The organism is Streptomyces sp. BK208 (assembly GCF_004364245.1).
Taxonomy (GTDB): Bacteria; Actinomycetota; Actinomycetes; order Streptomycetales; family Streptomycetaceae; genus Streptomyces.
Genome location: NZ_SOAV01000002.1, coordinates 572,853 through 658,503, shown reverse-complemented (window position 1 = coordinate 658,503; position 85,651 = coordinate 572,853). Strand labels below are relative to the sequence as shown.

70 protein-coding genes, 3 tRNA genes and 4 pseudogenes (1 of these 77 running past the window's edge) are annotated in these 85,651 nt (G+C 73.2%); 37 read left to right on the top strand and 40 right to left on the bottom strand.

The genetic code is table 11. The features are described 5' to 3' along the window. A partial coding sequence (locus tag EV562_RS35325) for a hypothetical protein (RefSeq protein WP_208298306.1) occupies positions 1-216 on the bottom strand: 216 nt, incomplete at its 3' end. A gap of 275 nt (positions 217-491) precedes the next feature. Here EV562_RS35325 and EV562_RS07495 point away from each other — a divergent pair. Together EV562_RS07495 and EV562_RS07490 are read left to right on the top strand one after the other, a co-directional pair. Beyond that, positions 492-1,649, top strand: coding sequence for a rod shape-determining protein (locus EV562_RS07495; protein ID WP_133885853.1), 1,158 nt, complete (start codon positions 492-494; stop codon positions 1,647-1,649). A 40-nt stretch (positions 1,650-1,689) separates the two neighbouring features. Beyond that, positions 1,690-3,132, top strand: coding sequence for a GAF domain-containing protein (locus EV562_RS07490; RefSeq protein WP_133885852.1), 1,443 nt, complete (start codon positions 1,690-1,692; stop codon positions 3,130-3,132). Between the two features lie 270 nt (positions 3,133-3,402). Here the strand turns inward: EV562_RS07490 and EV562_RS07485 are convergent, their stop codons facing one another. Beyond that, complete coding sequence (locus EV562_RS07485; RefSeq protein ID WP_133885851.1) at positions 3,403-4,083, bottom strand: TetR/AcrR family transcriptional regulator; 681 nt, start codon at positions 4,081-4,083, stop codon at positions 3,403-3,405. A gap of 100 nt (positions 4,084-4,183) precedes the next feature. Between EV562_RS07485 and EV562_RS07480 the strand changes: the two genes are divergently transcribed. Continuing rightward, positions 4,184-5,149 (top strand): NAD(P)-dependent alcohol dehydrogenase, encoded by a 966-nt coding sequence (locus tag EV562_RS07480; RefSeq protein WP_133885850.1) that lies wholly within the window; start codon positions 4,184-4,186, stop codon positions 5,147-5,149. Positions 5,150-5,661: 512 nt separating this feature from the next. On the opposite strand, the gene EV562_RS07470 is transcribed toward EV562_RS07480, so the two are convergent. From EV562_RS07470 to EV562_RS07460, 3 genes are all read right to left on the bottom strand, one after another. After that, a tRNA-Ile gene (locus EV562_RS07470) sits at positions 5,662-5,735 on the bottom strand. A gap of 187 nt (positions 5,736-5,922) precedes the next feature. Next, positions 5,923-5,995, bottom strand: a tRNA-Asn gene (locus EV562_RS07465). Between the two features lie 5 nt (positions 5,996-6,000). Further along, positions 6,001-6,073: transfer RNA gene (locus EV562_RS07460), tRNA-Asn, on the bottom strand. A 148-nt stretch (positions 6,074-6,221) separates the two neighbouring features. Between EV562_RS07460 and EV562_RS07455 the strand changes: the two genes are divergently transcribed. From EV562_RS07455 to EV562_RS07440, 4 genes are all read left to right on the top strand, one after another. Beyond that, positions 6,222-6,527 carry a YtxH domain-containing protein gene (locus tag EV562_RS07455; RefSeq protein ID WP_166661637.1) on the top strand — a complete coding sequence of 102 codons (306 nt, stop codon included), beginning with the start codon at positions 6,222-6,224 and terminating at the stop codon, positions 6,525-6,527. A 44-nt stretch (positions 6,528-6,571) separates the two neighbouring features. After that, on the top strand, positions 6,572-8,020 hold the full coding sequence (locus EV562_RS07450; RefSeq protein ID WP_133885847.1) for an FGGY family carbohydrate kinase: 1,449 nt from the start codon (positions 6,572-6,574) through the stop codon (positions 8,018-8,020). Positions 8,021-8,163: 143 nt separating this feature from the next. Further along, the gene (locus tag EV562_RS07445) at positions 8,164-9,897 is read left to right on the top strand and encodes an ABC transporter ATP-binding protein (protein ID WP_133885846.1); all 1,734 of its coding nucleotides are present in this window, start codon (positions 8,164-8,166) and stop codon (positions 9,895-9,897) included. Next, positions 9,897-11,825, top strand: a complete 1,929-nt coding sequence (locus EV562_RS07440) for an ABC transporter ATP-binding protein (RefSeq protein WP_133885845.1) — start codon at positions 9,897-9,899, stop codon at positions 11,823-11,825. The genes EV562_RS07445 and EV562_RS07440 overlap by 1 nt, the downstream gene beginning before the upstream one ends. A 104-nt stretch (positions 11,826-11,929) precedes the next feature. Here the strand turns inward: EV562_RS07440 and EV562_RS07435 are convergent. The 5 genes and pseudogenes from EV562_RS07435 to EV562_RS07415 form a co-directional block, all read right to left on the bottom strand. Continuing rightward, positions 11,930-13,139 (bottom strand): annotated as a pseudogene (locus EV562_RS07435) (RNA polymerase sigma factor). Between the two features lie 136 nt (positions 13,140-13,275). Next, positions 13,276-15,201 (bottom strand): DNA primase, encoded by a 1,926-nt coding sequence (dnaG, locus tag EV562_RS07430; protein ID WP_133885843.1) that lies wholly within the window; start codon positions 15,199-15,201, stop codon positions 13,276-13,278. A 163-nt stretch (positions 15,202-15,364) separates the two neighbouring features. Continuing rightward, on the bottom strand, positions 15,365-16,630 hold the full coding sequence (locus EV562_RS07425; protein WP_133885842.1) for an FAD-dependent oxidoreductase: 1,266 nt from the start codon (positions 16,628-16,630) through the stop codon (positions 15,365-15,367). A 169-nt stretch (positions 16,631-16,799) separates the two neighbouring features. Next, positions 16,800-18,074: a deoxyguanosinetriphosphate triphosphohydrolase gene (locus tag EV562_RS07420; protein WP_133885841.1), complete on the bottom strand. Its 1,275-nt coding sequence runs from the start codon at positions 18,072-18,074 to the stop codon at positions 16,800-16,802. A gap of 39 nt (positions 18,075-18,113) precedes the next feature. After that, on the bottom strand, positions 18,114-18,977 hold the full coding sequence (locus tag EV562_RS07415; protein ID WP_133885840.1) for a sirohydrochlorin chelatase: 864 nt from the start codon (positions 18,975-18,977) through the stop codon (positions 18,114-18,116). Positions 18,978-19,142: 165 nt separating this feature from the next. Here EV562_RS07415 and EV562_RS07410 point away from each other — a divergent pair, with 165 nt between their 5' ends. The 4 genes from EV562_RS07410 to EV562_RS07395 all read left to right on the top strand — a co-directional run bounded on the left by EV562_RS07410 (position 19,143) and on the right by EV562_RS07395 (position 25,311). Continuing rightward, positions 19,143-19,829: an ElyC/SanA/YdcF family protein gene (locus EV562_RS07410; protein WP_133885839.1), complete on the top strand. Its 687-nt coding sequence runs from the start codon at positions 19,143-19,145 to the stop codon at positions 19,827-19,829. Between the two features lie 103 nt (positions 19,830-19,932). Beyond that, positions 19,933-22,143: a molybdopterin oxidoreductase family protein gene (locus EV562_RS07405; RefSeq protein ID WP_133885838.1), complete on the top strand. Its 2,211-nt coding sequence runs from the start codon at positions 19,933-19,935 to the stop codon at positions 22,141-22,143. Positions 22,144-22,622: 479 nt separating this feature from the next. Continuing rightward, positions 22,623-24,266, top strand: coding sequence for a M4 family metallopeptidase (locus EV562_RS07400; RefSeq protein ID WP_133885837.1), 1,644 nt, complete (start codon positions 22,623-22,625; stop codon positions 24,264-24,266). A 115-nt stretch (positions 24,267-24,381) separates the two neighbouring features. Beyond that, positions 24,382-25,311, top strand: a complete 930-nt coding sequence (locus EV562_RS07395) for a LysR family transcriptional regulator (RefSeq protein WP_133885836.1) — start codon at positions 24,382-24,384, stop codon at positions 25,309-25,311. Between the two features lie 29 nt (positions 25,312-25,340). Here the strand turns inward: EV562_RS07395 and EV562_RS07390 are convergent. The 3 genes and pseudogenes from EV562_RS07390 to EV562_RS07380 all read right to left on the bottom strand — a co-directional run. Next, positions 25,341-25,559, bottom strand: a pseudogene (locus EV562_RS07390) (SDR family NAD(P)-dependent oxidoreductase); the annotation flags it as partial. Between the two features lie 146 nt (positions 25,560-25,705). Continuing rightward, on the bottom strand, positions 25,706-26,473 hold the full coding sequence (locus EV562_RS07385; RefSeq protein ID WP_133885835.1) for an SDR family oxidoreductase: 768 nt from the start codon (positions 26,471-26,473) through the stop codon (positions 25,706-25,708). A gap of 107 nt (positions 26,474-26,580) precedes the next feature. Continuing rightward, a complete protein-coding gene (locus EV562_RS07380; protein WP_133885834.1) occupies positions 26,581-27,168 on the bottom strand; it encodes an NAD(P)H-dependent oxidoreductase in 588 nt (195 codons plus the stop codon). A gap of 166 nt (positions 27,169-27,334) precedes the next feature. On the opposite strand from EV562_RS07380, the gene EV562_RS07375 reads away from it, so the two are divergent. Then, positions 27,335-27,865: a hypothetical protein gene (locus EV562_RS07375; protein WP_133885833.1), complete on the top strand. Its 531-nt coding sequence runs from the start codon at positions 27,335-27,337 to the stop codon at positions 27,863-27,865. 118 nt (positions 27,866-27,983) lie between these two features. Further along, the gene (locus EV562_RS07370) at positions 27,984-28,604 is read left to right on the top strand and encodes a class F sortase (protein WP_133885832.1); all 621 of its coding nucleotides are present in this window, start codon (positions 27,984-27,986) and stop codon (positions 28,602-28,604) included. On the opposite strand, the pseudogene EV562_RS35850 reads toward EV562_RS07370, so the two are convergent. After that, positions 28,542-28,804 (bottom strand): annotated as a pseudogene (locus tag EV562_RS35850) (winged helix-turn-helix transcriptional regulator); the annotation flags it as partial. The gene EV562_RS07370 and the pseudogene EV562_RS35850 sit on opposite strands and share 63 nt — an antisense overlap. On the opposite strand from EV562_RS35850, the pseudogene EV562_RS35445 reads away from it, so the two are divergent. Together EV562_RS35445 and EV562_RS07360 are read left to right on the top strand one after the other, a co-directional pair. Next, positions 28,798-28,976: pseudogene (locus EV562_RS35445) on the top strand (NAD(P)-dependent oxidoreductase); the annotation flags it as partial. The pseudogenes EV562_RS35850 and EV562_RS35445 sit on opposite strands and share 7 nt — an antisense overlap. Positions 28,977-29,129: 153 nt before the next feature. After that, complete coding sequence (locus EV562_RS07360) at positions 29,130-29,621, top strand: hemerythrin domain-containing protein (RefSeq protein ID WP_133885831.1); 492 nt, start codon at positions 29,130-29,132, stop codon at positions 29,619-29,621. A 163-nt stretch (positions 29,622-29,784) separates the two neighbouring features. Here the strand turns inward: EV562_RS07360 and EV562_RS07355 are convergent, their stop codons facing one another. Next, positions 29,785-30,567 carry a TSUP family transporter gene (locus EV562_RS07355; protein ID WP_133885830.1) on the bottom strand — a complete coding sequence of 261 codons (783 nt, stop codon included), beginning with the start codon at positions 30,565-30,567 and terminating at the stop codon, positions 29,785-29,787. 310 nt (positions 30,568-30,877) lie between these two features. Here EV562_RS07355 and EV562_RS07350 point away from each other — a divergent pair, with 310 nt between their 5' ends. The 6 genes from EV562_RS07350 (at position 30,878) to EV562_RS07325 (ending at position 37,953) form a co-directional block, all read left to right on the top strand. Further along, the gene (locus tag EV562_RS07350; protein ID WP_133885829.1) at positions 30,878-32,152 is read left to right on the top strand and encodes an FAD-dependent oxidoreductase; all 1,275 of its coding nucleotides are present in this window, start codon (positions 30,878-30,880) and stop codon (positions 32,150-32,152) included. Beyond that, positions 32,152-34,764 (top strand): nitrite reductase large subunit NirB, encoded by a 2,613-nt coding sequence (nirB, locus tag EV562_RS07345; protein ID WP_133885828.1) that lies wholly within the window; start codon positions 32,152-32,154, stop codon positions 34,762-34,764. The genes EV562_RS07350 and nirB overlap by 1 nt, the downstream gene beginning before the upstream one ends. Next, a complete protein-coding gene (nirD, locus tag EV562_RS07340) occupies positions 34,761-35,135 on the top strand; it encodes a nitrite reductase small subunit NirD (protein WP_166661636.1) in 375 nt (124 codons plus the stop codon). The genes nirB and nirD overlap by 4 nt, the downstream gene beginning before the upstream one ends. A 62-nt stretch (positions 35,136-35,197) precedes the next feature. Beyond that, entirely contained in the window at positions 35,198-35,782 is a 585-nt protein-coding gene (locus EV562_RS07335) for a TetR/AcrR family transcriptional regulator (RefSeq protein WP_133885827.1), read from the top strand. Between the two features lie 114 nt (positions 35,783-35,896). Beyond that, on the top strand, positions 35,897-36,664 hold the full coding sequence (locus EV562_RS07330) for a glucose 1-dehydrogenase (protein WP_133885826.1): 768 nt from the start codon (positions 35,897-35,899) through the stop codon (positions 36,662-36,664). 134 nt (positions 36,665-36,798) lie between these two features. Then, entirely contained in the window at positions 36,799-37,953 is a 1,155-nt protein-coding gene (locus EV562_RS07325; RefSeq protein WP_133885825.1) for an alkaline phosphatase PhoX, read from the top strand. An 18-nt stretch (positions 37,954-37,971) separates the two neighbouring features. Here EV562_RS07325 and EV562_RS07320 read toward each other — a convergent pair whose 3' ends face one another. Further along, positions 37,972-38,904, bottom strand: coding sequence for an oxidoreductase (locus EV562_RS07320; protein ID WP_133885824.1), 933 nt, complete (start codon positions 38,902-38,904; stop codon positions 37,972-37,974). 191 nt (positions 38,905-39,095) lie between these two features. On the opposite strand from EV562_RS07320, the gene EV562_RS07315 reads away from it, so the two are divergent. Then, the gene (locus EV562_RS07315) at positions 39,096-39,554 is read left to right on the top strand and encodes an excalibur calcium-binding domain-containing protein (RefSeq protein WP_133885823.1); all 459 of its coding nucleotides are present in this window, start codon (positions 39,096-39,098) and stop codon (positions 39,552-39,554) included. A gap of 83 nt (positions 39,555-39,637) precedes the next feature. Here the strand turns inward: EV562_RS07315 and EV562_RS07310 are convergent, their stop codons facing one another. After that, positions 39,638-40,933, bottom strand: a complete 1,296-nt coding sequence (locus tag EV562_RS07310) for an acyltransferase (protein ID WP_243859984.1) — start codon at positions 40,931-40,933, stop codon at positions 39,638-39,640. Between the two features lie 274 nt (positions 40,934-41,207). Then, positions 41,208-43,937: a pyruvate, phosphate dikinase gene (ppdK, locus tag EV562_RS07305; protein WP_133885822.1), complete on the bottom strand. Its 2,730-nt coding sequence runs from the start codon at positions 43,935-43,937 to the stop codon at positions 41,208-41,210. Positions 43,938-44,419: 482 nt separating this feature from the next. On the opposite strand from ppdK, the gene EV562_RS07300 reads away from it, so the two are divergent. Next, positions 44,420-46,207, top strand: a complete 1,788-nt coding sequence (locus tag EV562_RS07300; protein ID WP_133885821.1) for a CDP-alcohol phosphatidyltransferase — start codon at positions 44,420-44,422, stop codon at positions 46,205-46,207. Here the strand turns inward: EV562_RS07300 and dusB are convergent, their stop codons facing one another. After that, positions 46,208-47,374, bottom strand: a complete 1,167-nt coding sequence (gene dusB / locus EV562_RS07295; protein ID WP_133885820.1) for a tRNA dihydrouridine synthase DusB — start codon at positions 47,372-47,374, stop codon at positions 46,208-46,210. 119 nt (positions 47,375-47,493) lie between these two features. Here dusB and EV562_RS07290 point away from each other — a divergent pair, with 119 nt between their 5' ends. Then, positions 47,494-48,939 carry an MFS transporter gene (locus tag EV562_RS07290; protein WP_133885819.1) on the top strand — a complete coding sequence of 482 codons (1,446 nt, stop codon included), beginning with the start codon at positions 47,494-47,496 and terminating at the stop codon, positions 48,937-48,939. A gap of 217 nt (positions 48,940-49,156) precedes the next feature. Here EV562_RS07290 and EV562_RS07280 read toward each other — a convergent pair whose 3' ends face one another. The 3 genes from EV562_RS07280 to EV562_RS07265 all read right to left on the bottom strand — a co-directional run bounded on the left by EV562_RS07280 (position 49,157) and on the right by EV562_RS07265 (position 55,562). Beyond that, the gene (locus EV562_RS07280; RefSeq protein WP_133885818.1) at positions 49,157-53,533 is read right to left on the bottom strand and encodes a cation-translocating P-type ATPase; all 4,377 of its coding nucleotides are present in this window, start codon (positions 53,531-53,533) and stop codon (positions 49,157-49,159) included. A 10-nt stretch (positions 53,534-53,543) separates the two neighbouring features. Beyond that, positions 53,544-54,545: a hypothetical protein gene (locus EV562_RS35980; protein ID WP_347877066.1), complete on the bottom strand. Its 1,002-nt coding sequence runs from the start codon at positions 54,543-54,545 to the stop codon at positions 53,544-53,546. A gap of 111 nt (positions 54,546-54,656) precedes the next feature. Next, a complete protein-coding gene (locus EV562_RS07265) occupies positions 54,657-55,562 on the bottom strand; it encodes a helix-turn-helix domain-containing protein (RefSeq protein WP_208298304.1) in 906 nt (301 codons plus the stop codon). A gap of 101 nt (positions 55,563-55,663) precedes the next feature. On the opposite strand from EV562_RS07265, the gene EV562_RS07260 reads away from it, so the two are divergent. After that, a complete protein-coding gene (locus EV562_RS07260; protein WP_133885817.1) occupies positions 55,664-57,094 on the top strand; it encodes an MFS transporter in 1,431 nt (476 codons plus the stop codon). A 70-nt stretch (positions 57,095-57,164) separates the two neighbouring features. Next, positions 57,165-58,319: a serine hydrolase domain-containing protein gene (locus EV562_RS07255; protein ID WP_133885816.1), complete on the top strand. Its 1,155-nt coding sequence runs from the start codon at positions 57,165-57,167 to the stop codon at positions 58,317-58,319. A 3-nt stretch (positions 58,320-58,322) separates the two neighbouring features. On the opposite strand, the gene EV562_RS07250 is transcribed toward EV562_RS07255, so the two are convergent. Together EV562_RS07250 and EV562_RS07245 are read right to left on the bottom strand one after the other, a co-directional pair. Further along, on the bottom strand, positions 58,323-58,910 hold the full coding sequence (locus EV562_RS07250; RefSeq protein WP_133885815.1) for a TetR family transcriptional regulator: 588 nt from the start codon (positions 58,908-58,910) through the stop codon (positions 58,323-58,325). Between the two features lie 26 nt (positions 58,911-58,936). Further along, the gene (locus EV562_RS07245) at positions 58,937-59,947 is read right to left on the bottom strand and encodes an aldo/keto reductase (RefSeq protein ID WP_133885814.1); all 1,011 of its coding nucleotides are present in this window, start codon (positions 59,945-59,947) and stop codon (positions 58,937-58,939) included. Between the two features lie 147 nt (positions 59,948-60,094). Between EV562_RS07245 and EV562_RS07240 the strand changes: the two genes are divergently transcribed. Beyond that, positions 60,095-61,168 (top strand): chitinase, encoded by a 1,074-nt coding sequence (locus tag EV562_RS07240; protein WP_133885813.1) that lies wholly within the window; start codon positions 60,095-60,097, stop codon positions 61,166-61,168. A 143-nt stretch (positions 61,169-61,311) separates the two neighbouring features. On the opposite strand, the gene EV562_RS07235 is transcribed toward EV562_RS07240, so the two are convergent. After that, positions 61,312-62,694, bottom strand: coding sequence for a glycine--tRNA ligase (locus EV562_RS07235; RefSeq protein ID WP_133885812.1), 1,383 nt, complete (start codon positions 62,692-62,694; stop codon positions 61,312-61,314). 176 nt (positions 62,695-62,870) lie between these two features. Here EV562_RS07235 and EV562_RS07230 point away from each other — a divergent pair, with 176 nt between their 5' ends. The 4 genes from EV562_RS07230 (at position 62,871) to EV562_RS07215 (ending at position 66,043) form a co-directional block, all read left to right on the top strand. Beyond that, positions 62,871-63,839, top strand: coding sequence for a zinc ABC transporter substrate-binding protein (locus tag EV562_RS07230; protein ID WP_133885811.1), 969 nt, complete (start codon positions 62,871-62,873; stop codon positions 63,837-63,839). 49 nt (positions 63,840-63,888) lie between these two features. After that, the gene (locus tag EV562_RS07225; protein ID WP_133885810.1) at positions 63,889-64,659 is read left to right on the top strand and encodes a metal ABC transporter ATP-binding protein; all 771 of its coding nucleotides are present in this window, start codon (positions 63,889-63,891) and stop codon (positions 64,657-64,659) included. Continuing rightward, positions 64,659-65,561 carry a metal ABC transporter permease gene (locus tag EV562_RS07220; protein WP_133885809.1) on the top strand — a complete coding sequence of 301 codons (903 nt, stop codon included), beginning with the start codon at positions 64,659-64,661 and terminating at the stop codon, positions 65,559-65,561. Before EV562_RS07225 ends, EV562_RS07220 begins: the two co-directional genes overlap by 1 nt. 62 nt (positions 65,562-65,623) lie before the next feature. Further along, a complete protein-coding gene (locus EV562_RS07215) occupies positions 65,624-66,043 on the top strand; it encodes a transcriptional repressor (protein ID WP_133885808.1) in 420 nt (139 codons plus the stop codon). Between the two features lie 92 nt (positions 66,044-66,135). Here the strand turns inward: EV562_RS07215 and EV562_RS07210 are convergent, their stop codons facing one another. The 4 genes from EV562_RS07210 to EV562_RS07195 are packed head-to-tail and all read right to left on the bottom strand — an operon-like array spanning position 66,136 to position 68,172. After that, positions 66,136-66,969 carry an isoprenyl transferase gene (locus tag EV562_RS07210; RefSeq protein ID WP_133885807.1) on the bottom strand — a complete coding sequence of 278 codons (834 nt, stop codon included), beginning with the start codon at positions 66,967-66,969 and terminating at the stop codon, positions 66,136-66,138. Between the two features lie 12 nt (positions 66,970-66,981). Next, a complete protein-coding gene (gene recO, locus EV562_RS07205) occupies positions 66,982-67,728 on the bottom strand; it encodes a DNA repair protein RecO (RefSeq protein ID WP_166661635.1) in 747 nt (248 codons plus the stop codon). Positions 67,729-67,750: 22 nt separating this feature from the next. After that, positions 67,751-67,969: a hypothetical protein gene (locus EV562_RS07200; protein WP_133885805.1), complete on the bottom strand. Its 219-nt coding sequence runs from the start codon at positions 67,967-67,969 to the stop codon at positions 67,751-67,753. Then, on the bottom strand, positions 67,966-68,172 hold the full coding sequence (locus EV562_RS07195) for a hypothetical protein (protein WP_133885804.1): 207 nt from the start codon (positions 68,170-68,172) through the stop codon (positions 67,966-67,968). Before EV562_RS07195 ends, EV562_RS07200 begins: the two co-directional genes overlap by 4 nt. 114 nt (positions 68,173-68,286) lie before the next feature. On the opposite strand from EV562_RS07195, the gene EV562_RS07190 reads away from it, so the two are divergent. The 5 genes from EV562_RS07190 (at position 68,287) to EV562_RS07170 (ending at position 72,486) form a co-directional block, all read left to right on the top strand. Then, positions 68,287-69,117 carry a helix-turn-helix transcriptional regulator gene (locus EV562_RS07190; RefSeq protein WP_133885803.1) on the top strand — a complete coding sequence of 277 codons (831 nt, stop codon included), beginning with the start codon at positions 68,287-68,289 and terminating at the stop codon, positions 69,115-69,117. Continuing rightward, positions 69,099-69,332 (top strand): DUF397 domain-containing protein, encoded by a 234-nt coding sequence (locus EV562_RS07185; RefSeq protein WP_133885802.1) that lies wholly within the window; start codon positions 69,099-69,101, stop codon positions 69,330-69,332. The genes EV562_RS07190 and EV562_RS07185 overlap by 19 nt, the downstream gene beginning before the upstream one ends. 237 nt (positions 69,333-69,569) lie before the next feature. Continuing rightward, the gene (locus EV562_RS07180) at positions 69,570-70,055 is read left to right on the top strand and encodes a cupin domain-containing protein (RefSeq protein ID WP_133885801.1); all 486 of its coding nucleotides are present in this window, start codon (positions 69,570-69,572) and stop codon (positions 70,053-70,055) included. Positions 70,056-70,357: 302 nt separating this feature from the next. Beyond that, the gene (locus tag EV562_RS07175) at positions 70,358-70,876 is read left to right on the top strand and encodes an RICIN domain-containing protein (protein WP_166661634.1); all 519 of its coding nucleotides are present in this window, start codon (positions 70,358-70,360) and stop codon (positions 70,874-70,876) included. A gap of 110 nt (positions 70,877-70,986) precedes the next feature. After that, positions 70,987-72,486: an alpha/beta hydrolase gene (locus tag EV562_RS07170; RefSeq protein ID WP_133885799.1), complete on the top strand. Its 1,500-nt coding sequence runs from the start codon at positions 70,987-70,989 to the stop codon at positions 72,484-72,486. Here EV562_RS07170 and EV562_RS07165 read toward each other — a convergent pair. The 9 genes from EV562_RS07165 to EV562_RS07125 all read right to left on the bottom strand — a co-directional run bounded on the left by EV562_RS07165 (position 72,474) and on the right by EV562_RS07125 (position 83,480). Next, on the bottom strand, positions 72,474-73,151 hold the full coding sequence (locus EV562_RS07165; RefSeq protein WP_166661633.1) for a response regulator transcription factor: 678 nt from the start codon (positions 73,149-73,151) through the stop codon (positions 72,474-72,476). The two genes, EV562_RS07170 and EV562_RS07165, sit on opposite strands and share 13 nt — an antisense overlap. Then, positions 73,148-74,407 (bottom strand): histidine kinase, encoded by a 1,260-nt coding sequence (locus EV562_RS07160; RefSeq protein ID WP_166661632.1) that lies wholly within the window; start codon positions 74,405-74,407, stop codon positions 73,148-73,150. The genes EV562_RS07165 and EV562_RS07160 overlap by 4 nt, the downstream gene beginning before the upstream one ends. A gap of 67 nt (positions 74,408-74,474) precedes the next feature. Beyond that, positions 74,475-76,553, bottom strand: a complete 2,079-nt coding sequence (locus EV562_RS07155; RefSeq protein WP_133885797.1) for an MMPL family transporter — start codon at positions 76,551-76,553, stop codon at positions 74,475-74,477. A 148-nt stretch (positions 76,554-76,701) separates the two neighbouring features. Then, a complete protein-coding gene (locus EV562_RS07150; RefSeq protein ID WP_133885796.1) occupies positions 76,702-77,817 on the bottom strand; it encodes a hypothetical protein in 1,116 nt (371 codons plus the stop codon). A 97-nt stretch (positions 77,818-77,914) separates the two neighbouring features. Next, entirely contained in the window at positions 77,915-78,895 is a 981-nt protein-coding gene (locus tag EV562_RS07145; RefSeq protein ID WP_133885795.1) for an SCO2521 family protein, read from the bottom strand. Between the two features lies 1 nt (position 78,896). Continuing rightward, positions 78,897-79,862 (bottom strand): SCO2522 family protein, encoded by a 966-nt coding sequence (locus EV562_RS07140; protein ID WP_166661631.1) that lies wholly within the window; start codon positions 79,860-79,862, stop codon positions 78,897-78,899. After that, complete coding sequence (locus EV562_RS07135) at positions 79,859-80,776, bottom strand: SCO2523 family variant P-loop protein (RefSeq protein ID WP_133885793.1); 918 nt, start codon at positions 80,774-80,776, stop codon at positions 79,859-79,861. Before EV562_RS07135 ends, EV562_RS07140 begins: the two co-directional genes overlap by 4 nt. Position 80,777: 1 nt before the next feature. Continuing rightward, on the bottom strand, positions 80,778-82,622 hold the full coding sequence (locus EV562_RS07130) for an SCO2524 family protein (protein WP_133885792.1): 1,845 nt from the start codon (positions 82,620-82,622) through the stop codon (positions 80,778-80,780). Between the two features lie 84 nt (positions 82,623-82,706). Further along, a complete protein-coding gene (locus tag EV562_RS07125; protein ID WP_133885791.1) occupies positions 82,707-83,480 on the bottom strand; it encodes an SCO2525 family SAM-dependent methyltransferase in 774 nt (257 codons plus the stop codon). Positions 83,481-83,731: 251 nt separating this feature from the next. Between EV562_RS07125 and EV562_RS07120 the strand changes: the two genes are divergently transcribed. After that, complete coding sequence (locus tag EV562_RS07120; RefSeq protein ID WP_133885790.1) at positions 83,732-84,280, top strand: GNAT family N-acetyltransferase; 549 nt, start codon at positions 83,732-83,734, stop codon at positions 84,278-84,280. Positions 84,281-84,302: 22 nt separating this feature from the next. Here the strand turns inward: EV562_RS07120 and EV562_RS07115 are convergent, their stop codons facing one another. Further along, positions 84,303-84,998 carry a TerB family tellurite resistance protein gene (locus EV562_RS07115; RefSeq protein ID WP_133885789.1) on the bottom strand — a complete coding sequence of 232 codons (696 nt, stop codon included), beginning with the start codon at positions 84,996-84,998 and terminating at the stop codon, positions 84,303-84,305. 184 nt (positions 84,999-85,182) lie between these two features. Beyond that, positions 85,183-85,651, bottom strand: partial view of a 2-isopropylmalate synthase gene (gene leuA / locus EV562_RS07110; RefSeq protein WP_133885788.1) — the end only. 1,253 nt of this gene lie beyond the right edge of the window; 469 of the gene's 1,722 nt are visible here — the last part of the coding sequence; its start codon lies beyond the right edge, outside the window; it ends in the stop codon at positions 85,183-85,185.

Genomic DNA, 85,651 nt, shown 5'->3' with positions numbered 1-85,651 from the left:
CTGCGGCTTCGACGGCGGGGTCGCGGGCGGCTGCAACGGCGGGCTCGGCTGCGGCTTCGACGGCGGGGTCGCGGGCGGCTGCAACGGCGGGCTCGGCTGCGGCTTCGACGGCGGGGTCGCGGGCGGCTGCAACGGCGGGCTCGGCAACGACAGCGGCAGCGGCAGCGGCAGCGGCAGCGGCAGATTCTGCGACCGCGACCGCGGTTGGGGGGCCACCGCGACCACGACCGCGCCTCGGCTGCGGCGGCGACAGGGGCGGTTCGGTCCTGCCGGACCGGGCTGGGGCTGCGGTGACGAGATACGCCCGCCCGCCGCCCGCCGCCTCGCCACTGGGTCGGCGTCTGCGGCCTCGCGCCCGCACACCCCCCGTTCAGCGGCCCCCCGCCCGGCCCCCTCCAGCAGGCGCCCGCCCGCCCCGCCGCGCACGATCGGTGCCAAGAGGCCGGCCACCGGGCGGCCCCGCACGGTCCGCGCTCTCGGGAGGATTCGCCATGACCGTCAGTACCGCCAGTCTGGAGGCACTGCGCCGCTGCCACTTCGCCGTCGACCTGGGCGCCGCGCGTACCCGGGTCTACGTGAAGGGTGCCGGGCTCGTCGTCGACCAGCCGTCCGCCGCGGCGGTCAACACGCGCACGGGTGCGCTCATCGCGGTCGGCGAGTTCGCGGAGAAGATGACCGGCCGCACCCCCGGATACATCCGTGTCGTGCGGCCCGTCTCCGGTGGCACCGTGGTCGACATCGAGATGGCCCAGCGCATGCTGCGGCACCTGCTCGGCGACCGGATCCGCCGCAATCTGCGGCGCAAGCCCCGGCTGCGGGCCGCCGTGTGCACCCCGCACGACGCGGATCCGCTGTCCCGGCGGGCGGCGATCGAGACCCTGGTCGGCCTGGGCGCGCGCCGGGTGGAACTCGTCGACACGCTGATCGCGGCGGCGGTCGGCTGCGGACTGCCCGTGGAACAGCCCGAGGCGACCATGATCATGGTGTGCGGTGCGCACGCCACGCAGGTCGCGGTGCTCTCCCTCGGCTCGATCGTCGCCGCCGTCCGCATCCCGGTCGGTGGTGAGGCCGTGGACCACGCGATCGTGCAGCTCCTGCGCCACCAGCACGAGCTGGTGCTGCCCAGCCAGTCCGTGCGCCCGCTGCAGCTCGCGCTGTCCGGCAACGGGCTGACCCCGCAGGGACCGGCATCCACCGAGATCCACGGGCGGGACGTGGCGACCGGGCTGGCCCGCAGTGTGCAGGTGGACACGGCCACGGTGCGCAACGCCATCCAGACGCCGCTCACGGCGGTGCTCGACGGCATCGGCAAGGTGCTGCGGGACTGCCCGCCGGACCTGGTCGCGGACCTCGCCGACCGCGGGATCATGATGGTCGGCGGGAGCGCGCTGCTGCCCGGTTTCGACCAGATGCTGCGTCAGGCCACCGGCATGCCGGTGCACATCGCGGAACGGCCCGACGTGTGCGCGGTCCAGGGACTCGGCAGCATGCTGGAGGGCCGGGTCGAGCCCCTGGTCCTGCACCCCACGACCTCGGACGCCGGTGTCGGCTCCCGCTCCGGCTCCGGCTCCGGCTCCGACTCCGACTCCGGCGCGGACACCGGCACCGGCGTCGGCCCCGGTACGGGTTCCGGTTCCGCCTCCGACTGAGACGCCGCCGGGGGACCACGGAACGGGGGAAGCCCGACGGATGACCGCGCAGCCCGCGCCCCGACTGACCCGTCTCCTCGAAGCCCTTTTGGACGTCGGCACCGACCTCGACCTGAGCGGCGTCCTGCAGCACATCGTGGACGGCGCCGCCGAACTGACCGGCGCCGGCCGGGCCGCCCTGGTCGTGGTGGACCCCGGCGGGGGCGGCCGGGCCGAGTTCCGCGCCCCGGGCCCCGATCCCGTACCGGAGACGGCCGTCCTGCTGCGGGCGCCGGTGCTCGTGGGCGACGAGGAGTTCGGCGAGCTGCGTATCGCCCGGCCGCCCGGGTCGGGGCCGTTCACCGCCGAGGACGAGCAGCTGCTGCGGGTCCTGGCCGCCCAGGCCGGTGTCTCGATCGGCAACGTCCGGCTGTACGAGACGGCCCGGCAGCGGGCCCGCTGGATCGAGGGCGCGGCGGCGGTCACCACCGCGCTGCTCACCGAGGAGGGCACGGAGGACGCGCTGGCCACGGTGGCCGAACGGGCCAGGCTGCTCGCCGACGCCTCCGCCGGCGTCATCCTGCACCCGACCGCCGAGGGCGGCATGGAGATCGTGACCGCCTCGACGCCCGACGACCCGGACGGCATGATCGGCGCGACGATCGCGCCGGGCAGCCCCGTGCTGGAACAGCTGCTGGGCGGTGAGCCGGTGTTCCTCGACGACTCGGCGACCGACCCCCGCATGACGACCCACGTACGGCACCGGTTCGGGCCGAGCATGATGCTGCCCCTGAAGGCGGGCGGCCGGCTGATCGGCACCCTCGCTCTGCCCCGCCGCCGCGGCGGACGCCCGTACACGGACGTGGAACGGCTGCTGGCGACGCAGTTCGCCTCGCAGGCGGCGCTCGCCCTCGACCTGGCCGACGCGCGGCGCGGCCGGGAGCGGCTCGCGGTCTACGAGGACCGCGACCGCATCGCCCGTGACCTGCACGACCTGGTGGTGCAGCGGCTGTTCGCCACCGGCCTGATGCTGGAGTCCACGCAGCGCCGCCCCGGTGCCGACGACGTCCGCGACATCCTCGGCCGGGCGGTGGACGAGCTGCGCTCCACGGTCCAGGAGGTGCGCTCCACCATCCTCGCGCTGCGGCAGCCGCCGGGCGAGGCGCCGACGGGGCTGCGCGGCCGGGTACTGCGGGAGACCGCGTCGGCCGCCGCCCGGCTCGGTGTCGCGCCGTCCACGCACTTCAGGGGCCCCCTCGACACCCGCGTGCCCGACCGGGTCGCCGACCGCCTGCTCACCGCCCTCCGCCAGGCCCTTGCCGAGGCGTCCGCCCGCCCGGGACTCTCCCGCGTCCAGGTCACCGTCGAGACACCCGCCGCGTTGCCGGAGGGCAACGACGGAGTACGCCTGAGGGTCTTCCTCGACGACGGGACCGGCGGGGCCGAGGAGACCGGCGGCGGAGGGCAGGGGACGGCGGTCACCTGGTGGGCACCGCTGAGATGACGCCTGACGGTCCCCCTCCGTGATGCCGAGGAGCCTCCTCGCGGACTCCCGTACAGCTCGGGCGCGGTAACACCCTTCCACGGTGCCCGCGTGCCCCGGCCGCACGGCGTTCTCGTCGAGGGATGCACGCCCTGCGGCCACGCTCCAGAAGGTGGCCGTAGGTGTATCCGGGAACGGCGGGCGGAAGGGGCGGGCGACAAGGGCCCGTTGCGAAAGTGGAGTTGTCGGACTGTCGGACTGGGTGTGCCCTGCGGCAGGTGCCGTTTCCTGTCAGCCTCTCGGGGGCCGCTGCCCCTGGGGACCCTCAGTTGCAATCGGGAGGCTGCGCATGGTCAGTGCCGTCGGCGGGGGCAGCGGTTCGTTGGCCGGGTCGGTGCGGAACGACTGGAGCAGATAGGCCACCAGGCGCCGTGACGCCGCACCGTCATCCGGTAGGGCGGTCGCCAGACCGCAGTGTGCCAACAGGACCACGGCGAGGTCGGAGGGGTGAAAATCGGCCCGCAGCGCACCCGACGCCTGGGCCCTGCGTACCAGGGTCGTGATGTCCCGCTCGGCTCGTTGCCGCGACTGCGCGTGTTCCGACGCGGTTTCCGGGAAGGCCGCGAGGAACGCGGCCGGGAACCCGCGTTCCTCCCGTTGCAGAGCGCAGACGGTCTCGACCAGTTGCTGGAAGCCTTGCCACGGGTCAGGGGCGGCCAGAGCCTCGGTGAGCGCCCGCGCGCAGGTCTCCATCTGCTGCGCGAACGCACCTCTCACCAAGGCGTCCCGGGTCGGGAAGTGCCGGTACAGCGTCGCCACGCCGACCCCGGCCCGTCGGGCCACGGTCGCCATCGGTGCGTCGATCCCGTGCTCCGCGAAGACGGCACGGGCGGCGACCAGGAGGCGCTCCCGGTTGCGCCGGGCGTCCGCCCGCACCTTGTCCCGGGCTGTGATCCGAGAAGATTCCGCCATCGCTGTCTCTCGCTTCCGGTCCAAACGGACGATTGCATCCACTTGGAGCTTACGGTCGATGCCAGATCCCCGTACGGCCCCCGGCGGCAAAGGCAGAACGATGAACGACCGCATGATGACGGCAGTGCTCTACGACCGCTACGGCGGCCCCGATGTGCTCTACCCGGGCCGCGTGCCGCGCCCTGAGCCGGCCCCCGGCGAGGTCCTGGTGAAGGTGCGCGCGTTCAGCGTCAACGGCGGCGAACTGGCAGCCCGCGCCGGCCGTCTCCGCCTGCTGACCGGCCGGAAGTTCCCCAAGCGCGTCGGCTTGGACTTCACCGGCGAGGTCGCCGCGCCGGGGGCCGGAGTCACACGGTTCGCGGCCGGCGACCCCGTATGGGGGGTCTTGGGCCGCACCTCCGGGTTCGGCAGCGCCGCCGAGTACGTGACCGTACCCGCGGAGCGGGTCGGCCGGCTCCCCGACGGCCTTGACCCGGTGGACGCCGCCGCGCTGCCGGTGGCCACCACGGCCATCACCGCGCTGCGGGACAAAGCCGGGCTGCGCCCCGGCGAACGGCTTCTCGTCCGGGGCGCGGCGGGCGGTGTCGGCAACGCCGCCGTCCAGCTCGGACGGGCGTACGGCGCCGAGGTCACGGCTCTGGCCCGCACAGCCAGCCTCGACTTCGTCCGCGGGCTCGGCGCACACAAGGCCGTCGACCACCGGACCGTGCGGCCGGCGGAACTGGGCCGCTTCGACGTGGTCCTGGACACCGCGGGGACCGACCTGCGGGACTTCCGGCGCCTGCTCGATCCCGGCGGGCGCATGGTCACCATCGCCTTCGACCTGAAACGGCCCGCCGCGTCGCTCGGCTACCTCGCAGCCAGCACGGTCCACGGACACGGCCGGGTGCGTTTCTTCAGCGGCAACCCCACGCGAGCGGACTTCGACGACCTCGCCCGCCATGTGGTCGAGGGCAAGCTGAGCCCTGCGGTGGACACGGTCTTCCCCCTGGAGGAGACAGCAGCGGCACACCGGGCGCTGGAGGCGGGCGGCGTCCAGGGCAAGTACGTGGTCAGGGTCGCCTAGGACGTCTACGGAGGTGTCGATCACAGCCACCCGTTGACGGCAGCGATGAGGACGGTCGCCTCGTAGCGGACCGCCAGCTTGTCGTATCGCGTGGCGAGCCGCACTTGGCAGGCGGACAGGTCCGCGGTGAGCCAACACCTGCCGGGCCCGGCGTCGGCGGTCCCCGGGCACGGGTGCCTGTCTGCCGCGCCCACTCCAGGGGGCCCGCTCACGAGTCCGCGGCGAGGAGAGCAGCCGGCGCCTCGGGGCCTGAAGACACACGAGACGCCGGCCGTGCGGCGGGACGTCGGCACTGCGAGCGGGTGGCTGTGGACGCGTCACGCCGGGGCGCGAGGGCGGGCGTCGGGAGGGGTGGTGGAGGGGGCGAACGGGCGGCTCCGTCCGAGCGATCTTCCGGCGCGCGTCACCGTTCGGTGATCACCCGGCGGGGAGAATCGGCTCCGGACCCGGCCGCCGGGCGGGGCCGGTCACGGCGACGCCGGTCGGAACGATTTTGCCCGGGAGGGCAGGAGTGGGGCGGGTGGGACTCGAACCCACGGCCGACGGATTATGAGTCCGCTGCTCTAACCGGCTGAGCTACCGCCCCGAAGCGGCGTGTCGCGTACACCTGTACGCGCCGTCTGCCGCAGCATAGCCGCTCATACGATCTCCTGCTTCGGATGGTCGGCTTCCACGGCTGCCTTCATGACCTTGAGGACTCCGCAGCGTGCCGCGTGGTTCCCGGGTCGTGAGGGCACATGAAAAAGGACCCCGAAGGGTCCTCGTTCACGGTGCTCCCCCGACTGGACTCGAACCAGTAACCTGCCGGTTAACAGCCGGCTGCTCTGCCAATTGAGCTACGGAGGACCGAGCTCCCCGGACTGGACTCGAACCAGTAACCTGCCGGTTAACAGCCGGCTGCTCTGCCAATTGAGCTACCGAGGAATGTCGGTGTCGCATCGAACGCGTCTGCCTGGGTATTCGCCAGGGGGCGCGCGCTCGCTGCGACACATACATTAGCGCAAGCAGGGGGGTGCTCCGCCAATCGGTACTCACCAGCACCCCGGAGCCAGTGAAGGGAAGGGTGGCCGCCATGCGTTACCGGCTCACGTTCGTCGTCGGACTAGCGGTGGGGTACGTGCTCGGCACGAAAGCCGGGCGGGAGCGATACGAGCAGTTGCGGAAGTCCGCGCGGCAGGTCGCGCAGAACCCGGCCGTGCGCAACACCGCGGAGTCCGCCGCCCAGCAGGGCAGGCACTTCGCCGACAAGGCGTACCACGTGGTGAGCGACAAGGTGGGTGACCGGATGCCCGATTCGGTGGCGCACCGGGTCCGCTCGCTGCGGGAGCGCGGCACCAACGGCAGCGGCCCCGACGACTGGGGCACCAGCAACACCTGAGGTCCCGGTACGGGCATCGCGCCCCGTGCGGCAGAATTTCGGGTATGGGGATAGTCGCCGGGTTGGACAGTTCGCCCGATTTCACACGTATCGTCGTCTGCGATTCGGACACGGGTGCCGTGCTGCGCCAGGGCTACGCGCCGCATCCGCTGGACAGCCCCGAGGGCGGCGGCCGGCCCGCCGACGTCGATCCGCAGGCCTGGCTGCTGTCCCTCGGGGAGGCGGCAGGCGGCGGGCTCCTCGAGGGCGTGCAGGCCATCGGCGTCTCGGCGCAGGCCAACTCGGTGGTGCCGCTGGACGCGCAGGGCAACACGGTGCGTCCGGCCCTGGTCGGCGGCGACAAGCGGGCCCAGGTCGCGGCGGCCGACCTGATCGACGCGCTCGGCGGACGTGAGGCGTGGGCGCAGGCCGTGGGCTCGGTGCCGCAGGCCGCGCAGCCGGTGACGAAGCTGCGCTGGCTGGCGCGCAACGAGCCGGAGGCCGCCGCGCGCGTCGCCGTGCTCCTCCAGGCACACGACTGGCTGGTGTGGCAGCTGCTCGGGCGTCCCGTGCGGCGGACCACCGACCGGGGCGGGGCGTCCGGCACCGGCTACTGGTCGGCGGCGACCGGCGCGTACCGGCCCGACCTGGTCGAGCTGGCCCTAGGCCACCAGGTGATGCTGCCCGAGGTGATCGGCCCGGCCGAGGCGGCCGGCACGACGCCGGAGGGGCTGTTGATCTCCGCCGGCACCGGCGAGACCCAGGCCGCCGCCTTCGGACTCGGGATCGGGCTCGGCGACGCGGTGGTGTCGCTGGGGGCGTCGGGGTCCGTGATGGCCGTGCACCACGAGGCGCTGGTCGACCAGAACGGCATGATCACCTCGCTGGCGGACGCCACCGGCATGCACCTGCCGGTCGTCACCACCCAGAACGCCGTACGGGCCCTGCGCGGCACCGCCGAACTGCTCGGTGCGGCGGACCTGGAGAGCCTGTCCGAGCTGGCGATGAAGTCGACGCCCGGAGCGCACGGGCTGGTGCTGCTCCCCTATCTGGAGGGCGAGCGGACGCCGAACCTGCCGCACACCGCCGGGACCCTGGCCGGTCTGCGGCGCGAGTCGATGAAGCCGGAGCACCTGGCGCGGGCCGCGTTCGAGGGGATGCTGTGCGGTCTCGCCGACGCCCTGGACGTGCTGCGCGGCCGGGGTGTGGAGGTTCGGCGGGTGTTCCTGCTCGGTGCGGCGGCCGAGCTGCCGGCCGTGCAGGCGGCGGCGCCCGCGCTGTTCGGGACGCAGGTCGTCGTGCCGCAGCCGGCGGACTACGCGGCGATCGGCTCGGCCCGGCAGGCGGCCTGGGCGCTGGGCGTGTCCCGGGGGACCCTGGACCCGCGCACTCCCCCGGTCTGGCAGGGCGCGGTGGCGCAGGTGCTGGAGCCGGGCGAGGAACTGGCGGTGGGGCAGGCGGTGCGCCAGCAGTACGTGTCGGTGCGCGAGCAGACGCACCCGGGCGCCCTGTGACGCGTGGGCGGGCTTACCGCTCGTAGGCCGGAATTTGCCGTGCTCTTGGGTTAATCGGTTGAGGTAACGCGGGGGGAGTGTTCGACGATAGGGGCCAGGGGCAACCAACCGCGGCCCCTGTCGCCGACTCCGAGAGACTCAGTGTGCTCATACGACTACTGCGGACCTATCTCAGGCCGTACAAGAAACCCATCGCTCTGCTGGTGGCGCTGCAGTTCCTGCAGACCTGCGCCTCCCTGTACCTGCCGACCCTGAACGCGGACATCATCGACGACGGTGTCGTGAAGGGGGACTCGGGCTACATCCTGAGCTACGGCGCCCTGATGATCGGCATCTCGCTGGTCCAGGTGGTCTGCAACATCGGCGCCGTCTTCTACGGCGCGCGCACCGCGGCCGCCCTCGGCCGGGACCTGCGCGCCGCCGTCTTCGACCGGGTGCAGTCGTTCTCGGCGCGCGAGGTGGGCCACTTCGGCGCGCCCTCGCTGATCACACGGACCACGAACGACGTGCAGCAGGTCCAGATGCTGGCCCTGATGACGTTCACGCTGATGGTGTCGGCGCCGATCATGTGCGTGGGCGGCATCGTGATGGCGCTCGGTCTGGACGTGCCGCTGTCCGGGGTGCTGCTCGGGGTCGTGCCGGTGCTGGCGATCTGCGTGACGCTGATCGTGCGGAAGCTGCGCCCGCTGTTCCGGGCCATGCAGGTGCGGCTCGACACGGTCAACCGGGTGCTGCGCGAGCAGATCACCGGCAACCGCGTCATCCGGGCCTTCGTGCGCGACGAGTACGAGCAGCGGCGTTTCCGGAAGGCCAACACCGAGCTGACCGAGGTGGCCCTCGGCACCGGCAACCTGCTGGCGCTGATGTTCCCGGTGGTCATGACGGTGGTGAACCTGTCGTCGATCGCGGTGGTGTGGTTCGGCGCCCACCGGATCGACAGCGGCGGGATGCAGATCGGCGACCTGACGGCGTTCCTGGCCTACCTCATGCAGATCGTGATGTCCGTGATGATGGCCACCTTCATGTTCATGATGGTGCCGCGCGCCGAGGTCTGCGCGGAGCGCGTCCAGGAGGTCCTGGAGACCGAGAGCAGCGTGGTGCCGCCGGTCGCACCGGTCACCGAGCTGCGCCGGCACGGGCACCTGGAGATCCGGCAGGCGGGCTTCCGCTACCCCGGTGCCGAGGAGCCGGTGCTCAGGAGCATCGACCTGGTGGCCGAGCCGGGCGAGACGACCGCCGTCATCGGCTCGACCGGCAGCGGCAAGTCGACGCTGCTGGGTCTTGTGCCCCGGCTCTTCGACGCCACCGAGGGCGAGGTGCTGGTCGACGGGGTGGACGTGCGGACCGTCGACCCGAAGACGCTCGCCAAGCTGGTGAGCCTGGTGCCGCAGAAGCCGTACCTCTTCGCGGGGACCGTCGCGACCAACCTGCGCTACGGCAATCCGGACGCCACCGACGAGGAGTTGTGGCACGCGCTGGCGGTGGCGCAGGCCAAGGGCTTCGTCTCCGAGCTGGAGGGCGGCCTGGACGCGCCGATCGCGCAGGGCGGCACCAACGTGTCCGGCGGTCAGCGCCAGCGGCTCGCGATCGCCCGGACCCTGGTCCAGCGCCCGGAGATCTACCTCTTCGACGACTCCTTCTCCGCCCTCGACTACGCCACCGACGCGGCGCTGCGGGCGGAGCTGGCCCGCGAGACGGCCCGGGCGACCGTGGTCATCGTGGCGCAGCGGGTGGCGACCATCCGGGACGCGGACCGGATCGTCGTGCTGGACGAGGGGCGGGTGGTCGGCGTGGGCCGCCACCACGAGCTGATGGCGGACAACGAGACCTACCGGGAGATCGTGCTCTCCCAGCTGACGGAAGCGGAGGCTGCCTGATGGCCGGGCCTGCGGGACGCATGATGGCCGGGGGCGGCCCCGACCAGCGTTCGATGGACTTCAAGGGGTCGGGCAAGCGGCTCGTCGCCCAGTTCCGGCCGGAGCGGACGACGCTGTTCACGCTGCTGGCGTGCGTGGTCGTCAGCGTCGGCCTCAACGTGGTCGGGCCGAAGATCCTCGGCCGGGCCACCGACCTGGTCTTCGCGGGCATCGTCGGGCGGGACATGCCCTCCGGCGCCACGAAGGAGCAGGTCCTCGCCTCCATGCGGGAGCGCGGTGACGGCAACGTGGCCGACATGCTCCGCAGCACGGACTTCACCCCGGGCCGGGGCATCGACTTCGGCGCGGTCGGCGAGGTGCTGCTGCTCGCGCTGGCGACGTTCGCGGTGGCGGGACTGCTGATGGCGGTGGCCACCCGGCTGGTGAACCGCGCGGTGAACCGCACGATGTTCCGGCTGCGCGAGGACGTGCAGACGAAGCTGTCCCGGCTGCCGCTGTCGTACTTCGACAAGCGCCAGCGCGGCGAGGTGCTCAGCCGCGCCACCAACGACATCGACAACATCGGGCAGACGCTCCAGCAGTCGATGGGCCAGCTGATCAACTCGCTGCTCACCATCATCGGCGTGCTGGCGATGATGTTCTGGGTCTCCTGGATCCTGGCGCTGGTCGCCCTGGTGACCGTGCCGCTGTCCTTCGTGGTGGCCACCCGGGTGGGCAAGCGGTCGCAGCCCCAGTTCGTGCAGCAGTGGCGCTCGACGGGGCAACTGAACGCGCACATCGAGGAGATGTACACCGGCCACGCGCTGGTGAAGGTGTTCGGACGGCAGGAGGAGTCGGCGCAGCAGTTCGCCGAGCAGAACGACGCGCTGTACGAGGCCGGGTTCAAGGCGCAGTTCAACAGCGGGATCATGCAGCCGCTGATGATGTGCGTGTCCAACCTGAACTACGTGCTGGTCGCGGTGGTCGGCGGCCTGCGGGTGGCGTCGGGCTCGCTGTCCATCGGTGACGTGCAGGCCTTCATCCAGTACTCCCGGCAGTTCTCGATGCCGCTGACGCAGGTCGCGTCGATGGCGAACCTGGTGCAGTCGGGCGTGGCGTCGGCGGAGCGGATCTTCGAACTGCTGGACGCCGAGGAGCAGTCGGCGGACCCGATCCCGGGCACCCGGCCCGAGGACCTGCGCGGCCGGGTGGAACTGGACCACGTGTCCTTCCGCTACGACCCGGAGAAGCCGCTGATCGAGGACCTGTCGCTGAAGGTGGAGCCGGGCCACACGGTCGCCATCGTCGGCCCGACGGGCGCCGGCAAGACCACGCTGGTCAACCTGCTGATGCGGTTCTACGAGGTCTCCGGCGGCCGGATCACCCTGGACGGCGTCGACATAGCGAAGATGTCCCGGGACGAGCTGCGGGGCGGCATCGGCATGGTGCTCCAGGACACCTGGTTGTTCGGCGGCACCATCGCGGAGAACATCGCGTACGGGGCCTCGCGGGAGGTCACCCGCGGCGAGATCGAGGAGGCCGCGCGGGCCGCGCACGCCGACCGGTTCGTACGGACGCTGCCCGACGGGTACGACACGGTGATCGACGACGAGGGCACGGGGGTGAGCGCGGGTGAGAAGCAGTTGATCACCATCGCGCGGGCGTTCCTGTCCGACCCGGTGATCCTGGTGCTCGACGAGGCGACGTCGTCGGTGGACACGCGGACCGAGGTGCTGATCCAGAAGGCGATGGCGAAGCTGGCGCACGGGCGGACGTCGTTCGTGATCGCGCACCGGCTGTCGACGATCCGGGACGCGGACACGATTCTCGTGATGGAGGACGGGGCGATCGTGGAGCAGGGGGCGCACGCCGACCTGCTCGCCGCGGACGGTGCGTACGCGCGGCTCTACAAGGCCCAGTTCGCGGAGGCGGTGGCTGAGGTGGGTTAGGCGGTTGCCCGGCGTCGGGGTGCCGCGCCCACCCGTGCCGCCCTGCGGCACGACTGCCCGTGGCTGCGGGGGGGCGATGGCCCGCGGCCATGGCGTGCCGTGCCTCAGTCCAGGTAGCCCCTCAGTTGGTCGGCGTAGGCGTGGTCGCGGAGCTTGTTGAGGGTCTTGGACTCGATCTGGCGGATGCGTTCGCGGGTGACGCCGAAGAGGCGGCCTATCTCCTCCAGGGTGCGCGGGCGGCCGTCGACCAGGCCGTACCGGAGCTGGACGACCTTGCGTTCGCGCTCGCCGAGGGTGGAGAGCACCGCCTCCAGGTGCTGGCGCAGCAGCAGGAACGCGGCCGACTCGACGGGGCTGGCGGCGTCGCCGTCCTCGATCAGGTCACCGAGGGCGACGTCGTCCTCCTCGCCGACCGGCGCGTACAGCGACACCGGCTCCTGGGCCAGGCGCAGCACCTCGCCGACGCGCTCGGGGGCCAGGTCGAGGTGGGCGGCGACCTCCTGCGGGGTCGGCTCGTAGCCGCGTTCCTGGAGCATGCGGCGCTGGACGCGGACGACCCGGTTGATCAGCTCCACGACGTGGACGGGGACGCGGATGGTGCGGGCCTGGTCGGCCAGGGCGCGGGACATCGCCTGGCGGATCCACCAGGTGGCGTACGTGGAGAACTTGTAGCCCCGGGCGTAGTCGAACTTCTCGACCGCCCGGATCAGCCCCAGGTTCCCCTCCTGGACCAGGTCGAGCATGGTCAGCCCGCGGCCGACGTACCGCTTGGCCACCGACACCACGAGCCGCAGGTTCGCCTCGATCAGGCGCCGCTTGGCGAGGCGCCCCATGACGACCAGCCGGTCGAGGTCGAGGGCGAGGCGGTCGTCCAGGCCGGGGGTGCGCCGCAGCTTCTCCTCGGCGAACAGCCCGGCCTCCACCCGCCGGGCGAGGTCGACCTCCTCGGCCGCGGAGAGCAGCGGGATCCGGCCGATCTCGCGCAGGTACTGCCGGAACAGGTCGGAGGAGGGGCCGCCGGACTCCGTACGGGTGGGCGGCGGCGGTTCGGGAGCCTCCGCGGCCTCCGGGGACTCCGCGGCGTCCGCGGGAGGGCCGGGACGGTGCGCGACCGGACCGGCACCGGGCTGTGCGGGCATCGCGACGAGCCTGCCGCGTGCCGCGTCCGGCTCCGCACCGCCGGTACCGGTGTGGGTCTGGGTGAGGGTCTGGGTCTGCACGGGGGCGACCTCCAGGATGGACGCGTCCGGCGGGGGACCGGCGGCGGTACGTCGGGGGACGAAGTCGGCTCGCTCGCCGCCGCCCGTCCCGCACGCGGGCACTCAGGCACCGCCCCCAGTGTGGGGTACGACACATCGCCGCCACGAGGGGCGTGCGGTGACTTTTTGCGTCCGGGCCGTGACCCACGGGTCACCGGCCGGTGTTCGCCGGGACCGTCCCCCGGTGCCGTCTAGAGGGCGGCGGCGCCGTGTTCGCGCAGGTTCTGGTCGTACTGCTGGAGGATCCACAGCTCGTTCTGCACGGCGGCCAGCTCGGCGGGGTCGCCGTGGGTGGAGACGCGGGTGAGGCGGCCGGTGATGTCGCGGATGCGGCGCTCGACGGCGCGGCGGCGGACCGTAACCAGCTGGGCGCCCGCGTAGACCTCGTCGACGCCCTTGACGCCGCGGTGGAGCATGATCGCCTCGACCGCGAGCTCGGTGACCATGGCGCGGACGGCGTCGTCGGGGGCGGCCTCGCGGACCCGGACCAGGTAGTCCTGCGGGTCCTGGACGCCGAACTCGGCGCCGCCCGCCTCCATGATCGCCTCGCGTACGGCGGCGTAGGGCGGGGCGGTGAACTCGTCGACGCCGTACGCGTCGAAGGCCGGGGAGACCAGCTCGGGGCGCTGCAGGGCGAGCTTGAGCAGCTCGCGTTCGGTGGCGAAGACCGGGTTGCGGAGGTTGAGGGCGGGGCCGCGCGGGACGGGCCGGGCGGAGCCGGACTGCTGGTGCGGGGCGCCGCCGCGCTGCCGCTGGTCGGGGGCGGGGCCCTTGCCGCCGCGGTCGCGGGCCCAGCGGGCCAGCTGGGCGATCCGCTTGACCACGAACTGGGTGTCGAGGATGCCGAGCATGCCGGCGAGCTGCACGGCGACCTCGTGCTGGGCGCCGCTGTTCTTGATGCGGGCGACGACCGGGGCCGCCTCGTCCAGCGCGGCCGCGCGGCCGGCCGGGGTGTCGAGGTCGTAGCGGGCGACGATCTGGCGCAGCGCGAACTCGAAGAGCGGGGTGCGCGGCTCGACCAGGTCGGCCACCGCGTCGTCGCCCTTGGCCAGGCGCAGGTCGCAGGGGTCCATGCCGTCGGGGGCGATGGCGATGTAGGTCTCGGCGGCGAACTTCTGGTCGTCCTCGAAGGCGCGCAGGGCCGCCTTCTGTCCGGCCGCGTCGCCGTCGAAGGTGAAGATCACGCGGGCCGAGCCGTTGTCCATGAGGAGCCGGCGCAGGATCTTGATGTGGTCGCCGCCGAAGGCGGTGCCGCAGGTGGCGATGGCCGTGGTGACCCCGGCGAGATGGCAGGCCATGACGTCCGTGTAGCCCTCGACGACCACCGCGCGGGACGCCTTCGCGATGTCCTTCTTGGCGAGGTCGATGCCGTAGAGGACCTGGGACTTCTTGTAGATGGCCGTCTCGGGGGTGTTCAGGTACTTCGGGCCGTTGTCCGAGTCGTAGAGCTTGCGGGCACCGAAGCCGACGACGTCGCCGCCGATGTCGCGGATGGGCCACATCAGCCGGCCGCGGAAGCGGTCGATGGGGCCGCGGCGGCCCTCCTGGGCGAGACCGGAGAGCAGCAGCTCCTTGTCGCTGAAGCCCTTGCCGCGCAGGAAGCGGGTGAGGTGGTCCCAGCCCTGGGGGCTGTAGCCGACGCCGAAGTGCTCGGCGGCGGCCTGGTCGAAGCCCCGGTCGGCGAGGAAGGCGCGGCCGGTCTCCGCCTCGGGGCCGGTCGCGAGCTGCTCCGCGTACCACTGGGCGGCGATCTTGTGGGCCTCGACCAGGCGGATGCGCTCGCCGCGCTGGTGGGAGGGGTTGTAGCCGCCCTCCTCGTAGCGCAGGGTGATGCCGGCCTGGCCGGCCAGGCGCTCGACCGCCTCGGAGAAGGTGAGGTGGTCGATCTTCATCACGAACGTGATGGTGTCGCCGCCCTCCTGGCAGCCGAAGCAGTGGAAGAACCCCTTGCTCGGACTGACCTGGAAGGACGGTGACTTCTCGTCGTGGAAGGGGCACAGTCCCTTCAGATTGCCGCCGCCCGCGTTGCGCAGCTGGAGGTACTCCGAGACGACGGCGTCGATCGGGACCGCGTCCCGTACCGCCTTCACGTCCTCGTCGTTGATCCGTCCTGCCACGCGTGAAGTCTACGGGGCGGCACCGACATGCCCGTGCCCGCCGGGCGGCCACGGGCCGGAGGCGCCCCGCCGCTCGGCGGCCGCCCCTCGCGGTGCTCCCGGGGGCTCCGGCCGGAGGTCCGGGCGTTGCCCCCGGGAATCGGGTCCGGGGGCCGACCGGCAGTCATGCGACCAGACTCTCCAGGGACACGTGCGGGTCCGACAGCGCCTCCGTGTCCACCCGGGTCTTCGAGCGGATCAGCCGCTGGACCGGCTCCGTGACGTCCCACACGTTGACGTTCATCCCGGCCAGCACCCGGCCCTCCTTCACCCAGAAGGCGATGAACTCGCGCTTCGCCGCGTCCCCGCGGATCACCACCTGGTCGTAGGACCCGGCCGGTGCCCAGCCGGAGTACTCCATGCCGAGGTCGTACTGGTCGGTGAAGAAGTAGGGCACGCGGTCGTGGGCGAGGCCCTTGCCGAGCATCGCGCGGGCGGCGGCCGGGCCGCCGTCGAGGGCGTTGGCCCAGTGCTCCACGCGCAGGTCGGTGTCGAAGAGGGCGTGGTGGAAGGAGGCCACGTCACCGGCCGCGTAGACGTCGGGGTCCGAGGTGCGCAGCTGCGCGTCGACGACGATGCCGCCGCCGTGGGCGCGGTCGGCGATCCGCAGTCCGGCGGCCTGGGCGAGCGCGGTGCGCGGGGCGGCGCCGATCGCGGCGAGCACGTCGTGCGCGGGGTGCTCCTCGCCGTCGTCGGTGCGGGCGGCCAGCACCATGCCGTCCTGGCCGACGATCTCGGTCAGCCGCACGCCGAAGCGGAAGCGGACGCCGTGCGCCTCGTGCAGCTCGGCGAAGACGGCGCCCAGCTCGGGCCCGAGGACGCCGTGCAGCGGGGTCGGGGCCGGCTCGATGACGGTGACCTCCGCCCCGTACTGGCGGGCCGCCGCCGCGACCTCCAGGCCGATCCAGCCGGCGCCGGCGATCACGAGGTGGCCGTTGTCCCGGCCGAGGGAGGTGAGGACGCCCTTGAGGCGCTCGGCGTGGGCCAGGCGGCGCAGGTGGTGGACGCCCGCGAGGTCGGTGCCGGGGACGTCGAGGCGGCGGGGCTCGGCGCCGGTCGCCAGCAGCAGCTTGTCGTACCTGACGTGGGTGCCGTCGTCGCCGTAGTGGACGGTCTTGGCGGCGCGGTCGATCGCGACGACGGTCTGGCCGAGGTGCAGCTCGATGTCGTGCCGCGCGTACCAGGCGGGCTCGTGCACGAAGACGCCGTCGCGCTCCTTCTTGCCGAGGAGGTAGCCCTTGGACAGCGGGGGGCGCTCGTAGGGGTGGTCGCGTTCGTCGCAGACGAGGATCACCCGGCCGGTGAAGCCCTCCGTGCGGAGCGTCTCGGCCGCCTTCGCGCCCGCCAGGCCGCCTCCGACGATGACGAATGTCTGATCCGCGTCGACCACTTGTTGCCTCCTCGTCAGGGTGCCGCCACATGCGAGCCTCCCGCACGTGGCGTGGTGCGGGAAGGGGCAGCGACCCGATCAGGCCACGGAGTGCCGCGTCACGGGCGCCCGAGCACCGCGTTCCGGGCTCCCCGGGCCCCGCCGGGTCGTGCCTGTCCCGCCGCCAGTCTCATGGATGCCCCGTCAGGCGGGCGTGAAGCGAGCGGGCCGAGGCGTCGGTGAGGGAGGCGATCTGGTCGACGATCACCCGTTTGCGCGCCCGGTCGTCGGCGGCCCGGTCGAACAGGGCACGGAACTGGGGGTCGAGTCCGTCGGGCGCGCGGGCGGTCAGCGCCTCGGCCAGCTCGGCGACGACGACGCGCTGGTCGGCGCGGAGCCGCTCCTGTTCGGTGCGCTGCATGACGTACCGCACGGCGACCGCCTTGAGGACGGCGCACTCCATGCGGATCTCGCGGGGCACGACCAGCTCGGCGGTGTACCGGGTGAGCCGGCCGCCTCCGTACGCGGCCCGGGTGGCGGCCTCGGCGGCCTGGCAGAAACGGCCGATGAGCTGGCTGGTGGCGTCCTTCAGGCGGGCCTGGGCGACGGCCGAGCCGTCGTAGCCGTGCGGCCACCAGTCCTGGGCGAGGAGCCGGTCGAGGGCGGCGGCGAGTTCCGCGTGATCGGTGCCGTCGGGGACGTACCGTCCGACGGCCGCGTCGAAGACCGCCTCGCGCTCGGGGTCGGCGAGCAGGCAGTTCGGGTCGATGTGGCCGGCGTGCAGGCCGTCCTCGACGTCGTGCACGGAGTACGCCACGTCGTCGGCCCAGTCCATGACCTGGGCCTCGAAGCAGGTACGGGCGCCGGGGGCGTCCTTGCGGAGCCATTCGAAGACGGGCCGGTCGTCGTCGTACACGCCGAACTTGGACGAGACCGGGCCGGCCGGGCTGCCGCCGCGCGGCCAGGGGTACTTGGTGGCGGCGTCGAGCGTGGCACGGGTGAGGTTGAGGCCGACGGGGCCGTCCTCGGTGAACCGCTTGGGCTCGATGCGGGTGAGGAGCCGGAGCGACTGGGCGTTGCCCTCGAAGCCGCCGCAGTCCTCGGCGAACGCGTTGAGTGCCTGTTCGCCGTTGTGCCCGAAGGGCGGGTGGCCCAGGTCGTGCGCGAGGCAGGCGGCCTCGACGAGGTCCGGGTCGCACCCGAGGGCGGCGCCCAGCTCCCGGCCGACCTGGGCGCACTCCAGGGAGTGCGTGAGGCGCGTGCGGGGGCTGGCGTCCCACAGGTGGCTGCCCTCCCCCGGCGCGACGACCTGCGTCTTGCCGGCGAGGCGGCGCAGCGCGGCGGAGTGCAGGATGCGGGCGCGGTCGCGTTGGAAGGCGGTACGGCCGGGGCGTTTGTCCGGTTCCGGGGCGTAGCGGGCGGCTGACGCAGGGTCGTAGAGGGGTGTGGTGCCTGTGCCTTCCATGCCATGAACATTAAGCGGAAGGTGTGACGGGTGGGTCGCCTATACGGGTGCCGGGTGCGGTGCGCTCGCGTGTGCGGCGTGCGTCGTGGCTGGTCGCGCCCACGCGGCGGGGCCGCAGGGTGATGCGCCCCGCGCCCTTTTCCCCGCGTTGCTCGCACTGCCGCTTCCCAGTGCACGGTCGTAGCGGTGCAGGAGCAGGTGGGCCATCGACGGGTGGGGGCCCAGGGGTTCGGAGGCGATCCACGGGGCCGCCGTCGCGCACTGGGTCGCGAAGCGGCCCGGGGCGGTGAAGCAGGAGGCGACGGCCACCCTGCGGTGGCCACGGGCGGTCAGCGCGCGCACGGCCTCCGGGACCGTCGGGGTCGCCGCCGAGGCGTACGCGGGGAGGACCGGGACGCCGAGGCGGGCCGAGAGGGCGGCGGCCGTGCGGGCCGTGCCGGCGCTCGACTCCGGGTCACGGGAGCCCGCCGAGGCGAGGACGACGGCGTGGTCCGGGCCCGCGTGGGCCGGCCAGCCGGCTTCGGTGAGGCGGGCGTGCAGGGCGTCCACGAGGAGGGGGTGCGGGCCGAGCGGGGCGGCCACGCGGGTGCGGGCCGGGAAGGCCGCGGCCGTCTCCGGGATGTCCCGCTTCACGTGGTGGCCGCGGCTGAGCAGGAGCGGGACGAGGACCGCTTCCCCGGTGCCGAGCGCGCTCAGGGTGTCCGGCAGCAGCGGCTCGTTCAGCTCGATGTGGCCGAGGTGCACCGGCAGGGCGGGGCGCAGGGTGCGGACCCGGTCGAGGAGGGCCCGTACGGTGCTGAGCGCGCGGGGGTCGCGGCTGCCGTGGGCGACGACGACCAGGGCGGGGGCGTCCCCGCGGGTCGTCGTGTCCGTCGTGCCGAGCGTCGGTGTCGTCGCCGTCATGCGTCGAGGGTGCCCGCCGGACGTTGCCTTCCCGTTGCGCGGGTGTCACAGGGGTTTTCCTTCGGTTCACACGGCGCCGGGCGCTCCGTGTGAGCGGCCGGCGAACCGGACGGCGCCCCCCGACGTCCCTGGGAGCAGGAGACGACCGGGAGGGGACCGACACCGATGCGCCGCTGGAGACCTCGCGTACCGCGCCTTCCGCGCACCCGGAAGGGGCGGCGGCGGCTGATCCGGCTGGTCGTGGCCGGGTGCGTGCTGGTGCTGCTGCCGAGCGCGTGGATGCGGGTCGTGACGGACGACCGGCTGCGTACCGTCGCCGACGTGCCGCACACCCGGGTCGCGGTGGTCTTCGGCGCGGGGCTGTGGGACGGGGAGCCGTCGCCGTACCTCGCGCACCGGCTGGACGCGGCGGCCGGCCTGTACCGGGCGGGGCGGATCGAGGTGGTGCTGGTGACCGGGGACAACAGCCGCGAGGAGTACGACGAGCCGGACGCCATGCGCGCCTACCTGGTCCGCCACGGCGTGCCCGACCGGCGGATCGTCGGCGACCACGCGGGCTTCGACACCTGGGACTCGTGCGTCCGCGCCAAGAAGATCTTCGGGGTCGACCGTGCCGTGCTGATCAGCCAGGGCTTCCACATCCGGCGGGCGGTGGCGCTGTGCCAGGAGGCGGGGGTGGCGTCGTACGGCGTCGGGGTCGACGACCGGCACGACGCCACCTGGTACTACGGCGGCGCGCGGGAGGTCCTCGCGGCGGGCAAGGCGGCGCTGGACGCGGTCTTCGAACCGGACCCGCACTTCCTCGGGCCGAAGGAGCCGGGGGTGGAGCGGGCGCTCGCCGCCGCGCCGTGAGGCGGTCCTCACGCCGGTCCCGCCGCGGCGGGGAGGTCGCCGTCCCGGCGGCGTAACAGAGCGCCGCCCGGTCGCGTAACACGGAAGCCGCAGGCTGGGCGGCATGCAGAACACCGGCACGGACACCACCGCCGCGGCGCGCAGCGCCACGCCCGTCCCCACGCACTGCCCGTACTGCGCCCTGCAGTGCGGGATGAACCTGACGCCCGTCCGGGGCGGGACCGTCGAGGTGTCCGAGCGCGCGGACTTCCCGGTGAACCGGGGTGCGCTGTGCGGCAAGGGGCGTACGGCGCCGGAGGTGCTCGCGCCGGGGGCGCGGCTGACCTCGCCGCTGGTGCGGTCCGGGGACGGCGCGCTGGTCCCGGCCGGGTGGGACGAGGCGCTGGACCGGATCGCCGGGAACCTGGAGCGCACGCGGGCGCGGTACGGGGCGGACGCGCTCGGGGTGTTCGGCGGGGGCGGGCTGACCAACGAGAAGGCGTACGCGCTGGGGAAGTTCGCCCGGGTGGTGCTGGGCACCTCGCAGATCGACTACAACGGGCGGTTCTGCATGTCGTCGGCGGCGGCGGCCGGGACGCGGGCCTTCGGGCTCGACCGGGGGCTGCCGTTCCCGCTGGAGGACATCCCGAGGACCGGGTGCGTGATCCTCGTCGGATCGAACCCGGCGGAGACGATGCCGCCGTCCCTGCGCTACTTCACCGAGCTGCGGGAGAACGGCGGCACGCTGATCGTCGTCGACCCGCGCCGCACGAAGACCGCCGAGCAGGCCGACCTGCACCTCGCGCCCCGGCCGGGGACCGACCTCGCGCTCGCGCTGGGCATGCTGCACCTGGTCGTCGCCGAGGACCGGGTCGACGAGGCGTACGTCGAGGAGCGCACGTCCGGCTGGGAGGAGGCGCGGGCGGCGGCGATGGCGCACTGGCCGGAGTACGTGGAGCGCATCACCGGCGTACCGGTGCCCGAACTGCGGGAGGCGGTGCGGCTGTTCTGCGCGCCCGAGGCGGCGATGGTGCTGACCGCGCGCGGGCCGGAGCAGCAGGCCAAGGGCACGGACACGGTGGGTGCGTGGATCAACCTGTGCCTGGCGACCGGCCGGGCCGGGCGGCCCCGGTCCGGGTACGGCTGCCTGACCGGGCAGGGCAACGGGCAGGGCGGGCGGGAACACGGGCAGAAGGCCGACCAGTTGCCGGGCTACCGCAAGCTGACCGACCCGGCGGCGCGGCGGCACGTCGCCGAGGTGTGGGGCGTGGACCCCGACACGCTGCCGGGGCCGGGGCGCAGCGCGTACGAACTGCTGGACGCGCTGGGCACGGACGTCAGGTCGCTGCTGGTGATGGGCTCCAATCCGGTGGTGTCGGCGCCGCGTGCCGCGCACGTCGAGGGGCGGCTGCGGTCGCTGGACTTCCTCGCCGTGTGCGACGTGGTGCTCTCCGAGACGGCGGAACTCGCGGACGTCGTGCTGCCGGTGACGCAGTGGGCGGAGGAGACGGGGACCACGACCAGCCTGGAGGGGCGGGTGCTGCTGCGGCGGCGGGCGATCACGCCGCCGGAGGGGGTGCGCGGGGACCTGGAGGTGCTGCACGCCCTGGCCGGGCGGCTCGGTGTGGAGAAGGGGTTCCCGGTCGAGCCCGAGGAGGTCTTCGAGGAGCTGCGGCGGGCGAGCGCGGGCGGCCCGGCGGACTACTCCGGGATCGACTACCGGCGGCTGACCGAGGAGAACGGCGTGTTCTGGCCGTGCCCGGCGCCGGCGCACGACGCCACCCGGCCCGGCCCGGGCCTCTTGGCGCCCGCGCACCACGCCACGCCGCCCCACCCGGGCAGCCCGGCGACCGCGGACGACGCGCCCGTGCCCCATCCGGGCACCCCGCGCCTCTTCCTCGACCGCTTCGCCACCGACGACGGACGGGCCCGCTTCGTGCCCGTCACGCACCGGCCGAGTGCCGAGGAGCCGGACGAGGAGTACCCCGTGCTGCTGACCACGGGCCGGGTCGTGGCGCAGTACCAGTCCGGGGCCCAGACCCGGCGGGTGGCGGAGCTGAACGCCGCCGCGCCGGGCCCCTTCGTGGAGCTGCACCCGCGGCTGGCGGCGCGGCTGGGGGCGGCCGAGGGCGACCCGCTGGCGGTGGTGTCCCGGCGGGGGCGGGCGGTGGCACCGGCCCGCATCACCACCGGCATCCGGCCCGACACGGTGTTCATGCCCTTCCACTGGCCGGGCGAGGGCCGCGCCAACACCCTGACCAACCCGGCGCTCGACCCGACCTCGCGGATGCCGGAGTTCAAGGTGTGCGCGGTGCGGGTGGAGCCGGTGCGGTAGCCGTCACCCCGGCCGGTTCCCGCCCCGGACGCGGCGGTCGCGCGGCCTGAGCCGTACCTCCACCACCGGGGGGGGCGACCTGCCGCCCCTCACGGCCACCTCGGGTGCCGTCTCGGCGCAGGGGCGGCCCGGCTCCTCGTGGTGCGCGGTCCCGGCCCGGACGGGGCGGGGCCGGCCGCACGGACGGGTCCGGCCGCACGGGGCCGACCGGGCGGGGCCGCCGGCGCGGAGACGACCGCGCGGAGACGACCGCGCGGCGGGACGTCGTGCCGTCGGCCGCCGGGGTGCGGCGGGCCGTGGGCGGGGAACCGGCGTCGCGCGGTGTCCACGGAGGGTCATCCTCTCCCCCCATGACTCCCGTGATCTTCACGGGACGGCTATGGACATGACAGGCCAGGGACCTTGAACCTGAGTCGACGTCAGCGCCCCACCTCCACCCCCACGCGCCCCTCCACCCCCACACGCCCCGAAGGTGTCCGATGAGCCGAATACGGCACGTCAGAGGTTCCCGTCTCGCCATGGCCGGTACCGCCGCCACCACCGCGACCCTCCTGGTCGCCGCCCTCGCCCCCGGCGCCACGGCCGCCGACCGCCCGACCCGCGCCGCCGCCCTGGACCACGCCGCGGCGGCCCTGCTGGAGCACGCCGACGCGCTGGGCCTGACGGACGCGCAGGACACCGAGGTCCGCGACGTCGTCGTCGACGAGGACGGCACCCAGCACGTCCGCTACGACCGCACCTACCGCGGACTCCCCGTCCTGGGCGGTGACTTCGTCGTCCACCTCGCTCCCGACGGCGCCTTCCGCGACGCCGACCGCGCGACCGGGACGCTCATAACCCTGCCCGGCGTCACCCCGGAGCTGCCGGCCCCCGAGGCCGCCGACCTGGCCGCGAGCGCGCTGCGCGCCGCCAACCCGGGCGAGCTGCTGAAGCGGCTCACCACCGAGCCGGAGCTGGTCGTCGACGCCCTGCACGGCGCCCCGAAGCTGGCCTGGCGGACCGACGCGGCGGCGCTCGACTCCCTCGGCAACCCGGTCGCCCGCACCGTCCTGACCGACGCGGGCACGGGCGCGCGCATCGACGCCTGGGACACCGTCGAGTCGGCGTCCGGCGACGGGGCGTCGCTGTACGGGGGCACGGTGCCGCTGGAGACGACGCGGTCCGGGTCCTCGTACCGGCTCGAGGACGCGACGCGCGGCGGCACGTACACCGGCGACGCGGCCAACAAAACGGACCTGTGCATCCTCACCGTCTGCCTGGTGCGGGCGCCCGCGACGCTGTACACCGACGCCGACAACCACTGGGGCACGGGCGCCCCGGACGACCGCGCCTCGGCCGCGGTGGACGCGCAGTACGGCACGGACGCCACCTGGGACTACTACCGGGACGTCCACGGGCGCGACGGCATCGCGGGCGACGGCAAGGGCTCGTACAACCGCGTGCACTACGGCACCCGGTACAACAACGCCTTCTGGGACGACACCTGTTTCTGCATGACGTACGGGGACGGTGACGGGACGACCATGGGGCCGCTGGTCTCGCTGGACGTCGCCGGGCACGAGATGTCGCACGGGGTGACGTCGAAGACGGCGGCGCTGACGTACTCGGGGGAGTCCGGCGGCCTGAACGAGGCGACCTCCGACATCTTCGGCACGCTCGTGGAATGGCACGCGGACAACTCCGCCGACCCCGGGGACTACCTGATCGGCGAGAAGGTGGTGCGCGACGGCTTCGGCCGCGAGGCGCTGCGGTACATGGACAGGCCCAGCAGGGACGGCAGTTCGGCCGACTGCTGGGACACCTCGCTGGGCGACCTGGACGTCCACTACTCCTCCGGCGTCGCCAACCACTTCGCCTACCTGCTGGCCGAGGGCAGCGGCGCGCGGACCGTGGGCGGCGTGGCCTACTCCTCCCCCACCTGCGACGGCTCCACGGTCGCCGGGATCGGCCGGGACAAGCTCGGTGCCATCTGGTACCGGGCCCTGACGGTCCACATGACCTCGTCGACGGACTACGCGGGCGCCCGCACCGCCACCCTGGAAGCGGCCGGCGACCTGTACGGCACCGACAGCGCCGAGTACGCCGCGGTCGGCGCGGCCTGGAGCGCGGTGGACGTGGGCTGACGGCGGCCCCGGCCGGAGGCGGCCGGGCTCGCCTACGCTGGCGGAAGACCACCACGGTGCGGACCGCGGGCCCGGTCACGGCCCGCGGTCCGCCGCAGCGAGGGGACCTGAGCCGATGAGCCTGCGTCAGTTCGAGTACGCCCTGGCCGTCGCCGAGCAGGGCTCGGTCACGGCGGCGGCGGAGGCGCTGCGCGTCGCCCAGCCCTCGGTGTCCCAGCAGATCCGCGGTCTGGAGCGGGACCTCGGCGTGGAGCTGTTCTCCCGCACGCCGACCGGTCTCGTGCCCACCGTGGCCGGCCGGGCCTTCCTGCGGGAGGCGGAGGTCGCGGTGAACGCGGCGCGCCGGGCGCGGGCGACGGCGCGGGCCGGTGCCGGTGAGCTGACCGGCGAGCTGGTGGTCGCCGTGCAGATGGGCCTGGGCACGCGGCAGCTGCCGGGCGCCCTGAGCGCGCTGCGCCACCGCTTCCCGCGCCTGGAGGTCACCGTCTTCGAGGAACCGAACCCGACCGAGCTGGAACGGCTGGCCCGCGGGGGCGTGCTGGACCTCGCCCTCATGGCGGGGCCGTGCGAGGAGGGCCTGTACGACGGCCACCACCTCGGCGACGAGGAGTTCGTCGTGGTGCTGGCCGCCGGGCACCCGCTGCTCGCCGCGGACCGCGTCGGGCTGCGGGAGCTGGAGCGGGAGCCGTGGGTGCGGTTCGATCCCGCCAGCGCGCTCGACGGCGCACTGGTGGACGTCCTGCGGGACAACGGGCTCGCCCCGACCACGGTCGCCCGCGTCTCGCAGACGGCGACGGCGGTGCGCTGGGCCGCCCACGGCCTCGGAGTGACGTTCGTTCCGGCCTCCGCGGTGCCTCCCGGTCACGAGCACCTCGTGCGCCCGGTGTCCCCGGCCGTCTCCCAGCCCGTGGTGGCCGCCGTCCGGCCCGGCGCGGGCCCGGCCGAGACGGCTCTCCTTGAGTTCCTGCGCCAGGAGACCTGGTACAGGTCCGCTCAGAGCTGGGTGGCGCCGCCGTCCGCGACCAGCTCGGCACCGGTCGGGTAGGTGGCCTCGAAGGCGAGGAAAGCGGCGGCCCGGTCGGCCAGGGTGTCCAGGTCGGTCAGCGACGCCACGTCGCCCCGCACCGCCACCGCGTTCGCGCCGAGCCGCTCGCGGGCCGCGTCGAGCGTGGCCCGGGAACGCCCGGTGATCACCACGCGGGCCCCGCCGTCCACCGGAGTCCTCGCCGTCGCGAAATCGACGCCGCTGCCGCCGCCCGTGATCACGGCGGTCCTGCCGCTGTACGCACGCATCCCCGGGTACTCCCTTTCACTTACCACCGCCATTTCCTGTCCCCTGGCCGTATTCCGACCTCCCTGGCCGCATTTCTTCCGCTCGCCGCATTTCCGGCCTCCTCACCGTTCGAGAATTCCGAATTCCGCGCCATGCGTCGCGGACGTCATCCCCTGGGAAATTCCCCGCCGTCCACGACGAGGTTGGTCCCGGTCACCCAGCCCGCCCGGCCGGACACGAGGAACAGCACCGCCTCGGCCACGTCCTCGGGCCGGCCGTCGCGGCCCAGCGGCGGGGCGGCCACCGGCCCCGCCCCGGCGTCCAGGCCCGCCCAGTGCTCCCGGGTCTCCTCGCCGCCCGGGGTGGCGGTCCGGCCGGGGCTCACCGTGTTGACCCGCACACCCGAGGGCGCCAGCGCCGAGGCCAGCCCCCTGCTGTAGGTCTCCAGCGCCGCCTTGGCCGCCTGGTAGTGCAGGAACGGGGGCACCGGGGGGACGACCGCCGCCGACGAGACGTGCACGATCGCCCCCGAGCCGCGTCCCCGCATGCCCGGCGCCAGCAGCGCGTCGAGCCGGACCGCCGCGAGGAGGTTCAGGTCCAGCGCGTCCCGCCACTCGTCGTCGGGGATGGCCAGGCCGTCCCGGTGCGGCCGCGCCCCGCCCGCGTTGTGGACCAGGACGTCCACCCCGCCGAGCAGTTCCTGCGCGGCCGTGGCGAGCGCCTCCGCCCCGGCCCGGGTCCGTACGTCCGCCCGCACGAAGGCGGCACCGTCCGGCGCCGTGCCCGTGGCCGACCTGGCGGTGGTGATCACCTCGGCGCCGGCCTCCAGGAGCCGACGCACCACGGCCGCTCCGATTCCACGCGTGCCGCCCGTGACGAGGGCGCGCTTTCCCGCGAGTTCCCTGTTTCCCGACGCGTTTTCGTTCGTGGTCATTCCACTGGCCTTTCCGGAATCTCGTGACGACGCACTCACGGTAGATCCGGGAAATGACCGGAGGCAAAGACGGAATTGCAGCAGGAGCCATAGGAAGCCCCTATGCCTCACGAGCCGCCGTACGGCCGCCTCTCCTTCGCCTCCCGCAGGGCACGCCCCCACCACACCAGCTGGTCGAGCATCGTCCTGGCCGCCGCGTCCGGGCCGGACGGGTCCGTGAGCCTGCCCTCGTCGTCGAAGGCCGCGCCCGCGTTGTGGAAGGAGACGGTGTCCCGGACGGTGACGGCGTGCAGTTCGGCGAAGACCTGGCGCAGGTGCTCCGCGGCGCGCAGGCCGCCTGCCAGGCCGCCGTAGGAGACCAGGCCGACGGGCTTGGCCCGCCACTCGCCGAAGTGCCAGTCGATGACGTTCTTCAGCCCCGCCGGGAACGAGTGGTTGTACTCGGGGGTCAGCACGACGAACGCGTCCGCGCCCGCCAGTTTCGGGGTGGTCTCCGCCAGCGCGGCGGTCGCCTCCGGCGTCGGGGCGAAGGTCGTGGGCAGGTCGGTCGCGGCGACGTCCACCACCTCGGGGACGAGGTCGTCGCGGTCGTGGAGGTGGTCCAGGAGCCAGTCGGCGACGACGGTGCCGAAGCGGCCGTGGCGGTTGCTGCCGACGAGCAGGGTCACGCGCAGGGGCGCGGTCGTGGTGTCCATGCCGGAGACCCTGGTACCTCAATCTTGCTTGAGGTCAAGCCGGGCCGCCGCCGGGCCCGTTCGGACGCACCGTCACCCGTTCACACCCGCTCGGGGAGCGGGCCGGGCGCGGGGCCGATTTCCTCGGTAGGGCCGGGCCACCGAACAGCTCAAAGGAGCAGCACCGATGCGACGTACCGCCCGCCTGCTGACCGGTACCGCGCTCGCCGTCGCGGCCGTCGGTCTGACCACCGCGGTCCCGGTGTACGCCGAGGAAGCCGTCGCCACCGGTGGTCTGACGGTGTATCCGTCCTCGGTCGTGCCGGGTGAACAGGCCGTCGTGACGGCGGCGTGCGGGGCGGGCGGCGCGGCGGCGGGAGACGCGGGCGCGGTCGGCGCGGGCACGTTCCCGCTGGCGCCGGACACCGGCGACGGCGAGACGACCGGCCGCTTCGAGGTGCCGCCGAGCGCGCAGCCGGGGACGTACGAGATCGTCGCGACCTGTGCGGGCGACGAACGGCGGGTGACGGGTGACCTGGTGGTCACGCTGACGTCGGCCACCGGGCGGGTGTACCCCAGAGGAAGCGTGAAGACGGGGGTCGGCGGCGCTCTCGGCCCCGACCCCGTGCAGACCGCGGCCGGCGTGGCGGCTCTCGCCGTCGCCGCCGCGGGCGGTACCTGGCTCCTGCATCGCCGGGCGAGAGGCGACGGGATCTGACGGGCACCCTCCGCTGCCCGTCCGCCGGTACCGCACTTCCCCGCCCCCTCCGGGTCCGACGCCCCTCGCGGCCCGGAGGGGGCGGGGGGCCTTTCAGGACCCGAGGAAGAGGGACGTCATGCGCAGGGTCAAGGACACCGCGATAGCCGCGGTCACCGCGGTCGCTCTCGGCTCCGGGGCGTGGCTGCTGCTCGGCGGCGCCCGCACCGACGCCCCGCCCCAGCCGTCGGCCGCGCAGGCCCGCACCGCAGGCACCGACCGGGGTGCCGCGGCCCCCGCGATGCCGCCGTCCCCGCCCGACCGCGTCCGCATCCCCGCGATCGGCGTGGACGCCCCGCTGACGGGCCTGGGACTGACCGGGGCGGGCAGCCTGGACGTGCCGCCCGCGGACAGGAAGAACCTGGCCGGCTGGTACGAGGCCGGCACCACCCCCGGCGAGACGGGCACCGCGGTCGTGGCGGGCCACGTCGACAACGCCGAGGGCCCCGCCGTCTTCTACCGCCTCGGCGCCCTGGAGAAGGGCGCGGAGATCGAGGTCGACCGCCGGGACGGGGGCGTCGCGGTGTTCACGGTGGACGCGGTGGAGGTGTACGCCGCCGACGCCTTCCCCGACGAGAAGGTCTACGGCGCCGCCGACCGCCCCGAGCTGCGCGTCATCACCTGCGGCGGCCCCTACTCACGCGGTACCGGCTACCAGGGCAACGTGGTCGTCTTCGCTCACCTGACGGGCAGCCGCTGAGCCGGCCGGCACGTCGGCCCTCCCCCAGGCCCCGAGCGGCGCCGGCGCCTCGTCGAGGGCGACGCCCCGGGCGGTGAGCGAGTACTCGACACGCGGCGGCACCTCGTCGTACACCTCGCGGTGCACGATGCCGTCGGCCTCCGGCTCCCGCAGCAGCGCGGCGAGCACTTCTCGGTCACGCCGGGCAGCTCCCGGCGCAGTCTCCGGCCTCGCGATGCAGGTGGCCGGCGACCCGACCCTGCTGCGCACCGCCGAGGAACAGGGGGTGAGCGCCGAGCTGCCGGCGCCGTACACGGAGCTGCCGGGCGCCGGCTGGCCGAGGGGCACGGGGAGGAGGGGACGACCGGCGCGGTGGAGCTGCTGGACCTGCGGCGCGGGAAGGGGGCTCGTCCCGGAGGCGGGGGACGACGGCGACCCGCCGGTCCGGGAACCGCACGGCTTTCCCACGTCCGGGGCCGTTGCGACGGGGCGGTTCGGGGTATCCGGTGCTCGCACGTCGACTTCATGAGAGAACGGTGTCCAGTCATGGCCGAAACCCGGGACGTTGTCGAACTCATCCTCCGGGACCACCGGAAGATGGAGGACCTCTTCCGTCTGATGCGCAGCGTCGAGGCCGACCGCGCGGCCGCCCTGCGGGAGTTCGCCGACCTGCTGATCGCGCACGCGGAGGCCGAGGAGGCCAAGGTCTACCCGGCGCTCAAGCGGTACAAGAACATCGACGACGACGAGGTCGAGCACGGCGAGCACGAGCACGAGGAGGGCAACGAGGCGCTGCTCGCCCTCCTGGAGGTCGAGGAGGTCGGCTCCGAGGAGTGGGACTCGAAGCTGGAGGAGCTGGTGGAGGCCGTCACCCACCACGCCGACGAGGAGGAGCGCACCATCCTCAACGGGGCGCGCGAGAACGTCGCCGCCGAGCGGCGGGAGGAGCTGGGCGCGGCCTTCTGGGAGGAACGCGAGCGCCTGCTCAAGGACGGCTGCGGCGACATCGACAACGTGCGCCGCATCGTCCGGTCCTGATCCCGCCGCGAGCCGGTCCCCGGCGAGTCCGCGGTCCCCGGCGGATCCCCGGTCCCCGGCGCACTCCGGGGCCGGGCCCGCGGCCAGGGGGTGTCGTTTGGATCCTGCCGCGGTCGCCGACAGGGACCGCCGGCCGGAGCCGGCCGGAGCCGAACGACACCCCCTAGGCCACCCACTGTTCGTACGCCAGGTTCGCCACCAGGGCGAAGACCACCGTCAGCAGGACGACGCGGACGAATCCGCTGCCCTTCTTGAGGGCCGTGTGGGCGCCGAACATGCCGCCGGCCAGGTTGAAGACGGCCATCAGGACGGCCAGCTGCCACAGCACCGCGCCCTGCCAGGCGAAGGTGGCGAGGGCGCCCGCGTTGGTGCAGCAGTTGACGATCTTGGCGGTGGCCGACGCCGTCACCAGGTCCAGGTGGAGCAGGGCCGTGAGGGCCAGGACCAGGAAGGTGCCGGTGCCGGGGCCGACGAGGCCGTCGTAGAAGCCGATGCCGAGACCCGCGAGGCCGATCGCCGCGAGAACCCGGCGGCGGGTGGCCGGGCCGGTGGCCGGCGCGGTGCCGAAGGCGGGGCGCAGGATGACGAAGGCCGCGACCGCCAGGAGGACGACCATGATGACGGGCTTGAGGACCTCCGTGCTCATCCCCGCCGCGAAGAACGCCCCGCCCGACGATCCGGCCAGCGCCGCCAGACCGATGCGTACGGCGGTGCGCACGTCGACCGGGGCCTTGCGGGCGTAGGTCACCGCCGCGCCCGTGGTGCCGACGATGGCGACCGCCTTGTTGGTGCCCAGCGCGTGCGCGGCCGGGGTGCCGGAGGGCAGGCCGAGCAGCAGTGCGGGCAGGAGCAGCAGGCCGCCGCCGCCGACCACGGCGTCGATCCAGCCGGCCGCGAGCGCGGCGAGGCACAGCAGGACGACGGTGGTCAGCGATATGTCGGGCATGATCGTGACCCTAGGGACGGGATGGATGTGGCGTCCATCGAGATGAGGGACTTCTGAGCTTCGCGGCGGGGTGACGGCAGGTCCGCGGCGGGGTGACGGCAGGCCCGCGCCGGGACCGCGGCAGGCCCGCGCCGGGGTGACGGCAGGTCCGCGCCGGGGTGACGGCAGGCCCGCGCCGGGATCGCGGCAGGCGGGCGGCGCGGGCTCCCGGGGCCCTCACACGGGCCGCCCGCGCCCGCTGAGGGCAGCGTTCCCCGTGGGAAACAGAAGGGATGCGGCCGGGTAACACCCGCCCCGCACTCTCGATGCCATGACCTCGAAAACGCGTGTGGTGGTGATCGGCGCCGGACTGGCGGGCGTGACGCTCGCCCGGCGGCTCGGTGAGCTGGGCACGCCCGCGCTGCTGGTCGGCGACGAGGAGCACCGCCCGTACAACCGGGTGCTGCTCGCGGAGGTGCTGGCCGGACGGTACAGCCCCGAAGTGATCGCCCTCCCGGCCCCCGCCGGGCTGCTGCGCGGCCGGGTCACCGGCATCGACCGGGCCGGGCGGACCGTGCGGTGCGCCGACGGGTCCGTGATCGCGTACGACACGCTGGTCCTGGCCACCGGCTCCAACGCCGTGCTGCCGCCCCTGCGCGGTCTGTTCACCCCGGACCACGAGCTGCCCGAGGGCGTGCACGCGTTCCGGACCATGGACGACTGCCTCGGGTTGTCGAAGGCGGTACGGCCCGGGGCGCGGGCCGTGGTGATCGGGGGCGGGCTCCTCGGGGTGTCCGCCGCCCGTGCGCTGGCCGTGCGCGGCGCGCAGGTCGTCCTGGCCCAGCAGTCCGAACGGCTGATGGAGCGGCAGCTCGACCCGGCGGCCTCCGCGCTCGTGCGGCGCCACCTGGAGGGACTCGGCGTCGAGGTGCACACCGAGTGCCGGGTGCGGGACGTGCGCAGTGTCGGCGGGGCGGTGCGCTCCGTGGAGATGGGCGACGGCTACGCCCTCGGCGCCGACCTCGTCGTGCTCGCCTGCGGGGTCCGGCCGAGGACCGGGCTGGCCCGGGAGGCGGGGCTCGACGTCGGCAAGGGCGTCCTCGTCGACGACGAGCTGCGCACCTCGGACCCGCACATCCGTGCCGTCGGCGACTGCGCCGAGCACGCGGGACGCGTGTACGGGCTGGCCGCGCCCGCCCTGGAGCAGGCCGGCGTGCTGGCCGGGCTGCTCGCGTCGGACGGCACCGCTCCCCGGCACTACTTCGGCACCCGCTCCCTGACCCGGCTCACCCTCGCCGGGTCCGGATCTCCGGGGCCCTCGACCCCGGGGTCCGGCGGCCCCTTCGACGGGCCGGGCACCCCCTTCGACCTCGCCGCGTTCGGCGAGACCGATCCCCGCCCCGGCGACGACGTCGTGCAGCTCGCGGACGCCACCCGGGGCACCTACCGCAAGGTCGTCGTCCGCGACGACCGGCTGGTCGGCGGGGTCCTGGTCGGCGAACTCGGCACCGTCGGCGCGCTGGCGCGCGCCTGGGAGGGAGCAGAGCCGCTCCCCTCCGACGGCGGCCCCCTGCTCCACCTGCTCACCCATGACGGAGGCTCCTGATGACCGCCACCCCGGGGAACCCCCCGACGATCGTGCTTGTCGGCCACGGCATGGTCGGCCAGCGCTTCCTGGAGGCCCTCGCCGAGCGCGGCCTGACCGGCACGCACCGCGTGGTCGTCCTGTGCGAGGAGCCGCGCCCCGCCTACGACCGCGTCCAGCTCACCTCGTACTTCTCGGGGAAGACCCCCGAGGACCTGTCGATGACCGACATGGCCTTCATCGAGGAGCACGGCATCGAGCTGCGCGTCGGCGACCCGGCCGAGTCCGTCGACCGGGAGGCGCGCGAGGTGACCGCCCGCTCGGGGCTCGTCCTCGGGTACGACGTCCTCGTCCTGGCCACCGGCTCCTACCCGTTCGTCCCGCCGGTGCCCGGCAAGGACGCCGAGGGCTGCTTCGTCTACCGGACGATCGAGGACCTGCTGGCCATCGAGGAGTACGCGAGGAAGGTGACGACCGGGGCCGTGGTCGGCGGCGGGCTGCTCGGCCTGGAGGCGGCCGGGGCGCTCAAGGGACTCGGACTCACCTCGCACATCGTGGAGTTCGCGCCCCGCCTGATGCCGGTGCAGGTCGACGAGGGCGGCGGCGCGGCGCTGCTGCGCACCATCGAGGAGATGGGCCTGTCCGTCCACACGGGCGTCGGCACCCAGGAGATCGTCACCGGCGACGACGGCGCCGTCACCGGCATGAAGCTGTCCGACGGCTCCGAACTCGCCACCGAACTGGTGGTGTTCAGCGCCGGGGTGCGGCCCCGCGACCAGCTGGCCCGGGACTGCGGCCTCGCGGTCGGCGAGCGCGGCGGCATCAGCGTCGACGAGCAGTGCCGCACCGTCACCGACCCGCACGTCTTCGCGATCGGCGAGTGCGCGCTGGCCGCCGACGGCCGGGTCTACGGGCTGGTGGCGCCCGGGTACGAGCAGGCCGAGACGGCCGCCGCGACCATCGCGGCCCGGGAGGCGTCCTTCACCGGTGCCGACCTGTCCACCAAGCTGAAGCTGCTCGGCGTGGACGTGGCGTCCTTCGGCGACGCGCACGGCACCGCCGAGGACTGTCTGGACGTCGTGTACTCCGACTCCCGCGCCGGCCTGTACAAGAAGCTGGTCGTCGGCCGCGACGGCACCCTGCTCGGCGGCATCCTGGTCGGCGACGCGGAGGCGTACGGCACCCTGCGCGCCTTCACCGGCTCGGTCCCGCCCGTCTCCCCCGAGTCCCTGGTGCTGCCCGCCGGCGCCGGCGCCCCGGCCCAGCTGGGCCCGGCCGCGCTGCCCGACGACGCGGTGATCTGCTCCTGCCACAACGTCACCAAGGGCACCGTCCGCGGCGCGGTGACGGAGCACTCCTGCACGACCGTGCCCGAGGTGAAGAAGTGCACCAGGGCCGGCACCGGCTGCGGCTCCTGCGTCAAGGTGCTCGGCCAACTCGTCACCGCCGAGCTGGAGGCGAGCGGCGTCGAGGTCGACAAGGGACTGTGCGGCTGCTTCGTGCAGACCCGCGAGGAGCTGTACGAGATCGTCCGCGCCCTGCGGATCACCTCCTACCGGGAGCTGCTCGACCGGTACGGCCGGGAGGGCGCGCGGGGCGGTGAGGGCTGCGAGGTGTGCAAGCCGGCGGTCGGTTCGATCATCGCCTCGCTGGCACCGGCGATCGGCGCGAGCGGCTACGTCCTGGAGGGCGAGCAGGCCGCGCTGCAGGACACCAACGACCACTTCCTGGCCAACCTCCAGCGCAACGGCTCCTACTCCGTCGTCCCGCGCATCCCCGGCGGTGAGATCGCGCCGGAGAAGCTGATCGTCATCGGTGAGATCGCCCGGGACTTCGGGCTCTACACGAAGATCACCGGCGGCCAGCGCATCGACATGTTCGGCGCCCGCGTCGAGCAGCTGCCGCTGATCTGGGCCCGTCTGGTGGACGCCGGCTTCGAGTCGGGGCACGCGTACGGGAAGTCGCTGCGCACGGTGAAGTCCTGCGTGGGGCAGACCTGGTGCCGCTACGGCGTCCAGGACTCGGTGCGCATGGCGATCGACCTGGAGCTGCGCTACCGGGGCCTGCGGTCCCCGCACAAGCTCAAGTCGGCGGTCTCCGGCTGCGCCCGGGAGTGCGCCGAGGCCCAGTCCAAGGACTTCGGCGTGATCGCCACCTCCAACGGCTGGAACCTGTACGTCGGCGGCAACGGCGGCGCCACCCCGCGCCACGCCGACCTCCTCGCGCAGGACCTCTCGGACGCCGAACTGGTCCGCCTGATCGACCGGTTCCTGATGTTCTACATCCGCACCGCCGACAAGCTGGAGCGCACCTCCACCTGGCTGGAGCGCCTCCCCGGCGGCCTGGACCACGTACGGGACGTGGTCGTGCACGACTCGCTCGGCATCTGCGACGAGCTGGAGTCGCTGATGCGGGCCCACGTCTCGCACTACCGGGACGAGTGGGCCGAGACCGTCAACGACCCGGAGAAGCTGGCCCGGTTCGTGTCCTTCGTGAACGCGCCCGACACCCCCGACCCGGTCGTGGGCTTCGTCCCCGAGCGCGACCAGATGAAGCCCGACCTGCCGCTGCTGAACATCGGCCTGCGGCGCCCCTCGGAAGACGACCTCCTGGAAGGAAGCACCCGGCGATGACCCTGGCACCCGAACCCCTGGCGCCCCGGACGACCGACCTGAAGGTCCGGCTCCGGCTGACCGACGACTGGTTCACGGCCTGCGACCTCGGCGCCCTGCTCCCGGGCCGCGGCGTGGCGGCCCTGCTGCCGGACGGCGGCCAGGTGGCCCTGTTCCGGGACCGGGACGGCGAGCTGTACGCCATCGACAACCGGGACCCGTTCACCGGCGCCGCGGTCCTCTCCCGCGGGCTGACCGGCACCCACCGGGGCCGCCCGTTCGTCGCCTCCCCGCTGCTCAAGCAGCGCTTCGACCTCGCGACCGGCGCATGCCTGGACGACGAGACGATGCGGGTGGAGACGTATCCCGTGCAGGCCGTGGAGGCCGCCTGACCCCCCGTCTCCCGACCTACCTTTATTGACCGATCGTTCCAGAGCTGTCTAGGCTACGGGACGTGGCCAGGACCAAGGAGTTCGATCCGGACGCCGCGCTGCGGGCAGCCCTGGAGCTGTTCTGGCGGCGCGGCTACGAGGCGACGTCGATGTCCGACCTCGTCGAGCACCTCGGCGTCGGGCGCGCCAGCATCTACGCGACCTTCGGCAGCAAGCGCGAGCTGTACCTGAAGGCGCTGGCGCGCTACGAGCAGGGGCTGCTTCCGGACCTGCTGCGGGACCTGTCCCGGCCGGGCCCGGCCCTGCCCGGCGTGCGGTCCCTGGTGCGGCGCTACGCCGCCGAGTCGACCGCCGACGACCAGCGCCTGCACGGCTGTTTCGTCACCAACACCGCCGCCGAGCTGGCCCCGCACGACGCGGACGCGGCCCGGAGCGTCGAGCGCAACTGGGACCAGCTGGAGACCGTGCTGCACGCGGCGCTGGCCCGGGCCCGCGCCGAGGGCGAACTGCCCGCCGGGCGCGACCCGCAGGCCCTCGCCCGGATGCTGCTGGTCCTGCTCCAGGGCATGCGGGTGGTCGGGAAGGCCTCGCCGGACCCGGCCAGGGTGCGGGACGCGGCGGAACAGGCCCTCGCCCTGCTCGACTGAGACGCCGGTGCACCCCTCTCGGAGGGGTGTTTTCCGGTCCTCATACTGAAACGATCGGTCAAGAAAAGCGGCGCCGCGGCCCCGCGGCACCGCGGTCAGGAGAAGGGGAGTTCCATGACCACCCAGCGCTTCACCGGCAGGACGGCCCTCGTCACCGGCGCCGGTTCCGGCATCGGCCGGGCCGTCGCGCTCGCCCTCGCCGCCGAGGGCGCGCACGTCGTCGTCGCCGGGCGGGCCGGGGGGCCGCTCGACGAGACCGCCGCCCTGATCGAGGAGGCGGGCGGCAAGGCACTGGCCGTGTCCGCCGACGTCACCCGGCCGGCCGACGTGGACGCCCTCGTGGCCGCCGCCGTGGAGCACTTCGGCTCCCTCGACGTGGCGGTGAACAACGCGGGCGTCTTCCGCGGCGGGACACCCCTGGCCGACCTGGCCGACGAGGACTGGCACGCACAGCTCGACATCAACGTCACCGGCGTGTTCCTCGCGCTGCGCGCGGAGGTCCGGCAGATGCGCGCCCAGCCGGGCGGCGGCACGATCGTGAACGTCGCCTCCACCTTCGGGGCGCACAAGCGCAGCCCGGGCGCCGCGGCCTACGCGGCGACCAAGGCGGCCGTCTCGGCCCTCACCCGGGGCGCCGCCCTGGACCACGTCGGGGACGGCGTCCGCATCAACGCAGTCAGCCCCGGCGCCACCGCCACCTCGATGTCCCTGCGGCCGGGCGAGACGGAGGCGGGGCGGGCCGAGCGGATGCGCGGGGAGACGCCTCTCGGCCGGGTGTCGGCGGTGGCGGAGGTCGCGGCGGCCGTGCTGTACCTGGCGTCGGACGACGCGGCGTCGGTGGTGGGCACGGACCTGGTGGTGGACGGCGGCCAGACCGCCTGAGCCGACGGTCCGCCCGCACCCGCCGCCGGCCCGTCATGAGTTGTCCATGGACCGTCAACCAAGCCGCCGTAGGGTCCGTGAGCGCACGCTCCCGCCGCCGCCCGGCGGGAGGGCCATGACACCCGGAGGCAGCAGTGGATCGTCGCACCCTCCTGCGCACGGCCGTCGTCGGCGGCTCGGCCGCCCTCGGCGGAACCCTGTGGCGCAGCGCCGCGTACGCCGCCCCCGCACAACCCGGCAGCGGACCCTACGGGGCCCTCGGCTCGGCGGACGCCAACGGCCTGCGCCTGCCGGCCGGCTTCACGGGCAGGGTGATCGCCCGTTCCGGCCAGAAGGTCGCGGGCACGTCGTACACCTGGCACAGCGCACCGGACGGTGGCGCCTGCTACGCGGACGGCTCCGGCTGGATCTACGTCTCCAACTCGGAGGTCAACCCCTCCGGCGGCGCGAGCGCGGTGCGCTTCTCGTCCACGGGGGCCGTCACCTCGGCGTACCGCGTGCTCTCCGGCACCCGGCAGAACTGCGCGGGCGGCCGGACCCCGTGGAACACCTGGCTGTCCTGCGAGGAGGTGGACCGCGGCTACGTCTACGAGACCGACCCGTGGGGCGTGAAGGCGGCGGTGCGGCGGGACGCCATGGGCCGCTTCAAGCACGAGGCGGCGGCGGCCGACCCCGTCCGCAAGGTGGTGTACCTGACGGAGGACGTCACCGACGGTTGCTTCTACCGCTTCCGCCCGGCGGTCTGGGGCGATCTGTCCTCCGGCACGCTGGAGGTGCTGGTGGCGGGCTCGGCCACCAGCGGACCGGTGACCTGGGCGCGGGTCCCCGATCCCTCCGGTGCCACCGCGACCCGCGACCAGGTCTCGGGCGCCAAGCGCTTCAACGGCGGCGAGGGCTGCTACTACGCGGACGACACCTGCTGGTTCACCACCAAAGGCGACAACCGCGTCTGGCAGTACAACGCGTCTGCCGGAACCCTCGAACTCGCTTACGACGATTCCTTGGTGACCTCGGGCACCGCCCCGCTGACCGGTGTCGACAACGTCACCGGCACGCCCTCGGGCGACCTGTTCGTCGCGGAGGACGGCGGCAACATGGAGATCTGTGTGATCACGCCGGACGACGTGATCGCCCCGTTCCTCCGTGTCGACGGGCAGTCCGGCTCGGAGATCACCGGCCCCGCGTTCTCGCCGGACGGCACCCGGCTGTACTTCTCCAGCCAGCGCGGCACGAGCGGGAGTTCGTCCGGCGGGATCACCTACGAGGTGCGCGGGCCGTTCCGCGGCTGAGCCGGGCGGAGAACCGGGTCAGGGCAGCAGCGGCTCGTAGACGACCCCCGTCAGCCGTTCGGAGGCGGCCCACAGCCGCTCCCCCATCGTGTCGTCGATGGTCCAGGGCGCCCGCCAGGACGGTGCGGGCGCCCCGCGCCACATCGCGAAGGACGGGCCGGTGAAGGAGTCGGAGGGGACACCGGGCGCGGTCGCCGCGTACAGGACGGGCAGCGCGCCGGCCTCGGGGGACTGGGCGACGGCGCGGCTGCCGAGCAGCATCAGCCGCTCGGTGACCCGGCGCCCCTCGGCGCGGGGCCCGGCGGTGTGCAGCCCGGTCCCGGCGTATCCGGGGTGGGCGGCGACCGCGCGGACGTCCGAGGCGCCCTCCCGTGCCGCGAGCCGGCGCGCCAGCTCGTGGGTGAAGAGCAGATTGGCGGACTTCGAGCGGGCGTAGGCGGTCCAGCGCCCGTACCGCCGCACGCTGTTGAGGTCGCGCGGATCGACCCTGGCCAGCGCGTGCAGCATGCTGGAGACGGTCACGATCCGGGCGCCGGGCGCCGCGAGCAGGGAGGGCAGCAGCAGCCCGGTGAGGGCGAAATGGCCCAGGTGGTTGACGCCGAACTGGGTCTCGAAGCCGTCCGCCGTGGTCCCGTGCGCCAGCGCCATCACCCCGGCGTTGTTGACGAGCAGGTCGACCCGCTCGTACGGCAGCCCGTAGGCGAACTCCCGGACCGAGCCCAGGTCTGCGAGGTCCAGTCGCGCCGCCTCCACGGCGGCGGTGGGCACCTCGCCGAGGACGCGCTCCACGGCCGCGCTCCCCCGTGCCTCGCTGCGGCAGGCGAGGACGACCGTCGCGCCCTTGCGGGCCAGCTCCCGGGTGATCACGTGGCCGAGGCCGCCGTTGGCCCCGGTGACGACGGCGACACGTCCCTCCAGGTCGGGGATGTCACCCGTGTTCCAGCCGGTCATCCGCGGCTCCTTCGCTGGTCCGGACCGTCTCACCGTACGCGTCCCGCGGGCCTGAGCGGAGAGCTACCGTCCGGTCACGTCACGTTCTCGTCACGAGTCCTCCATACGACCACCATGCTTTCGTCACCTCACTAGCTTCGTCATCTCATATCCGCCCATCCACGCCATCCACACCATTCCCGGGACTCTCGATGAAGCTGCTCCGCAAGCCCGCCGCCGTGACCGTCGCCGCGCTGGCCCTGGCCGCCCTGCCGGCCGCCGCCCAGGCGCACGACGGCGCCCACCCGTTCAGGAACTGCACCGAGGCGTACGACGCCGGGTACTCCAACATCGAGAAGGGCGACGAGCACTACGGCGAACACCTGGACCGCGACCGGGACGGCGTCGGCTGCGACAAGCCGCCGGCCGGCTTCGTGCCCGCGAGCGACCGGGACACCGGCGACGCGGCGGGCGCCGGGAGCGGGAAGGACTCCGGGAGCGCGAAGGGCGGCGGGGACGCGGACGGGCAGCAGGACGAGGGCACCGACCTCGCCGAGACCGGCGGCGGCGACAGCACGCCGTACATCGCGGCGGGCGGCGGGATCGTCGTGCTCGCGGGCGGCGGGCTGCTGCTGGCCGCCCGCCGTCGCCGGGACGACGGCGCAAGCTGACCGTCCGGCCGCCGGCACCCGGGGTCGGAGCGCCCGGCCGGAGCACCCGGTGCCCGGCGCATGGCTCCCCGGGGCCCGTCCGCTCAACGGCGGCGGGGCTCCGGCCTCCTCGGACCGGCCTCCGCGGGCTTCGGACGGGGCTCCGCGGACCTCGGGCGGGCCTCCGGCGACTTCGGGCGGGGCTCCGGCGTCTTGAGGCTGAAGGCGGCGCTGCTGAGCCAGCGCCGCGCGGCCCGGGCCACCGGGCGCTCGACGAACCGCTGCACCACGTACGCCAGCGCGACCAGGGCGCCGACGACGGCGCCGACCATCACCCAGGGGTCGGCCCGGTCGCCGAAACGGTGCAGGAGGTTGACGCCGATGGCGTCGTGCAGCAGGTACAGCGGGAAGGTCAGCGTGCCCGCGACGGTCAGCCCGCGCCAGCGGATGCGGCTGGTCCAGCCGAGGGCGACGGCGGCGATCAGCAGGAAGAAGACCGTGATGACCAGGACCAGCCAGCCGCGGCCCGGCTGCCACGAGTCCCAGTTGAGGCGGCCCCCGTCGGGGGTCAGCAGGTAGTGCAGCGCCACCAGCCACGACATGGCGACGATGCCCCACAGCAGCGGCGTCGGCCGGTAGCGGTACATCAGGTAGAAGGCCATGCCCGCGATGAAGTACGGGGCGGACGGCGGGTTCACCAGCAGCGTGAGCAGATGGATGTCGGCGCTGGGTGCGAGCACCGCGGCGACGGTCCACAGGCCGCAGTAGATCACCACGCGCTGGTAGGTCAGGCCCTTCCACACCACGACCGCGAAGGTGAGGTAGAAGCACAGCTCGGGCCAGAGCGTCCAGTAGACGGAGTCCAGGTTGTCGACGCCCAGCGGCGTCTGGAGCATCGTCAGGTTGGCGAAGATGACGCGCGGGGGCGGCTGCCCGAACGGGTTGTCGGCGAAGTAGATCACGCAGGCCGTGATGGCGACGGCCGCCCAGTACATCGGGTAGAGCCGGGTGACGCGGGAGATGAAGAAGTCGCGCGGCGTACGGCCCCACGCGCTCATGCAGATGACGAATCCGCTGATGAGGAAGAAGAGTTCGACGCCGAGCCGGCCGTAGGCGAAGGAGGCGTGGGCGTCGGGGAATACGGTGTCGACGGGGCGGCCCCAGATGGTCTCCATGGTGGAGGGGACCTGGCCGACGAAGTGGAAGAAGACGACGGACAGGGCCGCGAGGAAGCGCAGTCCGTCCAGCGCCGCGAGCCGGTTCCTGGCCACCGGAGGCCCGGCCCCGGGGACCCGCTCCCGCCCGCCGGTGCGGGGGCTGGGCACCGCGTCCGCGGCCCTGTCCCCCCTGCCGTCCCGGCCGGCCGTGGCGACCGCTTCCCTGTGCTCCGTCTGCGTCATCCAACCACCGTTCCGGGTGCCGGCCGCTGTCCGTCGCCAGGGCCCGTCAACTTCGCTGACAGCTAGCTGCTGCTCAGTCCACGGGAGTTCACACCGTTGAACGCGTCACAAAAGGCGGACCGACGAGAAGTGCCGCGGGCGGCGGCCGGCGACACGCGAAGGGCGGCACCCCCGCACGGGTGCCGCCCTCCCTCGTGGTCCGGAGCCGCCGCCGATCGGTGAGGGTGGTCGGGTGACAGACGGCGGCTCCGGGGCCTCGGGCCCCCTCGGGGGTCTACCGGTGGTCGCTGCCCTTCGACCGCGACGCCGCCCGCCCTGCCTCCAGGCGGGCCACTGGGATCCGGAACGGGGAGCAGGAGACGTAGTCCAGGCCCACCTCGTGGAAGAAGTGGACGGACTCCGGGTCACCGCCGTGCTCGCCGCAGACACCGAGCTTCAGGTCGGGGCGCGTGGCGCGGCCGGCCTTCGCGGCGGCGGCGACCAGGGAGCCGACGCCGTCCTTGTCGATGGTCTCGAACGGGGAGACGCCGAAGATGCCCTTCTCCAGGTAGGCCGTGAAGAAGCTGGCCTCGACGTCGTCGCGGCTGAAGCCCCACACGGTCTGGGTCAGGTCGTTGGTGCCGAAGGAGAAGAACTCCGCGGCCTCGGCGATCTGGCCGGCGGTCAGCGCGGCGCGCGGCAGCTCGATCATCGTGCCGATCGACAGCTTGAGCTTGGTGCCGGTGGCGGCCTCGACCTCGGCGATGACCTGGTCGGCCTCCTCGCGGACGATCTCCAGCTCCTGGACGGTGCCGACCAGCGGGATCATGATCTCGGCGCGCGGGTCGCCCTTGGCCGCCTTGCGCTCGGCCGCGGCCTCGGCGATCGCGCGGACCTGCATGGTGAACAGGCCGGGGATGACCAGGCCGAGGCGCACACCGCGCAGGCCCAGCATCGGGTTCTGCTCGTGCAGCCGGTGCACGGCCTGGAGCAGCCGCAGTTCGTTCTCGTGCGGCTCCTGCCGGGACTCGGCGAGCGCGACGCGCACCGACAGCTCGGTGATGTCGGGCAGGAACTCGTGCAGCGGCGGGTCGAGGAGGCGGACGGTGACGGGCAGCCCGTCCATCGACTCGAAGAGCTGGACGAAGTCCTGCTTCTGCAGCGGCAGCAGCTCCTTCAGGGACTCCTCGCGCACGGCCTCCGTGTCGGCCAGGATCAGCCGCTCGACCAGCTCGCGCCGGTCGCCGAGGAACATGTGCTCGGTGCGGCACAGGCCGATGCCCTGGGCGCCGAAGCGGCGGGCGCGCAGCGCGTCCTCGGCGTTGTCGGCGTTGGCCCGCACCCGCAGCCGGCGCTTGCGGTCGGCGAAGGCCATGATCCGGTGCACGGCCTCGACCAGCTCGTCGGCGTCCTCGGCGCCCGCGTGCATGCGGCCCTCGAAGTACTCCACGACCGGCGACGGCACGACCGGCACCTCGCCGAGGTACACCTTGCCGGAGGAACCGTCGATGGAGATCACGTCGCCCTCCTCGACGACGTGCCCGCCGGGCACGGTCATCCGGCGGCGCTTGGTGTCGACCTCCAGCTCCTCGGCGCCGCAGACACAGGTCTTGCCCATGCCGCGCGCGACGACGGCCGCGTGGGAGGTCTTGCCGCCGCGCGAGGTCAGGATGCCCTCGGCGGCGATCATGCCGTCCAGGTCGTCGGGGTTGGTCTCGCGGCGCACCAGGATGACCTTCTCGCCGGACCGGGACCACTTGACGGCGGTGTACGAGTCGAAGACCGCCTTGCCGACCGCCGCGCCCGGCGAGGCCGCGATGCCCCGGCCGACCTTCTCGACCTTCGCCTCCTCGTCGAAGCGGGGGAACATCAGCTGCGCGAGCTGGGCGCCGGTGACCCGCTGGAGGGCCTCGGCCTCGTCGATCAGCCCCTGGTCGACGAGCTGGGTGGCGATGCGGAAGGCGGCGCCCGCGGTGCGCTTGCCGACGCGGGTCTGGAGCATCCACAGCTGGCCGCGCTCGATGGTGAACTCGATGTCGCAGAGGTCCAGGTAGTGGTTCTCCAGCGTCTCCATGATCTGCATCAGCTGGTCGTACGACTTCTTGTCGATCTGCTCCAGCTCCGCCAGCGCGACGGTGTTGCGGATGCCGGCGACGACGTCCTCGCCCTGGGCGTTCTGCAGGTAGTCGCCGTAGACGCCCTGGTGGCCCGAGGCGGGGTCGCGGGTGAAGGCGACGCCGGTGCCGGAGTCGGGGCCGAGGTTGCCGAAGACCATGGAGCACACGTTGACGGCGGTGCCGAGGTCGTGCGGGATGCGCTCCTGGCGGCGGTAGAGCTTGGCGCGCTCGCCGTTCCAGGAGTCGAAGACCGCCTTGATGGCGAGGTCCATCTGCTCGCGCGCGTCCTGCGGGAAGTCCCGGCCGGCCTCGGTCTTGACGATCTTCTTGAACTTGGTGACGAGCTTCTTGAGGTCGGCCGCCTCCAGCTCGGTGTCGACCGCGACCTTCTTGGCCGCCTTCGCCGCCTCCAGCGCCTCCTCGAAGAGTTCGCCGTCGACGCCGAGGACGGTCTTGCCGAACATCTGGATCAGGCGGCGGTAGGAGTCCCAGGCGAAGCGGTCGTCGCCGGCCTGCTTGGCCAGACCCTGCACCGACTTGTCGGAGAGGCCGATGTTGAGGACGGTGTCCATCATGCCGGGCATGGAGAACTTGGCCCCGGAGCGCACCGACACGAGGAGCGGGTCGTCGGCCTGGCCGAGCTTCTTGCCCATCTTCGCCTCGAGGGCGTCGAGGTGCGCGCTCACCTCGTCACGCAATGCCGCCGGCTCCTCGCCGCTGTCGAGGTAGGTCTTGCAGGCCTCGGTGGTGATCGTGAAGCCGGGAGGGACCGGGAGACCCAGGTTGGTCATCTCGGCGAGGTTGGCGCCCTTGCCGCCGAGGAGGTCCTTGAGGTCCTTGTTGCCCTCGGTGAAGTCGTAAACGAACTTCGGCGCGTTCGCTACCTGGGGATCTTTGTTTTCCGACACGGGTCTCGACTCCTCGAGGACGCGGTGGCTGCCCTGACGGCGAGGAATGTACCCAGATCAAAGGCACCTGGGTACGTCCACTTGCGCGTCATGCGCCCGTAACCACTCGTCCGCCAGCGGATCGAAAGTCAAGGCTTGGCAAGCGACCGATGGCCAGTGTTTTCACTTCTTGAACTCAAGCCCGCTCGAACACGGATCACACCGCTCATCTGAGCACCATTCACCACGCTTGAGTTCGATCGATGAACGATCAAGGCGTGGCACTCAGTGCCACCCTTTGGAGAAGTGGAATCGTCCATGATCCGCTCATCTGAGCGCAGCCTCTATCAGAGGTGGCGAGAATCACGCTGCCACAGACAGCCGGATTTCACCATCCGGACCGGTGAACGGACCGCTCGCGCGGGACGTAGGAGAGTGCGGCGGGTCCCGGCCCCCTCGCCGGGGCCCGCCGTCCACCGGGTTTCGCACGGAAGGACCTTCGGGTGCCCGTCATCACGCCTTCTCCCCGGCCACCGCAGCCCGCCGAGGGCGGCCCCGAGACCCCCGGCGCACCCGGTTCCGTCCCGCCCGGTGCCGGGAAGGCCCTCCGGGCCCGTCTCGCGCACCACCGTGCGTGGCGCACCCGGCACCCGCGTACCGCCCTCGCCGTCCGCCGGACCACGACCGCACTTTCGGCCATTCTCGTGCTCTGCGCCCTGCTGCTGCCGAACAGGCTCACCGCCCTGGAGCCCAGCCGCTTCGCGCGGATCCCGGTGGAGGCGGTCATCGCGGCGGTGCTGCTGCTCTGCCTGCCCCGGATCCCGCGTCGGGTGGCGGCGGCGCTGTTCGGGACCGCACTCGGCTCCCTGACCGTGCTGAACCTGCTCGACATGGGCTTCACCGAGTACCTCGGCCGGAGCTTCAACCTGGTCCTGGACTGGAGCCTGCTCGACGACGCCCAGTCCTTCGTGGCGGACTCGATGGGCGGGGCGGCGGCGGCCTGGGCCGCGGTGGGCGCCGTCGTGCTGGCCGTCTCGCTGCTGGTGCTCACGGCGCTGGCGGCGGTCCGGCTCGGCGAGCTGCTCGCCGCGCACCGGGAGCGGGCGGCGCGGGGCGCGCTGATGGCGGGCACCGTGTGGATGACCTGCGTGGCGCTGGGCGTGCAGACCTTCGGGCTGCCGATCGCCACCAGCAGCGCCTCCCGGGCCGCCGAGGCGCAGGCGCACCGGGTCGTGGACACCCTCAGGGACGAGGCGGCCTTCGCGAAGGAGGCGAAGGCGGACCGCTTCGGCGCCACGCCCGGCGCGCAGCTGGTGCCGGACCTGCGCGGCAAGGACATGGTCTTCACGTTCATCGAGAGCTACGGCCGCAGCGCGATCGAGGACCCGGTGATGGCACCGGGTGTCGACCGCACCCTGGACGCGCGCACCGAGGCGCTGGCGAAGGCGGGCTTCCACGCCCGCAGCGGCTGGCTGACCTCGGCGACGTACGGCGGCAGCAGCTGGCTCGGGCACTCCACCTTCCTGTCCGGCCTGTGGGTGGACAACCAGCAGCGCTACCGCACCGTCACGGCCGGCGACCACCTGACCCTCACCAAGGCGTTCGAGAAGACCGGCGACTGGGACACCGTCGGGATCATGCCCGGGGTGCAGAAGGCCTGGCCGGAGGCCGACTGGTACGGCCTGGACAAGGTGTACGACGCCTTCGGCATGGGCTACCGGGGACCGAAGTTCAGCTGGTCGACGATGCCCGACCAGTACGCGCTGGAGGCGTTCCAGCGCCTGGAGCACGGCAGGAAACGCGACAAGCCGCTGATGGCGGAGGTCATCCTCACCTCCAGCCACCAGCCCTGGGCACCCATCCCGCGGACGGTCGGCTGGGACGAGATCGGCGACGGTTCGGTGTACGACGGCATCGAGGCGTCGGGCGTGAGGGCGGCCGACGTCATCACCGACTCCGCCCGCTCGAAGGAGGAGTACGGCAGGTCCATCCAGTACTCGGTCACCAGTCTCACGCAGTGGCTGGAGCGCTACGGCACCGACGACACCGTCCTCGTCTTCCTCGGCGACCACCAGCCGCTCGCCCGGGTCAGCGGCGACCGGGCGAGCCGCGACGTCCCGGTGTCGGTCGTCGCCAAGGACCCGAAGGTGCTCGACGCGATCGACGACTGGAACTGGACGGAGGGGCTCAGGCCCGCCGAGGACGCCCCGGTGTGGCCGATGAGTTCCTTCCGCGACCGCTTCCTGACGGCGTACGGCTCCGTCCCGCACCCCACCGGGGCCGGTGGCTGATCAGCCGCCGGAGGTGTCCAGCTCCGCGTCCTCGCCGACGCCCGCGCAGTCGTACGGGTCCTTGAGCCAGCCGTCCGGCAGGACCACCCTGTTGTTGCCGGAGGTACGGCCGCGGGGGCCGTCGGCGCCGGCCGGCCAGGGCTGGTCGAGGTCCAGCTCGTCCAGCCCCGCGCGCAGCGCCTCCAGCGAGGAGGTGATCGCGAGCCGCTTGCGCATCTCGGAGCCGACGGCGAAGCCCTTGAGGTACCAGGCGACGTGCTTGCGGAAGTCGATGACCCCGCGGGCCTCGTCGCCGATCCACTCCCCGAGCAGGGTGGCGTGCCGGACCATCACGTCGGCGACCTCGCGCAGCGTGGGCCGGACGAAGGAGTCGGTCCGCCCCTCGAAGGCGGCGACCAGGTCGGCGAAGAGCCACGGCCGTCCCAGGCACCCGCGCCCGACGACGACGCCGTCGCAGCCGGTCTCCCGGACCATCCGCAGCGCGTCCTCGGCGGACCAGATGTCGCCGTTGCCGAGCACCGGGATCTCCGGGACGTGCTCCTTGAGGCGGGCGATGGCGTCCCAGTCGGCGGTGCCGCCGTAGTGCTGGGCGGTGGTGCGGCCGTGCAGGGCGATGGCGCTCACGCCCTCCTCGACGGCGATGCGGCCCGCGTCGAGGAAGGTGAGGTGGTCGTCGTCGATGCCCTTGCGCATCTTCATGGTGACCGGCAGGTCCCCCGCGCCGGTGACGGCCTCGCGGACGATGGCCCGCAGCAGGTTCCGCTTGTACGGCAGGGCCGAGCCGCCGCCCTTGCGGGTGACCTTCGGGACCGGGCAGCCGAAGTTCAGGTCGATGTGGTCGGCGAGGTCCTCCTCCGCGATCATGCGGACGGCCTTGCCGACGGTCACCGGGTCCACGCCGTACAGCTGGATCGAGCGGGGCGTCTCGGTCGCGTCGAAGTGGATGAGCTGCATGGTCTTCTCGTTGCGCTCGACCAGGGCCCGCGTGGTGATCATCTCGCTCACGAACAGGCCCTTGCCGCCGCTGAACTCACGGCACAGCGTGCGGAAGGGAGCGTTGGTGATCCCCGCCATCGGCGCCAGCACCACGGGCGGCGCGACGGCGTGCGGGCCGATCTGCAACGGCGCGGCGGTGGCGTGGGGGGCGGGCGTGGTGAGCGTGGACATTCCTCCATTGTCACGTACGCGCGGCGGTGCCCGTCGCGGCTCCGGTGCGCCCGGACGACGAAGATCATGTATGGGTCATTAGTTAGCCGCACTATCGAAGCGGGCGTACGATGGAGTCCATGCCCGAGCTGACCCGTCGCCGCCGCATGCTCGTGCTCGCCATCTGCTGCATGAGTCTGCTGATCGTGAGCATCGACAACACGATCCTCAACGTCGCCCTCCCCTCCATGCAGCGCGACCTGCACGCGAGCACGTCGGGGCTGCAGTGGGCCATCGACGCGTACACGCTGGTGCTGGCCGCGCTGCTGATGCTCTCCGGCTCCACCGCCGACCGGATCGGCCGCAAGCGGGTCTTCATGACCGGCCTGGTGATCTTCACCCTCGGCTCGCTGCTGTGCTCGCTGGCCCCCGGCCTGTCCTCGCTGATCGTCTTCCGGATGATGCAGGCGGTGGGCGGTTCGATGCTCAACCCGGTGGCCATGTCGATCATCACCAACACCTTCACCGACCCGCGCGAGCGCGCCCGCGCGATCGGCGTCTGGGGCGCGGTGGTCGGCATATCCATGGCCGCCGGTCCGCTGGTGGGCGGGGTGCTGGTGGAGTCGGTCGGCTGGCGCTCGATCTTCTGGGTCAACCTGCCGGTGGGTCTGGCCGCCCTCCTCCTCACCCTCCGCTTCGTCCCCGAGTCCCGCGCGCCGAAGGCCCGCCGCCCCGACCCGCTGGGCCAGCTCCTGGTGATCGTGCTGTTCGGCTCCCTGACCTACGCGATCATCGAGGCGCCGGACGCCGGGTTCACCAGCGTGCTGCCCTTCGCCGCCCTGGCGCTGGCCGCGCTGGTCGGCCTGCTCGTCCACGAGCCCCGGCGCACCGACCCGCTCATCGAGCTGCGCTTCTTCCGGTCGGCGCCGTTCAGCGGGGCCACCGTGATCGCGGTCAGCGCCTTCGCCGCGCTGGGCGGCTTCCTGTTCCTGTCCACGCTGTACCTGCAGAACGTGCGCGGGCTGAGCGCCCTGGAGGCCGGCCTGTGGATGCTGCCGATGGCCGTCCCGACCTTCCTGTGCGCCCCGCTCTCCGGCCGTCTCGTCGGCAGCCGTGGGCCGCGCCTGCCGCTGCTGATCGCGGGCGGCGCGCTGACCGTCAGCGGGACGCTGTTCGCCGCCTTCGAGGCCGAGACCTCCGACGTCACCCTCTTCCTCGGCTACGTCCTGTTCGGGGTCGGCTTCGGCTTCGTCAACGCGCCCATCACCAACACCGCGGTCTCCGGCATGCCCCGCGCCCAGGCCGGGGTCGCAGCGGCCGTCGCCTCGACCAGCCGCCAGCTGGGCCAGACCCTCGGCGTGGCGGTGATCGGCGCGGTGCTGGCGACGGGCGTGGGCGCGTCGTCGTACCGCGACACCTTCGTCTCCGCCGCCCGCCCCGGCTGGTGGATCCTGGCCACCTGCGGCCTGGCGGTCCTCGTCCTGGGCGCCGTCACCAGCGGGCGCTGGGCCCACCGCACGGCGGAGCGGACGGCCGAGCGCCTGCGGTCGCCGGAGGTACGGGAGTCGGCGCGGGCGGGGGTGTGACCGCGGGGGGGGTGTGACGGACCCGCCGCGGACCGGGGCGGACCGGGGCGGTCGCCGACCGAGGCCGGACCGGAGCGGTCGCCGACCGAGGCCGGACCGGAGCGGTCGCCGACCGAGGCCGGACCGGAGCGGTCGCCGACCGAGGCCGGACCGGGGCCCCGCCTCGCCGCGCCGGCCGCCGTGTCCGCCGCGGCCGCCGCCTCGCGGTTGCCCCGTCTCACCGGGGCAGCTGCGGCAACCGCTCCGTCACCCTCGGCCAGTACCTCGCGATCGCGTCCTCCACGCCCGGCAGCGCCCGCTGTCCCGCCAGCGCCAGGGTGATCGCCGCGGCCACGCCGGTCCAGGCGACCGGGCCCAACGGGGTGCAGCCGAAGAGGCGGCTGACGCCGGGGGTCTGAACGAGGGCGATCAGGGCGACGGCGGAGCCCAGGGAGGTGACCTGGACGAGCCGGCTGTCGCGGCGGTCGGCGAGGGTCTGGGCGAGCTGGGTGCCGACGACCGCGCACAGCGCCATGGTCGTCGAGCGCCGCTCCGTGCCCGGCGTGAAGCGGCCCAGCAGCCAGGCCGCGGTCGCCCCGAGGGCCGTGGTCAGGGCCCGGTGCCGGATCTGCCGGATGAGGGGTTCGCCCAGCACCGCCGTGCCGAGGGGCGCGCCCGCGTCGGCGGCCTCCTGCTCCGGATCCCCCGTCTTGGTCACCGCGACCGCCATCGCGGGGAACAGGTCGGTGAACAGGTTGACCAGCAGCATCTGGCGGGTGGACAGCGGGGACGAGCCCGCCAGCACCGTGCCGAGGATGCCGAAGCCGACCTCGCCCGCGTTGCCGCCGATCAGGATGGCGATGGCGTCGGCGACGCTGTGCCACAGCGCCCGGCCCTCCCGCACCGCCTCCACCAGCACCAGCAGGTCGTCACCCGTGACCACCAGGTCGGCGGCGTTGCGGGCGGCGGCCGAGCCGCGGGCGCTGATGCCGACGCCGATGTCGGCGGCCCGGATCGCGGCGGCGTCGTTGGCGCCGTCGCCGACCATGCCGACGACCCTTCCGGCGTCCCGCAGCGACTCGACGACCTGGAGCTTCTGCTCGGGCGCCACCCGGGCCACGACGTCCGCGTCGCGCAGCATCCGGGAGCGGGCGGTGCGGTCGGCGGCGGCGAGTTCGTCGCCGGTGACGACGACCGCGTCCTCGGGCCAGCCCAGGTCGACGGCGATGGCGTGCGCGGTCTGCGGATGGTCGCCGGTGAGCACCACCGGCCGCACGCCCGCCTCGCGCAGCCCGCGCACCAGCGCGGGGGAGGTCTCCCGGGGCACGTCGGCGAGCGCCAGCAGTCCGGTGAACTCCAGCCGTGAGGGCGGCTGTTCGAGGACGTCGGCCGTCTTCTCGCCCTTCTCCAGGGTCCGTCGCGCCACCGCGATGATGCGCAGTCCGGCACCGGCGAGACGCTGCGCCACCTCGGTGGCGTCCGCGGGCAGGCCGGCGCAGGCGGGCAGCACCGTCTCCGGGGCGCCCTTGACCACCAGCACGGCGCGACCCCTCGCGCCCTCCCGTCCGACGGCGGCGGCGTAGCCGCGGGAGGTCTCGAAGGGCAGGCCCTCCAGCTGTGTCCACTTCGGGTCGTCCCCGGCCGCGTCCAGGACCGCCTCGTCGGTGGCGTGGGTGGGCCGGGTCCCGTCGCCGTCCAGCCGGGGGCAGGCGCGCGCGGCGGTCCGTACGGCGTCGGCGGCGGACGGGTCGCCCGCCTTGCGGACCGTGCCGTCGGGGCCCGCGACCCGTGACAGCCGGAGCCTGTTCTCGGTGAGGGTGCCCGTCTTGTCGAAGCAGACGGTGTCCATCCGGCCCAGCGCCTCCAGCGTGCGCGGGGTGCGCACCAGGACGCCCCGGCGGCTCAGCCGGCGGGCCGCGGCGAGCTGGGCCACCGTCGCCACCAGCGGCAGCCCCTCCGGCACGGCGGCCACCGCCACCGACACGCCACCGGCGACGGCCTGCCGGATCGGCGCCCCGCGCAGCAGCGAGATACCGGTCACCGCGGCGCCGCCCGCCAGGGTGAGCGGCAGTGCCTTGCGGGTCAGCTCCTGGAGCCTGGCCTGCACTCCGGCCGCCGACGGTGTCCGGGCCGCCAGCGCCACCGCGCGCGCCGCCTCGGTGTGGTCGCCGGTGTCGACGACGACGGCGCGGGCCCGGCCGGCCACCACGGTGGTGCCCTCGAAGACCATGCAGTACCGCTCGGCGACGGGCGCCCGGGGCGCCGGGTCCACGGACTTGTCCACCGGAAGCGACTCGCCGGTCAGCGCGGACTCGTCCACCTCCAGGCCGTCCTCCCACAGCAGCCGGGCGTCCGCGGGCACCACGTCGTCGGCCTTCAGCTCGATCACGTGGCCGGGGTGCAGCTTGGCCGCGTCCACGATCCGCGGCTCGCCCTCCGCCGCGGACTCCGCGCTGTCAGGGCCGATGTGCTCCTCGGTGACCCGGGCCTTCTGCGTCTGTTCCGCCAGCAGGCCGGACAGCGCCCGCTCGGCGCGCAGCCGCTGGAATCCGCCGACCAGCGCGTTCAGGTCGAGGGCGCCGACCACGAGCATCGCGTCGACGACCGACCCGAGGATGGCGGAGGCGGCCGAGCCGACCGCGAGCACCGGGGTGAGCGGGTCGTCCAGCTCCCCGCGTACGGCCCGGGCCAGCTGCCACGACCAGCGCGCCGGGGCCAGCGCGGGCACGTGGCCCGCCCGCTCGGCGGCCGCCCGCAGCCGGGCGGTGGCCTGTTCGACGGCGGTCGGCTCGGGTTCACGCTCCCGCTCCAGCCGCTCACGTACGTCGTCCGGACGCAGCGCGTGCCACGCCACCCGGGCCCGGGGGTGCGGGGCGCGGGCCATGGCCACGCCGAGCGCGGCCCGCGTCCCGGACAGCAGGGCCACCGCCGCGCTCGCGTCCACCGGCGCGTGCCGCATCCCCAGCAGCGAGGACACCCCGCCCCGGCGTCTGCCGCGCGCCTCGCCGACCGCCACCAGCAGCCCGGACAGCGCGGCCCCTGACCGGGCCAGCGTCTGCGAACGGCTCCCGACCGCGCGGGCCACCGGCACCGCCCGCAGCACCCGCCACACGTCCGCGAGCCCCTGCGGGGCGAGCACGTCCGCACCCCAGGCCACCGGCGAGTCGGCGTCGGCCAGCGCGACGGCCACGTCCCCGGCGAGCAGCCCGGCCGACACGGACGCGTCGTCACCGGGCAGCGGCCGTACGACGGTGATGACGCCGCCCTCGGAGCGCAGCGCGGCCACGACCTCCGCGAGCGGGCGCCCGGCGCCGACGACCTGGTCGGCGAGGCCGGTGAAGTCGGCCAGCGCCGGGTCCTCCACCATGACCACCCGCAGTCCCGCGCGCCGCGCGGCGTCCAGCACGTCCTCGGTCCACGGGTCCGCGCCCGCGTCCGGCGCCCGCAGCGCGCTGGGGTGCAGGACGACCGTGCGGGCCATCTCCAGCTGCCGCAGCCGCCCGGGGTCGCGCACGAGCACCCCGGTACGGGACAGCGCGGCGCTCAGGACGGCGTGGAAGGCGGCGGGTCCGTAGCGCGCGGCCTTCGGCGAACCGGCGAGCACCGCCTCCGCCGCCTCCGTCACGTCGTGCTTGACCAGCAGGGTCGCCGCGGCGCCCGCCACGCTGCCGGCCGAGGCGTGGGCGGCGTACTCCTGGGCCGGGGAGGTGCGCGGCGGCGGGCGCAGGGCACCTCCGGCGGGCAGGCTGCCCCGGCCGGGGACGCACAGCCGGTCGTGCACGACCTCGAAGGCGGCTCCCCGCGCCAGCGCCTCCGTCAACTGGCAGACGCGCAGCGCCCCGTCGAGCACCAGCGAGGTGGGGCTCTGTCCGGCGCCGTGGGCGGCGGCGTTGGCAGCGGCCAGCGCCACGTCCATGCGGTGGTCGCCGAGCCGCTCGCGCAGCCAGGCCCGGAAGGCCGGGTTCTCACGCAGGAGGGTCGTCACGGCCGTGACCAGGCGGGGCGAGGCCGGCAGGCGCAGCCGCGCACCGGTCACGGCGGCGGCGACGCCGAGGACGTCGGCCCCGAGCGCGGCCGCCGCGACCCGCACCGGGGCCGGGTCGCCGGGGTGGTCCGCCTCGTCCGGGTCGTCCGGGACCGTTCGGTCGGCCCGGTCCGCGCGGGCGAGTCCGTGGCGCTCGGCGAGTTCGACGGCGTGGTCGACGACGCGGTCGGTGAGCGCGTCCTCGGTCGCGGTCACCACCAGCCGGGCGAGTCCGCTGTCCCAGTAGGCGAGCAGCACGTCAGGGTGCTCGGCCAGGGCCTCCGCCACCTGCCGCGCCACGCGTTCCGTGCCGCCCGCCCGGCGCACCTCTTCCGTCGCGGCCGGCCGCAGCGCGAGGTGCGCCCGGTGTCCGACCCGCCACTCCCGCGGCCCGCCGGGCAGCGCCGCGCGGGCGACCCGGGCCGCCCGCGCCGCGAAGTCCGCGCCGCGCACACCGGCTCGTGCGGTGCCCGCCGCCGCGCCGGCCGCGGCGCCCACGGCGGGCGCGGTGCCGCGCGCGAGCAGCCGGGGACCGGCCAGCACGAACCCCGTGACGGCATCCTGGGAACGCGTCAGCAGTCCACCGGGCATCGGCTCCCCCTCAGCCGGACTTGCGGGTGCGCGAGGAGGCGGCCGTCCTGCGGCCGCGTCCGCGGTTGCCGCCCGTGGCGGAGGGCCGGCTGGAGGACGTCTGGTTTCCCGACCGGCTCTTGCTCCGAGTGGGCGACGCGGTCTTCTTGGCGGGGCTCTTCTTGGCGGCCGTCTTCTTGGCCGTGGTCCTGTTCGCCGCCGTGCTCTTCGCCGCCGTCTTCCTCGCCGCGGTGCTCTTCGCCGCCGTCTTCCTCGCCGCGGTGCTCTTCGCCGCCGTGCTCTTCGCGGTCGTCTTCTTGGCCGTCGTCTTCTTGGCCGTCGTCTTCTTGGCCGTGGCCTTGTTCGCCGTGGCCTTGTTCGCGGTCGTCTTCTTCGCGGCGGACTTCTTCGCGGCGGCGGCCGTGGTGGCCGCCGGCCTGGCGGCGGACCTGGCGGCCGTGGACCCGGCCGTGGACTTGGCGGCACCGGTGGCCTTCTTCGCCGCGGTGCTCTTGGCCGCGGTGCTCTTCGCCCCGCCGGCGCCCGACGTGGCCCTCCCGGCCGCACCGGCCGTACCGCCCGTGCCGGCCGTCTTCGTGGCGGCCGCCCTGGCGGTGGTCTTCCTGGCCGACGTCCGGGCGGGCCTCGTGGCCGTCTTCGTGCCGGTGGCGCCCTGGGCGCCGTTACCGGCCCCCGCCCCCTCACGGCCCTTCGCCGCGCTCCCGCTCCCGTTGCCGTTCCCGTTGCCGTTCCCGTTCTGCCGGGCCTGCCCGTTCCGCCCGCGCTGCTGCGTCAGCCAGGCCACCGCCGCTCCGGTGGCGGCCACCGGCCACTCCACCAGTCCGGCGACGCCCAGCACCCCGGCGCCCGTGTAGACGAGCACGCGCCGCCCGCGCGGCGACACCGCCCCGATCCTGTCCAGCGCGCCCTCGGCGACCCTGCCCGCCGTCTCGGCACCCGGCACTTTCCGCACCGCCGAAGCGGCCGCGTGCAACGGCCGCGGAAGTGTCCGCGCCGACTTCTGCTCAGCCATGACTGTTCGTCCTCGCCCTGTCCGTGCGGTGGGAACCCGGGCTGTGGCAAGCCTGGGAAACCCCGGGAACATCACCTTCCGCATTTCCCGGGGTTCCCGCACCTCGGGCGCTCACCCCGAGGCAGCCGGCTCCCGCTCCCGGGCGATCGCGTGCAGCTTCTCCAGCCGCTCCCGGGAGACGTCGTCGGCCGGCGCGTACGTCACCATCCGGGGCCCGGGTTCCGGACCGAGCCACAGGTCGGTGTGGTCGACGCGGATGCGGCCGACGTGCCGGTTGAGGAACTCCTTGCGCTTCCCGCGGTGCGCGACGACCTCGTGCCGCTCCCAGGCCTCCCGGAACTCCGGCGACTGGGTGCGCAGCCGCTTGAGCAGCATCTTCCAGGCCGGCTCGGCGAGGTGGCCGGCCATCGTCGCGCGGAACCGGGCGGCCATCAGCCGCTGCGTCTCCTCCAGGTGGACGATCGAGGAGCGCCACTCCTCGTGGGTGAAGCAGAGGACCATGCAGTTGCGGTCCTCGGGCGGCACCGCGTCCAGGTCGCACAGCAGCAGCCCGTACGTGCGGTTGTGGGCGAGGATGTCGTACCGGCTGTTCTGCACGCAGGCCGGGTAGGGCTCGAACTGCTCCAGCAGGGCGCGCACCGCCGGGGTGATGGCCGGGCAGGCCGTCGCGGGCGTCGGGTCGACGGCCCCCGCCAGCCGGAAGAGGTGGGCGCGCTCGGTGGGGTCGAGCAGCAGCGCGCGGGCGAGTGCGTCGAGGACCTGCACGGAGACGTGGATGTCGCGGGCCTGCTCCAGCCAGGTGTACCAGGTGACGCCGACGGCCGAGAGCTGGGCGACCTCCTCGCGCCGCAGCCCCGGTGTGCGGCGGCGGCGTCCGCGGGGCAGCCCGACCTGTTCGGGCGCGATGCGCTCGCGGCGGCTGCGCAGGAAGGCGGCGAGTTCGTGCCGCCGGATCTCCGAGCCGGTGTCCCGGGGCCGGGACGGTGCCGTCGTCTCCTGACCCGTCACTGTCGTCATGCCTCCAGGGTGCCGTGTCCGGAACCCTGTTGCCAGGTACTTCCACTACCAGCACAAGGAGACTCTGGTACCACCCTGGGATCAGTCGCAGGCTCGATCGCGTGACCGACATCCTCACTTCACGTCCCGTCCGTCCGGGCCCCGCGGTGCCGCCCCCGCTCGGCGGTCTCGGGCTCTTCACCGTGCTGCTGGCCGCGGCCCTCCCGCTCGTCGACTTCTTCATCGTCAACGTCGCCCTGCCCACCATCGGCGCGGACCTGTCCGCGGGCGAGGCGGTCCTGGAACTGGTCGTCGCCGGATACGGGGTGGCGTACGCCGTCCTGCTGGTCCTGGGCGGCCGGCTCGGCGACCTCTTCGGCCGGCGCCGCCTGTTCCTGGGCGGCATGGCGGCCTTCGGGCTGACCTCGCTGGCCTGCGGACTGGCGCCGGACGCGTGGTCGCTGGTGGCGGCGCGGGTGGCGCAGGGCGCCTCGGCCGCCGCGATGCTGCCGCAGGTGCTGGCGACCATCCAGGCGACCACGTCCGGTCCCCGGCGCGCGAAGGCCATGAGCCTGTACGGCGCCACGGCCGGCCTGTCGATGGTGGCGGGTCAGATCCTGGGCGGTGTCCTGGTGGCCGCCGACATCGCGGGCACCGGCTGGCGTGCCGTCTTCCTGGTGAACGTGCCGGTCGTCCTGGCGGGTCTCGTCCTGGCCGCCCGCGCCGTCCCCGAGACCCGCTCCGCGCGCCCCGAGCCGGTGGACGTCCCCGGCACCTTCCTGCTGGCCGCCTCGCTCCTGACTCTGCTGGTCCCGCTCACCGAGGGCCGGGCGGCGGGCTGGCCGCTGTGGACGTGGCTGTCGCTGGCGGCGTTCCCGTTCGCGGCGGCGGCGTTCTTCACGGTGGAGCGCCGGGCGGACCGGGCCGGCCGTACGCCCCTGGTCCCGCCGAGCCTGTTCGCGATCGTGTCGCTGCGCCGCGGCCTCTCGCTCATCGTGCCGTTCTCGATCGGCTTCAGCGGCTTCATGTTCGTCATCGCGGTGGCGTTGCAGCAGGGGGCGGGTCTGGGTCCGGTGGCCGCGGGACTGGCGCTGGCCCCGCTCGCGGCGGTGTTCTTCGTCTTCTCCCTCGCAGGACCGAGGCTGGTCGCCCGGTACGGCACCCGTGTCGTGCCCACCGGCGCCGCCCTCCAGGGAGTGGGCCTGGCCCTGATGACGCTGGCCGCGTGGCGTTCCTGGCCCGGCCTCGGCGTGGTCGAACTGCTGCCGGGCGCGGCGGTCGCCGGGGCGGGCCAGGCGCTCCAACTCCCCGTGATCTTCCGGGTCGTCCTGTCGGAGGTACCCGCCGTGCGCGCGGGCGTCGGCAGCGGCGTCATGATCACCGTCCAGCAGTCCTCGCTGGCTCTGGGCGTGGCGACCCTGGGCACCCTGTTCCTGTCGCTGATCCCGGGCATGGGCATGCGCGACGCCCTGGTGACGACGCTGCTGGTGCAGTTGGCGGCGGTGGTCCTGACCGGCCTGCTGGGCCTGCGTCTGCCCCGGAGGATCGGCTGAGCCGGCCGCCGATGAGTTCCGGACGCGACCGGAGTCGACACCACGACGACGACGAACCGGAGGCCCGCCCATGAACGACGCGAACGCACTGAGCGCCACCCTGCAGCGGCACGTGGACGACGGCACAGTGCCGGGGGCCGTGGCGCTGGTGGCCCGCGGTGACGACGCGGAGGTGGTGGCCGTCGGACACGTGGACACCGACGGCAGCGCCCCCATGACACGGGACAGCCTCTTCCGGATCGCGTCGCTGACGAAGCCCATCGTGGCCGCGGCCCTGCTGGGGCTGGTCGAGGACGGCCTGCTGGCGCTGGAGGACCCGGTGGACACGTGGCTGCCGGAGCTGTCGAAGCCGATGGTGCTGCGCCACCCGGCCGCCGCCCTGGACGACGTGGTTCCGGCGGAGCGCGCGATCACGGTGGAAGACCTGCTCAGCTCCCGGGCCGGCTGGGGCTTCCCGTCGGACTTCTCGCTGCCCGGCGCGCAGGCGCTGTTCGCGGCGCACCAGGGAGGCCTGGACCCGCGTCGGGCACCGGAGCCCGACGCGTGGCTGGCGGGCCTGGCCCGGGTGCCGTTGCTGCATCAGCCGGGAGCGGCCTGGCTGTACAACACCTGCTCCGACCTACAGGGCGTGCTGATCGGCCGGGTCACCGGCCGGCCCTTGCCGGAGGCCCTGGCGGAGCGCCTGCTGGAGCCGGTGGGCATGGCGGACACGGCGTTCGAGGTGCCGCCCGCGAAGCGGTACCGCTTCACCAGCCAGTACACGCCCACCGCGGCGGGTGCCCTGGAACTCTTCGACGGGCCCGACGGGCAGTGGAGTTCCGTGCCGCCGTTCCCGTCCGGGGCCGGCGGGCTGGTCTCGACGGCGGACGACTGGCTGGCCTTCGCGCGCATGCTGCACGCGCGGGGCGCGGTGGACGGCCGGCAGGTCCTCTCTCCCGCGTCGGTGGGCCGTATGACCACCGACCACCTGACGCGCGGACAGCGCGAGGCGGGCCGTCTCTTCCTCCTCGGCCAGGGCTGGGGCTACGGCGGTCAGGTCGACGTGGACCGGGCGGAGCCGTGGAACGTGCCGGGCCGCTACGGCTGGGTCGGCGGCAGCGGCACCACGGCCCATCTGGTCCCGGCCACCGGGACGACCGCGATCCTGCTCACCCAGGTGGCCATGACGGGCCCGGAACCGACGCCGCTGATGCGTGCCTTCTGGCGGAGCGCGGCCGGCGTCTGACGTTCAGCCGCGCAGGCCGCGTATCACCAGGTCGAGGACGTCCTCCAGGTCGTCCTCGATCCCCGGCTGGTCCCACTCCCCGGCGTGCACGGGCTTGTGGAAGCGGCAGGTGGCGTGGAAGAGGGCGCGGGCGGTGCCCCGGGCGTCGCGGGCCGTGAAGGTCCCCGCGTCCAGGCCCGCCTGCACGATCCGGGTCAGCTGGTCGATCAGGTCGGTGACGTGCCGGCTGACCACGGCACCGTTCTCCTTGGCCAGCACCCGGTAGGTGGCGAACAGTTCGGGGTCGTCACCGGCCTTGCGGCGTTTGGCGCCCGACAGGGTCCGCACCCAGTCCCGCAGCCGCTCCTCCGCGTCCCGGTCCTCGGCGGCGATCCCGGCGAGCGCCTCGGAGGTGCGGTCCAGCCACCGCTTGGTCACGGCCTCGCGCAGCGCGGCCTTCGTCCGGAAGTGGCGGTAGACGCTGCCGTGGCTGACCCCGAGCGCACGGGCCACGTCGACCACCGTGGCCTTGGCCGGACCGTGGCGACGCAACACCTCCTCGGTGGCTTCGAGGATGCGCTCGGCGGTCAGGGTCTCGGAGGTCGGTGCCATGGCCTAGACCGTACCCTCGGGCACGGTCACCGCTCGCTGTCGAGGTGGGCGAGCGCGGCCGGCGCGTAGCGCTCCCCCGCGGCGGCGCCCGCGGGCACGGCCTCCTCGATCGCGGCGAGGTCGGCGGCGTCCAGCGTGACGTCCAGCGCGCCCAGCGATTCCGCGAGCCGTTCCCGGGTGCGGGCACCGATCAGCGGCACGATGTCCTCGCCCTGCGCCAGCACCCAGGCGATGGCGATCTGGGCGACGGTGACGCCCTTGGCCTCGGCGGTCTTCCGCAGGGCCTCGACGAGGTCCAGGTTGTGCCGAAGGTTGTCGCCCTGGAAGCGGGGCGAGTGAGCGCGGAAGTCGTTCCGGGCGAGCTGCCGGTCAGGGGTGAAGTGGCCGGAGATCAGGCCGCGCGAGAGGACGCCGTACGCGGTGACGGCGATGCCCAGTTCGCGGGTGGCCGGCAGGATGTCGGCCTCGATGCCGCGGGAGACGAGGGAGTACTCGATCTGCAGGTCGCAGATCGGCGCGGTGGCGGCGGCCCGGCGGATGGTCCCGGCACCGACCTCGCTGAGGCCGATGTGGCGCACGTGGCCCTTCTCGACGAGTTCGGCGATCGCGCCGACCGTCTCCTCGATCGGCACGTCCGGGTCGAGACGCGCGATGCGGTAGACGTCGATGTGGTCGACGCCGAGGCGCTGGAGCGAGTAGGCGGCGAAGTTCTTCACGGCGGCGGGGCGTCCGTCGTATCCGGACCAGCCGCCGTCGGCGTCGCGCAGGGCCCCGAACTTGACGCTGAGCAGGGCCTGTTCGCGCCGGGCCGCGGGTGCGCCGCGCAGGGCCTCGCCGATCAGCATCTCGTTGTGGCCCATGGCGTAGAAGTCGCCGGTGTCGAGCAGGGTGACGCCCGCTTCGAGGGCGGCGTGGATGGTGGCGATCGACTCGGCCCGGTCCGCCTCGCCGTAGAGCGCGGACATGCCCATGCAGCCGAGACCGAGGGCGGAGACCTGGGGGCCGGTGGTTCCGAGGGGGCGGGTGTTCATCGTCATGTACCGAGCCTCGCATGACAGGTGACAGATTTCAATATCTGTCATCCCTTCATCTGTCACCACCCGCCCGCATTCTCTTGACGAATGGTCTGGACCAGAGCATTGTCATGCCTGCGCCACCTCACCCCCACACAGGAGGCAAGCCGCATGATCCGTCGCAGACTCCGCCTGTTCGCCGCCGCTCTCGCGGCAGCCGTCCTCACCCCCCTGACCGCCGTCGGCGCGTCCGCCGCCCCCGCCGGCGCGGCCCCGGCCCCGGCCGCCGACACCTGCGCCGTGAAGTCGAAGCCCGCCGGCAAGGTCCTCCAGGGCTACTGGGAGAACTGGGACGGCGCCGCCAACGGCGTCCACCCGCCCTTCGGCTGGACCCCGATCACCGACTCCCGGATCGCCGCCCACGGCTACAACGTCCTCAACGCGGCCTTCCCGGTGATCCGTTCCGACGGGACGGCCCTGTGGGAGGACGGGATGGACGCGGGCGTGAAGGTGGCGACGCCCGCGGAGATGTGCGCGGCCAAGGCGTCGGGGCAGACGATTCTGCTCTCCATCGGCGGCGCCACGGCCGGCATCGACCTCAACTCGACCGCCGTGGCCGACCGTTTCGTCGACACGATCGTGCCGATCCTCAAGAAGTACAACTTCGACGGCATCGACATCGACATCGAGACCGGTCTCACCGGCAGCGGCAGCATCGGCCAACTCTCCACGTCCCAGGCCAACCTGATCCGCATCATCGACGGCGTGCTGGCCCGGATGCCCGCGAACTTCGGCCTCACGATGGCCCCGGAGACGGCGTACGTCACCGGCGGCAGCGTGGTCTACGGCTCCATCTGGGGCGCGTACCTGCCGATCATCAAGAAGTACGCCGACAACGGCCGCCTGTGGTGGCTGAACATGCAGTACTACAACGGCAGCATGTACGGCTGTTCCGGCGACTCCTACTCGGCCGGCACCGTGCAGGGCTTCACCGCCCAGACCGACTGCCTGAACAAGGGACTGGTCATCCAGGGCACGACGATCCGGGTGCCCTACGACAAGCAGGTCCCGGGCCTGCCCGCGCAGCCCGGCGCGGGCGGCGGCCACATGTCACCGTCCCTGGTCGCCCAGGCCTGGAACCGCTACAACGGCTCCCTCAAGGGCCTGATGACCTGGTCCCTCAACTGGGACGGCTCGAAGAACTGGACCTTCGGCGACAACGTGAAGTCCCTCCAGGGCCGCTGAGCCGCCGAGCCGCCGAGCCGGAACCAAGGCCCCCGGAACGCCGAACGCCCACCCTCACCCGGCCGAGCCGGGTGGTGGGTGGGCGTTCGGCGTTCCGGGGGTCCAGGGGGCAGAGCCCCCCGGTACCTCACCGCAACGGACGTTCAGCAGCCGACGAGCCGGGACGCGAGGTACCCCTCGATCTGGTCCAGCGACACGCGCTCCTGCTTCATGGTGTCCCGCTCGCGCACGGTCACCGCGTTGTCGTCCAGCGTGTCGAAGTCGACCGTGACACAGAACGGCGTCCCGATCTCGTCCTGACGCCGGTACCGGCGCCCGATCGCACCTGCGTCGTCGAACTCGATGTTCCAGTTCTGCCGCAGCGCCTGCGCCAGCCCCTTCGCCTTCGGCGACAGCTCCGGGTTGCGGGACAGCGGCAGCACGGCGACCTTCACCGGGGACAGCCGCGGGTCGAGGCGCAGCACCGTGCGCTTCTCCAGCTTGCCCTTGGCGTTCGGCGCCTCGTCCTCGATGTACGCGTCGAGCAGGAAGGCGAGCATCGCCCGCCCGACACCGGCCGCCGGCTCGATGACGTACGGCGTCCAGCGCTCCTGGGCCTCCTGGTCGTAGTAGGAGAGGTCCTGGCCGGAGGCCTTGGCGTGCGAGGAGAGGTCGTAGTCGGTCCGGTTGGCGACACCCTCCAGCTCGCCCCACTCGCTGCCGCCGAACTGGAAGCGGTACTCGATGTCGGCGGTGCGCTTGGAGTAGTGGGAGAGCTTCTCAGCGGGGTGCTCGTACCACCGCATGTTCTCCTCGCGCATGCCGAGGCCGGTGTACCAGTTCCAGCGCTGCTCCATCCAGTACTCCTGCCACTTCTCGTCCTCGCCCGGCTTGACGAAGAACTCCATCTCCATCTGCTCGAACTCGCGGGTGCGGAAGATGAAGTTGCCGGGCGTGATCTCGTTGCGGAAGGACTTGCCCATCTGGGCGATGCCGAACGGCGGCTTGCGGCGCGAAGTGGTCTGCACCTGGGCGAAGTTGGTGAAGATGCCCTGAGCGGTCTCGGGCCGCAGGTAGGCGACGGAGCCGCTGTCCTGGGTCGGGCCGAGGTGGGTGGAGAGCAGACCGGAGAACTGCTTGGGCTCGGTGAAGGTGCCCTTGTTGCCGCAGTTGGGGCAGTTGAGGTCGGCGAGGCCGTTCTCCGGGGCGTGGCCCTTCTTCTCCTCGTACGCCTCCTCCAGGTGGTCCGCGCGGAACCGCTTGTGGCAGGAGGTGCACTCGGTCAGCGGGTCCGTGAAGGTGGCGACGTGACCGGAGGCCACCCAGACCTCGGGGGCCAGGATCACGGAGGAGTCGAGACCGACGACGTCCTCGCGCGAAGTGACCATGTAGCGCCACCACTGGCGCTTCAGGTTCTCCTTGAGCTCGACACCGAGCGGGCCGTAGTCCCAGGCGGCGCGCTGACCGCCGTAAATCTCACTGCAGGGGAAAACGAAGCCACGGCGCTTGCTCAGGCTGACGATGGTGTCGATCTTGTCGGCGGCCACGGTGCTCTCTTCATTACGACGACGGTGACTGACTGGTGCGGCGGGCGAAGCGAGACGCTTCCAGAGAATGCTTCAGGTTACCGGCGTGGGTCGCCCCTCGGCCAAATCGGGGGCTCCCATCCGCGTGAGCGACCGCTTGTTGACAACGGTTTCCATATTTGTTGAAAATGAGTGTCATGAACGCACGACGACGCCGCATCTCCGGCATAGCAGTCACCGCGGCCACCGCACTGGGCCTCGGGACCCTCTCCGCCTGCTCCACCGACGGCGCGGGGGCCGGCAACACGGACAAGTTCGACGTCGTCGCGTCGTTCTACCCGATGCAGTACCTCGCCGAGCAGATCGGCGGGGACCACGTGAACGTCACCACGCTCACCGAGCCCGGCCAGGAGCCGCACGACCTGGAGCTGAGCGCCCGGCAGACCGCGCGGATGGGCGAGGCCGACGCGGTGCTCTACCTGAAGTCCCTCCAGCCCGCCGTGGACGAGGCCGTCGCCCAGTCCGACGCCAAGACCAAGATCGACGCGGCCTCGCTGACCACGCTCGAGGACCACGGGGACGTCGAGCACGACCACGGGGGCGAGGAGCACGCCGAGGAGGAACACTCCGAGGAGGGCGAGCACGGCCCCGACCCGCACGTGTGGCTGGACCCGGTGAAGTACGCCGAGATCGCCAGGGGCGTCGCGGGCGCCTTCGAGAAGGCCGACCCGGACCACGCCGACGACTACCGCAAGAACGCCGAGGCGCTGGCGAAGAAGCTGGCCGGCCTGGACACGGCGTACCGGGACGGCCTGGCGAAGACCGGCACCAAGGTCTTCTTCACCAACCACGCCGCCTTCGGCTACCTCGCCGAGCGCTACGGGCTCACCCAGGAGGCCATCAACGGCCTCGACCCGGAGAGCGAGCCCAGCCCCGCCCGGATCAGGGAGCTCCAGCGGGAGGCCGAGGCCGACGGCGTCACCACCGTCTTCTACGAGACACTGGTCTCCGGCAAGACCGCGAAGACTCTCGCCAAGGACGCGGGCCTGAAGACGGACGTCCTCGATCCGCTCGAAGGCATCACCGACCAGTCCAGGGGCGACGACTACGTCGCGGTCATGGAGGCCAACCTCAAGGCGCTCCGGGCCGCCCTCGGCGCCGAGTGACGCCGAGCAAGCAGCATCCCCCAGCAGTTCGACCGTTACGGAGGACATCGTGAGCGACGAGTCCGTCATATCCCTGCGCGGCGTCCGCGCCGAGCTGGGCTCGCGCCCCGTCCTGCGCGGCATCGACCTCACCGTGCGGCGCGGCCAGGTGGTCGCGCTCCTCGGCGCCAACGGCTCGGGCAAGTCCACGGCCGTGCGCACGATCATCGGCCAGGTGCCGGTGACGGCCGGCGAGATCGAGCTGTTCGGCTCCCCGCGGCGCCGCTTCCGCGACTGGGCGCGCGTGGGCTACGTCCCGCAGCGCACCACGGCCGCCGGCGGCGTCCCCGCCACGGTGACCGAGGTGGTCGCCTCCGGCCGCCTCTCCCGGGCCCGCTTCGGCGTCCTGCGCAAGGCCGACCACGAGGCCGTGCGCCGCGCCCTCGACCTGGTCGGCATGGCCGACCGCGCCAAGGACTCGGTGAACGCCCTCTCCGGCGGCCAGCACCAGCGCGTGCTGATCGCCCGCGCGCTCGCCGCCGAGCCCGAACTGCTGATCATGGACGAGCCGATGGCGGGCGTCGACCTGGCCAGCCAGGAAGTGCTGGCGGCCACCCTGCGGGGGCAGGTCGCGGCCGGCGCCACCGTCCTCCTCGTCCTGCACGAGCTGGGCCCGCTGGAGCCGCTCATCGACCGGGCCGTGGTGCTGCGCGACGGCTGCGTCCTGCACGACGGCCCGCCGCCCGAGGCCGTCGGCCAGCACGCGCTGCCCGGCCACGACCACGTCCACCCGCACGCCCCCGCGGGCGCCGAACCGATCCGTACGGGACTGCTGAGCTGATGGAAATCCTGAACTACGCCTTCATGCAGCGGGCCCTGCTGGCGGCCCTGCTGGTCGGCATCACCGCCCCGGCCATCGGCATCTACCTGGTCCAGCGCCGCCAGGCCCTCATGGGCGACGGCATCGGCCACGTGGCGATGACCGGCGTGGGCCTCGGCTTCCTGCTCTCCTGGTCCCCGGTGTGGATGGCGACCCTCGTCTCCGTCCTCGGCGCGGTCCTCATGGAGCTGATCCGCTGGTACGGCAGGACCCGCGGCGACATCGCCCTCGCCATGCTCTTCTACGGCGGCATGGCGGGCGGCGTGATGTTCATCAACCTCGCGCCGGGCGGCTCCAACGCCAACCTCACCTCGTACCTCTTCGGCTCGCTGTCGACGGTCTCCGAGTCCGACGTCACCGCGATCTGCCTGCTCGCCGCGTTCGTGGCCCTCGTCACCGTCGGCCTGCGCCGCCAGCTGTTCGCCGTCAGCCAGGACGAGGAGTTCGCCCGGGTCACCGGCCTGCCGGTGCGCGCGCTGAACCTGCTGACGGCCGTCACGGCGGCGGTCACGGTGACGGTCGCGATGCGCGTCGTCGGCCTGCTGCTGGTGTCGGCGCTGATGGTGGTCCCGGTGGCCGCCGCGCAGCAGCTCACCCGCAGCTTCGCCGCCACCTTCGCGATCGCCGTCGCGCTCGGGGTGAGCGTGACGATCGGCGGCACCGTCACGTCGTACTACCAGGACGTGCCGCCCGGCGCGACGATCGTGCTGCTCACCATCGGCGCGTTCGTCGTGCTGAGTCTGCTGGCCGCCCCGCTGGCCCGGCGACGCGCGCGGGCCCTGGCCGCCGCGCAGCCCGCCGCGGATCCGGCGGAGTGCAAGATTCCGGCCACCAGGGGGGCCGCCGACGAGGTCGGCGTCTGACCGCGGGTGAACCGGGCTGGCACAATGGCCCGGCAAGCCGTGAAGACGTGAGGAGGAATCCAGTGAGCACCGCTGGACCGCCCGTGAAGGGCCGCGCCACCCGGCAGCGGGCTGCCGTGTCGGCCGCCCTTCAGGAGGTCGAGGAGTTCCGCAGCGCGCAGGAGCTCCACGACATGCTCAAGCACAAGGGCGACGCGGTCGGGCTCACCACGGTCTACCGCACCCTTCAGTCCCTCGCCGACGCCGGCGAGGTCGACGTCCTGCGCACCGCCGAGGGCGAGTCCGTCTACCGCCGGTGCTCCACCGGCGACCACCATCACCACCTGGTCTGCCGCGCCTGCGGCAAGGCCGTCGAGGTGGAGGGCCCCGCGGTGGAGAAGTGGGCCGAGGCCATCGCCGCGGAGCACGGCTACGTCAACGTGGCGCACACCGTGGAGATCTTCGGCACCTGCGCCGACTGCGCGGGTGCCGCCGGCGGTTGAGCGGGTACGGCCGGGGCTGTGCCCCGGGCCCCCTTTCGGCCTGAACGGCCTCGTCCTCAATCGCCGGACGGGCTTGATCTCGCCGCCCCGGCCTACTTGGTACTGCGGCCCTCCATGGCGAGCAGTTCCTCGTTCGGGACGGCGCCGCCGAAGCGGCGGTCCCGGGAGGCGAACTCCAGGCAGGCCCGCCACAGGTCGCGCCGGTCGAAGTCGGGCCACAGCACGTCCTGGAAGACCAGCTCGGCGTACGCGCTCTGCCAGATCAGGTAGTTGGACGTGCGCTGCTCCCCGCTCGGCCGCAGGAAGACGTCGACGTCCGGCATGTCCGGGTAGTACAGGTACTTCGCGAGCGTCTTCTCGTTGACCTTGGACGGATCGAGCTTCCCGGCCCGCACGTCCTCGGCGAGGGCCTGCGCCGCGTCGGCGATCTCGGCCCGCCCGCCGTAGTTCATGCAGAAGTACAGGGTGAGCCGGTCGTTGTCCTTGGTCTGCTCCTGCGCGACCTGGAGCTCCTTGGCCACCGACTTCCACAGCCGCGGCATCCGGCCCGCCCAGCGCACCCGCACGCCCAGCGCGTCGAGGGTGTCGCGGGACTTGCGGATGAAGTCCCGGTTGAAGTTCATCAGGAAGCGCACCTCTTCCGGCGAACGCTTCCAGTTCTCGGTGGAGAAGGCGTACAGCGAGATGTTCCCCACGCCCATCTCGATCGCCCCCTGCAGGACGTCCATGACCTGCTCGGCGCCGACCTTGTGGCCCTCGGTGCGGGGCAGGCCGCGCTCCTTGGCCCAGCGCCCGTTGCCGTCCATGACGATCGCCACGTGCCCCGGAACCAGCTCACCGAGCTTCGGCGGCCGCGCGCCCGACGGGTGCGGCTCCGGCGTCCTGTACTCCCGGCGCTGGCGCCCCAGAATCCCGCGTACGGCCATATCGGTTCTCTCCTACTTCTCGACGTACCGCAGGGAGCGCAGTCCCCGCTCCAGGTGCCAGTGCAGGTAGGCGGAGACCAGTCCGCTCCCCTCCCGGACGTACCGCGGCTCGGCCGCGTCCGCCGTGCCCCAGTCTCCCGCAAGCAGCGCCCCGAGCAGTTCCAGGGCCTGCGGCGAGGGTACGACGCTGCCCGGCACCCGGCAGTCCACGCAGACGGAGCCGCCCGAGCCGACCGAGAAGAACCGGTTCGGACCGGGCAGGCCGCACTTCGCGCAGTCCCCGAAGGTCGGGGCGTACCCGTTGACGGCCAGCGAGCGCAGCAGGAACGCGTCGAGCACCAGGTTCGGCGCGTGCTCACCCCGGGCGAGGGTCCTGAGCGCGCCGACGAGCAGCAGGTACTGCTGCACCGCGGGCTCACCCTCGTGGTCCGTGAACCGCTCGGCGGTCTCCAGCATGGCCGTCCCCGCGGTGTACCGAGCGTAGTCGGCCACGATCCCGCCACCGTACGGCGCGATCGTCTCGCTCTGCGTGCACAGCGGCAGACCGCGCCCGACCAGCTCGCTGCCCTTCGAGAAGAACTGCACGTCCACGTGCGAGAACGGCTCCAGCCGCGCCCCGAACTTCGACTTCGTGCGCCGCACCCCGCGTGCCACGGCGCGTACCCGTCCGTGACCGCGCGTGAGCATGGTGATGATCCGGTCCGCCTCGCCCAGCTTCTGGGTGCGCAGCACGATGCCGTCGTCGCGGAACAGACTCATGCCGTCCATTCTCGCGCATGCTTCAAGGGACCTCGCCACGGCTCCTGGCGTTGGTGTACGCCATCGCCGCGCTGAGCCGCTCGGACGGGGTGGCGTGGCGTACGTCACCGGGCCGGGCGTCCCACTCCCGCCCGCCGCCGTACGGCCGCATCTGCACGTACGGCCCCTCGTGCCCCATGACGATCCCGACCCGTCCGCTGCGGGTGTCCACGGCGTGGCCCCCGACGGGCGGCGTCGTCATCGCAGCACCGCCGCGAGGCGCCGCGCGGTCTCCACGGAACACCGGCCCAATTCGACGAGCGGGCAGGGCGCCTCCCGCGCGAGACTCACCGGGTCGAGCCCGAGGGAGGGCAGAGTGATTCCCGCCTCCGCGAGTGCCGCGCGCAATTCCTTCACCGTGTCCTCCGCTCCTTCGACGCAGAACGCCGAGTACCGTGCCTCCATCGCTTTCCCATCCCTTTACGACTTCACTCTTCGTGCCCCCAGAATGCCGGGCGGCACCTACACTCGGCAGGAGTATGTGCACTACAAGTGCGTGTCAGCGTGGGGGTATTGGTCATGGCCAACGGTTCACGGCAAGCCGCGTGGGAGTTCTTCGGAACGGAGTTGAAACGACGCCGCGAGGACGCCGGAATCACCCAAGTGGAGCTGGGTGCGCGGGTATTCGTCTCCGGTGGGTACATCGGCCAGTTCGAACAGGCAATTCGGAAACCGCAGTTGGATGTGGCACAGAGGATTGACGAGGCGCTACAAACCGACGGTATTTTCGAGCGCTTGTGCAGGAAGCTGATCGACGATCCCCGGTATGCGGATTACTTCGCGGGAGTGGTCGAGCTGGAGCGGCTGGCATCCACGGTCTGCGACTTCGAACCGACCGTGGTCCCCGGGCTTCTTCAGACACCCGCCTATGCCAGGGCACTCACCCTGGCGACACATCCCTTCGCGGCCGACGAGTTCGTCGAGGACAGGGTCACGGCCCGCATGGAACGGTCGCGGATCCTCGACGACGCTGCACGACCCGTGTATTGGGCGGTGGTGCACGAGACCGTGCTCCACGTTCCCGTAGGCGGTGCCGAAGCGACGGCGCGGACGCTGGAGCACATGTGCCTGATGGCCGCCGAACGCAAGGTGCTGCTCCAAGTCCTCCCCTTCTCGGCGGGTGCTCCCGCCAACAGCGGGTCCCTTCGCCTCATGGAGTTCGAGGATGCTCCGCCAACCGCCTATACAGAGACGTCGTTTTCGGGAAGCCTGCTGGACGATCCGGCGGTGGTGCACCGCGCCCGCCGAGCCTACGATCTGATCAGGGGCGCCGCACTGTCGCCGGAGGCGTCCCTCGCCCTGGTCCGATCGGCGGCTGAGGAATTCAGACGATGCGCGAGTACGACCTGAGCGACGCCCGCTGGCGCAAGAGCACGTACAGCAACGGCGACGGAGGCAACTGCGTCGAGGTCGCCCACGGAGTGCCCGGTGTCGTACCCGTCCGGGACAGCAAGGTGGCCGGTGGGGCGGTGGTCGTCGTCGGGCCGGCGGCCTGGACGGAGTTCGTACGAACCGTGGAGGTCACCCGCTTCTTCGCCGGTGCCGTGCCTCCGCGATTCGAGTAAAGGGGCGCTCCGGCACGAGCGGGAAGCGCGCGAGCGGCGCCGAGAGACGGATGACCGAGGCACGCCACCGCGCCTCGGTGCCGGGCGGCTGGTGGCGGTTCTCTCTCGGCGCAGGACGCCCCCGCGACCTACGGCCTGCGCCTTGCGTCCCCGTCCTCGTCGATCTTCCGGACGATGACCGAGGCGCCCCCGGTCGACCAGACTCACCTCCGTCGATCACCACAACGGAGGTGCACCATGTCGTACCCGGAGCCGCGCTACCTCGGCGAAAAGGGTGAGATCAACGCCGTGTTCAGGCCGGCCGACACCCCGCCGGACATCGTCTCCCCCGGCGGCACGACCACCCACTACCTCGCGAGCCACGCCTCCACCGGGGGCGAGTTCGGGCTGTACAAGGTGGACATGGGGCCCAAGGCGCCCGGCGCCAAGACGCATTTCCACCGAGCCATCTCGGAGTCCTTCTACGTCCTGTCGGGAGAGGTGAAGCTCTACAACGGCGAGCGCTGGGTCACCGGCCGCCAGGGCGACTTCCTGTACGTCCCCGTCGGCGGGCTGCACGCCTTCAAGAACGACAGCGACGACCCGCTGTCCATGCTGATGCTCTTCTCCCCGGGCGCCCCGCGGGAGGAGTACTTCGAGCAGGTCGCCGACTTCGCTCGGCGCGGCGGCGAGGAACTGCGGGAGTTCCAGGTTCGGCACGACAGCTTCTTCGTCGGGGACTGACGGGCGGGTACGACCTGCCCGACGCCGCCCGGTGCGCCCCTCCGCTCCGTGCTCTCCGTCGACCGCGGTGCTCGGCGTTTGCCCGCCCACGAGAGTTCCGGGCGCCTTACACCGACGCCGCGGCCCGAAGAGGTCATTTCGACCCACGTCGTAATGATGGCGGCCTCACCGGGCCGCTCCCTATGGTCGACGGACACAGGGCGGCCACCGAAACGGTGCGGGCCCGCCCGTCACCCGGCGCCGGTGAGAAGCCGCCCTCTCTCGCGGGCGGCATCACCCGGCGCCACACGAGAGGATGTTCCATGAGTTCACGTTCCTGGCACCGGGGGTCTCTCGCGCTTCTGGCGACGGCCGGAATCCTGGCCGGCGGCACCGCAGCCGCATCCGCACAGCCGACGCTCGGCACCCGTACCGTCATGGCCGCCCAGGCCGATGCCGGCCCCGCGTCCGGCGCCCGCATCGCAGCGGACGCGGTCGAGACATACGCGAACATGGGCACCGGCTCCTGTCTCGACGACAGCCAGTACGGCCTGCGCGGCTACGAGTGCAACACTGGCGTCTACCAGCGGTGGAGCGTCCATGTGTGGAACGACGGCACACGCCAGTTCCGCAACGTCGCCACCGGAGACTGCCTGTACGACGACGGCGTGACGCTCGACACCCGGTCGTGCAACTCGTCGGAGCAGCAGAGCTGGTGGGTGTACGCGAGCGGCGACCGGGTGACCTTCGAGAACCAGGCCACCGGGGAGTGCCTGGACGACAGCTCCTTCGGCCTGCGCACGATCGGCTGCAACTCCTCGTACAACCAGAAGTGGCGCTGACCGAGCCGCTTCCACCCGGCCCCCGGTGATGGACGCCTGGGGTAAACCCCCCTGCTTTTCGGGTCGTTACCCGGATGGGGCGAGCCCTTCCGCTCCGCGAGGCTCGTCCCATGACGCAGCCCAAGCACAGCAGACGCATCCGCAACGCCGCCGTCGTCGGCGTGTCCGCCGCACTCCTCGGCGTCACCGCACCGGTGACCGCCTCCGCGACGAGCGCGAACAGCCCCGAGACCCTCACCTGGTCCGCCTGCGAGGGCACCGGCGTCGACCCCCGGCAGGAGTGCGCCACCCTCGACGTGCCGATGGACTACGCCGATCCGGACGGCCCCCGTATCGAGATGGCCGTCTCCCGGATCCGGAGCGAGGATCCGGGCGCCCGGCGCGGGGCTCTGCTCCTGATCCCCGGCGGGCCGGGCGGCTCCAGCCTCAACGACCCCTCGGGGAAGGGGCAGAAGCTGCCCCGGAGCGTCCGTGACACCCACGACCTCATCGGTTTCGCACCGCGCGGCCTCGCGCCGTCCACTCCCGTCGACTGCGGCCTGGAGTACGGCGATCTCGCCCTCTCCAAGCTGCGCCCCTGGCCCGCCCCCGACGGCTCCGTCGACGGGAACATGGCCACCGCCCGGCGCATGGCCGACGCCTGCGCACGCAACGGCGGCGAGCTGATCAAGCACCTCAGCACCGCCAACGAGGCCCGCGACATCGACCGCCTCCGGGCCGCGCTGGGCGAGCGGACCGTCTCCGCGTGGGGAGTGTCGTACGGGACGTATGTGGGGGCCGTGTACGCGCAGTTGTTCCCGCAGCGCACCGACCGGATCGTGCTGGACAGCAACGACGATCCCGATCCCGCCCGGGTCGCCCGCGGCTGGCTCGCCGGGCACGAGCAGGGCGTGGAGGACACCTTCCCCGAGTTCGCCGCCTGGGCCGCCCGGCCCGGCAACCCCGACCGGGTGGCGACGCGGGCCGCCGACGTGCGGCCGCTGTTCCTGCGGCTGGCCGCCCGGCTGGACCGCGAGCCGATCCCGTGGCCCGGCGCCAACCCGGCGGAGCTGAACGGCAACGTGCTGCGGCAGACCATGCTGGACAGCCTCTACTCCCCCGCCAAGTTCCCCACGCTGGCCCAGCTGATGCTGGCCGCCGAGCGGGGCACCGTGCCGCCCGCGCCCCCGGCGCCGCCCGAGGCCGTCCTGCAGAACGTCGCCGCCGTCGGGGCCGCCGTGCTGTGCAACGACGTCGCCTGGCCCGACGCGGCGGCCGTGTACGAGAAGGGCGTCGCAGAGAGCCGCGCCGAGTACCCGCTCACGGCGGGCATGCCGCGCAACGCGATGCCGTGCGCCGCGTGGCCGTACCCGCCGCGCGAGGCACCCGTGCGGATCACCGACCGCGGGCCCTCCAACGTGCTGCTGGTCCAGAACGAGCGGGACGTCGCCACCCCGCTCACCGGTGCGCGCAAGCTGCGGGCGGCATTCGGCCGGCGCGCCGTCATGGTGACCGTGAACTCCACCGGACACGACGCCTACCTGGCCAACGGCAACGCCTGCGGCGACGCCACGGTCTCCCGGTTCCTGGCGACCGGGCGGCGGCCTGCCTCGGACGTCTACTGCGACTGACCCGCCCCCGGCGTCACCAGGCCCGACTCGTACGCCACGATCACCAGTTGGGCCCGGTCCCGCGCTCCCAGCTTGCCCATGATGCGGCTGACGTGGGTCTTGGCGGTGAGCGGGCTCAGGCCCAGGGTGTCGGCGATCTCCGTGTTGTTGAGACCCCGCGCCACCAGGGTGAGCACCTGCCGCTCCCGGTCCGAGAGGCCGTCGGGGCCGGGACCGGGCACGTCGAGGGCCGCCGGGCTGCGCAGGAACCGCTCGATCAGCCGGGCCGTCGGGCCGGGTGACAGGAGGGCGTCGCCCGCGGTCACCGTGCGGATGGCGTCCAGGAGTTCGGCCGGCCTCGTGTCCTTCACCAGGAATCCGGAGGCGCCCGCGCGGAGCGCGTCCACGATGTTCTCATCGGTGTCGTAGGTGGTGAGGACCAGCACGCGGACCCCGGCCAGGTCCTCGTCGGCGGCGATCAGCCGGGTCGCCTCGATACCGTCCAGGTCGGGCATGCGCACGTCCATCACGACGAGGTCGGCGCGTGCGGCGCGGGCCAGCTGCACGGCCTGGCGGCCGGTGGCGGCCTCGCCGACGACCTCCATGTCGGGGGCCGACGCCACCAGCAGGGCGAACGCCGCGCGGACGAGGTTCTGGTCGTCCGCGAGCAGCACGCGTATCGTCATCCGGCTCTCTCCGAGGTCACAGGTGTCCGGGGGGCGGCGGGCGTCGGCAGTACGGCCGTCACCTCGAAGCCGTCGGCGTCCCCCCGCGGTCCGGCGTCGAGTGTGCCACCCACGCTGCGCGCTCGCTCCCGCATCCCGACGAGCCCGAAACCGGGGGTGCTCGCCGGGTCGGGCCCGGTGCCGTCGTCGGTGACGGACAGGCGCAGGGCGCCCGGCTCGGCGTGCACCTCGACGCGGACGGACGGTGCGGGCCCCGCGTGGCGCACGGCGTTGGTCAGCGCCTCCTGGGTGATGCGGTAGGCGGCGGCACCGACCGCGGCCGGGACGTCGTCGGCCTTCACCGACAGGTCCACGGACGCTCCGGCGAGCCGGGCACTCGCCGCCAGGTCGGGCAGCCCGCTCAGGCCGGGCAGCGGGCCCCGGGCGTCGGGGACGCCGGTGGCGTCCCGGGCCCGCAGGACCTCCAGGGTGGTGCGCAGTTCGCCGCGCGCGGTGCGGCAGGTCTCGGCGATGTCGTCGAGGGCCTTGGCGACGGCCGTGCGGTCCAGGCGTTCGGGGTCGGCGGTCAGGACGTGCGCGGCGACCGAGGTCTGCACGCCGATGAGGGTGATGCTGTGCGCCAGCAGGTCGTGCAGGTCCCGGGCGACGCGCAGGCGCTCCTCGGCGACGCGGCGCCGGGCCTCCTCCTCGCGGGTGCGTTCGGCGCGTTCGGCGCGCTCCACGATGGCGGCGACGTACTGCCGGTAGTACCGGATGTCGATGCCGCAGAAGAGGATGGCGATCACCCAGCCGGAGATGCGGATCAGTTCCAGGGCCTGGTGGGTGTTGACGGTGAGCATGATGCTCACGGACACGGTGAGGACCGCGATGCCGGTCAGGACCGTGCGCAGGGGTCGGCCGGTGACGGCCAGCGTGTAGAGCGCCACGTAGGAGGCGGGGCCCACCGCGGTGTGGTTGTTGTCCATCGCGTGGTACGGCCCGGCCACGGCCACCACCGCCGCGAGGACCAGCAGCGGGCGGCGCCGGCGCCACACGATCGGGACGTGCGCGGCGAGGAGCAGCGTCCAGCCCAGGGCGTCGGGGCGGCGCCCCTCGTCGGTGGACAGCGCCAGGCAGACGGCGCCGGTGAGGAGCACGGCGGCCAGTACGGCGTCGTTGCGGGTGCCGTGCGGGGCGGTGCGGGGGTCGCGGTTGATGGCGGCGATGATCCGCTCGCCGACACGGGGACGGGACGCTGCCTCGGTGGGTGCCTGCACCCGTCCATCCTCCGCGACGGGCGCGCCCCTCCGGGAGGGGAGGGGCGCGATCCGGTGGCCCGGCGCCTCAGACACCGAGGGGTTCCCGCACCTCGCCCGCCGCCGGCCGGCCGGACTCCCGGGAGAGCCGCCCCGGCCACCACACCCGGCGCCGCAGGGCGACGCTGGCGCTGGTGACCAGGTAGGTGCGGACGAGGAAGGTGTCGAGCAGGACGCCGACCGCGATGACGAAGCCCAGCTCGACCAGTTGCACCATCGGCATGCTGGTGAGCACGGCGAAGGTGGCCGCGAGGACCAGCCCGGCCGAGGCGATGACCCCGCCGGTGGTGCGCAGCGCGGACAGGGCGGCCTCGGTGGGCCCGGCGCCGTTCAGCGCCTCCTCGCGCATCCGGTGCATCAGGAAGATGCCGTAGTCGACGCCGAGGGCGACCAGGAAGACGAAGGAGAGCAGGCCGAGGCCCGGGTCGGTGCCCTCGAAGCCGAAGAGCGGCTCGAAGACGAGTCCGCCGATGCCGAGGGCCGCGCCCCACACGGCGACGACGGCGGCGACCAGGATCAGGGGCGCGACCAGCGAGCGCAGCAGCACCGCGAGGATGAGCAGGACCGACAGCAGCACGATCGGCACCACGATGGCGGTGTCCCGGGCGTTGGTGTCCTCCAGGTCGATCTGCTGTGCGCTCGGGCCGCCGACGTAGGAGCCGTCGAGCTTGTCGCGCAGCTCCTCGATGGTGGCGGTCTCGGCGGCCGACTGGGGCGGGGTGGAGGCCAGGACCGTCAGCTCGGTCCAACCGCCGCCGCTGCGGCCGGCCTCCGCGCTGTCCACACCGCGGGTGTCCCGGATGGCGGCCAGGGCGTCCTGGGCGCGGCCGGTGGGGGCGATGACGGTGATGGGCTGGCTGCCGCGCTCCGGATAGGCCTCGGCGAGGGTCTCCATCGCGGCGATCGCCTCGGGGCGGGTGGTGAAGGAGTCCTCCTGCTTGAGATTGCCGGGCAGCGCGAAAGTGCCGAGGGCCAGTGCGCCGAGCAGGACGGCGCCGCCCACCAGGACGGTGCGGGGCCGGCGTTCGGCGGAGCTGCCCATCGCTGCGAACAGCGACCTGCGCGCCTTGGGGGTGCTGCCGTGGCGGGGCACCAGCGGCCAGAAGACGCGGCGGCCCAGCAGCACGAGGAGCGCGGGCAGCAGGGTCAGCATGGCGGCCAGCGCGCACAGCACGCCGACGGTGCCGAGAGGGCCCATGCCCCGGCTGGAGTTGAGGTCGGCGGCGAGCAGGCACAGCAGTCCGGCGGCGACGGTGCCCGAGGAGGCGAGCACGGCCGGGCCGCAGCCGCGCAGGGCGGCGAGCATGGCGTCGTACGGCCGCTCGACGCGGCGCAGTTCCTCGCGGTAGCGGGAGACCAGCAGCAGCGCGTAGTCGGTGCCGACGCCGAAGACGAGGATGGTCATGATGCCGCTGCTCTGGCCGGAGACGGCGGTGCCGAACCACTGGTTGAGGCCGTAGGCGACGCCCATGGACAGGTAGTCGGCCATGCCGGCGACGGCGAGCGGCACGAGCCACAGGAAGGGGCTGCGGTAGATGAGGATCAGCAGGAGGGCGACCACGGCGGCGGTGGTGTAGAGCAGCGGGCCGTCCAGCGAGTTGTAGACCTCGGCGGAGTCGGTGGCGAGCGCGCCGGGGCCGCCGACCTCGACGCCGAGTCCGCCGCTCCCCCGCGCCACGTCCCGCACGTCGTTGACCAGTGCGTCGCGCGCCTTCTCGTCCGTGCCGGGCTCGGTGGAGGCGACCGGGTACATGAGCGTGGCGCCGTCCTCGGACGGGATGCCCTGGGGGCGGCCGGCGAGTTCGTGCGCGCCGGCGATCTCGGCGATCTGCCCGGCTGCGGTCTTCCTGTCGGCGGCGGTCAGTCCGCCGTCGCGGTGGTAGACGAGGACCATCTCGGTGGCCTCGCCGCCCGGCAGCCGCTCCTGGATCTTGGCGGCCTGCGTCGAGTCGGCGCTCGCCGGCAGGTAGTCGACGGCCCGGTCGCGCTGCACGTCGCCGAGTTTCGCCGCGAACGGCGAGGCGATCGCAAGCACGGCGATCCACAGTCCGAGCACCAGCCACGGCACGGTCCGCCGCCGCCCCGCGCCTGTCTTCGTGGCCCCCATATCCGACGGGCCTCCCTCCGGTGGGTGTCTGGTCGGTCTCCAGACTTCCGGCGCCGGGGCGCGGGCGCGTCGGACGTGAGGGCGAGGCCCGGGCTACTGCCCGGGGAGACGCGGGACCGCCGCTACTCCCCGGGGAGTACGGCGGCGGTCAGGCCCGGTCGACCATCCAGTTGCCGTCCTCCTCGTCGTCGACGCGGACCTCCAGCTCGCGCAGGCCCATGCCCGCGTCCCAGAGTTCCCGGAAGCGCTTGAGCCGGTCCCGCACGTACTCCTGGCGGGCGGTGAGCCGGGTGCGGACGTTGACGTCGCGCAGGTCCTGCTCGATCTCGAACGACACCTCCTCGTCGTAGAGGATGAAGTCGTTGGTGGTGCCGCGCTGGAGGTGCGGGGGCAGCTCGGGCAGGACCGCCACCCGGACGTCGATGCGGCGCAGCTCCTGCTCCTCGCACAGCCGCAGCAGCCGGTCGTCGAGCTCGCGGGCGCTTCCCAGCAGGAACAGGCGGCGCACCGAGACGCCCTGTTCGTCGATGGCCGCCTGCTGGGCGTCGAGGTAGCGTCCGGCGGGCTCGCTGTTCCAGAACTCCCGGTCGACGGAGGTGCTGGTGGCGAGGATGGAGTGCTCGGCGGCGCGGGTGAGGGTGAGCATCCAGTCGTGGTTCTCGCCGGGGCACTCTGCGCTCAGGTTGGTGAGGTCCGCCATGTGCCCGACCACCCGGGACATCTCCAGCCGCACGAAGGTGTGCAGGATGGACGGGTTGGGCAGCAGGACGTCGGCGAAGCCCTCGGCCAGGTCCGGCAGCCGGTCGATGCGGACCGGGTCCAGGGTGCGCGCGGACTCGGCGGGCCGGTGGTCGGCCTGGGCGACGTGCGTCTCGACGAGCTGCTTCACGTCCTCGGTGTGCCGGGTCAGGCCCGACTTCAGCTCGTCGTCGTACCGGCTCAGACCGTCGCGTACGGCGGCGGTGTTCTCGGCCAGCGCGGCCTCCACGCGGCGGGTGTGCTCGTCCAGCGGGCTCCGTCCCGCGCCCGGGGCCAGGCCGAGGACGTACTGGACGGCCAGCGCCGCGCCGGCGCAGAGCACGGCGGACAGGAACTGCCGCATGGTGCCGTCGTCCGGGTCCAGGAGCGCCGCGACGCTCCAGAAGAGGCCGCCGACGACGAGGGCCACCAGGACCGTGCGGGCCCAGGGGGACTCGCCCCTCGGGTCGATCGGGCTGGTCGTGCGGGGTGTGTCGTCGGGGCGGGGTGACTGTGCCGTGCTCATCTCGCTCTCCCCCCGTTGGGATACGCGTCGGATCGTGCGGGGACTGGCGTGCGCCGATGTGCGTGCGCTGATGTGCGTGCCGGACGTCGGGGCCCGGTCAGGGAGCCGGTTCCACCTCCCGGTGGGCTGCGGGAATGGCGTGCAGGGTGAGCTGGTCGCGGATGCGGTGCACCAGGGCCTGCCACTGCCGGGTGAAGCCGGGCCGTTCCTCCAGCGGGTCCCACAGCGCGGCCAGTTCGCGGGTGACGCGGGCGCCGGGCATCCACAGGTGGAGCAGGTGGTCGACGGCCGGGCGCAGGGTCCGTACGACGGTGTCGGCGTCCTGGGCGGCCCCGGCGCCCAGCCGCAGACCGTCGAGCATGCGCACGACGGTGGTCAGCAGCCAGTCGTGCAGGGCCAGGTCGTCGCAGAGCGCGGCGAGGTCGGCGGCGGTGACGGTCGCGGGCACGCGCAGGCGCACGGTGCGCAGTTCGTCCTCGGCGAGGGTGAACCGTTCGAGCCGGGGGCCTTCGCCGGGGTCCGCGGGCAGGGCCGCCCAGCGCAGCCGGGTGGGACGGGAGCGGAAGGGCGGGCGCTGGTCGAGCAGCGGGTGGCGCAGGACGCGCGTGAGCAGGCCGTCGGCGATGAGGCCGACGTCGAGGTCGCCCTGGCGCGGGCCGCCGAGGACGCCCTGTGCGACGGCCTCGTGGGGGAGCCTGCCGAGCGGCTCGACGACTCCGGGCCGCACCAGGTACTCGCCCCAGGGCCGCCGCTGGTCGGGGCCGGTGCCGGGCAGGCCGCAGTGCGCGGAGGTCTGCAGGACGCGGCCCTCGGTGAGCGCGGCGTGGGCGGTGACGGTGCCGACGGCGCGGACGCGGGCGCCGTTGGCGCTGGGCAGGGGGCAGTCGACGCCGGTCAGGGTCTCGGGGGAACGCGCGTAGAGACCGGGGCGCTCGGAGAGCAGGACCCGCTCGCCGGGCCGCAGGCCCAGGAGCTGGGCGGCGGAGCGGATGTCGAGGGCCTGCCGGGCGGGCAGCAGGCAGGTGCGGATCTCGCCGCAGGCGAGGACGGCGGGCGGGGTGCTCTGCCGCGGCGCCATGTCAGGGCCCCGAGTAGTACACGTAGGAGATGCGGTCGGCGACCGAGTCGGGGACGGCCATGCCTTCCTTCCCGGAGCGCTCGGCGACCTGCTCCAGTGCGCCCGGGTCGGCCACGACCTGGTCGAGGATCACGCGGACGGCGTGCTCGACGGGGAGGAAGCGGGTGGGCAGGACCGAGCAGGTGCGGTAGGCGGCGAAGGGGGCCGCGCGGTCGTTCAGCCGGAGCAGGGTGGGTAAGTCGTCCCACGTGTCGGGAAATCCGGCGGTGGTGTGCGGCTGGGAGGCGAGGACGGCCTCGCCCTCGTGGCGCAGGAGTCCGAGGCGGGCGAGCTGCCAGACGGCGGCGAGGAAGGGGCAGGACCACAGGCGCTGCCCGTCGGCGTCGTCGCTCCACAGCTCGACGTCGAGGAAGACGGAGTGCCGGCGGGCGGCGGTCTCGTGCGGCGGCTGCCAGGGCACGGCCCGCTTCATGGCCTGCGGGGCGCGGGCCACGGGGCTGCGCTCGCCGTTGGCGAGCCAGCCGGTCTGCGCGGCGGGCGGGCGCAGGCCGTAGCTGCCGGCCGGCGGGGACTCCACGATGCGGGCGGCCACCGCCTCGGCGACGGGCACCTTGCCGGTGACGGCGCAGCCGGACTCACGGGCCAGGTAGTCGACGCCGAGGCCGGCCCGCTCGGCCTCGGCGAGGAGCATGGGGACGACCTCGGCGGGGGTGGAGAAGCGGGTGAAGTAGTCGTCGATGAGGAAACAGGTGCTGATCCGGGCCCGCTTGCCGCCGGCCCGGGCGGTGGCGGCGGTGCGGGCCGCCTCCACCCAGGGGCGCACCTCGGCGAAGTGCGCCCGCAGCCGCTCGGGCCCGGCCTCGAAGTCCTCCATGTAGAGGTGGCCCAGCTCCAGGGAGAGGTGGGCCAGCGGCACGGACTGGGTGCGCGGCTCGGCGGCGGTCTCGCTGTACACGGACTCCGTCACAGCCGCCCCCAGTGGGTGTCGTCCGTCAGGCGCCGGGCGATCTCCTCCAGCGCCTCCAGCGTCTCCTTGTTGGCTATCTGGGTGGAGAGGACGTCCTCCTCGGTGATCAGCTGCTCCTGCCACTGGAGGATGGGCTCCAGCGGCACGATGCCGAGGACGACGCTGTCGCCGATGCGGTGCTCGGCGGCGAGCCTGCGCAGCGCCTCGTCGCACGCCTGCATCCAGGTGGCCTGGGCGGTGGAGCCCTGGGACCACAGGGGCGACTCGGGGTCGGGCACGGCGGCCCGTACGAAGCGGATCGCGGCGCGCAGGCTGTCCTCGTCGTGGCCGCGGTCCACACCGCCGCCGATGATGCCGTGCTCGGCGTGGACGAGTCCGGAGGCCGCGATCACGTGCTGGCGGGTCCAGCGGTGGAAGACCAGCCAGCGGAACGGGACGCTGCTCATCCGGGGGTGCGCGGTGGCGGCGAGGACCATGTCGACGGCGTAGCTGCGGCCGGCGCTGAGGTCGACGAAGGTGACGTCGAACTCGCTGTTGAGCCTGAGCAGCAGGTCGACGCAGCGCTCCAGGGCCTCGTCGCCGGTGGCGAACTCGCCGCCGCCGGCGTCGCCGGGGAACAGCACCAGCCGGCCGGACTGGTTGGGGCGGGCGCGCAGCAGGGGGTGCTCGGTCTGCCGCCAGACGTCGATGCGGACCGGTTCCGCGGTCTCGCCCTCCAGGTAGGAGTGGAGGCCGAGGTCCTCGGTGCCGCGCATGGCGCTGGGTACGTCGAAGACGGCGGCGGCGGTGGGTGAGCCGAAGTCGAAGTCGACGTAGGCCACGTGGTCACCGGTGAGGGCGCGCTGGTAGGCCAGGTTGGCACTGGTCACCGAGCGTCCCGTGCCTCCTTTGTCGGAGGCGGCGAAGACCAGCACCTCATACCTCCTGGGCGGCGGCGCCCCTGGCCTGCGCCAGGGTGTCGAGTTCCTGGAGCACGGGCAGGGCCAGGGCGAAGGCGGTCGCGGGCCGTTCGTCGACGAGGCTGCGGGCGTGGTCGAGGCGGCTTTCGATGCTCCGCATGGCCCTGGCCCGGCTTCCGTCGGGGGCGGCGGACGCCTCCAGCTGCTCCCGGCCGAACAGGTGGGTCGCCTCGCTGAGCAGTTCCCGGGCGAGCTCGGCGAGTTCGGGGCTGCGGATGGGCTGCTGCTCGTAGAGGCTGCGGGCGGCGACGAGGCATTCGGTGACGCGCTCGGTGATGCTCCAGGACAGACGCGGTCCGGCGTCCCGGGCGTCGGGGTAGACGGCCTGGATGCTGTCCCAGAGGCCGGCGCCCTCGTCCTCGTCGATGCGCCGCTTCCACAGGTGCTCGAAGGACTGCTCGGCGAGGCGCAGCAGTCGGTCCTGGGCGCCGATGTTCCGGGAGAGCTCGGCGAGCTGGATGATCCGCTTGAGGAGCTGGGCGGAGAAGTCGGTCATCCGCCACATGAGCTGGCCGCCGGCCCGCTCGGACCCGGCGAGCGGCATGGTGACGCCGGGGGTGTGCAGCAGGAGGGTGGGGTCCCTCTTGGTCATGCGGCTGGTGACCCGGCCCCGGTCGGCGAGGCGTTCCATGATGGCGACGGTGCGGGTGAGGTCGTCGTCGGTCGCCTTCCGGCGGACCAGGTCGTGCACGAGGATGGCCGCGACGGTCAGCGAGAAGTACTCGGACTCCAGGCGCAGGCCGGTGGTCTGCCAGGGCAGGTCCTCCAGGGGCCAGCGGTCGGCGCCGAAGCGGGCGATCGCGGACCAGTACTGCTGGCTCAGCTCCCAGCGCAGGCGCAGCATCTCGGCGAGCTTCTGCTGGTCCTCGTCGAGCAGGCCGAGGGTGAGGGTGCGGTCGGAGAAGAGGTCCTGGATGCCGTCGAGGGCGACGACGGTGAAGTACACGTAGGGCAGGCGGTCGGCGATGCCGTCGGGCTGGCCGACGGCGTCGACGTTCAGGTCGGTGATCCGGGGTGCGTCCCTGACGATGCCCCAGGCCCAGCCGCACTCGAAGAGCTGGCTCTCGTCGCGGATGCCCTCGTCGACCTGGATGCCCCTCGACAGGCTCTCGATGATCGTGGCGCGCAGCGGGCGTAACCGCCGGGAGAACTGCTGGAGGACGATCCGGTCGGACTGTCCGCCCTGGCCGATGACCTGGATCAGCCGCTTGCCCTGCTCCGACTCGGAGTCGAAGACGTTGACGGTGAAGGAGCGCAGCAGGCTGATCATCGCGGCGGTCAGCCGGGCGTTGGTGGCGTCCCGCAGCTCGGCGACGGCCTTGAGGATCTCGGGCCGGGTCGTGGTCCCCTCGTAGACCTTGAGGAAGCCGAGGGTGGCGAGGCAGAGCGTGACCGACATGGAGTAGGAGTCGACCACGCCCAGCTGACGCTGTTCGTGGGTGATCGTGCCGTCGGGTTCGGCGGGGCGGAAGTAGTGGCCGCCGGAGAAGGTGGGACTGTCGTCCGTGCCGGTGTGGGTGCGCATGAACTGGGTCAGCGCGGCGATCAGGTTGGGCGGGATCTCCAGCCGGCTGCCGACCTGTTCGAGGGCGCGCAGGACGTCACGTTCGGTGGTGTCCGGCTGGTCGAGCCGGAAGGCGGGGACCTCGGTGGCCGGATACAGCAGGCAGAGCAGGCGTTCGGCGTCGGCGACGCTGCTCAGTCCGTCGGTGTCCCCCCGGACGAGCTTCCCGTCGTCGAACGAATGACGGGCCATGGCCTGCCAGATGTCCAGCAGGTGCTGGCGTGGCTTGATCTGCATCCCCGCACCCCTCGTACAGACCTCGTTGCCCTGTGTTCGGCATGTCTCCGTTGCGCTTGGTCCCCGCCCAGGATGTCCCCTTTCCTAGGGGGCGGCAATCTCCGAATTGCGCCGTCCCAGGGCGAGGAGCATTCCGTCGTGCCCCGGCCGCACCGAGTGGTGCAGGTCGTGGATCTCCAGCTCGCCGGTGAACGGGGCCAGGCTCTGCCGGACCGTCTCCTCGTTCACCCGGTAGGCCGGGTAGTCGTGTGCGCCGACGCGGTAGCCGACGGACTCCTTCATGAAGGCGGCGGCGAACGGCGCCCCCTCGTCGAGCGCGCTCATGAAGCAGCTCACGCCCCGGTGGAACTCCTCGGGCGCCTCGGACATGGAGTCGGCGACGAAGAACATGGTCCCGATGGACCAGCGCCGGTCCCCGCCCTCCAGGTCGAACAGGTTGCCGCGCTCCACGCGGACGATGTCGGCGACCAGCGGTCTCGGCTCGACGGCGGCGTAGCCGGGAGCCTCGCGCAGCACGTCCCAGAAGGGGTCCCAGGCGATGTCGTAACCGGCCGGGGAGACCTGCTTCTCCAGGTACTCGACGTTCGGGCGCGCGTACTCCAGCAGGAGCACCTTCTCGCACCAGGGCAGCATGGACAGGGCCGGGTAGAGGTTCGCTCCGGCGCCGACGTCGATGCCGCGGGCGGAGCGCGGGGGGACCCCGTCGAAGCAGCGGGTGAAGTAGTCGCGCATCAGCCGGACGATCAGCAGGTCGACCTCGAGCGGTGTCCGGTAGTTGTCGTCGACGTAGACCTCCGGATCGAACTTCGACCACGGTGCGTCGGCGTTGCGATCCATAGTCACCCTGCCACGTTCCATTCGATTTTGGACAAATCCCAGTACCGTTCACCGTAAGTGACACGGTCGCTACGGAACAGCGGGGGAATACGCCATCCTCTTCCGCCCGGCGCACGTCGGGCGCATGGTCGCACACCCGAACTCGCCCTTGCACGCGGGAAGTTGGACGCTCACTCTAGCCAGAAGCAGACACCGGCCGCCACAGGAGTCCTTCACCCGACCGTGTGCGGCTCGGATGCCCACGAGTTGACGCAGTCCGATCAGGGGGTTGCATGACCGCCGAACCGCTGGAACGTTCCCTCGACCACGACGACCGGCTCGCGCACCCCGGCCTGCCACCGGAGGACCTGCCACTGGACCTGCGCACGGCACGGGAGTCCGACCTGCCGGAGCTGCGGCGGCTGGACGAGGAGGTCTTCCAGGACTTCGCCTATCCCGGGTTCCTGCTGCGCCAGCTCTTCGACATGTACGAGGAGCACTTCCTGGTCCTGGACGACGGCACGGGCCGGCTGCGCGGTTACGTGCTGGCCGCCACCCGCACGATCGGCGCGGACAGCTGGATACTCGGGCTGTGCGTGACACCGGACCGGCGCCGCCACGGGCTGGGCCGGGAGCTGATGCGCGAGGTTCTGAGCCGGTTGCGCCGGGACGGCATAAAGGAGGTCCGCCTCACCGTGGAACCCGCCAACCTCGCCGCCATCTTCCTCTACCGTTCGCTGGGCTTCCGCCCCGAGGAACCCGACGGCGGGCTGCGTCCGGACTACTTCGGACCGGGTGTGCACCGCCAGGTCATGCGGCTGGACCTACCCGGGGGGCCGTGAGCCCGGCGCGCCCCGGTCCGCCCTAGGACGGCGTGCCCGCCGACTCCAGGAGGCGGGTCACGTCGTCGGAGCAGAGGGTGAGGGCCGCGCCGACGGTGGCCAGGGCGTCGCGTTCGGCGGGGGTGTAGGGGCCGTCGGCCAGCGCGATGCGGGCCCCCTGGAGCAGGATCGACTCGCGGCCGACGGCGGCGAGGTGCGGGGCCAGCGGGTCCAGGGCCTCGTGCAGCTCTATCGCCAGGCCCGGCACGCAGGGTTCGTCGCGGACCCGGCCGGTGTCCGCCTCCAGCGCCTCGACGAGCGCGTTCAGCTGGTCCTCGGTGCAGTCCTCGAAGCCGGCCGCGCGCACCGCGACGGTCGCGGCCTCCAGCGAGGTGCGGGAGCCGGTGCCGCCCGCGGTCAGGATCGCGAGGGCGACGGTGTGGACGGCGTCGCGGAGCATCGCGGAGAAGCGGGTGGTGGTCGGGTGGTCGAGGACGTCGGTGCCGTAGTGGCGGCGGCAGGCCGCGCACTCGACGGTCGGCGCGGACTCGCCGCGGGGCAGCACGGGCACGCCGAGCACCGCGAAGCGGCGGTGGCCGGTGAGGCGCGTGTAGTTGCGGTCGCCGCCGCATCCGGGGCAGAAGAACTCACCGTCGCCGACGGGCGTCCACGCGGTGCGGGTGCCCAGGATGCGTGGCAGCCGGGCAGCTCGGCCGTTTCGTCCAGGTCCAGGCACCACGTCGCACCTCCATAACGGCGCGACAGCATCGTCGCGCTGGCGTGATGTTAGCCACATCACCGACCTGGAGTCAGTACCCAGGACGAGACCTTTCCGTGACCATCACAGATATATGGCCGGTATATGACGGGGTCCCGCCCGCCGGTTTCCGGCGAGCGGGACCTCAAACCACTGATTCGGCTGGTCAGCGGGAAGCGCGGTTGACGGCGGAGACGACCGCCTTCAGCGAGGCACGCGTGGTGTTCGCGTCGATTCCGATGCCCCACAGCACCTTGTCGCCGATGGCGCACTCGATGTAGGAGGCGGCCTGCGCGGAGGCGCCCTCGCTCATCGTGTGCTCCTGGTAGTCCAGCAGCCGTACGTCGATGCCGACGCCCTGCAGCGCGTGGAAGAACGCCGAGATCGGGCCGTTGCCGGTGCCGACCAGGGTGGTCTCCACGCCGTCCACGGTGGCGTCGACGGTGAGGGTGTCGACTCCGTCGCGGTCGGTCGTGGTCTGCCCGTTGGCGACCTGGATGCGGCCCCAGGGGTTGTCGGGGTTGGGCAGGTACTCGTCCTGGAAGACGTCCCAGATCGCGGCCGGCGTGATCTCGCCGCCCTCGGCGTCCGTCTTGGCCTGGATGTTCTTGGAGAACTCGATCTGCATCCGGCGC

What these genes read in the sequence shown, in the direction of transcription:
- EV562_RS07495 (WP_133885853.1), top strand. Translation starts at nt 492, where the DNA reads ATGACCGTCAGTACCGCCAGTCTGGAGGCACTGCGCCGCTGCCACTTC.
- EV562_RS07490 (WP_133885852.1), top strand. Translation starts at nt 1,690, where the DNA reads ATGACCGCGCAGCCCGCGCCCCGACTGACCCGTCTCCTCGAAGCCCTT.
- EV562_RS07485 (WP_133885851.1), bottom strand. Translation starts at nt 4,083, where the DNA reads ATGGCGGAATCTTCTCGGATCACAGCCCGGGACAAGGTGCGGGCGGAC.
- EV562_RS07480 (WP_133885850.1), top strand. Translation starts at nt 4,184, where the DNA reads ATGAACGACCGCATGATGACGGCAGTGCTCTACGACCGCTACGGCGGC.
- EV562_RS07455 (WP_166661637.1), top strand. Translation starts at nt 6,222, where the DNA reads ATGCGTTACCGGCTCACGTTCGTCGTCGGACTAGCGGTGGGGTACGTG.
- EV562_RS07450 (WP_133885847.1), top strand. Translation starts at nt 6,572, where the DNA reads ATGGGGATAGTCGCCGGGTTGGACAGTTCGCCCGATTTCACACGTATC.
- EV562_RS07440 (WP_133885845.1), top strand. Translation starts at nt 9,897, where the DNA reads ATGGCCGGGCCTGCGGGACGCATGATGGCCGGGGGCGGCCCCGACCAG.
- EV562_RS07420 (WP_133885841.1), bottom strand. Translation starts at nt 18,074, where the DNA reads ATGGAAGGCACAGGCACCACACCCCTCTACGACCCTGCGTCAGCCGCC.
- EV562_RS07415 (WP_133885840.1), bottom strand. Translation starts at nt 18,977, where the DNA reads ATGACGGCGACGACACCGACGCTCGGCACGACGGACACGACGACCCGC.
- EV562_RS07410 (WP_133885839.1), top strand. Translation starts at nt 19,143, where the DNA reads ATGCGCCGCTGGAGACCTCGCGTACCGCGCCTTCCGCGCACCCGGAAG.
- EV562_RS07405 (WP_133885838.1), top strand. Translation starts at nt 19,933, where the DNA reads ATGCAGAACACCGGCACGGACACCACCGCCGCGGCGCGCAGCGCCACG.
- EV562_RS07400 (WP_133885837.1), top strand. Translation starts at nt 22,623, where the DNA reads ATGAGCCGAATACGGCACGTCAGAGGTTCCCGTCTCGCCATGGCCGGT.
- EV562_RS07395 (WP_133885836.1), top strand. Translation starts at nt 24,382, where the DNA reads ATGAGCCTGCGTCAGTTCGAGTACGCCCTGGCCGTCGCCGAGCAGGGC.
- EV562_RS07385 (WP_133885835.1), bottom strand. Translation starts at nt 26,473, where the DNA reads ATGACCACGAACGAAAACGCGTCGGGAAACAGGGAACTCGCGGGAAAG.
- EV562_RS07380 (WP_133885834.1), bottom strand. Translation starts at nt 27,168, where the DNA reads ATGGACACCACGACCGCGCCCCTGCGCGTGACCCTGCTCGTCGGCAGC.
- EV562_RS07375 (WP_133885833.1), top strand. Translation starts at nt 27,335, where the DNA reads ATGCGACGTACCGCCCGCCTGCTGACCGGTACCGCGCTCGCCGTCGCG.
- EV562_RS07370 (WP_133885832.1), top strand. Translation starts at nt 27,984, where the DNA reads ATGCGCAGGGTCAAGGACACCGCGATAGCCGCGGTCACCGCGGTCGCT.
- EV562_RS07360 (WP_133885831.1), top strand. Translation starts at nt 29,130, where the DNA reads ATGGCCGAAACCCGGGACGTTGTCGAACTCATCCTCCGGGACCACCGG.
- EV562_RS07355 (WP_133885830.1), bottom strand. Translation starts at nt 30,567, where the DNA reads ATGCCCGACATATCGCTGACCACCGTCGTCCTGCTGTGCCTCGCCGCG.
- EV562_RS07350 (WP_133885829.1), top strand. Translation starts at nt 30,878, where the DNA reads ATGACCTCGAAAACGCGTGTGGTGGTGATCGGCGCCGGACTGGCGGGC.
- nirB (WP_133885828.1), top strand. Translation starts at nt 32,152, where the DNA reads ATGACCGCCACCCCGGGGAACCCCCCGACGATCGTGCTTGTCGGCCAC.
- nirD (WP_166661636.1), top strand. Translation starts at nt 34,761, where the DNA reads ATGACCCTGGCACCCGAACCCCTGGCGCCCCGGACGACCGACCTGAAG.
- EV562_RS07330 (WP_133885826.1), top strand. Translation starts at nt 35,897, where the DNA reads ATGACCACCCAGCGCTTCACCGGCAGGACGGCCCTCGTCACCGGCGCC.
- EV562_RS07320 (WP_133885824.1), bottom strand. Translation starts at nt 38,904, where the DNA reads ATGACCGGCTGGAACACGGGTGACATCCCCGACCTGGAGGGACGTGTC.
- EV562_RS07315 (WP_133885823.1), top strand. Translation starts at nt 39,096, where the DNA reads ATGAAGCTGCTCCGCAAGCCCGCCGCCGTGACCGTCGCCGCGCTGGCC.
- EV562_RS07310 (WP_243859984.1), bottom strand. Translation starts at nt 40,933, where the DNA reads ATGACGCAGACGGAGCACAGGGAAGCGGTCGCCACGGCCGGCCGGGAC.
- dusB (WP_133885820.1), bottom strand. Translation starts at nt 47,374, where the DNA reads ATGTCCACGCTCACCACGCCCGCCCCCCACGCCACCGCCGCGCCGTTG.
- EV562_RS07290 (WP_133885819.1), top strand. Translation starts at nt 47,494, where the DNA reads ATGCCCGAGCTGACCCGTCGCCGCCGCATGCTCGTGCTCGCCATCTGC.
- EV562_RS07280 (WP_133885818.1), bottom strand. Translation starts at nt 53,533, where the DNA reads ATGCCCGGTGGACTGCTGACGCGTTCCCAGGATGCCGTCACGGGGTTC.
- EV562_RS35980 (WP_347877066.1), bottom strand. Translation starts at nt 54,545, where the DNA reads ATGGCTGAGCAGAAGTCGGCGCGGACACTTCCGCGGCCGTTGCACGCG.
- EV562_RS07265 (WP_208298304.1), bottom strand. Translation starts at nt 55,562, where the DNA reads ATGACGACAGTGACGGGTCAGGAGACGACGGCACCGTCCCGGCCCCGG.
- EV562_RS07255 (WP_133885816.1), top strand. Translation starts at nt 57,165, where the DNA reads ATGAACGACGCGAACGCACTGAGCGCCACCCTGCAGCGGCACGTGGAC.
- EV562_RS07250 (WP_133885815.1), bottom strand. Translation starts at nt 58,910, where the DNA reads ATGGCACCGACCTCCGAGACCCTGACCGCCGAGCGCATCCTCGAAGCC.
- EV562_RS07245 (WP_133885814.1), bottom strand. Translation starts at nt 59,947, where the DNA reads ATGACGATGAACACCCGCCCCCTCGGAACCACCGGCCCCCAGGTCTCC.
- EV562_RS07240 (WP_133885813.1), top strand. Translation starts at nt 60,095, where the DNA reads ATGATCCGTCGCAGACTCCGCCTGTTCGCCGCCGCTCTCGCGGCAGCC.
- EV562_RS07230 (WP_133885811.1), top strand. Translation starts at nt 62,871, where the DNA reads ATGAACGCACGACGACGCCGCATCTCCGGCATAGCAGTCACCGCGGCC.
- EV562_RS07220 (WP_133885809.1), top strand. Translation starts at nt 64,659, where the DNA reads ATGGAAATCCTGAACTACGCCTTCATGCAGCGGGCCCTGCTGGCGGCC.
- EV562_RS07210 (WP_133885807.1), bottom strand. Translation starts at nt 66,969, where the DNA reads ATGGCCGTACGCGGGATTCTGGGGCGCCAGCGCCGGGAGTACAGGACG.
- recO (WP_166661635.1), bottom strand. Translation starts at nt 67,728, where the DNA reads ATGAGTCTGTTCCGCGACGACGGCATCGTGCTGCGCACCCAGAAGCTG.
- EV562_RS07200 (WP_133885805.1), bottom strand. Translation starts at nt 67,969, where the DNA reads ATGACGACGCCGCCCGTCGGGGGCCACGCCGTGGACACCCGCAGCGGA.
- EV562_RS07195 (WP_133885804.1), bottom strand. Translation starts at nt 68,172, where the DNA reads ATGGAGGCACGGTACTCGGCGTTCTGCGTCGAAGGAGCGGAGGACACG.
- EV562_RS07190 (WP_133885803.1), top strand. Translation starts at nt 68,287, where the DNA reads ATGGCCAACGGTTCACGGCAAGCCGCGTGGGAGTTCTTCGGAACGGAG.
- EV562_RS07185 (WP_133885802.1), top strand. Translation starts at nt 69,099, where the DNA reads ATGCGCGAGTACGACCTGAGCGACGCCCGCTGGCGCAAGAGCACGTAC.
- EV562_RS07180 (WP_133885801.1), top strand. Translation starts at nt 69,570, where the DNA reads ATGTCGTACCCGGAGCCGCGCTACCTCGGCGAAAAGGGTGAGATCAAC.
- EV562_RS07175 (WP_166661634.1), top strand. Translation starts at nt 70,358, where the DNA reads ATGAGTTCACGTTCCTGGCACCGGGGGTCTCTCGCGCTTCTGGCGACG.
- EV562_RS07170 (WP_133885799.1), top strand. Translation starts at nt 70,987, where the DNA reads ATGACGCAGCCCAAGCACAGCAGACGCATCCGCAACGCCGCCGTCGTC.
- EV562_RS07165 (WP_166661633.1), bottom strand. Translation starts at nt 73,151, where the DNA reads ATGACGATACGCGTGCTGCTCGCGGACGACCAGAACCTCGTCCGCGCG.
- EV562_RS07155 (WP_133885797.1), bottom strand. Translation starts at nt 76,553, where the DNA reads ATGGGGGCCACGAAGACAGGCGCGGGGCGGCGGCGGACCGTGCCGTGG.
- EV562_RS07150 (WP_133885796.1), bottom strand. Translation starts at nt 77,817, where the DNA reads ATGAGCACGGCACAGTCACCCCGCCCCGACGACACACCCCGCACGACC.
- EV562_RS07145 (WP_133885795.1), bottom strand. Translation starts at nt 78,895, where the DNA reads ATGGCGCCGCGGCAGAGCACCCCGCCCGCCGTCCTCGCCTGCGGCGAG.
- EV562_RS07130 (WP_133885792.1), bottom strand. Translation starts at nt 82,622, where the DNA reads ATGCAGATCAAGCCACGCCAGCACCTGCTGGACATCTGGCAGGCCATG.
- EV562_RS07125 (WP_133885791.1), bottom strand. Translation starts at nt 83,480, where the DNA reads ATGGAACGTGGCAGGGTGACTATGGATCGCAACGCCGACGCACCGTGG.
- EV562_RS07120 (WP_133885790.1), top strand. Translation starts at nt 83,732, where the DNA reads ATGACCGCCGAACCGCTGGAACGTTCCCTCGACCACGACGACCGGCTC.